80 protein-coding genes and 2 pseudogenes are annotated in these 83,327 nt (G+C 53.9%); 17 read left to right on the top strand and 65 right to left on the bottom strand.

Translation table 11 applies throughout. The features are described from left to right. Positions 1-131 precede the first annotated feature (131 nt). The 4 genes and pseudogenes from H6A25_RS08820 to H6A25_RS08805 form a co-directional block, all read right to left on the bottom strand. A pseudogene (locus tag H6A25_RS08820) lies at positions 132-224 on the bottom strand (YebC/PmpR family DNA-binding transcriptional regulator); the annotation flags it as partial. Between the two features lie 216 nt (positions 225-440). Then, positions 441-1,445 carry a hypothetical protein gene (locus H6A25_RS08815; RefSeq protein ID WP_204751734.1) on the bottom strand — a complete coding sequence of 335 codons (1,005 nt, stop codon included), beginning with the start codon at positions 1,443-1,445 and terminating at the stop codon, positions 441-443. Positions 1,446-1,553: 108 nt separating this feature from the next. Beyond that, positions 1,554-1,703, bottom strand: a complete 150-nt coding sequence (locus H6A25_RS08810; protein WP_204751732.1) for a hypothetical protein — start codon at positions 1,701-1,703, stop codon at positions 1,554-1,556. A gap of 23 nt (positions 1,704-1,726) precedes the next feature. Further along, entirely contained in the window at positions 1,727-2,419 is a 693-nt protein-coding gene (locus tag H6A25_RS08805; RefSeq protein WP_204751730.1) for a hypothetical protein, read from the bottom strand. Positions 2,420-2,538: 119 nt separating this feature from the next. Here H6A25_RS08805 and H6A25_RS08800 point away from each other — a divergent pair, with 119 nt between their 5' ends. After that, entirely contained in the window at positions 2,539-2,730 is a 192-nt protein-coding gene (locus H6A25_RS08800) for a ribbon-helix-helix protein, CopG family (protein WP_204751728.1), read from the top strand. A 42-nt stretch (positions 2,731-2,772) separates the two neighbouring features. On the opposite strand, the gene H6A25_RS08795 is transcribed toward H6A25_RS08800, so the two are convergent. The 6 genes from H6A25_RS08795 to H6A25_RS08770 form a co-directional block, all read right to left on the bottom strand. Further along, on the bottom strand, positions 2,773-4,104 hold the full coding sequence (locus tag H6A25_RS08795; RefSeq protein WP_204751727.1) for a hypothetical protein: 1,332 nt from the start codon (positions 4,102-4,104) through the stop codon (positions 2,773-2,775). 762 nt (positions 4,105-4,866) lie between these two features. Continuing rightward, positions 4,867-5,544, bottom strand: a complete 678-nt coding sequence (locus tag H6A25_RS08790; RefSeq protein ID WP_204751725.1) for a recombinase family protein — start codon at positions 5,542-5,544, stop codon at positions 4,867-4,869. Between the two features lie 194 nt (positions 5,545-5,738). Further along, entirely contained in the window at positions 5,739-6,632 is an 894-nt protein-coding gene (locus tag H6A25_RS08785; RefSeq protein WP_204751723.1) for a tyrosine-type recombinase/integrase, read from the bottom strand. A gap of 158 nt (positions 6,633-6,790) precedes the next feature. Further along, entirely contained in the window at positions 6,791-7,531 is a 741-nt protein-coding gene (locus H6A25_RS08780) for a YebC/PmpR family DNA-binding transcriptional regulator (RefSeq protein ID WP_204751721.1), read from the bottom strand. Between the two features lie 322 nt (positions 7,532-7,853). Further along, positions 7,854-8,282 (bottom strand): ACT domain-containing protein, encoded by a 429-nt coding sequence (locus H6A25_RS08775; RefSeq protein WP_204751719.1) that lies wholly within the window; start codon positions 8,280-8,282, stop codon positions 7,854-7,856. A 22-nt stretch (positions 8,283-8,304) separates the two neighbouring features. Further along, positions 8,305-8,559, bottom strand: coding sequence for a hypothetical protein (locus H6A25_RS08770; protein ID WP_204751717.1), 255 nt, complete (start codon positions 8,557-8,559; stop codon positions 8,305-8,307). A gap of 170 nt (positions 8,560-8,729) precedes the next feature. Here H6A25_RS08770 and H6A25_RS08765 point away from each other — a divergent pair, with 170 nt between their 5' ends. Beyond that, positions 8,730-9,449 (top strand): TVP38/TMEM64 family protein, encoded by a 720-nt coding sequence (locus H6A25_RS08765; protein WP_204751715.1) that lies wholly within the window; start codon positions 8,730-8,732, stop codon positions 9,447-9,449. A 28-nt stretch (positions 9,450-9,477) separates the two neighbouring features. On the opposite strand, the gene H6A25_RS08760 is transcribed toward H6A25_RS08765, so the two are convergent. Continuing rightward, the gene (locus tag H6A25_RS08760; protein WP_204751713.1) at positions 9,478-10,002 is read right to left on the bottom strand and encodes a GNAT family N-acetyltransferase; all 525 of its coding nucleotides are present in this window, start codon (positions 10,000-10,002) and stop codon (positions 9,478-9,480) included. Between the two features lie 136 nt (positions 10,003-10,138). Then, positions 10,139-11,479, bottom strand: coding sequence for a S1C family serine protease (locus tag H6A25_RS08755; protein WP_204751711.1), 1,341 nt, complete (start codon positions 11,477-11,479; stop codon positions 10,139-10,141). Between the two features lie 246 nt (positions 11,480-11,725). Here H6A25_RS08755 and H6A25_RS08750 point away from each other — a divergent pair, with 246 nt between their 5' ends. The 3 genes from H6A25_RS08750 to H6A25_RS08740 all read left to right on the top strand — a co-directional run bounded on the left by H6A25_RS08750 (position 11,726) and on the right by H6A25_RS08740 (position 15,527). Further along, entirely contained in the window at positions 11,726-13,021 is a 1,296-nt protein-coding gene (locus H6A25_RS08750) for a polysaccharide deacetylase family protein (protein WP_204751709.1), read from the top strand. Between the two features lie 229 nt (positions 13,022-13,250). Continuing rightward, entirely contained in the window at positions 13,251-14,300 is a 1,050-nt protein-coding gene (gene tdh / locus H6A25_RS08745) for an L-threonine 3-dehydrogenase (RefSeq protein WP_204751707.1), read from the top strand. Between the two features lie 45 nt (positions 14,301-14,345). Then, a complete protein-coding gene (locus H6A25_RS08740; protein ID WP_204751705.1) occupies positions 14,346-15,527 on the top strand; it encodes a glycine C-acetyltransferase in 1,182 nt (393 codons plus the stop codon). 239 nt (positions 15,528-15,766) lie between these two features. Here the strand turns inward: H6A25_RS08740 and H6A25_RS08735 are convergent, their stop codons facing one another. The 14 genes from H6A25_RS08735 to H6A25_RS08670 form a co-directional block, all read right to left on the bottom strand. Continuing rightward, complete coding sequence (locus H6A25_RS08735; RefSeq protein ID WP_204751703.1) at positions 15,767-16,207, bottom strand: Hsp20/alpha crystallin family protein; 441 nt, start codon at positions 16,205-16,207, stop codon at positions 15,767-15,769. A gap of 190 nt (positions 16,208-16,397) precedes the next feature. Continuing rightward, positions 16,398-17,207 carry a PHP domain-containing protein gene (locus tag H6A25_RS08730; RefSeq protein ID WP_243423300.1) on the bottom strand — a complete coding sequence of 270 codons (810 nt, stop codon included), beginning with the start codon at positions 17,205-17,207 and terminating at the stop codon, positions 16,398-16,400. A 24-nt stretch (positions 17,208-17,231) separates the two neighbouring features. Further along, positions 17,232-17,975 carry a phosphonate C-P lyase system protein PhnL gene (gene phnL, locus H6A25_RS08725; protein ID WP_345941597.1) on the bottom strand — a complete coding sequence of 248 codons (744 nt, stop codon included), beginning with the start codon at positions 17,973-17,975 and terminating at the stop codon, positions 17,232-17,234. Then, positions 17,962-18,771, bottom strand: coding sequence for an inositol monophosphatase family protein (locus H6A25_RS08720; RefSeq protein ID WP_204751699.1), 810 nt, complete (start codon positions 18,769-18,771; stop codon positions 17,962-17,964). The genes phnL and H6A25_RS08720 overlap by 14 nt, the downstream gene beginning before the upstream one ends. Continuing rightward, entirely contained in the window at positions 18,764-19,987 is a 1,224-nt protein-coding gene (locus tag H6A25_RS08715; protein WP_204751697.1) for an alpha-D-ribose 1-methylphosphonate 5-triphosphate diphosphatase, read from the bottom strand. Before H6A25_RS08715 ends, H6A25_RS08720 begins: the two co-directional genes overlap by 8 nt. Positions 19,988-20,004: 17 nt before the next feature. After that, a complete protein-coding gene (locus tag H6A25_RS08710; protein ID WP_204751695.1) occupies positions 20,005-20,841 on the bottom strand; it encodes an ATP-binding cassette domain-containing protein in 837 nt (278 codons plus the stop codon). Further along, positions 20,834-21,724: an alpha-D-ribose 1-methylphosphonate 5-phosphate C-P-lyase PhnJ gene (locus H6A25_RS08705; protein ID WP_430651170.1), complete on the bottom strand. Its 891-nt coding sequence runs from the start codon at positions 21,722-21,724 to the stop codon at positions 20,834-20,836. The genes H6A25_RS08710 and H6A25_RS08705 overlap by 8 nt, the downstream gene beginning before the upstream one ends. Continuing rightward, on the bottom strand, positions 21,708-22,787 hold the full coding sequence (locus tag H6A25_RS08700; RefSeq protein WP_204751693.1) for a carbon-phosphorus lyase complex subunit PhnI: 1,080 nt from the start codon (positions 22,785-22,787) through the stop codon (positions 21,708-21,710). The genes H6A25_RS08705 and H6A25_RS08700 overlap by 17 nt, the downstream gene beginning before the upstream one ends. Position 22,788: 1 nt before the next feature. After that, positions 22,789-23,382 (bottom strand): phosphonate C-P lyase system protein PhnH, encoded by a 594-nt coding sequence (gene phnH, locus H6A25_RS08695; RefSeq protein ID WP_204751691.1) that lies wholly within the window; start codon positions 23,380-23,382, stop codon positions 22,789-22,791. Positions 23,383-23,397: 15 nt separating this feature from the next. Beyond that, positions 23,398-23,826, bottom strand: a complete 429-nt coding sequence (gene phnG / locus H6A25_RS08690) for a phosphonate C-P lyase system protein PhnG (protein WP_204751689.1) — start codon at positions 23,824-23,826, stop codon at positions 23,398-23,400. A gap of 17 nt (positions 23,827-23,843) precedes the next feature. Continuing rightward, positions 23,844-24,728, bottom strand: coding sequence for a PhnE/PtxC family ABC transporter permease (locus H6A25_RS08685; RefSeq protein ID WP_204751687.1), 885 nt, complete (start codon positions 24,726-24,728; stop codon positions 23,844-23,846). Further along, positions 24,728-25,525: a phosphonate ABC transporter, permease protein PhnE gene (gene phnE, locus H6A25_RS08680; protein ID WP_204751685.1), complete on the bottom strand. Its 798-nt coding sequence runs from the start codon at positions 25,523-25,525 to the stop codon at positions 24,728-24,730. Before phnE ends, H6A25_RS08685 begins: the two co-directional genes overlap by 1 nt. After that, a complete protein-coding gene (phnC, locus tag H6A25_RS08675) occupies positions 25,518-26,312 on the bottom strand; it encodes a phosphonate ABC transporter ATP-binding protein (RefSeq protein WP_204751683.1) in 795 nt (264 codons plus the stop codon). The genes phnE and phnC overlap by 8 nt, the downstream gene beginning before the upstream one ends. A 26-nt stretch (positions 26,313-26,338) precedes the next feature. Further along, positions 26,339-27,289, bottom strand: coding sequence for a phosphate/phosphite/phosphonate ABC transporter substrate-binding protein (locus H6A25_RS08670; RefSeq protein ID WP_204751681.1), 951 nt, complete (start codon positions 27,287-27,289; stop codon positions 26,339-26,341). A gap of 174 nt (positions 27,290-27,463) precedes the next feature. Here H6A25_RS08670 and H6A25_RS08665 point away from each other — a divergent pair, with 174 nt between their 5' ends. Together H6A25_RS08665 and H6A25_RS08660 are read left to right on the top strand one after the other, a co-directional pair. Next, positions 27,464-28,168, top strand: a complete 705-nt coding sequence (locus H6A25_RS08665) for a GntR family transcriptional regulator (RefSeq protein ID WP_204751679.1) — start codon at positions 27,464-27,466, stop codon at positions 28,166-28,168. A 30-nt stretch (positions 28,169-28,198) separates the two neighbouring features. Then, the gene (locus tag H6A25_RS08660) at positions 28,199-29,014 is read left to right on the top strand and encodes a serine/threonine-protein kinase (RefSeq protein WP_204751677.1); all 816 of its coding nucleotides are present in this window, start codon (positions 28,199-28,201) and stop codon (positions 29,012-29,014) included. 47 nt (positions 29,015-29,061) lie between these two features. On the opposite strand, the gene H6A25_RS08655 is transcribed toward H6A25_RS08660, so the two are convergent. Then, complete coding sequence (locus tag H6A25_RS08655) at positions 29,062-32,355, bottom strand: SbcC/MukB-like Walker B domain-containing protein (RefSeq protein ID WP_204751675.1); 3,294 nt, start codon at positions 32,353-32,355, stop codon at positions 29,062-29,064. After that, complete coding sequence (locus tag H6A25_RS08650; protein WP_204751661.1) at positions 32,343-33,491, bottom strand: exonuclease SbcCD subunit D; 1,149 nt, start codon at positions 33,489-33,491, stop codon at positions 32,343-32,345. The genes H6A25_RS08655 and H6A25_RS08650 overlap by 13 nt, the downstream gene beginning before the upstream one ends. Before the next feature lie 133 nt (positions 33,492-33,624). Here H6A25_RS08650 and H6A25_RS08645 point away from each other — a divergent pair, with 133 nt between their 5' ends. Then, a complete protein-coding gene (locus tag H6A25_RS08645) occupies positions 33,625-34,101 on the top strand; it encodes a hypothetical protein (protein ID WP_204751659.1) in 477 nt (158 codons plus the stop codon). A 248-nt stretch (positions 34,102-34,349) separates the two neighbouring features. Here H6A25_RS08645 and H6A25_RS08640 read toward each other — a convergent pair whose 3' ends face one another. The 21 genes and pseudogenes from H6A25_RS08640 to H6A25_RS08545 form a co-directional block, all read right to left on the bottom strand. After that, entirely contained in the window at positions 34,350-36,497 is a 2,148-nt protein-coding gene (locus H6A25_RS08640) for an ATP-dependent helicase (protein ID WP_243423298.1), read from the bottom strand. Beyond that, positions 36,466-37,170: an SDR family oxidoreductase gene (locus H6A25_RS08635; RefSeq protein WP_204751657.1), complete on the bottom strand. Its 705-nt coding sequence runs from the start codon at positions 37,168-37,170 to the stop codon at positions 36,466-36,468. The genes H6A25_RS08640 and H6A25_RS08635 overlap by 32 nt, the downstream gene beginning before the upstream one ends. Positions 37,171-37,172: 2 nt before the next feature. Beyond that, complete coding sequence (locus H6A25_RS08630; protein ID WP_204751656.1) at positions 37,173-38,213, bottom strand: alcohol dehydrogenase; 1,041 nt, start codon at positions 38,211-38,213, stop codon at positions 37,173-37,175. A gap of 283 nt (positions 38,214-38,496) precedes the next feature. Next, positions 38,497-39,519: a rod shape-determining protein gene (locus tag H6A25_RS08625; RefSeq protein WP_204751654.1), complete on the bottom strand. Its 1,023-nt coding sequence runs from the start codon at positions 39,517-39,519 to the stop codon at positions 38,497-38,499. Positions 39,520-39,748: 229 nt separating this feature from the next. Continuing rightward, entirely contained in the window at positions 39,749-40,270 is a 522-nt protein-coding gene (locus tag H6A25_RS08620; RefSeq protein ID WP_204751652.1) for a GNAT family N-acetyltransferase, read from the bottom strand. A 2-nt stretch (positions 40,271-40,272) separates the two neighbouring features. Continuing rightward, on the bottom strand, positions 40,273-40,830 hold the full coding sequence (locus tag H6A25_RS08615; protein WP_204751650.1) for a ComF family protein: 558 nt from the start codon (positions 40,828-40,830) through the stop codon (positions 40,273-40,275). A gap of 66 nt (positions 40,831-40,896) precedes the next feature. Beyond that, positions 40,897-40,968 (bottom strand): annotated as a pseudogene (locus H6A25_RS13185) (hypothetical protein); the annotation flags it as partial. Next, positions 40,946-43,183 (bottom strand): SF1B family DNA helicase RecD2, encoded by a 2,238-nt coding sequence (gene recD2 / locus H6A25_RS08610; RefSeq protein WP_204751648.1) that lies wholly within the window; start codon positions 43,181-43,183, stop codon positions 40,946-40,948. The gene recD2 and the pseudogene H6A25_RS13185, both read right to left, overlap by 23 nt. Then, a complete protein-coding gene (locus H6A25_RS08605; RefSeq protein ID WP_204751646.1) occupies positions 43,167-43,442 on the bottom strand; it encodes a hypothetical protein in 276 nt (91 codons plus the stop codon). The genes recD2 and H6A25_RS08605 overlap by 17 nt, the downstream gene beginning before the upstream one ends. Positions 43,443-43,519: 77 nt before the next feature. Next, positions 43,520-44,932, bottom strand: a complete 1,413-nt coding sequence (gene cysS / locus H6A25_RS08600; protein WP_204751645.1) for a cysteine--tRNA ligase — start codon at positions 44,930-44,932, stop codon at positions 43,520-43,522. A 15-nt stretch (positions 44,933-44,947) separates the two neighbouring features. After that, the gene (gene pgsA / locus H6A25_RS08595) at positions 44,948-45,496 is read right to left on the bottom strand and encodes a CDP-diacylglycerol--glycerol-3-phosphate 3-phosphatidyltransferase (RefSeq protein WP_204751643.1); all 549 of its coding nucleotides are present in this window, start codon (positions 45,494-45,496) and stop codon (positions 44,948-44,950) included. A 2-nt stretch (positions 45,497-45,498) separates the two neighbouring features. After that, complete coding sequence (gene rimO / locus H6A25_RS08590) at positions 45,499-46,842, bottom strand: 30S ribosomal protein S12 methylthiotransferase RimO (protein WP_243423297.1); 1,344 nt, start codon at positions 46,840-46,842, stop codon at positions 45,499-45,501. 4 nt (positions 46,843-46,846) lie between these two features. Next, the gene (locus tag H6A25_RS08585) at positions 46,847-47,347 is read right to left on the bottom strand and encodes a regulatory protein RecX (RefSeq protein WP_204751640.1); all 501 of its coding nucleotides are present in this window, start codon (positions 47,345-47,347) and stop codon (positions 46,847-46,849) included. A 21-nt stretch (positions 47,348-47,368) separates the two neighbouring features. Next, a complete protein-coding gene (gene recA / locus H6A25_RS08580; RefSeq protein ID WP_204751638.1) occupies positions 47,369-48,490 on the bottom strand; it encodes a recombinase RecA in 1,122 nt (373 codons plus the stop codon). Positions 48,491-48,557: 67 nt separating this feature from the next. After that, positions 48,558-49,433: a peptide chain release factor N(5)-glutamine methyltransferase gene (gene prmC / locus H6A25_RS08575; protein ID WP_204751636.1), complete on the bottom strand. Its 876-nt coding sequence runs from the start codon at positions 49,431-49,433 to the stop codon at positions 48,558-48,560. Between the two features lie 6 nt (positions 49,434-49,439). Then, positions 49,440-50,381 (bottom strand): DUF1385 domain-containing protein, encoded by a 942-nt coding sequence (locus H6A25_RS08570; RefSeq protein WP_204751634.1) that lies wholly within the window; start codon positions 50,379-50,381, stop codon positions 49,440-49,442. After that, a complete protein-coding gene (locus H6A25_RS08565) occupies positions 50,356-51,870 on the bottom strand; it encodes a HAMP domain-containing sensor histidine kinase (RefSeq protein WP_204751633.1) in 1,515 nt (504 codons plus the stop codon). Before H6A25_RS08565 ends, H6A25_RS08570 begins: the two co-directional genes overlap by 26 nt. Before the next feature lie 18 nt (positions 51,871-51,888). After that, a complete protein-coding gene (locus H6A25_RS08560) occupies positions 51,889-52,575 on the bottom strand; it encodes a response regulator transcription factor (protein WP_118428169.1) in 687 nt (228 codons plus the stop codon). A 2-nt stretch (positions 52,576-52,577) separates the two neighbouring features. Beyond that, positions 52,578-53,951: a hypothetical protein gene (locus tag H6A25_RS08555; RefSeq protein WP_204751631.1), complete on the bottom strand. Its 1,374-nt coding sequence runs from the start codon at positions 53,949-53,951 to the stop codon at positions 52,578-52,580. A 193-nt stretch (positions 53,952-54,144) separates the two neighbouring features. Next, entirely contained in the window at positions 54,145-54,558 is a 414-nt protein-coding gene (locus H6A25_RS08550) for a hypothetical protein (RefSeq protein ID WP_204751629.1), read from the bottom strand. A 109-nt stretch (positions 54,559-54,667) separates the two neighbouring features. Next, the gene (locus H6A25_RS08545; RefSeq protein ID WP_204751628.1) at positions 54,668-55,846 is read right to left on the bottom strand and encodes a D-alanyl-D-alanine carboxypeptidase family protein; all 1,179 of its coding nucleotides are present in this window, start codon (positions 55,844-55,846) and stop codon (positions 54,668-54,670) included. Between the two features lie 143 nt (positions 55,847-55,989). Here H6A25_RS08545 and mtaB point away from each other — a divergent pair, with 143 nt between their 5' ends. Both mtaB and H6A25_RS08535 read left to right on the top strand, forming a co-directional pair. Beyond that, positions 55,990-57,291 carry a tRNA (N(6)-L-threonylcarbamoyladenosine(37)-C(2))-methylthiotransferase MtaB gene (gene mtaB / locus H6A25_RS08540; RefSeq protein ID WP_204751626.1) on the top strand — a complete coding sequence of 434 codons (1,302 nt, stop codon included), beginning with the start codon at positions 55,990-55,992 and terminating at the stop codon, positions 57,289-57,291. 18 nt (positions 57,292-57,309) lie between these two features. After that, a complete protein-coding gene (locus H6A25_RS08535; protein ID WP_204751624.1) occupies positions 57,310-57,993 on the top strand; it encodes a LiaF transmembrane domain-containing protein in 684 nt (227 codons plus the stop codon). A 45-nt stretch (positions 57,994-58,038) separates the two neighbouring features. Here H6A25_RS08535 and H6A25_RS08530 read toward each other — a convergent pair whose 3' ends face one another. Continuing rightward, on the bottom strand, positions 58,039-58,710 hold the full coding sequence (locus H6A25_RS08530; protein WP_204751623.1) for a uracil-DNA glycosylase: 672 nt from the start codon (positions 58,708-58,710) through the stop codon (positions 58,039-58,041). A gap of 211 nt (positions 58,711-58,921) precedes the next feature. Here H6A25_RS08530 and H6A25_RS08525 point away from each other — a divergent pair, with 211 nt between their 5' ends. After that, positions 58,922-60,523, top strand: a complete 1,602-nt coding sequence (locus H6A25_RS08525; RefSeq protein WP_204751621.1) for an ABC-F family ATP-binding cassette domain-containing protein — start codon at positions 58,922-58,924, stop codon at positions 60,521-60,523. 63 nt (positions 60,524-60,586) lie between these two features. On the opposite strand, the gene H6A25_RS08520 is transcribed toward H6A25_RS08525, so the two are convergent. From H6A25_RS08520 to H6A25_RS08510, 3 genes are all read right to left on the bottom strand, one after another. After that, entirely contained in the window at positions 60,587-61,969 is a 1,383-nt protein-coding gene (locus H6A25_RS08520) for an alanine/glycine:cation symporter family protein (RefSeq protein ID WP_204751619.1), read from the bottom strand. 375 nt (positions 61,970-62,344) lie between these two features. Continuing rightward, positions 62,345-63,262 (bottom strand): SPFH domain-containing protein, encoded by a 918-nt coding sequence (locus H6A25_RS08515; RefSeq protein ID WP_204751617.1) that lies wholly within the window; start codon positions 63,260-63,262, stop codon positions 62,345-62,347. Between the two features lie 40 nt (positions 63,263-63,302). Next, the gene (locus tag H6A25_RS08510; protein ID WP_204751615.1) at positions 63,303-63,743 is read right to left on the bottom strand and encodes an NfeD family protein; all 441 of its coding nucleotides are present in this window, start codon (positions 63,741-63,743) and stop codon (positions 63,303-63,305) included. Positions 63,744-63,918: 175 nt separating this feature from the next. Here H6A25_RS08510 and H6A25_RS08505 point away from each other — a divergent pair, with 175 nt between their 5' ends. Both H6A25_RS08505 and H6A25_RS08500 read left to right on the top strand, forming a co-directional pair. Further along, on the top strand, positions 63,919-64,995 hold the full coding sequence (locus tag H6A25_RS08505; RefSeq protein WP_204751613.1) for a stalk domain-containing protein: 1,077 nt from the start codon (positions 63,919-63,921) through the stop codon (positions 64,993-64,995). Between the two features lie 37 nt (positions 64,996-65,032). After that, positions 65,033-66,115 (top strand): hypothetical protein, encoded by a 1,083-nt coding sequence (locus H6A25_RS08500; protein ID WP_204751612.1) that lies wholly within the window; start codon positions 65,033-65,035, stop codon positions 66,113-66,115. A gap of 130 nt (positions 66,116-66,245) precedes the next feature. Here the strand turns inward: H6A25_RS08500 and ftsZ are convergent, their stop codons facing one another. The 11 genes from ftsZ to mraZ all read right to left on the bottom strand — a co-directional run bounded on the left by ftsZ (position 66,246) and on the right by mraZ (position 78,852). Further along, positions 66,246-67,418 carry a cell division protein FtsZ gene (gene ftsZ, locus H6A25_RS08495; protein ID WP_204751610.1) on the bottom strand — a complete coding sequence of 391 codons (1,173 nt, stop codon included), beginning with the start codon at positions 67,416-67,418 and terminating at the stop codon, positions 66,246-66,248. A 64-nt stretch (positions 67,419-67,482) separates the two neighbouring features. Further along, positions 67,483-68,181: a cell division protein FtsQ/DivIB gene (locus H6A25_RS08490; RefSeq protein ID WP_204751608.1), complete on the bottom strand. Its 699-nt coding sequence runs from the start codon at positions 68,179-68,181 to the stop codon at positions 67,483-67,485. Positions 68,182-68,274: 93 nt separating this feature from the next. Continuing rightward, positions 68,275-69,531 carry a UDP-N-acetylglucosamine 1-carboxyvinyltransferase gene (gene murA / locus H6A25_RS08485; RefSeq protein WP_204751606.1) on the bottom strand — a complete coding sequence of 419 codons (1,257 nt, stop codon included), beginning with the start codon at positions 69,529-69,531 and terminating at the stop codon, positions 68,275-68,277. Positions 69,532-69,637: 106 nt separating this feature from the next. Continuing rightward, positions 69,638-70,762 carry an undecaprenyldiphospho-muramoylpentapeptide beta-N-acetylglucosaminyltransferase gene (murG, locus tag H6A25_RS08480; protein ID WP_204751604.1) on the bottom strand — a complete coding sequence of 375 codons (1,125 nt, stop codon included), beginning with the start codon at positions 70,760-70,762 and terminating at the stop codon, positions 69,638-69,640. 42 nt (positions 70,763-70,804) lie between these two features. Then, entirely contained in the window at positions 70,805-71,950 is a 1,146-nt protein-coding gene (locus H6A25_RS08475) for an FtsW/RodA/SpoVE family cell cycle protein (protein WP_204751602.1), read from the bottom strand. Positions 71,951-72,001: 51 nt separating this feature from the next. Beyond that, the gene (gene mraY / locus H6A25_RS08470) at positions 72,002-72,988 is read right to left on the bottom strand and encodes a phospho-N-acetylmuramoyl-pentapeptide-transferase (RefSeq protein WP_345941596.1); all 987 of its coding nucleotides are present in this window, start codon (positions 72,986-72,988) and stop codon (positions 72,002-72,004) included. Positions 72,989-73,104: 116 nt separating this feature from the next. After that, on the bottom strand, positions 73,105-74,565 hold the full coding sequence (locus H6A25_RS08465) for a UDP-N-acetylmuramoyl-L-alanyl-D-glutamate--2,6-diaminopimelate ligase (protein ID WP_204751600.1): 1,461 nt from the start codon (positions 74,563-74,565) through the stop codon (positions 73,105-73,107). 24 nt (positions 74,566-74,589) lie between these two features. Then, the gene (locus H6A25_RS08460) at positions 74,590-76,878 is read right to left on the bottom strand and encodes a penicillin-binding transpeptidase domain-containing protein (protein ID WP_204751598.1); all 2,289 of its coding nucleotides are present in this window, start codon (positions 76,876-76,878) and stop codon (positions 74,590-74,592) included. 86 nt (positions 76,879-76,964) lie between these two features. Next, positions 76,965-77,453, bottom strand: a complete 489-nt coding sequence (locus H6A25_RS08455; RefSeq protein WP_204751596.1) for an FtsB family cell division protein — start codon at positions 77,451-77,453, stop codon at positions 76,965-76,967. Then, positions 77,443-78,402, bottom strand: coding sequence for a 16S rRNA (cytosine(1402)-N(4))-methyltransferase RsmH (gene rsmH, locus H6A25_RS08450; RefSeq protein ID WP_204751594.1), 960 nt, complete (start codon positions 78,400-78,402; stop codon positions 77,443-77,445). Before rsmH ends, H6A25_RS08455 begins: the two co-directional genes overlap by 11 nt. Positions 78,403-78,435: 33 nt before the next feature. Further along, the gene (gene mraZ, locus H6A25_RS08445) at positions 78,436-78,852 is read right to left on the bottom strand and encodes a division/cell wall cluster transcriptional repressor MraZ (RefSeq protein WP_204751592.1); all 417 of its coding nucleotides are present in this window, start codon (positions 78,850-78,852) and stop codon (positions 78,436-78,438) included. A 331-nt stretch (positions 78,853-79,183) separates the two neighbouring features. On the opposite strand from mraZ, the gene H6A25_RS08440 reads away from it, so the two are divergent. Then, a complete protein-coding gene (locus H6A25_RS08440) occupies positions 79,184-79,855 on the top strand; it encodes a hypothetical protein (RefSeq protein ID WP_204751590.1) in 672 nt (223 codons plus the stop codon). 71 nt (positions 79,856-79,926) lie between these two features. Here the strand turns inward: H6A25_RS08440 and H6A25_RS08435 are convergent, their stop codons facing one another. Further along, on the bottom strand, positions 79,927-81,222 hold the full coding sequence (locus H6A25_RS08435; protein ID WP_204751589.1) for an amidohydrolase: 1,296 nt from the start codon (positions 81,220-81,222) through the stop codon (positions 79,927-79,929). Positions 81,223-81,376: 154 nt separating this feature from the next. Between H6A25_RS08435 and H6A25_RS08430 the strand changes: the two genes are divergently transcribed. From H6A25_RS08430 to H6A25_RS08420, 3 genes are all read left to right on the top strand, one after another. Further along, positions 81,377-82,105 carry a radical SAM protein gene (locus H6A25_RS08430; protein ID WP_243423296.1) on the top strand — a complete coding sequence of 243 codons (729 nt, stop codon included), beginning with the start codon at positions 81,377-81,379 and terminating at the stop codon, positions 82,103-82,105. Further along, complete coding sequence (locus H6A25_RS08425) at positions 82,095-82,799, top strand: queuosine precursor transporter (protein WP_204751587.1); 705 nt, start codon at positions 82,095-82,097, stop codon at positions 82,797-82,799. The genes H6A25_RS08430 and H6A25_RS08425 overlap by 11 nt, the downstream gene beginning before the upstream one ends. A 135-nt stretch (positions 82,800-82,934) precedes the next feature. Beyond that, on the top strand, positions 82,935-83,327 hold a 393-nt coding region (locus H6A25_RS08420; protein WP_204751585.1), incomplete at its 3' end, for a hypothetical protein.

Below are 83,327 nucleotides of genomic sequence, written 5' to 3'. Positions count from 1 at the left end.
CTTGAACATGTGTATAATTTCGTTTCTTCATGACAAGACCCCCTGATGTAGTCTATTTTCCTACATCAGGGGGTCTTTTGTCACTGTCCGTTTTTACTGGACCTGTTCATTTTGCCCAGCTCTTTTTGTTCTTACGCTTCGGTGGGGTTTTCCCAGTTGTGCCACACATTCTGCACATCGTCATTATCTTCCAGCATTTCCAGAAGCTTGTTCATGTTCTTGATAAAGAAACACGCAAAAAACAACCATTTTCAGAACTTTTTGACTGAATTTACTTCCTCTCATGCACCACACAATTCGCTATGTATAGCACAGTTTATTTGTACAGATATATAATACCAGACAATAAAGATAGAAGCAAGCAAAAAGCACAGCCCTGCTCTAATTAGTGAGCAAGGCTGTTTGTGTAACACTGATAACAAGTTGGTGCTTTATGTATGTCAATATATAACATAATTTAGTTCGTTTCCAGATAAAGATACGCTTGTGCCGTCCATATATTCAATATCAATTCCCCTTAACTGAATACTTGCAATGGTGGAGTTATACCATGCATTCGCCCAATACCAATCAGAGTTTCCGGTGAGTCCCTGCCCCTGTGCATACGGACCTGTAGCTTGTCCTCTGAAATTCGCATAATCACGGATTTCGCAGTATACTATGTCTCCAACGGCATTGTATGGTACCACTTCAAATGTAATATATTTTATGACTTTATCGGACATATTTCTAAAACCAAAAAATATATCCACGCCACCCACAGAATCCGGTTTACTAACCTGGAGTTTGGTTACTCTCACAATATTTTTTACACGCTTTTCCATCTTGAGTTCTTGTAACTTTTGAGAAGCAGCTTCCACACTATCATAATTTATTACTCTTGTTTTCTCATCAGAAGATAATTTATTGTAAGTACTCTTCGCTGTATTGATTGCTTCCTCGCTGTTTAATGTCACTTGCCCTATTTGATCAATCAAATTGATAACATTTTGCACCTTCAGATTGCTCAGTTGCTCTTCGGCCTGTTCCAGTATTTTATAGTTTGTCACACCAACCTGCACTTCTTTATTGGCCCGGTTATATTGCTTTCTAATATCAGAAATCACCGATTCTTGCTCCAAAGTTACAGTGCCAATCGAGTCAATCGCCGATTCCAGTTCAGCAATTTCCGTTTTATTTTCTTCAATTCTTTTTTCTTCCATCAGTTGGTCATAAATTTTCCTTGCTTCTTTCAGTGCGGAAATCTGTTCCAACTGCTTATACTCTGATTCTTTCAACTCATTAGCCGCTTCTTCCGCCGCAGTTATTTTTGCTCCGCTTTCCAGTGTGACTTCACCTATTTCCGAGATCATATTGTCTACCTTTGTAGCTGCTTCACTTTTGCTGCAAGCGCATAATGAAAGGCACATCCCGGCAATTATTAAAATCCATACCGCTCTTTTCATTGTGTTTCCCCTCCTTCATTTTCCTATTTCCACGCCTAACTGTCCTTCAGCATTTTTCTATGCTCTCGATTAAGTAATACCAGTGTCTAAAATATTATTTCGCCTGGTTTATTTAATCTTTTCAAAATACGCAATAATACCATAGTAGAAAGCACTTTGGTGTGCATATGTCATACACACAATACGATAGTCAGGATGTTCGTCCAAAAACTTATTTAACTCATCCTCAGCAAATCTCATCACAAATCTGTCTTTCATAATATTCTCCCTTTCTAAATCTTCTATTTTGCTTCCACTTGATTATCAAACGCCCACTCAAATACCTTTCCTTCACTCTCAAAGCGCAATGTATATTCTTGTAAGTTTGAGATTTCTGTTTCTAAAATTGCTACTTCAATCTGTGCTTCTGCCGTGCCATTTTCCAATAATTTATCAGAAGATTCTTCATAAATCAGTTCTCCATCCGTTCCCCAAAATCCTGCGCGAAATACTAATTCTGCACGAAAATCCGGAGACACTAAGTAAACTTTTGGCATAGGGGTATCTGCATCTTCCTCACCCGAAAAAGGTTGAAGAGAAAGTTCCGCATCCCCTGTATTCGTCACTGTCATATACACTTTTACTCGAACATGATCTTCTGGAAGCTCTATATGGACTAGCTCCATACACTTATCATACACCCATGTATCTTGTTTTAAGCCTTCGTATTCTTCGTCATTATATCCCATCATTTCTTGACACAATTCATCTTCTGTCTGAACAGAGTACCCCGTAATTATTGCGCTTATTTGTTTGTTAAAAGCGATTTCTTCCTTTGTGGAAACTGAAATAACTTCATTCTCTTTTTGTTCGTTCTGGCTTGTTTTACCTTCTCCGTTCAAATCATTCGTCGTGTTTCCCTCATCTGTACAAGAAACACAGATACTCATTAACAACATTTGAGTAGCCAATAATATAGCTGTTACTCTCTTCATACAAATCACCCCAACATATCAAAATCACATCTATAATATCATGTTGCAATCTTTTTGTAAACTTTTGTAGTGTATAAAAACTACAATTCTTTCGATAGTATAGTGCTTAGGTGATATAATTGGAAAATAAATTTGTAGTCCATCCTCGCAGACCAGCTTTCGGAAAAACTTCAGTTGTCTCAGCTCGTTTGCCAGATGAAATGATTAAAAAGCTTGATGAAGTTGCAAAACAAACTGGTCGCACAAGGAACGAGCTAATACAAATGTCTATTGATTTTGCACTAAAAAATTTGGAGATATCAGATGAATAAAAAATCCCCAGATCGGCTTAACGGCTTTTCTGGGGGGTACTATTATATTGGATAAAACTGCTTTAATTTTTCGTGCAGTGCACACGCTGATTTACTCGATGAAACAGGTCTCTCCATCATTGGACCTGTTCTCTTGCCAAATTGTTTTCCTTTAAGGTCTGATAAAGTGGTTTTTGTTGGAAGAAACATGATCTGTTCTAAATGCGTGTCCATGTATCTCAGAAATTCTTTGCTTAAGGATTCTTTGGCCAATTCACTATCAAAGCTAGACACATTTATATATCGTTCTATCTGACTTGCATCTCCTACAACTTGATATTTTACCTCTTTCCAGATAGCCTTACACTCAATAAGCCAGGGATACATTGTTTCGATCAGTTGAATGTATATTCTTAACAAATGACTGTTTTGAAAAAATTCAAATTCATTTGTGATATCTTCAACGGGAGGAAATTTCTCTTGCTTATAATATTCCTTATAAGCATATTGACGCATGAATTGCTCTAAATTAGCAATAGCACATTCTTGTTCCGGTGTTGCAAGAACTGCGTATTCAGAAGGGATATACATATTATTCCTATATGCTTCTTGTTTCAATGTATTTTGATCAATATAACTGTCCCATTTTTTAGAATATATGTTTAAGCATTCCAGTGTTTCTGGTAGTAAAATAGCATTTTTATCTTTCTCAATTTCTTCTAGAAATCTTTGTCGCCTTTGGTTATCTTGTTTGAGTTCTGTTTTCGATTTAAAGCGTCTCTCTTTACGACCATCAATATCTATCAATATATCAGGGGTAAACTTATGATAATATGTCCACTCTAAAATTCCCTCCTTTTGCATAGAAATTAAATTTCTCTCTATAGTGGTACGAATGAGATTCCATAATGAACGCAAATATTGTTCTTTCCCTGGCCTCATATCTCCTTTAATGGACCAGGGGTTAAATTCCATTTTATCTCTTCTATTCCAATTTTCTGCATTTTTAAGTTGATCAAATGTATATTGTGAGAATATACCCAGAGAATTAGCAAGACGGTACATTTTCCCTTCATAGGAAGAATATCCACATGAAAGCAAAAGTAATGGTTTCAAATAATTTGCATATTTCCCGTGTCTTCCTCTATTCTCATCGATCTTGCGTGGACTATCATATATTTCTTTTATAATAATTGCACGCTTTGAAGAAATCTCTGGTTTTATCTCAGATGCTTTACAATAGCTAATATATTTAGATAATTCTCGCTCAATTGCTGCTCGATTTTTAGCTCCTGTTTGTGGTTTTTGCCCCGTTATTGCTTCAAAAAAAGCTGTAAAATCTTTAAATTGCTGACCTTTTTTCACATTTTGAAAATTATACTTATATTTACTCATCTATTCCTTTCCGCAGGCAGGAACTCTTTTATATGTTTTTCTCCTCTCTAAAAATCTATTCATTTAATAAAACAAAATATATTCACACATTATAAATTGGTATTTTTAAATTTTATATATATTATGGTATTATAAAATTATATAGGAGAAAGAAATACCAAATCATAATTTAGATTTACAATTTTGGTATTTTTTACTTTGTAATATATAAATAGAGTCCCTATCACCCGCTTGATTTGTATTCAGACTCTTTCGTCTGTATTACAGATTATACCATAAATTCCCTAAAATTTCAAGTTTTATTTTAGTTAATTTATGTAAATTTTATTTTACACTGTGCAAATCATCCCCCCTTGCGATTTAACTTCAATCCATCTTTTCATTATTAGTATTGTAGACTTAGCTGTATAATTTTATAATTTATAATTTTAACTTAAAAATTAAAATATTTAATTTGACTATGATTTATTTTTTACAATATTTTATTGCATGGATTGCTCCTGTTTCTGCTACCTCTAGCTCCTTCTTCCTCCCATTATCCTATGTCCATAACTATGCCCCAACTATTCTGGCCCCTTCGGGGCCCTGCTCATATTCTCCTAGTAAACAAATTGATTAGATTTTCATCTTAAATTTATCCTTTATTGGGGGGCATATAAAATTTCATCTCTTTTGCAAACCATTGTTTTCCACCATATATTTTAAACAATATAATAAAAAAGGGGCAAAGCATTATAGCCTCACCCCATTGATAAATTGAAACTAACCTTTCTGTTTCAGCTCACGCTTATATTTGTAGTAGGTATTCCTAGCCAAACCTGTAAGCTGCATCATTTCCATGTCTGATAAACTTCCACCAAAATCTTTACTGTGCTTCAGAATGATTTCTTTGCTGGCAACACTTTTCTTTGTGATTAACTTTACACCAGCCTTTTGTCCGATCTGTTTACCGTTCATTCTGGCTGTCTGGATACCTTCTCTTGTTCTCTGGTGAAGATCAGAAACCTCTTTCTCCGCCTGGTCAAAGGCAATCTTAATTTGTTCCTTTGCTAAAGCTAAAAGATATTTATTGACCCCTTCTAAAATCAAATCCACATGACTGCCTGTCAGTTGTACTTGATTCTCCATAGCTGCTTTATATGTACTTGTGTTAATATGCGGCTCTTTCAAGAAAACAAGATTGATACCTTGTCGAAACATATCTTGATAAGCTTCAAAACCTTCCTCTGCATTTCTACTCATACGGCTTACACTGTCAAAAACGACTATATCACCAGTTTTAAGTTGTTTTAACAATTTCCCCCATTCTTTACGGTCAAGGCTTATTCCGGTATAGGCCTCTTTGATAATCATAGCTTCTGGATAGACCGCCTTAATATTACGCTCCTGTCTCTCGATATTCTGTTTGTTGGTACTAATTCTGCAATATCCATAAATCATATCTAGTCCCCTCTTGCCAAGAAAGTATTAAATCTATCGTTCGTTTGATTTGATACTATAAAAATATCAAAAATGAAACAGCCTGATACTACAAACACATACATTACTTTTAATACTCTTCTTTTATACTATGCCACTCCACCACTACAAACAAAAAGCAGGACAAAGTAAAATCTCTTTGCCCTGCTTCTATACTACAAATTCATAAGAACGCTTTTATGTTTAGCTATCTCTATGATTTCTTCATCCCGTAAGCTATTTAAGTATGTTTGAGTAATTCTAATATTCTCATGGCCCAGGAGCCTTGAGATTGTATAAAGGTCTGTCCCCAGCTTCATTTGCTGTTGTGCAAAGAAATGTCGGCAAGTGTGGGGAGATACTCTAACTCCTTTAATTCCGCTTCCATGTCGTTTGACAATATGCTCAACAGCACTATTTGTAAGCTGTCGGCCATGAAAAGACAAAAAGTAATAATGATCGGTGGATTTTAGGGTAAAATAGCGCTCTGCTGCTAATTGATAACGCAACAAGGCCTTTTGCAGAAGCGGCGTAATAGGAACAACTCTCTGCTTATGGTTTTTACCTTTTATAACAATAAAGTCATCATGGATATCTTCCTTTTGGATACAGCACAATTCCCAACAGCGTATTCCTGTTTCAAACAATGTAACTAGAACAGCATTATCACGGATAGATATAAAATCATATCCCTTGCAGGATTGGAGCATAGAGCGCACATCAGAAGGATTATAAGTCCTAATAATAGGCTTCTCTTCCTTACACCATTTGAAGTTCTTCTTGGTATTAAAACCGCCATAGCCTTCTTCGTAGCAATACTGCAAAAAAGACTTTACTATTTTCAATAATCCATTGATATATGTTCCCTTTCTCCCCGCTTCGGTCATATGTTTTGCAAATTGCCTTACTGCTGCAAGCGTAATATCTTCGATTTCATCCAGATCAAGATTTTCTTCGCAAAAACGCAAAAAAAGATTGAGGCCATTCCGATACCCCCGTATCGTCTTGGGGGTATACTTTCTGACCTCAATCTCTATCAGATATTCCTTGACCAACACTTCCAGTTTCATACTACTTCCTCCTTCTGCTCACAAATTGTATACCACAATAGAAGGAAGTATGTATGTCATCGCTCAAATCAGAAAATACACAACTCATTCAAACCCCAGTTGCTAATTCCCTGATTATTGGCGAAAAACATAAGCTATTCAGTCAAAAAAGTTCACTCTTACGCTTCGGTGGGATTCTCCCAGTTGTGCCACACATTCTGCACATCGTCATTATCTTCCAGCATTTCCAGAAGCTTGTTCATGTTCTTGATGTCGTCTTCGTCATCCAGAGAAATGTAGGTCTGGGGCACCATGGCCTCCTCGGCCTCCAGGAATGTAAAGCCGTTTTCCTCCAGCTTTTCCCGGACAGATCCCAGATCATCGGGAGTGGTGGTGATTTCGAACACATCCTCCTCTGCGGAGAAATCGGAAGCGCCGGCTTCCAGAGCCTGCATCATCACATCATCCTCATCCATGTCATCCAGACGCTCCACCACCAGCATACCCTTGCGGTCAAACTGCCAGGACACGCAGCCGGAAGCACCCAGATTTCCGCCGTATTTATCAAAGTAGTGACGCATGTCACCGGCGGTACGATTGCGGTTGTCGGTGAGAGTCTCCACAATGACGGCAATGCCCTTGGGGCCATAGCCTTCATAGGTGATGGATTCGTAATCTTCACCGGCGCCGCCGGAAGCATATTTCTGCAAAACCCGGTTGATGTTGTCATTGGGCACATTGTTGGCCTTGGCCTTGGCGATCACATCCCGCAGCTTGCCGTTGACGCTGGGGTCGGCCGAGCCGCCGGTACGGATGACCACCGCCATCTCGCGGGCGAATTTGGTGAATACTTTGGCGCGCTGCTGATCCACAACGCCTTTTTTCCTGGCAATATTATGCCATTTGGAATGTCCGGACATTTCGTCCCCTCCTATATCCTTCAAATAGATTCCATTTTTCGTTCCCTCTTCCAAGGAAGAGCGGTCAAACGCTATTTTTCATTTTAACACATTTCCTGGTGAAAAATCAATGTATAAAACCCAGGGAGGCGGTACACAATAGGAACACAAGAAATGAGGTGAGCGCATGAAGAACCAGAACAGCAAAAACAGCCAGAACAGTAAAAATGGCAAGATGGAGAACAACAAGGCTGAAAACAGCAAGAACTGCAAATACGACGGCTGATTGCCTGGCAATGCGCAAAAAGGACTGCCTTTCGGCGGTCCTTTTTGCATGGGTGCTTCAGATTTCCCGCACCCGCACCACACCGGGAATTCCCAACAGGCTGATCTGAAGCTGAGCTGCTGTGGTCTGCTCTCCCAGCTTCAACGCAATGGTCACCGGCGCGACGCCGTCGGCCGGTATATTCTGATTGATGGTAAGGATATTGGCGCCGGCATCGTAGATACAGCTGAGGACAGCCGACAGCACTCCCGGCTCATCGGCCAGGGAAAAATACAAGGTAATCATGCTGCCTCCGCCCCGGTCAAACAGCTCCACACTATCTTTATACTTATAGAAGGCGCTGCGGGATATGCCGCAGGCGCGGGCGGCCATGGCGGCGCTTTTCACCGTTCCCCGGGCCAGCATTTCCTTGGCCCGTACCACTTTCAGAAATACATCGGGCAGCACCTGACTGTCGATGAGCAAGTAGGTGGGTTTTTCCGCCATGGTCTTTCCTCTCCTTTATTCTTTATTCTTTGGTCCGCTCGTCTGCAAACCCCAGCACCCGTGGCAGCAGATTTTTGTGATCGGGCTTGGTATCCCGCAAAAGCTCGGCATCCTCTTCGCCCAGATCCCCCCACACAGAAAAGCGTCCGTCATCCTGCAAAGCGATCTCCATACCGGTATAGCGGCTGTATTTCTCATCGGCATAGTCTTCCTGCCAGCCAAACAGTTCCCGGGCTGCCAGCACCACTTTGCCCTGGCCATAATAGTATCTTGTCACCCTGTTCTTCCCTCACTTCCGGTTCCCACCAGCGCCCATTTGTGCTATACTGAAAAAAAGGGATTTTTTCACCAGCGCCTGGGTTTTTAAGAATATTGTAAGGTTTTCAAGAAGATTTTGCAACACTTTGCTGTTATACTTGCTTGCAACAACCAAGGGAGGTGTTTCCCATGCATTCAGATCGTACCCCGGAGCAGGAAGAGCGCAGTTACCGACGCCGGCGCAAGGCGGTAAGCCTTTGCTCCCTTCTGGGACTGATCGGCGTGTTCCTTTTTATCACTTTCACTTTCGGCAGCCGTATCCTCACCTTTGCCTCCGACCCGGAGGGTTTCCGTGCCTGGGCCCAGGGACAGGGGATCCTGGGCCGGCTGGCCCTCATCGGCATCCAGGTGCTTCAGGTGGTGGTAGCCATCATGCCGGGCGAAGTGGTGGAAATCGCCGCAGGCTTCACCTTCGGCGCCTGGGAGGGCTTGATTCTTTGCCTCACCGGCTCTGTACTGGGCTCCATCATCATCTATGGTTTTACCCGCCGCTTCGGTGTAAAGATGGTAGAAGCCTTTATCTCCCGGGAAAAGCTGGATTCGCTGAAATTTATCCACAACAGCCGCAAGCTGGAGCTTTTGATCTTCTTCCTTTTCCTCATTCCCGGCACACCCAAGGATGTGATCACCTACTTCATCGGTTTGACGCCCATGAATCTGAAAACCTTTCTGGTGCTGTCCACCATCGCCCGGATCCCTTCGGTGATCTCCTCCACCATGGGCGGCAACGCTATGGGCCTTCAGGACTACAAGCTGGCGATCATCGTCTTTGCCATCACGGTGCTAATCAGCTCCATCGGACTGCTGATCTACACCCGCATTGTGAAAAAACACAACGGAAAACATTGAAAAAAGCCCGGTCTCAGCCGGGCTTTTTCTATTCTTCCATCTGCTTTTCAAAGCGGAAAAACACATCGCCGCCAGGAATCGGTTGACTGGAAGCATGGGGCAATGGATGGGCATCGCAATAAAACTCCACAATGTGAAAGCCGCACTTGTTCACATAGAAGTGAATGTTCCTCTTGTCAAAATAAGGAGTATGGGTCTCCCACACCCTGGCACGGGGATAGGCTTGCTGGATGACCTGCCAGGCGCTCTGTCCCAGGCCCCTGCCATGGATGTCCGGCCGAATGAACAGCAGCTCCAGCCCGCAGCGTCTTTCCTCTTCTTCCCACCGCACCACAGCGCCGCCTGCCACTTGTCCCTGGTGCAGAATATGGTATGCCCTGCACCTGGGATCGTCCAGAGATTCTTCCACATCTTTTCGCGGGATCGCCGGAGGGATATCCTTCCCAAACACATCCTGCGCCCCTTTGTCAAAGGCCTGCTGCACCTGTCGGATAAATTCTTCCCGCTCTTCCTTTTCCAGCGGGTCAAGCTGTACTATGTTCGTTCTGTCCATTCAGTGTTTCCTCCTTGTCGGCTATTATAGCATCTCATCGTTTATCAAAGCAACAGAGCGGACACCGCAGCTGCGGTGTCCGCTCCTATTTTATGGGAATATCAATCAGGGAGGAATGATTCTACTTCTTTTTGCATCAGGCATCCAGCTGATTGGCGTCTTTCAGCACCAGATCCACTGTGATCTCCTGGCCGCCGCGGATCAGTCCCACTTCGACGGTGTCACCCACCTGGCATTGATCCTTGGCATAGTTCAGTTCAGACAGAGTGCTCACTTCTTCTCCGTTAAAGGAGACGATATAGTCCCCGGCCTGGATGCCGGCCAGCTGTGCTGCGCCGCCTTCCACCACTTCGGCCACCCGCAGCCCGGCTGTAATGCCCTGCATCCGGCCATAATAGGAATTGATTTCTTCCACGGTGACGCCCAGCATAGGCCGATCCTGTACAGCGCCATATTCGATAAAGTCGTTGGCCACTTTAAGGGCGGTGTTGCTGGGAATGGCGAAGCCAATGCCCACCGCTTCCGATGTGTTGATCTTGGAGGAAACCACACCTACCACTTCGCCCAGGCTGTTGAACAGCGGGCCGCCGGAGTTGCCGGGATTGATGGAGGCATCGGTCTGGATCACATTCATGATATAGTTGCCGATCTGGATATCACGGCTGGTGGAGGAAATGGCGCCCTGGGTCATGGTGTTGGCAAATTCCAGACCCAGCGGATTGCCGATGACCACGGCAGGCTCACCTACTACCAACTGATCGGAGTCGCCGAAAGTAGCGGCTTTCAAACCATCGGCGTCAATTTTGATGACAGCGATATCGGTCTTTTCATCGGTGCCCACCACCTGGGCCTGGTATTCCGTGCCGTCATAGGTGCGCACTGTAATGCTCAGCGCATCGGCCACCACATGGTCGTTGGTGATGATATAGCCGTCCTCTTTCATGATAATGCCGGTTCCCACGCCGCTGCCATTGGACATCTGGCTGGTAATAGCCACCACCGAGGATACATTTTCTTCATAGATCTGAGCGGAAGTGAGGGAATCCTCTGAATAGGTGGGCTGATAGATCACCTTGGTGCCGCTGGTGGTGTTGCCGGAGGAGCTGGAACTTGTGCCCTTGGAAGGTTCATACCCCATCCATTTCAGATAGCCCACGGTGGAGCCTACCGACACGGCGGCCACCAGCACCAGAGCGCCCACTCCTTTGAAGAAACGGCCCACCCGGCTCTTTCCTCCGGAACGATGCTCCTTGGGGGCCCGGGGCTGCCGGGGTTTTCCGCCATAGATGCCCTGGGTATCATAAGCGCTTCTGGCCTGTCCATAGGAAGGAGTTGCCCCTGCATTCTGGGCACTCTGATTCCAGCCGCCCTGATATCCGCTCTGGCTCCGCTCCTCCTGGCCCCAGCCGCCATTGGAAGCTGTATGGAAGTTCTGGGTGTTCTCCCCATTTTCCCGATTCATTTTATCCTCATTCATAGAAGTGTTGCCTCCTTTTTCTTTCTCAAAGACTTACTGCCTTTCTCTGTTTTTTATTATCCATCGAAATTATGAAAATGCAATATCTTAAAAAAAAACAAATTGTAAAGAACTGTATCCCTTTCTTTGTAACCATTCCTTTACTGTTTGTAACTGACCCGGGGTTGTATCTTCGTCCTTATTATTTTATAATAGGATCGTCGAAAAAACCATTTTTTTGTCGAATCAGCAACGGAGGCTTTTGCCATGACATCTCATCCTTCTCCTCATCGCCGCGCCGCAGCCTTTCTTCTTTCCTGCTGCGCTTTTGTCCTGTCTGTTTTTGCCCTTATCACCTGCTTTACCGGCCGGCCAGGCACTCCCGCCTCGGACCACAAGCCCGGCCAGGGAGAAAACTCTCAACAGCTGGAAGCGCAGCGTCAGCAGCTTCTGGAAAAAGCCGATACCCTGCGCCGGGGATATTTCTATGACGAAGCCCTGGAGCTTTTGGAAAACGCCGACAAAAAGCTGGTGAATGAGGATGTGCAGCAGGCCATCCAGACCTGCCAGCAGGCCAAGGACTCCCTGGTGAAATATGAGGGGATGCCCTACCATGTGTTTTTCCACAGCCTGATCATTTATCCGGAGCTGGCTTTTGACAACGAGGGACATCCGGCCGAGGGCTACAATATGTGGATGACCACCGTCAGCGAATTTAAAAAGATGCTGCCCTTGCTGCTGGAAAATGGTTTTGTCCTCTATGATATCAATGAGCTGATCCAGGTAAATGAAGATGGCTCTGTGACCCAGAAGGACATCTACCTGCCCCAGGGGAAAAAGCCTTTGATTCTGTCGGTGGACGATCTGAGTTATTACGATTATATGGCCCCCGATGGCTTTGCCACCCGGCTGGTGATCAACGAACAGGGAGATGTGGTCACCGAAGTAAAAGCTCCTGATGGCACGGTGAGCAACACCTATGACGGCGATGTGCAGCCCATTGTGGATCAGTTCGTCAAGGAACATCCGGAATTTTCCTTCCGGGGAGCCAAGGGCATTCTGGCCCCCACCGGTTATCAGGGAGCCTTCGGCTACCGGATCACCGACCTGGAGCTTTATACCCCGGAAGAAGGCCAGCAAATGCTGGAGGATGTGCAGAAAATCGCTCAGCGCCTGCGGGAAACCGGCTGGGAGATCGGCTGCCACAGCTATACCCACAACGGCTACTGGCGGGGCGATATCACCATGGAAGAGCTGGAAAGCGACCTGACCCGCTGGCGGGAACTGATCGGCACCTACACCGGCCCTACCCAAGTTCTCATCACTCCTTTCGGCGCCCACTATAGCCCCAGTGATCCCCGGTATCAGTATATGGTGGATCAGGGCTTTAAAATCATCTGTCCTGTGGCCGCCAACATGGCCACCTCTTATGAAGGCAACAGCATGATCCAGAACCGCCTCAATCTGGACGGTTACACCATGCTCAAACACCCTGAGCGCATCAGCAAATATTTCTTTGATCCTTCCCAGGTGGTGGATCCCGCCCGGCCTCCTCTGAATTGATCGTTGGCCTGTCCCGCCCCAAGCCGGGACAGGCCCTTTTTTGCCTTTTGCACAAAGTTGGCCTCCTGTTGCGGCAAACTGTCCGCCACGCGCGGACAAATCGGTATTTTTGTTTGAAAAAGAAAGTCTTTTCTCATTGAAAAGTTAAAAAGCTGTGATATAATGTTTGTGGACAGCTTTGTCCCTTTGCATGAAAACACATTTTATTATGAATACGGAGATGAGCGAAATGTCTGAAAGAATGATGGACGCCCTGGTCAAGACCGGCCCCGTCAAAGGTCTGACCCTCACCCAGGTGCCCGTTCCCACCCCCGGTAACGGCGAAGTGCTGATCAAGATCCACAAAACTGCGATCTGCGGCACCGATGTGCACATCTACAACTGGGATCCCTGGAGCCAGGCCAACCTCAATCCTCCCCTGGTCACCGGCCACGAATATGTGGGCGAGATCGCCGAATGCGGCCCCAATGCCACCAAGTACAAGGTGGGCCAGCGGGTCACCGGCGAAGGCCATATCATCTGCGGCACCTGCCGCAACTGCCGTGAGGGCAATGGCCAGTGGTGCCCCACCGCCAAGGGCGTGGGCGTCAACCGGGACGGCGCTTTTGCCGAGTACCTGTGCATTCCTGAGAGCAATGTGGTGCCTGTGGACGAGGATCTGGACGAAGATCTGGTCTCCTTCTTCGATGCCTTCGGCAATGCCACTCACACCGCCCTGATGTGGGATCTGGTGGGCGAAGATGTGCTGATCACCGGCGCCGGCCCCATCGGCATCATGGCTGTGGCCATCTGCAAATATGCCGGTGCCCGCAATGTTGTCATCACCGATGTGAATGACTTCCGTCTGGATCTGGCCAAGAAGCTGGGCGCCGACGCCTGCGTCAATGTGGCCAAAGAGAAGCCCGAAGATTATTTCGAGGCTCTGAAAATCAAGGAAGGCTTTGATGTGGGTCTGGAAATGAGCGGCAGCGCTCCCGGCCTCAACCAGCTGCTCAGCCTGATGCGCAACGGCGGCAAGGTCTCCCTGCTGGGTCTCCAGGGCCCCAACACCCAGATCAACTGGGACCATGTGATCCTCAAGGGTCTGACCCTCCAGGGCATCTATGGCCGCAAGATCTTCGCCACCTGGAACAAGATGATCGCCATGGTACAGGGCGGCTTGGATCTCCATCCGGTGATCACCCATCACTTCCATTACACCGAATTCGAAAAGGGCTTTGAAGCCATGATCTCCGGCAACTCCGGCAAGGTCGTTCTGGACTGGACCACAAAGAAATAAGCCCGTTTCATCTGTTTTTATTATCAAAAGGAGGAAGCTCATATCATGAAAGAGGCATTGAAGATCTACGCCAAAGAGCTGGAAGGCATCCGGGAATCCGGTACCTATAAGGACGAACGCTTTATCACCACTCCTCAGAGCGCCCGCATCGACACCACCAAGGCTCACAATGTGGTGAATATGTGCGCCAACAACTATCTGGGTCTGTCCAACAATCCGGAAGTGATCCAGGCTGCCAAGGACAGCTACGACAAGTGGGGCTACGGCCTGTCCTCCGTCCGCTTCATCTGCGGCACACAGGAGCTGCACAAGGAGCTGGAAAGCAAGATCAGCAAGTTCCTGGGTATGGACGACACCATCCTCTATTCTTCCTGCTTCGACGCCAACGGCGGTCTGTTTGAGACTCTGCTCACCGCGGAAGATGCAGTCATCTCCGACGAGCTGAACCACGCCTCCATCATCGACGGCGTCCGTCTGTGCAAAGCCAAGAGACTGCGCTATAAGAACAACAACATGGAAGACCTGAAGGCCAAGCTGGAAGAGGCCAAAGACTGCCGCATCAAGCTGATTGCCACCGACGGTGTCTTCTCTATGGACGGCTTTATCGCCAACCTGAAGGGCATCTGTGACCTGGCCGATGAATACGGCGCTCTGGTTATGGTGGACGACAGCCACGCTGTGGGCTTCATGGGCGAGCACGGCAAGGGCACTCCCGAATACTGCGGCGTGATGGGCCGTGTGGACATCATCACCGGTACTCTGGGCAAGGCTCTGGGCGGCGCTTCCGGCGGCTACACCAGCGCCCGTCAGGAAATTGTCGATCTGCTGCGTCAGCGCAGCCGTCCCTATCTGTTCTCCAACACCCTGGCTCCGGCCATTGCCGCTGCCAGCTGCAAGGTGTTCGATATGCTCTCTGAATCCACCGCTCTGCGGGATAAGGTTCACGAGAACACCAAGTACTTCCGCGAGAAGATGGCGACTTTGGGCTTCGACATCCCCGAAGGCACCCATCCCATCGTGCCCGTCATGCTCTATGATGCCAAGGTTGCTCAGGAGTTTGCTTCCCGGATGCTGGAAAAGGGCGTCTATGTGGTGGGCTTCTGCTATCCTGTGGTTCCCCAGGGCAAGGCCCGTGTGCGCACCCAGATCTCTGCGGCTCACACCAAGGAAGACCTGGATTTCGCCATCCAGTGCTTCGCCGAAGTCAAGAAGGAAATGGGTCTTTAATCCATCCCTTTTGCAAAACAAATCCCCTGTTCCCGTGGGAACAGGGGATTTTTATCTATCAAAAAAGTGGCACAAGCCGCTTTTTTGAGTTTTTGCAAGGACCTGCGTGCAGCCGATCGACCGTTTTTCGCATTTTCAGTGGTCTAAAATTCCTTGCTCCTGCAGGAACAGGGGATATTTCTGCTTTTTCTGAATTAAAATGCCCCGGCCGTACGGTCGGGGCATTTTTCATCCAAAAGTTATTCGATGGCGATCTGTTTGCGGCCTTCGGGCAGCTGCATATCCCGCTTGGGGATGCGAATGCGAAGCACACCGCTTTCATAGGAACACTTCACTTCCTCCGGGCGGATATCGCCCACATAGAAGCTGCGGCTGCAGGAACCGGAATAGCGTTCCTGGCGGATATAGCGGCCCTTCTGGTCCTTCTCGTCCTGCTCACTGCTCTTGTTGGCCGTGACGGTGAGATAACCATCTTCCAGATGAGCCTGCACATTGTCCTTATCAAAGCCCGGCAGGTCGATGGCAATGCTGTACGCATCTTCCTCTTCCTTCACATCGGTCTTCATCAGGTTCTTGGCTCTCTTGCCATAGAGCGGATTCTGTGTGCTCCAAAAGTCGTTGTCAAAGGCGTTTCCAAAGAACTCATCAAACAAATTCTCACCAAAAATACTGGGCAACATAAATCATTCCTCCATTCGATACGATGTAAAGTCGTGCCCGTTGGGAGGTCTTATTCAGGCCTTCTTTTTTACTACACCTTTATTATAGTCCGTTTTTTAGCACTGTCAAGGTGAGAGTGCTAATATTCACAAACAGGTAAAACTCCATAGTAAAAAAGTTCACAAACCGCCCGAAGGCGGTTTTTCTCCATTATAACCATTCCGGCCAGGCCGCGATTCCCCACTCCCCCAGCTCTTCTCCCTCGCCAAAACATCCGTGGTAGTCGGAACCGCCGGTCACGGCCAGGCCATATTGTTGAGCCAGATCCAAGCATCGGTGGGTACATTCCGCATCATGTTTGGGATGATATGCCTCTATTCCGAAAAGGCCATGGTGAACCAGCTGGGGCAGAAGCTGAAAGTTCCCATACTGTCCCGGATGGGCCAGCACAGCCAAGCCGCCGCTGCACCGAATGGCCTCCAGAGCTTGAAAAGGGTCGGCCAATTTCACTTGAAGCGGCGCCAGCGGTGGAGCGCCATCGGACTGTTTTTTAAAAATGCTGCGATACAGTTCTCCATACATTTCCTGGCAAAGCCCTGCCTTGATCAGCACATCCATAATATACTGCTTGCACAGCTGACCTCCTGGGCCAGCATAAGCTTCCACCTGCTCCCGCTTTACCGGAAACCCCAGTCCTTCCAACACCAATGCGCTTTGGCGAACGGATTCATCCCGGGACCGGCGGAAAGGCTCGCAGAACCTTTCCAGCATCTCCCGGTTTTCCCTGGGGACTCCATAGGCCAAAAGATGCAGCGGCCGTCCATCTTCCTGCCGGCAGCTGATCTCCATCCCCCGGTGAAAAAGGATTCCGGCCGATTCTGCCGCTTCCTCTCCGCCGTCTTCCCCACCAAAGGTATCATGATCTGTGAGAATAATGCCGGAAAGTCCCTTTTCTCCGGCCATTTTCACCAGCTGGACAGCAGAACAGTCCCCGTCCGACCAATGGGAGTGAATATGCATATCGGTCACGATTTTTCACCCCGGTCAGTTTGCCGTCTCGTCCAAAAACTCTTCTCCATAATGGGCCGCATAATCCACCGGCACCAGCCGCTTTTCCTTCATCTCAAAGCGTTGATCCGCCAGGGTCCGGATGGCGATCTCATCATGGAACACCCCTACCATGGCAGCTCCTTCCTTTTTCAGCTCCAGAATCAGATCCATCACCCACTGTTTGCTCCGGGCATCCAGAGAGGCGGTGGGCTCATCCAAAAGCAGAAGCCGGGGCTTTGTAATCAGGGCATTGGCAATGTTGAGCCGCTGCTTTTCCCCGCCGCTGAAAGTGGCCGGATACATATCCCACAACTGAGGCGCAATGCCCACTGCTTCCAGATACCGCTGGGCTTTCCGCCGGGCCTGCTTACGATCCGCCCCCCGTCCGGTTTGGGTGCTGGTAAGAATATCCAATGCCGACACCCGTGGGATGACGCTGAAAAACTGGGATACATACCCGATCTCCCGATTGCGCAGCCGAATGATCTCCCAGGGCTCTGCGCTGGCCAGGTCGATCTGTTCTCCCTGTGCATCCCGATAGAGAACCCTGCCGCCAGTGGGAGTGTATGTACGGTAGATGCACTTGAGCAGGGAGGATTTCCCCGATCCGCTGGGACCGGTGATGGCTATCAGCTTACCCGGTTCCACAGAAAAAGAGATGTCCTCAAATCCCTGGATCTGGGCGTTGTTGCGAATGTGCATGACGAACTCTTTGGACAAATGTTCAATCTTTAACACAGAAAATACCTCCTCTGTCTCGGTTCATCCCTTCCATCAGCCGGGACGGCAGCCATAACTGGCATTCCTCCCACAGTGTCCGGGTGGGATAGGCCGCTACAAAATAACTTTTGTCTCCCATGGGAAACACCGTGACTCCCCATCCCCGGCTGTGAAGCACCGGTACAGCTGCGGCAAAGTCCCAGGGTTTCAAGTGGGTGTGAAGATAAAGGGCGCTTTCCTCTTCCGGCAGAGAACACATTTCCAAAGAAGCGCATCCGAAATAGCGTACGCCCCGAAACTGACGGGGAAGCGCCAAAGGATCGCAGCCCATTGCCGCCAGGTTCTCCATGGTCTTATACCCCAAATGAAGCAGGCTCCGGCGGCACTGGCCCGCTTCGCCCCTGGGCAAGGATACCGGTTTTTCCAGCCCCTCATAGACCCGGCCCTGCTCCACATCCAGCACCAGGCCGCCATAGGGTTTGTCTCCATGGTAAAGGCCCAGGGAGATGGCATACAGCCTGCCCAAATGAATGAAATTGGTCGTTCCATCAATGGGGTCCAGCACCCACAGCCACGGACTTTCTCCCTTTTTTTCCGCTCCTTCCTCCCCCAGGATCCCATGGGACGGAAATCGCTTTTGCAACTGCCCGCAAATAAAATCCTGAGCCCATCGGTCATTGGGTGTGACCACATCGTCATACCCGGTTTTTTCTTCCACCTCTCCCAGGCTTTCCAATCGGCGGCGCATTAGCTCCCGCCCACATTCCAGCAAAATTCCCCGGGCAAACAGAAGCGCCTTTCTCCCATCAGTCATAACGGGTGCCGTCCTCCCGGATAAAATCGTTGCGGTAACACAGGTTGGATACCATCTGGCCGTTGATGAATACCTGCAAAATCACCGGCAGACCGTCCTTTTTTCCCACCACCAGCAGATCGCCGCATTTGCCTTCTTCGATACTGCCGGTCCATTGGCCGATGCCCACGGCCCGGGCCGGGTTGCGGGAAGTCATGTTCACCGCCTGGGGAAGGGTAAGCATCCCTTCTTCCCACAAGCGGAACACTGCATGCAGCAGAGCCGGCGGGAAATAATCGGAAACCAGAATATCGGCGCATCCCTCCCGGATGGCCTCCCGGGCCGAGAGGTTATTGGAGTGGGAACGGCCCATGAGCACATTGGTAGCCCCCACCACCACCTGCATCCCTTTTTCTCTGGCTGCCCGGGCCACATTCAGCTCCACAGGAAACTCGCAGATTCCCGCATGAAGGGAAGAAGTGACATATTCCAATTTTTCCAGGCTATCATCGTCATGGGAGGCGATGGCAATCCCTTTTTCTGCCGCCAGATCGGCGGCTTCTTCCAGCTGCTGGGCTGTGAGCTTGGCCCGCTCCATTCTCTGGCGAAGGATCCGCTCCTTTTCCTCATCGCTTTGATCCTGGGCCATCACCCGCTGCTTGAAAAATTCCAGATCCCGGTATTGGCCCTGGCCGGGAGTGTGATCGGTGAAGGAAAGCAGCTGCATATCTCCCCGGCGGATGAACTCCAGCAGCAAAGGGTAGCAGTCCAGATTGGTGATGTCATAGCGGCAATGGAACCGGTGGCGGATCAAATGGTCGCCTTCGTGGAAGCGGCGAATCAGTCCGGCCAGCTTGGTGAGATTTTCCGGCGTGCGCAGACTGGAACGGTTGACCCGCACATTGCCATTTGTCATGCTGAGAGAATGAAACATGGTGGTAATGCCCTGATTCACCAGTTGTTTTTCCTGTTCCCGCATGGCCAGTTCAAAATCAATCATGCTCTGGGGCCGGGGCTGGATCACCGTTTCGATGTTGTCCGAGTGAATATCAATGAATCCGGGGAAAAGGAAATTTCCCTGAACATCCAGCGTTCTGACTCCGGGATACCGGTCCTCCCACTGCCCTTTGGGACAGATCTCCCGGATCAGGTTTCCCTCCAGCACAACAGCGCCCTGGGAAAGCACCTTGTCCGGCAAAACCACTTCCCCATTGTGTATGATAAAAATCTCTTCCATGGTTCCTCCTTGACATGCTAAAGCAGCGAGCTGACCAATGTCTGTGTGTATTCGTGAATGGGATCTTCCAGAATCTGATCGGTAAGGCCTTCTTCCACCACCCGGCCGCCCAACATGACCATGGTCCGGTCGGCCATCATGCGGATCACCGCCAGATCGTGGCTGACCACCATCATGGCAATGCCCAGTTCTTTTTGAATGGATCGGATCAGATCCAGCACCTTGGCCTGTACGCTGAGATCCAACCCGGTGGTCACCTCATCCAGAAAGAGAATCGGCGGATTGTTGGCTGTGGCCTTGGAGATCTGCACTCTTTGCTGCATCCCGCCGGAAAAAACAGCGGGAGCCTCCTTCATCCGCTCCACCGGGATCTCCACATGACGCAGCAGCTGCTGACTGCGGCCGATCATCTCTCCTGCGTTGCGGTTTCCGGCGGCAATGAGCTTTTCGGCCACATTGGCCCCGGATGACAAGCCCATGCGCAATCCCAGCATGGGGTTCTGGTAGACCATGCCCATCAGATGGTTGCGCAAATACCGTTTCTGCTGGCTGCTGGCCTGGAGAATATTGGTCTTTCCCTGGTGATACAGGGAGATGTGGGCCTCGCCGCTTGTGGCCGGGCGATCAAAATAAAGGGCCCTCAAAAGGGTGCTTTTGCCGCTTCCCGATTCTCCCACGATCCCCAGGATCTCTCCGGGGAAGAGCTGAAAGCTCACATCCCGCACCGCCCAAATGGTATGGCATTTGGGGCACCGGCCCCGCTCAATCTCCGGATGACTGCGGCAGTAATCGCATCCCTCTCCGAAACGCACCGTGATGTGATTTCCTTCCAATACCGGCGTTCTGTTATCCATGGTTCGGCCCCTTTCCCTGGCATTCCGCCTGCTCCTGCTGCTGCCGGCGCTTCTGACAGTAGCCGGTGTCGGAACACTGATAATATGTCTCCCCTGTTTTTTCATCCACCAGTTCGTCAAAATATACATTTTCGGCCCCGCACAACCGGCATTTCCGGCCGCTCATATCCTCCTGGCGGAAGGGATGGTCTTCAAAAGCCAGAGATACCACATCGGTATGGGGTGGCACAGCGTAAATCTTCTTTTCCCGCCCGGCTCCGAACAGATAGAGACACTGGGCCTGGTGGAGCTTGGGGTTGTCATACCGGGGAATGGGGCTGGGACTCATCACATACCGCCCATCCACCAGCACCGGATGGGAAGCGCCCAGAAATGGAGATCCCCGGGTGAGAAGGGCTTCAAACAGATTCACCCAGATACCGGTATATTCCCCATCGGCATGCAGCTGACGGGTCACCTCTTCGTGAGGATCCACCCGCCGCAAAGGTTCCGGCTGGGGCACCTGCAACACCAGCACCTGATCCTCCCGCAAAGGCTCTTCGGGGATCCGGTGGCGGGACTGGATGATATCGGCTTTCTGGGTGTCGGTGGTGGTTTCCACTCCGGTGGTATGGCAGATCAGCCGCTTGATGCTGACTGCATTGACGCTGTCATCATTGCCCTGATCAATGACCTTCAGGGTATCCTCCGGCCCGATGATGGACATCGTCAGCTGAATCCCCCCAGTGCCCCAGCCCCGGCCGATGGGAAGCTCCCGGGAGCCGAAGGGCACCTGATAACCGGGAATGCCGATGGCATGCAGGATGGATCGGCGGATCTCCCGTTTGGACCCCTCGTCCAAAAAAGCGAAGTTATAATCCTCCCTGTCATTTTTCCTCATCATGACCCATGCTCCTTTTTTGATTTCTCAGGCCATCCAGTTTGGACTGGAAGGTGACATAGTGGGGAAGCTTCAAATGGGAAATGAATCCATTCATTTCCAGACAATCTCCATGAAGCAGCACAAACTCCATATCGCTGGTAGGTCCGGTATCTTTCAATGTGAGCGCATGATCCAGCACGGCCATGGCAATAGCCTTGGTATCATTGCGCCCCATGACGCAGCCATACCCCACTCCGATGCCGCTGCTTCCGGGACGGCTTCCCATAAGCCCTTCCACCTCGGTGATATCCACTGCCCCCACATAGATCCGTTCTCCTTCTTCCACCGGAGAATCCACCTCAATATCCAGCCAGCCATACCGCAGCTCTCCAATGGTGGGGTGGGACATACCGAATCCCCGGATATCGCTGTATGCCAGGCCGCTGACAAAACCGGTGTCGGCCCGGGTGAGCGTCTGTAAAATGGCGCTGCGGGGAGCGGGTAGGGGAAGTTTTTCCATGGTGATATCACAGGGCTCGCTGGTATCTTCCTCCACCTGTTCCAAAAGCCCTTCCTGACGGAGAAGATCCAGCACCCGGGGCGCTTGATCGGAAAGGGCCTGAGTCTCTTCGGTTTCTGCCCGGAACTGTTCCTTCCAGCTTTGCACTTCTTCTTCGTTTTCCTGTTCCAGGCTGAAATCCAGAAGGCGATGGACATAATCATAGGTGGCCCCCAGCTGCTGTCCGCCTGGAATGTCCTTGAAAGCTGAACTGATCCGGCGGCGGAGATGCATCTGGCTTCCATCCACCGTACAGGAAGTGTAATTTCGCTGCAAGGTGCTCCGATATGCCCGCAGAAGAAAAACCGCCTCTTCCGGACTTCCTTCGCACTGCTTCAGTGCCAAAGCGGCGTAATCCGGTGCGTACAGTCCCGCTTCCGACATAATCCGATCGATCAGAAGTCCCATCCGGTCCCGCAGGGCCGTCAGATCCACCGGCACATCGCCCCGGGAGCGGTAATCACGAAGCAGCTCAATGGAGGCGTCGATGGCCTCCTGGCCGCCTGTCACTGCAACATATCCCATGCTATTTTTCCTCCCATTTCACTTTCCGGGGCACGGCCATCAACTCCCCCTCCGGTGTGAGAAAATAGATCTCCACACCGCAAGGAAACTCGATCTCCATTTCCTGACGGATTTTCAGCCACCTGGTCCCCGTCTGAGGCAGATGGATGGAAATCCGCCCCTTTACCCCAGGGCCGGTGAGCATGCTTTCTTCCCCATCCTGCAAAGAAGGAATGCCCACAAACAGCGCAGCACTTTTGTGGGGTTCCGGCAAAGTCCCCTTCTTGGCCTTTTCCAGGATTTCTTCCACCTGATCATTTTCCATGTCCTGGCTGTCCGGCAGAAAGATATAGTCGGCTTCTTCCAAGGCCGCCGGCCGTCCATAGGTCATTTGGCGAAGCTCTTCTTCCAAAGAGTGGTTCCTGATGACGGCAAAAGTACAGCTATGGTCCACAAGGGTCAAAGCAGCGGCCGCCATAACCCCCTGGGGGTGCTCCAGGTTTTGTCCTTCCCGGGCAATGGAGCGGATCTTTCCCGGCATGGCCAGGGCATCCATCAACTGTTTAAAGACCTTCTGGCAATCGAACACCAGGTCAAATCGGTCCGATGTGATCATAAGTCCTTCCTCCTGTCAATAGGAAACATCCAGGGTCTCAAACTGGACTTTTGAGCGGGCGTGACGGGCAATGTCCTGCTGCTGCTCTTTTTCCAGTTCCTGCTTCCGCTGCTCCAGTGCCCTGAGCACCGGCTCCTTTTCCGGCAGATCGGTTTTCCGCAGCGCATCCACCACAGCAGCCGCCATGACCTTTTGGGTGTCGTCGCCCATCATCAATGCGAATCCCTTTTTCCCTTCCAGCTCCACCATGGCTTCACAAGCCAACATTTCTCCCAGATAAAACTGAGCTTTGGCCACTGTTTCCCGCATTCTGATCATCACCAGGGTTTTGGCCGGTTTGCGCAGCACCCGCACCGGATATTTGTCCATCACCGGCCTGGCCAGATCCACCACCCACGGGCCGGAGCTTTGACAAAGAACCTTGGAATAATTGTGACTTTCCATCATTCTCCCCTTTTCTGCTATCCGATTCTGGCTTTTTTCTCTTTGACAAAGGTAAAGAGCATCTCCATGGCGTAGGTGAACAGCAGCACCATGCCGATGGCCACAATGGCCTGGCCATAAGCATAGCGGCCAAAACTGTTGGAGATCACATAGCCAATACCCCCGGCTCCCACTGTGCCCAACACCGAAGAAGCTTCAAAATTGCTTTCAAAGCTGATGGAGGTCCAGGCGATCACTCCGGTAAGGGCCGAAGGCAGCACAGCACTGAAAAAGATCTTCACACGGCCTGCACCCATGGCCTGAAGAGCCTCCAAGGTTTCCTGGGGCACTTCCTCAAAGCACTGGGCAAAGGAGCGGGCAAAAAAGGATGTGCTGAAAATGCAGATGCCGATGATGCCGGCGTCCGGACCAAACCCAACGCAGACCAGCACCAAAAGCACCCAGATGATGGAAGGAATGGCCCGCAGGAAAGTCATGGCCGCAGAAAGCAGTGTGGAAATCCACCGCATCGGTGTGAGATTTTTGGCCAGAAACACCGCCAGCACCATACCGCCCAGCATGCTGTACACCGTGGAGAGAATGGCCACGGCCACCGATTCCAAAAGAGAAGTGAAAGTGATGTCCACCTGGCTGAAATCCAGTTCCGCCAGTTTGCCGATGGCCGTGGGAATCTCTCCCACTCCCTGAATGAGCTGCTCCATATCCAGCTTCATGCCCACAAGAGCCAGCACGCCCAAAATCGCAAAGGCCAGCAAAAACAAATGCAAGGTCCGATCCCGGCTGGGATCCTTTGTGCGGATACGCCCTCTGCCGTCCCGCAGCAGATCTTCCTGCCTGGTTTTCCCTTGGCTGCTTCCGGTGGCCAGCATCTTGGCCGGAGCAGTTGTAGCGATGCTGTTCATCAGGCCAGTACCTTCTTTCTCAGGAAATTGGTAAGCATATCCACCAAAATAACAATGGCAGCAATGAGCAAAATCACGCCGATGGCGGAATGATAGCGAAATTGTTTGATATATCCCATCATCACAAGACCGATGCCTCCTCCTCCCACTGCGCCCACCAAAGTGGACGAGCGAATGTTGACTTCCAAAGAATAAAGCAGCCAGGACAGAAATCCGGGCAGACAAGCCGGCACGATCACCTGGGTGATGGTGGTCAGCCGTCCGGCCCCCACCGCTTCCATGGCCTCCAGACTTTCATTCCCCACCTCATCGATGGTCTCGATAAAGGAACGGATGAGAAAACCGCAGGTGGTGATCAGCAGGGCCAGCACGCCCACCAGATTGCCGATGCCAAAAGACATGATGAGCAGAAATGTCCAGATCATGCTGGGGATATTCCGCTGCACCGAAGCCACCAGACGGACGATCTTCTTCAGTGGCGGCCAGGGCGCTGTGGTATTGGAGCCCAGAAATGCCAGAACCAGGGAACACACCGATGCCACCAGGCTGGCTCCCACTGCCATGCAGATGGTTTGCAGCACTCCTTCGCCAATGGTCTTCCAGTCGGCGATCTTGGGCGGAAGGATATCCTGGAAAATAAAATCCCAGAAGTTTTCCATATTCAGCAGAAAATCAAGGGGGTTATACCCTGTGGACAGGGTGGATATCACAAAAAGCAGTCCCACTCCCAACGCCAGCAGGAGAGTCATGATCTTTTCTCGCCGGGGAATCAGCGGAATGGTTGTGTGCCTATTCATTGACCGCTTTTCCCCCTTCCATGTTCACTGTCAACTGGCTGAGCGGCGCATCATAAATGGTCTCGATCATCTGGTCGGTGAGTTTTTCCGGCACATCATCGAACACCACCCGTCCTTGATGGATTCCAACGATCCGGTCTGCATAGGTGCGGGCCACATCCACCTGATGAAGATTGACAATACAGGCGATCTGCTTTTTGTGGGCCATCTGCTGGATCTGATCCATGATTACCTTGGAGGAATTGGGGTCCAAAGACGCAATGGGTTCATCGCACAACAGCAGAACAGGATCCTGCATCAGTGCCCGGGCAATCCCCACCCGTTGCTTCTGGCCGCCGGAAAGCTCCCCGGCCCGCTTGTAAAGCATTCCCCTCAGCCCTACCATTTCCAGAATTTCCAAAGCCTTCTTCTTATCCTCTTCGCTGTAACGCCCCAGCACCGCATCGGGGGTGGATAGATATCCCAGCCTCCCATGAAGCACATTCTGAAACACCGAAAGACGATAAACCAGATTGAAACTTTGGAAGATCATGCCGATCTGCCGCCGCAAAGGCTTGAGCTGACTTTCTCTGTGAAGAGCGGCCATATCCTGCCCCTGAAAAAGGATCTCTCCCTCTGTGGGCTGGATCATCCGGTTGATGCAGCGAAGGACGGTGGATTTTCCCGCCCCGGAGGGGCCGATGATCACCACCAGCTCCCCCCGGGCCACATCAAAGCTTACATTCTCCACCGCTCGGGTGGATCCGTAATATTTTTTCAGGCCGCGTATACTCAGCACCTGTTCCATTTGCCTTTTCCTTTCTGCCCGATCCATCAATCGCTCAGCCCATACTCTTCCTTCAGCTCGGCCAGGTAATCGTAGGTGCTGTCTTCCACTTCCACATACCGCTTATCCGGCTCGCCCAAAGCGGTAAAATACTCTTCGCTGTAATCCAGCAGAAAATCCCGGACCTTGTCTTTCAGTTCCTGGGGCAGGTCTTTCTGCACAGCGATGGGGCTGCCGGGAATCAGAGGGGAGGTATGGATGATCTTCACATCTTCCTCGTTGAAATTCCCCTCTTCCAGCTGATTCTGATAGGTGCTGGAGGACACGGCGGCCGCATCCACATTTCCCTGTACCACAGCCTGAAGAGAGGCGGCGTGGTTGCCGGCATACATAGCCGATTTGAAGAATTTTCCGTCGGTGTGCAGATCGTCAAAGGACAGCTCGTCATCGCCCACCTCATTCAGAATCTCATCGGAAGGCACTACATTGCCGCTGGTGGACTCCGGGTCTACAAAGGCAAAGGTCTTTCCCTCCAGGTCTTTTACGCTGTCGATATCGCTGTCCGCCGCTGCGATGATATGGGAATAGTAGCCAATTTCACCATTGGTGGCTGTGGTCACCAGGCATTCAGCGCCAGACCGTTCCCGGGCCGTCACATAGGAGAAGGGCCCCAGCAGGGCCAGCTGCGCATGGCCGGTGCGCATGGCTTCCACTGCGGCGCTGTAATCGGTGGCCCGGTAAGTGGTCACCGGAATACCAATGGCCTTGCTCATCTCTTCCGCCATATCATCCCGCAGCTGCACGGATTTTTCCGTGTCTTCGCCAGGAATCAGCACCATCACCATTTCTTCCAGGCCATAATCGGCAGTCTGCTCCGTACCACTGCCGCCGGATACCGTTTCCTGCTCCCCTTCCTTGCTGTCCTGGGTGCATCCGGTAAGCACGGCGCAGGTCATGGCCGCCATGAGCAAAGCAGCTGTCATTCGTTTCACTTTCATTTTGTGAATCCTCCTTCGATTCCTTTGCTTGTCTGCCAGGGTCTTGCTGACAGGGCCATCCTAAATTCCTTTTGTAAAGGCGCCAAGTGGATTTGGTCAAAGTTCATCCCAGCCCATTGCACTCTCTCCAGCACCCTTCTATAATGGGTTTGCACCGAAGAGGGAGGAGCCTTTATGAAAGAAAAACCTTGGGAAAGCATTGCGGAAAAGCTGATGCAGGATATCAGAAGCGGAAAACTCCCCCCGGGAGAAAAAATGCCCAGCCAGAACCAACTGGCCGGACACTTTGGCCTGCCACGCACCCATATCCGCAAAGCCTATGAGCAGCTGGAAGAGCTGGGCTATCTGTCTTCCCACCAGGGAAAAGGAACCTTTGCCGCTCTTCCTCCCCCCATGATTCCCCTGGCCATGGAACTGTCCGGCTTTGCCCAGGAAATGGCCCAGCAGGGTCTGCAATGCGAAAATCGGGTGGTGCAGAGAAAATGGCTGCATTACAAGCCCCAGCTTTTCCAGACATTGGGGGCTTCTTCTCAGGACAAAGTCCTGAAAATAAGCCGTTTGCGAATGGTGGAGGGCATTCCGGCCGCCCTGCACACCAGCTATCTTTCTGCCGCCCGGTTTCCTCATCTGGAAGCAGATGAAAAAAACATCCAGTCGGTCAGCCAGTATCTCCGTGCTCAGGGCTATGAACACTGCCAGGCGTCCCAGCGTTGTCTGGCCATGCTGGTGCCCACCAAAAAGGAGCGGAAACTGTTGGACATTTCCGGCTGTTCACCCGCCCTGGTCCTCACCTCCAAAACCCTCTCTTCCCCAGATGGTGAAGTCCTGGAAGTGCTGCGCATTGTCTACCGGGGCGACCGTTTTGTTTTGCAGCTTTGATTTTTCACTTTGCCGAAAGGAGAATGTTTCATGATCATACAGCAGGCCGGCAGCCTTTCTTTTTCCCTTCAGAAGCCCTTTGATTTTTCCTTTCTCCATTGCTATGGCCAGCCCTTCCAGGTCTTTGACCAGCAGGATTCCGGCTATATGGGCTTTGGTCTGGAACACGGCGGCCGCCGCTATTTTCTCAAATTGGCCGGTGCTTTACCTTGCCGCAGCAAAGTCCCGCCTCAGCAAGCCATCACCCGCCTGGAGCAGGCCGCGGAACTCTACCGGAATCTGGCCCACCCCAACCTGATCCCCCTTCTCGACGCCCGTCCTGTGCCCCAGGGCTTTGCACTGCTTTTTCCCTGGGTGGAAGGGCTTTGTATGGGCAAACAATACCCCACCCGGGAAGCATTTTTGTCCTTGCCCCTTCCTGTGCGGCAGCGGATCTTTGAGGAGATCCTGGACTTCCACCATCTTGCAGGGAGACTGGGGTATCTGGCTGTGGATTTCTACGATGCCTCCATTCTCTACGACCCGAAAAAGGGAAAAACATTGATCTGCGACATCGATGAATACCAACAGGAACCCTACTGTAACCCCGTGGGCCGGATGCCCGGCTCCACCCGCTTTATGGCCCCGGAGGAATTTCTCACCGGTGAACCCATCGATCAGCGCACCAATGTATACCGTATGGGAGCCACCGCCTTTGCTCTGTTTGGAAAAAACGGTTCCCGGCAGCGCCGGGACTGGCCGTTGTCTTCCAGCCGCTTTCAGGCCGCCCGGCAAGCCACCCTGGAAGAACCTGCTTTGCGTCAGTCCTCCCTGTCGGAATTTCTCCGGCAATGGCAGCAGGGATAAAAAAGCTCCGAAAACCATTCAAAGGTTTTCGGAGCTTTTCCTTTTCTTTATAAAACCAATTCCACCCGGCTGCCGCCGGACCGATCCTTTTTCACCAGGACCTGCTTGTCGATTTTTTCTTTCAGGGAAGCCACATGGGAAATAATTCCCACCAGCTTTTTTCCTTCGGTCAGGCTGCTCAGCGCCTGAATGGCCTGAGCCAGGGATTCTTCATCCAGAGAACCAAAACCCTCATCCACAAACATGGTGTCCAGCCGCACGCCGCCGGAAATTGACTGAATTTCATCGGACAGTCCCAGAGCCAGAGACAGCGCCGCCTGGAAAGACTCGCCGCCAGACAGGCTGCGCACGCTGCGGCAGGATCCGTTATAGTGATCGATCACTTCCAGCTCCAGGCCGGTCTGACTCCGGTTATTTTCTCCGCCAGCCTTGCGCCGCAGCTCATATTGATTGCCGGACATCACCAGAAAACGACGGTTGGCCCGCCGGATGATCTGATCAAAAAAGGTCATCTGCACATAGGTCTCCAGCATCACCTTTTCCTTCCCCTTCAGGGAGCCGTTGACCGTATCGGACAGAGCGGCCATCCAGCGGTACCGCTCTTCCCGCCGGGCCAGATCCCGGGATTTCTCCACAACCTGTTCCCGTATGGTTTCATTGGTCTGCATCCGGGTGCGGATCTGCTGCTGACGGTCCAGTTTCTCCTGCCGCTGCCGGGTCAATGCCTGGCTTTTTTCTTCCAGAGCATTCCGGTCTGTATCGCTCCCCTGACTGAGCAGGGCCGTCAGCTGCCGGAAAGCTGCCTCCAGCTGAGTCAGTCGGGTCTGCTGCTGACGGCTGTTCTGCTCTGCACAAAGCAGGGCCTGCTCCATTTTTTCTTTTTGCCGGCTCAAATCAGCATGGTGGGCCTGGGCCTGGCGTACATCAGGAAAACGCAGCTGTCCGGCCAATGCAGACACCTGTCCGGCCACCCCCTGCCATTGGGCCTGGGCCTGGGCCAGCTGGGCGCCCACTTCTTCCTTTTCCCCGATCAGCTGATCCCTCTGCCGGATGCTGTCCTCTCTTTGCTTTTCCAGCATCTCTTTCTTCCGGATCTCTTCTTCCCGCAGTTTCACCACTTGTTCCAGCCGGCAAAGGCTCTCTTTTTCCTCCTGCAAACGCCGGCAGATCACATCCCCGGCATCCATCAGGGAACAGGTCTCTCCCTGTGCTTCCAGACGCCGGTTCAGATCCCGTTCCAGCTGCTGCTTTTGTCCTTCCAGACCTTTGCACTCCAGCTGGAGCCGGTGCAGCTCCTCTTCCCGCTCTTTTTCCCCTGCGGAACTGGCCTGGTGCTGCGCTTCCAGCTCTTCCAGCTGCCCCTTGATTTCCAGGCGTTCCTGCTGCCGCCTGATAAGCTGCTGCTCTTGCTGCCGAAGCACCTCCTGCTGCTGCCGGGATCCTTCTTTCCAGTCTTTCAGCTTTTCCCGGGCCTGGTCCGGTGAAGCGTTTTCATCCCGCTGCTGAAGGGCGGTTTCCAACTGCCGCTGCCGTTCCTGAAGGAGGCTCTTCCATTGCCCCGCTTCCAGACTTTTCTGTGCAGCCTGCTGCTGGGCCTTTTCCAGTGCGGCTTTGGCCTGTTCCACCTCTTCTTTGGTAGGAGCCTGGGGAGACAAACGGGCCGGAGCCGGATGCTGGAGAGCACCGCACACCGGACAGGGTTTTCCCTCTTCCAGCTCCTGAGCCAGAAGCCCGGCCTGTTCGGCCAGAAATGCCCTGTTTTTCTCCTGGTATTGGGTATCCTGCCGAACCTGCACATCCCAGGCCTCCCGGTATGCCTGCTGGGTCTGTTTCAGCCTGCTCTCCGCCTGCTCCCAATCCCGCACCAGCTCTTCCAACTGCGCAAGGCTTTCTTCCTCCTGCCGGGCCTGGGCCTGCTGTGAAAGCAGCCGTTCCTGCAAGCTTTCCAGCATAGCCTCTTCCTGATAACGCCGGGAAAGCTCCTGCTGCTTTTGCTCCAGCGCTTCCCGGGCTTTGCTCTCTGCCAGGCGCTGCTCTTCCAGTTTTTTCTCTTTCCCTTTGCTCTCGTTGATTTGCCGGACATGATCTTCCCATGTTTTCCTGTCCTGCCACAGTGCCTGCCAGAGATCCTGGCAAGCCTGTGCTTCCCGCTGCTGCCCCAGAGCCTTTTCCCGCAGAGCAGCCGATTCCTGCAAAGCTGCTGCCTGGCCTTCCAGCTCTTCCGCCTGACGGCTCACTGCTTCCTGCCGCTGCCTGATTCTCTCTTGCTGGGCTTCCAGTGCCTGCGTCTGCTCTTCCAACGCCGTCAGCTGGTTCTTTCCCTTTTCCAGCTGCTGATAGGCCGGCAGTTCCCCCTCCAGCGCCTTCAGCTGACCGATGACCTCCTGCCGCTGGGGCGCCAGATTCTGCTGCTCTTCCAGCCGCTTTTGAGCCTGCTCTGCCTGGGGACGCTGTTCTTCCAGCTGCTTTTGGGTTTCTTCCAGCTGTTTTTTTGCCTTTTCCCGCTCTTCTGCCTTGCCCAGCTGGGCATTGACCTGGGCCAGCTGCTCTTCCAGCTCTTTCAGCTGAAGGGTCAACTGTCCTTCCCTCCGCTGGTCCTGAGAAGAAAGCCGTTCCAGCACATCCACCGTCTCTTCCAGCGGCAGCTGATTCTGCCGGGCCTGCTGGGCCAAATCGGCCAACGGGTCATCTTCTTCCCACCGGATGCCCTCTACATACTGGCGCATACTTTGCCGGGCCTGCTCACATTCCTTTCCCTCCTGAAGGGTCAGCGCCTTGATTTTTTCCTGGAACGCCATATAATATCGGGTCTGGAATATTTCCCGGAATATTTCCTGACGGCTTTTGGTGTCGGCCAGAAGAAGCTTGAGAAAATCCCCCTGGGCGATCATGGCGATCTGGGAAAACTGGTTTCTGTCCAGGCCGATGATCTGGGTGATGGCCGCGGTGATCTCCCGTGGCCGGGTGATTACTCGCCCATCGGGCATGTGCAGCTCCCCTTCCGCCTTCTGGGTGGTCATCCCTTCTCCCCGTTTGGCCGGGCGCTGGTATTCCGGATTGCGGCGCAAAGTATATTTTTTCCCTCGATAGGCAAATTCCAGCTCCACAAAGGTGGGTGTCTCCGGATGTGCATACTGGGAGCGGAACATGGAAGAATCCCGGTTCTGTCCGCTGGGTTCTCCATACAATGCATAGGCAATGGCATCAAACAAGGTGGTTTTTCCGGCCCCGGTATCCCCGGTGATCAGGTAGAGTCCTTCTTCTCCCAGCTTTCCGAGCTCTACCACCGTTTCCTCTGCATAGGGGCCAAAGGCCGACATGGTCAATTTCAGCGGTCGCATGATTCACCCTCCCTGATTGCTTCCAGCAGCTCCTGCGCAAAAGACCGCTGGGTCTCCTGCATGGGCTGGCCGTTTTGTTTTTCATAAAATTCTTCCAGCATGGCCAAGGGGCTTTTCTTCTCCTGGGGCCCCATCTCCTCCCACTGAGCCTGGTTCTGGGTGCGGCGGTTGTCATAGCTGAGCTTCATCAAATTGGGGTAAATGAGCCGCAGCTTGGCCGCCCCGTCCGGCACATCCTCTTCATCGGTGAGAATGATATGCAGGTAATCTTCCCGGAAATCCTTTCCCTTGTAGAAATCCCGCAGGGTCACTTCTTCATAACTTCCCCGGATCTCCCGCACCTCACGCAAAGGCCCGAGCGGAATGGTGCGGATGGATACATTCCCTTTTTCCTCCATCTCCACCACAGTCACCGATTTTTCATGATGGGCCTCCGAAAAGGAGTATTTCAAGGGAGTGCCGCAATAGCGAATGGTAGGTTTTCCCACCTGCTGAGGGCCGTGAATATGCCCCAGGGCCACATAGTCAAAGAGTTCAAATACCGAGGCATCCACATTGTCACTGCCCCCCACCGACAGTTCCTCCGATTCACAGCGGGCGGCCCCGGTGACAAACTGGTGGGTCACCAGCACATTCCGCCTTCCTTCCTCCACTCCCAGATGGCCGATGGCTACCCGAAGTGCATCGGTATAGCTTTCGATGGTTTCCTCCGGGAAAAAACGGCGCACATGGGCAGGCTTCAGAAAGGGCAGCAGGAAAACATCCACCGGCCCATGGGTATCCTGAAGGGTAAAGCGGCAGGGCTTTCCATCATACACCGGCGCCAGATGAACGCCGCTCTGCTCCATCAGCCGTCCGCCAAAAGCCAGCCGCTCGGGAGAATCGTGGTTGCCGCTGATGAGGAAAACCTCAGGCCCCATCCTGGACAGGGACACCAGAAAATCATCCAGCATTCCCACTGCTTCCGCCGAAGGCACTGCTTTGTCGTACACATCCCCGGCAATGAGCACCCCCTGAGGTTCTTCCCGGCGAATGATCTCCAGAATCTCTTTCAAAATATAATTCTGATCCTCCACCATAGAAAAGCCATTGACCCGCTTTCCCAGATGCAGATCGGATAAATGGATCCATTTCATCTGTTTTCCTCCCTCTTTTGGCTGAAATGCTGCTGTTTTTATTATATCGGCAGCCCCCAAAAGCTGCAACCATGTTTTCTTTTGCTTTTCCGCACTGATATGATATCATAACAGCATAAAAGGAGGTGGCACAATGAAGCTCCGCAAGAAAACACCTGTTCTTTTGGTTCTGGTGCTTTGCATTGCTCTGGCCTTGTTTTACCGGCGCAGCCTTCCCCTCCCAAAGATTTTTCCCGGCCTGGATCTGTCCCAGTGTGCCAGCATCACCCTGCAAGGGGATTACTACAAAGAAAGTCCCCGGGAAAGCGTGACCTATCACCAAACCTTTACACCGGAAAATAAAGAATTTGAGCAGATCCTGTCTTTGTTAAAGCAGGCCGAGTTCCGCCGCAGTCTGTGGGGCCTGATCCCCAGCCAAGGTACCCGCACTCATCCGCTCCAGACCGGCGATATTCGGTGGGAGATCCACTGCATTTTCCCGGACGGCGGTCTGTGGGTGCAGAACTTTTTCGGTGATTTCACCCTCAGCTTCCAGGAAACCTCTTCCCTTCCGGTCACCCCTGTTTCTTCCCAGTGGGTGGATTCCGTGACAGCCATCATGACAAAATAAAAAACGCCTTTTCAGGCGTTTTTTGAACATTTCGAAAAAGTGGCAAAGGCCACTTTTTCGAGTTTTTGCAAGGGTCTGCATGCAGCCGATTGGCTGCTTTCATCGGCCAATCGGCCACACTTGCCCCTTGAGAGGTGCAAAAAGCCACGCACAGGTCGCGGCTTTTTGCAGATTGATAAGAGAAAGGGCAAACGCCCCTCCATCCAGAGCCATTTTTCAAAGACTGAAACGCCTTTTCAGGCGTTTTTTTATTTTTCTGGTGCAAATTGTCCCAGCCCCAAAGTGGCGGCCAAAGAAAATGTCCGCTGGCTTCCGTCCTGAAAGGCCACGGTGACCAGGTCTCCCTGGCGGTCTGCAATGACCCCCGGCCCAAAGCGCCGGTGGCTCAACGCCGCCCCTTTCACATAATATTGCTCTGCCCCAGGCAAAACCGGAAGCTTTTTTTCCAGAGCTGCGGGACGCTGGACCAGTGTCCCCGGCTTTTTGCTCACCGTCGGCCGGAGCGCGGGAGCCCGGGCAGGCTTCTTTACCGGAAAGATCTCCTGGCTGAATGTGGACTCCATCTCCGGATGGCGAAAACGAAACACCTGGAGCCGGTTTTTGGCCCGGGTCATCGCCACATAAAAAAGCCGCCGTTCCTCTTCCCAGGTTTTCCAGGCTTCTTCGTCCCCCGGCTCCGGCTGGCCTGCCCGGGGGAAAATGCCGTCAGCCACATCCATCAGGATCACCCGGTCATACTCCAGTCCCTTGCTGGAATGAATGGTGGAAAGCACAAAGGGGCAATCCGGCTCTCCCCCCTGCCGCACCAGACTCTCCAGCTCTCCCAGGCGCCGCAGCAGATCCATGGGATTCTGTTCCATGGCCCCCAGGGATTCCAGAATCTGAGCCTTTCCCCCTTCCATACCCTGACGCTGCAAGTAGTCCCCATATCCCATAAACCGGACAATCCGGTAAACCGCTTTGTCTCCTGGCTCCAGCAGCATGTGATCCAGATGGGTTTGCAGAGCCCGGCACTGTCGCCGGGTAAAGGCCGAGGCCTGGGGATTTTCCGCCAGACGCTCCAAAATGGTGCCCTTTCCCTTTTGCGCTGCCGCTTCCTCGGCATCCTTTTTCCGGATGCCTGCCCCCAATTTATAATAGATGTCCAAAAACAAAGCAGAGGATTGAGGGTCCTGGGCAAAGCGGATGATATTGCTGATATCCCGCACCACCCGGCTGGTGAAAAAGGCGCTGTCCACCTGGCGGCACCGGTAAGGGATCCCCTTCCGGGCCAGCAGGTCGATCAGTGGCAAGGCACTTTCATTGTCCCGATACAGCACCGCCGTTTCCTCCTGGCAGTCCTGGGCCACCTGCATCAGATAGGAATATTGGGCCTTGCGGTTGGAAAGAGAAATGCTCTCCACCGCCAGTCCCGCCGGGCGTACCGCCTCCATGTGTTTGGGATACCGGTCCCGGTTCTTCTGGATAAAGTTTTGGGCGGTCTCCACGATCTGTGGGGTGGAACGATAGTTTTTCTCCAAATAAAGCACCTTGGCTCCTTGATATCGTTTGGAAAACTGGGTCAAAGCCTGGGGATAAGCTGCCCGGAAGCCGTAAATGCTCTGATCTTCATCCCCCACCAGAAAAATATTTTTCGCTTTCCCGGCCAGAAGATCCAAAATGGCATGCTGAATCTTGGAGGTATCCTGGGCTTCATCCACCGAAAGATACCGGTATCTCTCCTGAAAACGGGCCAAAACCTCCGGATAGCGCAGCAGGATCTGACGGGCATAGACCATCTGATCATCGTAATCCATTTGCTGGCGCTGGCGCAGAGTCTGGTCATAGGCCTGAAACAGGGCGGGAAAGTCCACCCCTTCCACCTCCACCGTTTCCAGTTCCTCCCGGGTGAGTATCTGATTTTTGGCATAAGTGATGGCGGTCTGAAGAGCCTTGACGGTGCTCTCCGGTACAAATTCCTTCTGCTGCCTGCGGCACAGTTCTCCCAAAAGCGCCCCCTGGGCCCCGGTGTCCTCCAGCAGGGAAAAAGCCTGCCGCCCAAGCATCCGTTCATAGGCACGGATCACCCGGCTGCACAGACCGTTGATGGTGCGAAATTCCAGCCGGTTTCCCATCTCTTCCCCAAAAGTACGGCAAAAACGGGCTTTCATATCCCGGGCGGCGGAGACGGTATAGGTGACCGTGAGGATCTGCTCCGGCGGAATCTGCTTTTCATAGACCATATACCCCACCCGGCTGACCAGTACAGTGGTCTTGCCGCTTCCCGGCACGGCCAACAGCAGCACTGGTCCTTCCACACTTTCCACCGCCGCCTGCTGTTGGGGATTGAGAGAAAGACCAAACCGGCTTTGAAATCCCTGAATATCAACCATGGAAAGTCCAGCCGCAGTCGTCATGATAAATCATCTGATGGGTCATGCCGCCATCGATGCAGATATTTTCCCCTGTGATGAATCCGGCCTTGTCCGAGCAAAGGAAGAGCACCATCTGGGCGATATCCTGAGACGCTCCCACACGCCCCACAGGGTGCTGGCTCTCGTCGGCCCCGGAGAACCGGGAACCGGTGGTGTCGATCCAGCCGGGAGAAATGGAGTTGACCCGTGCTCTGTCCCGCAGGCTCACCGCCAGAGCATGGGTGAGGGCGGCGATTCCCCCTTTGGCGGCGGTATAGCTTTCGGTGAAAGGCTGACTCATCCGGTCCCGGCTGGAAGAGATATTGACGATGCTGGCTCCCTTCCCCAAATAGGGAAGCAGCAGCTGGGTCAGATAAAAAGGCGCCGCCACTCCCACCTGAAGAGCCTGGTTGAATTGCTCCCAAGTGCAGGTATCGATCCCCAGAAACAGGGGTTTTGCATTGTTCACCAGAAAATCCACCCGGCCATAGGTCTGAATGACCTTTTGAGCGAACTGCTCCAGATCTTCCTTTTCCCCCACATCCCCCTGGAAAAAGTCGTTTTCCAGCAGATCGATGGTGCAGACCTTGGCCCCCTGTTTTGCAAACTCCTCACAAATGCACCGGCCGATGCCCTGGGCGCCGCCGGTGACCACGGCCACTTTGTCCTGAAACATAGCTATTCCTCCATTTGAATGGCCACCTTAATGACCCCGTCTTCCCTTTTTTCAAACACTTCATAGGCCTTCTCGATTTCCCGCAAGGGAAAAGTATGGGTGATCAGCGGCCGGGGATCCAGTTTGCCCTCTGCAATCAACTGAAGAATGTCATCCACATGACATCCGTCCACCCCACCGGTCTGGAATGTGAGATTTTTTCCGTACATCTCCGGCAAAGGCAGCACCTGGGGGGCGTCATACAGCGCCACCACCGTCACCACACCATTGGGTCGAGCGCATTTCCAGGCCAGCTGGAAGCTGTCAGCGCTCCCGGCCACTTCCAGCACCCGCCCGGCGCCTCCATGGGGTGTATGAGTTTTCACAAATTCCTCCGCCCCTTCCGGCGCCACGGTGAGTACCCCGGGATAGTGTTCTTCCACAAACTTGCGCCGCTGAGGGTCTTTTTCACACACCATCACCACTCCTGGCTGACAGAGCAGCACACATTGCAGCGTGCACAGCCCGGTGGGGCCTGCACCGATGATGAGCACCGACTCTCCCGGCTGGATCCCGGCGATACCGGCGGCCCAATAGCCGGTGGCCAGCAGATCTCCCGCCAGCAAGGCCTGCTCATCGGTCACCCCCTGAGGGATATGACTCAGCCCCTGGTCTCCATAGGGCACCCGCACATATTCCCCCTGACCGCCATCGATGCGGCAGCCCAAGGCCCAGCCTCCCTGGGGATCGGTGCAGTTGTTCACATACCCCTGGCGGCAGAAAAAGCATTTCCCGCAGAAGGTCTCCACATTGACGGCCACCCGATCGCCGGGGGCAAACTTCCGCACCTTCTCCCCCACTTCTTCCACAACGCCCACCATTTCATGGCCCACTGTCACTCCGGGTACCGCCCGAGGCACCGAACCATGCTTGATGTGCAGATCGCTGGTGCAGATGCTGGCCAAGGTTACACGCACCACCACATCCTCCGGCCCTTCCACATGGGGCCGGGGTTTTTCCAGAAAGGCAAACCGGCCCTGTTCCACATAAGTATAGGCCAACATATCCATTTCTCCTTTTCGCCCTATGTCAAAAGCCCGGCCCCTTCCCAGGGACCGGGCCTTGCATTTCGAAAAAGTGGCCCGGCCACTTTTTCGAGAGTTTGCAAGGGGCTGTGTGCACGCCTTCGGCGCACACTTGCCCCTTGATAGGTGCAAAAAGCCACGCACAGGTCGCAGCTTTTTGCAGATTGATGAGGATCAGGGCAAACAACCCTTTTCCTGTATCGGTTCGTCCACAGTGTGATCCCGGCCCCTTCCCAGGGACCGGGCCTTGTGCCGTTTTGTCTTACATCATCTGCCGCCGCCAGGACAGGTTCATAGTACCGTCCTGCATCACCGACAGATTATCCAGAGTTTTGCCGGTACCCAGAGCCACACAGGAGATGGCATCGTCGGCCACCCGTGTGGTAATACCGGTCTTGGACTCGATCAGCTTGTCAAAACCATAGATCAGGCTGCCGCCGCCGGTCATGACAATGCCGTTTGTGGCAATGTCGCCCACCAGCTCAGGAGCGGTGCGCTCCAGCACAAAATGTACCGCTTCCACGATCTTAGCGGACACCTCTTCAAAAGCCTCCAGCAGCTCGGTGGAAGTGACGGTAAACACCCGGGGCAGGCCGGTCATCAGGCAGCGGCCCTTGACCTCCATGCTTGCTTCCTCTTCCCGGGGATAGACACAGCCAATGGTCATTTTCAGCTCTTCCGCCGTACGCTCGCCGATGAGCACATTGTGTTTACGGCGCACATATTTGACGATGGCATCGTCAAACTTATCGCCAGCCACCTTGATGGAGGTGCTTTCCACAATACCGCCCAGGGAAATGACCGCCACATCGGTGGTGCCGCCGCCGATATCAACGATCATGTTGCCGTCGGGCTTGGAGATCTCGATCCCTGCGCCGATGGCAGCAGCCACCGGCTCTTCGATGAGATAAACCTTCCGGGCGCCGGCCTGGGTGCCGGCATCGATGACGGCACGCTCTTCCACTTCGGTGATGATGGAAGGCACACAGATAACCACATTGGGCTTGAACAGACGGAAGCCCAGCACCTTATGGATAAACTCCTTGATCATTTTCTCCGTCATTTCATAGTCGGAGATGACGCCGTCCCGCAGAGGGCGCACAGCGATGATGTTGCCCGGGGTACGGCCCAGCATCTTCTGGGCATCCTCACCGATGGCCAGAATCTTGCCGGTGGACTTGTCCACCGCCACAACAGAAGGCTCGCACAAAACAATGCCCTTGCCTTTTACATAAACCAGTACGGAAGCCGTACCCAGATCAATTCCGATATCGCCTGCTGACATATCTTTCCCGCTCCATTTCTCCGGCTGCCTGCTTTCAGGGCCCGTCCCCGCTGCCGGGTGGGGTCTGGGCGCCCATTTCTCCAAATCTTCACACAAAACCACGGTTGGTTTTCTTTTTCCATAGCTCTTTTTATTATACCCAACTGGAATCATGTTTTCAACACATAGTTTGGATTTCTCTGTCGAAAAAACGCCCAAAAGAAGGGGAGAAAATTGCCTGTCCCTCTTGCTATTCCCGAATCCCGGCTGCCAATGGGATCTCCCAGCCGGATTGCCGAAGGGTGTGCCCAAGGTCGATTTTCTCTTCATAGATGCCCGAAGCCCGGCAAAACCCCAGTTTCTGATACAGCCGGAAAGCCGGCTCGTTGCCTTCCGCCAGGAAAAGCCGAAGAACTTCCGCCCCCCGCTTTTCGGCTTGGGCCATGGCCTGCCGCACCGCCTGGGTTCCCACTCCTTTTCCAGACCGGGCGGGCTCCACCCCCAGCCGGTCCAGGTAAAGAGCCTTCCCGGGGATCGTCCACCGGATGTCCCCTTCCCCTTCCTCCCACTCAGTCAGGGCAAAGGCACCCCAGATCGCCCCGCCCTCCCGGCACACATAAAGCCTCCTTTGAGCGATGTCCTCCCCCAGCACCTCTGCGGGATAATATTGGTTCCAAATAAAAAGGCCCTTTTTCTCCATGTCCGCCACAATGCGCCGATACATCCGCTCCACTTGGTCCAAATCTTCCATCCCAGCCAGACAAAGTTCCATTTTCACACCCCTTTCCCGGTTTTCTCCCCCGGCCTTTTGGCAAAGGTGCGGGCAAACGCCGCCCCATATACCTCCCGGGCCCCGGCCTCCCGCAGCACCCGGGCGCATTCCGACAAGGTGCTGCCGGTGGTGAGCACATCGTCCACCACAAGCACTCGCCGGGAGCGGACAAGGGCCTCTTTCCCCGGCGTCACCGCAAAGGCCCCCAGCACATTGGCCCGCCGCTGGGCCGCTTTCAGCCGGTACATGGGCCTTGTGTTCCGCCGCTTTTCCAGAAGAGCCTCCAGGGGAAGTCCCAGTTCTTCGGCCAGGGGCCTGGCAATTTTCTGGGCCTGCTCATAGCCCCGCTTCCGCTTGATTTTCCTGTGACAGGGCACATAGCACACCAGGTCCACCTGCTCCAAAAGGCCGGTTTCCCGTACCCGCTGGGCCAGCAAGACGCCAAATATTTCTCCGCTCCGGGCCGCGCCCCGGAACTTGAACCGGTGCACTCCCCAGCGCACACTCCCTTCATAAGGGTAAACGCACACCGATCCCGCCACAAAAGGGAGCTTTCCCATTTTCCAGCTCTCTTTTAGCTTTTCCCGCCCGCTGCAAGCCGGACAAAGCTGGTCCTGCTTTTCTTTTCCCCAAAGAAAGCGTCCGCACAAAGCACACCGGGGCGGAAACAGCCAATCAAACAAGGCCCATGGCTTCATGATAGCTCCTCAGCCGGTATTTGAGGGCGCTGTACCGGCGGTTTTTCTGGTTGCTCTCCACCATCTGCTCCACCACACTCTGCCGCCCCACCAGCACCAGCAGCCGTTTGGCCCGGGTGACGGCGGTATAAAGAATACTGCGGTTGAGCAGCCGGGCGGGAGCTTGGAACACCGGCACGATCACCGCCTCATATTCACTGCCCTGGGCTTTGTGGGCGGTGATGGCATAGGCCGGTTCCATCTGGTACAGATCATCAAAGGAATAGGCCGCTTCCCGATCATCAAAGCGCACCACCATCACCCGCTCAGAACGGTCGATGTAGGTGATGATCCCGGTATCTCCATTGAACACCCCGGCCCCTACCTCGGCGGTGGCGGCGCTCTGCCACAGGATATCGTAATTATTCCGCACCTGCATCACCCGATCCCCCAGACGGAACACATAGGGGCCGTGACGCACCTCTGTCTTGCCCTCTCCCGGCGGATTGAGCCGCTGCTGCAGAATGCGGTTGAGAGAGACCGTGCCGCACATCTGCTGCCGGGTGGGACAGACCACCTGAATGTTCTCCGGATCGATGCCAAAATGCCCGGGGATCCGGGAAGAAACCAGGCTGGCCACCGTCTCCACCGCCTGTTCCGGTGTGGAGGCAGCGGAAAAATAGAAATCCCCCTGGGTAAGCCGGAGCTCCGGCATCTCCCCCCGGTTGATCCGGTGGGCGTTCATGACGATCTGGCTGTTCTGAGCCTGGCGGAAAATCTCCGTCAGGTGGACTTTGGGCACAAAGTCACATGCCAGCAAATCGGAGAAGACGCTGCCCGCCCACACCGGGGGCAGCTGATCGGCATCCCCGATGAGCACCAGACGGGTATGGGGTTTCATGGCCTCCAGCAAAGAGGCGGTGAGGGAAATGTCCAGCATAGAAGCCTCGTCCACCACGATTACATCAGCAGGCAGAGGGTTGTCCTTGTTCCGCTTGAAACGCATAACCCCTTCTTCCGGGGAAAAGGCCGCTTCCAGCATCCGGTGCAGGGTTTTGGCCTCCCGGTGACAGACCTCGCTGAGTTTTTTGGCCGCCCGGCCGGTAGGTGCACAGAGAAAGACCGTCAGGCCGTTCTGATCCAACAGGGACAAAAGCCCCTGTACCGCTGTGGTTTTACCAGTGCCCGGCCCGCCGGTAATCAAGGACAAGGCCCCGTGGAAGCACAGGCCCATGGCTTCCTTTTGCTTTTCCGCATAGGTCATCCCCTGTTCTTTCTCGGTGCGGGCGATCATCTTTTCCAGGTTCCGCGGCGCTTCCAGGTGCATGCTCAGCAGCCGCACCACCTCCCGGGCCACGGTGTTCTCCTGGCGGAACAGGGTGGCCAGATAGACCATGGGCTGGCTCCGGATATCCTCTTCCACCACCTGCTGCCGCTGCAACAGCTCCTCCAGCTGATCTTCCACATCCTCTTCCCCTGCGCCGCACAGGGATGCGGTGGCCGTCAGCAGTTTTTTCCGAGGAATAAAGCAATGGCCGCTTTGCAGATTGAAGGTGAGTTCATACAACACAGCGGCCCGCAGCCGCACCGGGCTCAAAGGATCCATGCCCATGTGCCGGGCGGCCTCGTCCACCTGGCCAAAATCCAGACCAAACCGCTCCTGGCACAAAAGATAGGGGTCCTCCCGCAAAGTCTGCTCTGCATAGGCCCCATAGACCTTGTAGACCCCGGCGGCACACCACATGGGCAGACCGCTCTCGGTGAAAAACTGCAAAAGGGCCCGCATGGCGTTTTGCTGAAGAAAATTCTGTTGGATCTCCCGGGCCTTCCGGGGACTGATGCCCCGCACCGTTTCCAGAAGCTCCGGCTGGCTGGCCAGCACATCAAAGGTGTCCTCCCCGAATTTTTCCACAATGGCCATGGCGGTTTTGGGACCGATGCCCTTGACGGTGCGGGAGGCCAGATAATCATAGATCCCCTGGGCAGTGGAAGGCAGCAGCCGCTCATAGGAAAGAACGGAAAACTGAGGACCGTATTCCGGATGGGTCACATAGTTGCCATAGGCGACGATGCTCTCCCCTGCCCCCAGATAAGGCATGACGCCGGTAATCACCAGCTCTTCCCCTACGCCCAGATCCACCCGGGCCACCGCCCAGCCGCTGTCGTCATTCTTATAAATCAGGGTATCCACCACACCCTGGATCTTCTCCAGCTCCCGCTCAGTTGTCTCTTTCATCTGGGAAAACTCCCTCCTCTCCTTCTTCTTCCTGCTTCCATGCCCCGGGAAAACGCAGGGCACACAGCCTTTTGGCCCACAGAAGCATCCGTTTCTGCTCCCAGGGGGTCAGTCCTTCCAGGGAAACATGTATATCCACCCGTAGTCTCCCCCTCAGATGATGGAGCAGCACAAAGCTGTACCACTCCAGCACCCAGGCCGCAAGGCCCATGCAGGCCAGCGCCACAAGCAGGCTGACGGTATAAAAGCCGCAATCCACATCCATCCCCCCTTGGTGCAGGATATGCGCATTGCGGCTTTTTGGTGTATTCTTTCCGGCTTTTTACCGGAAAAAAATCATTTCTGGCGGCTCCATTTAACGCCTTGCGGGGTATCCTCCAGCAAGATGCCCTGGGCCTTCAGTTCATCCCGGATGCGGTCGGCGGTGGCAAAGTCCTTGTTTTTCCGGGCCTCCTGCCGCTGAGCGATCAGTTTTTCGATCTCTTCTTCCAGACCATTCTCCTCCGGCTGGGAAAGCTGACGGGCCTTTTCCACCAGATCCAGGGAAAGCACCTGATCAAAATCTTCCAGAAGCCACAGCTTGGTTTTATCGTTCACCGGTGCTTTCAGCACATCGTACACCGCAGTGACCGCCAAAGAGGTGTTCAGGTCGTTGTCCAGGCCCCGGCGGAAATTCTCCTGCAGCGCCTTGGCCCCTTCTTTGTCCAAATTTTCCCCTTCCTTGGGAGAAAGGTCCGCCACTTTTTGCAGCAGCTTCTGGTAGGCCAGAGCGGCATTCTGCATTCCCTCATCGGAAAACACCAGGGACTTGCGGTAATGGGACTGGAGACAGAAGAAGCGATAGACCAGCGGATCATACCCCTGCTTTTCCAGCAGGGAAACGGTGAGGAACTCCCCTTTGGACTTGCTCATCTTGCCGCTGGTGGTGTTGAGATGATGGACATGGAACCAGTAGTTGCACCATTTATGGCCAAAATAGGCTTCGCTCTGGGCAATCTCATTGGTGTGATGGGGGAAGGCGTTGTCAATACCGCCTGCATGGATATCCAGGGTCTCTCCCAGATACCGGCGGCTAATGCAGGAGCATTCAATGTGCCAGCCGGGATAACCCACGCCCCAGGGGCTGTCCCACTTCAGTTCCTGATCCTCAAACTTGGACTTGGTGAACCACAGCACAAAATCGGTTTTGTTCCGCTTGTTCGTGTCTTCCTCCACGCCGTCCCGCACGCCCACGGCCAGGTCTTCCTGGTCCTGTTTGTTGAACACATAGTATTCCTTCAGTTTGGAGGTGTCGAAATACACATTGCCGCCGGCCTCATAAGCAAAGCCCTTTTCCAGAAGCCCCTCAATCATCTCGATGAAATCCGGGATGCAGTTGGTGGCCGGCTCCACCACATCGGGCCGCTTGATATTCAGTTTGCGGCAGTCTTCAAAAAAGGCATCGGTATAGAATTGGGCGATCTCCATGACGGTTTTGTGTTCCCGCTTGGCGCCCTTGAGCATTTTGTCCTCGCCGGTATCGGCATCGCTGGACAGATGCCCCACATCGGTGATGTTCATCACCCTCTTCACATCATAGCCCAGATACCGCAGGTATTTTTCCAGCACATCTTCCATGATATAGCTGCGCAGATTGCCGATGTGGGCATAGTGATACACCGTGGGGCCGCAGGTATACATTTTTACCTTCCCCGGCTCCAGAGACACAAATTCTTCCTTTTTCCGGGTGAGGCTGTTATACAGTTCCATAGCAGGGTCCTCCTGTTATTTTTTGGATGTGGCGCCGTCGGCCACGATATCCCAGTTGCGCTTCATATAGTCGAAACCGGAATAGAGGGTGATGAGAGTCATGGCCCAGCCGCTCACCGTCTGCACCATGCCCGGCCACCCCAGAATATCGGTGAGGAAAATGGCAGCGGTGCCCACAATCTGCAAAGTAGTTTTCACTTTGCCCGACCAGGCAGCAGCCAGCACCCGTCCCTTGCCGATGGCCACGATACGCAGGGAAGTGATGATAAATTCCCGGGCCAGGATGATAAACACCATCACGCTGTTCATCTCGCCCCGCTGGATAAAGAGCAGCAGCGCGGCACACACCAACAGTTTATCGGCCAGGGGGTCGACAAATTTGCCGAAATCGGTGATCTGATTGTAATGCCGGGCGATATAGCCGTCCAGCGCATCGGTCATGCTGGCCAGCAAAAAGATGCAAAGAGCAATGATATCGCAGGTTTGAGTGCCCTGATAGGCAAAATAGATGAAAAAGGGAATCATCCCCACCCGGATCAGGGTGATCTTGTTGGCTGTGGTCATTTTTACAGATTTCCTCCTTCACAGACGATCTCGCCGTACAGTTCGGCGCCGACGCCGTTTTCGATCTCCACCGTGACAAAGCTCCCCTCTTCCACCGGCTCTTCCGAATAGAAATAGACGATGCCGTCCACATCAGGGGAATCCATATAGGTGCGGCCGAAGTACATCTCATGCTCCGGGTCATAGCCGCAGCAAAGCACCTTCTGCTGTGTTCCCACCAGAGTCTGGGAGAACTGATCCATCACCGCATCCTGTAGCTCCACCAGAATCTCCTGGCGGCGGCGCTTTTCCTCTTCGGGAATCTGGTTTTCCATCTGGGCGGCCACAGTACCTTCTTCCTGGGAATAGGCAAAGACCCCGGCCCGCTCCAGTTTGTACTCATCCAGGAAACGGTACAGTTCATCAAACTCCTCTTCGGTTTCTCCGGGGAAACCCACAATGAGGGAGGTGCGGATGACGGCCTTGGGGAACCGGCGGCGGATGGTTTCCACCCGTTCCCGAATCAGAGCCCCATCTCCCCGCCGGTTCATGGCGGAAAGCACCCGGTCACTGATGTGCTGCATGGGGATATCGAAATAAGAGATGGCATTCTCGTACTTTTCCATTACATCCAGCAGTTCATCGTCCAGCTCATCGGGATAGAGATAGTGCAGACGCACCCATTCCACCCCCGGGATCTGGCAAAGTCCTTCCAGAAGCTCTGGCAGCATCCGCTTGCCATAGAGATCGGTGCCATAGCGGGTAGTGTCCTGAGCGATGACCAGCAGCTCTTTGGCTCCTTTTTCCGCCAGGGACCGGGCCTCCTCCAGGATATTCTCCATGGGACGGCTGCGGAAGGGCCCCCGCAAAGCAGGAATGATGCAATAGCTGCAATGGTTGTTGCACCCTTCGGCAATGCGCAGGAACGCAGAATAGGGCTTTGTGAGAAGCTGGCGGTCTCCTTCCAGAGCCGCCTGGGCGCTTTGACCCAGATAGGCCTGACGCCGTCCGGCCAGAGCTCCCTTCACCGCCAGAACGATGTCGGTATAGCTGCCGGTACCGCAGATGGCGTCCACCTCGGGCAGTTCCTTCAGGATCTCCTCTTTATACCGCTCTACCAGACAGCCGGTGGCGATGAGGGCTTTCAGCTGCCCTTCTTCCTTCAGCCGGGCCTCTTCCAAAATGGTGTTGATGGCCTCCTGTTTGGCTTCATCGATAAAGCCACAGGTGTTGACAATGGCCACATCGGCCTTGTGGAGATCGTCCACGATCTCCATTCCCTCCCGGCGCAAAAGCGCCAGCATCTGCTCGGAATTGACCAGATTCTTAGCACAGCCCAGGGAATTCATATGGATCTTTACGGTCAAAAGTCTATTCCTCCCTATCCTCCACATTTTCCTGCTCTCCCGGCTCTTCCCGCAGCTGGGGATCGCAGTACACATCGATGGCGGTGTTGATCTGCTCCCAGGAAAAGCCTCGCCGGTAAAGCCCGGCGGCGGCTTTACGCAAAAGCCGTTTGTCGGTGTAGTGGCCCCGGATGGTTTTTTCCAGATAAGCCACCACCTGACGGCTGCAAGGGGCCAGACCAGGCAAAATCTCCTGGGCGATCTCATGACTGATGCCCCGGCGGCGCAGCTCCTGATCCACCTTCTGCCGGCCAAAGCCCCGATCCACATAATACCGGGCCACCATACGGGCATATTCCCCATCGTTGAGAGCACCCAGCTCGGTCAGCCGTTCCACGGCATAATCGATGCCCTCCTGGGGAAAATTTTTGGCCGTCAGTTTGTCCCGCAGCATTTTTTCGCTCATGGCCCGAGGCGCCAGCAGCCGGGCGGCGTAATCCAATACCGCTTTGTTCTGCTCGTTCATGCCCCTACCGTCCTTTGTCTGTTATTCCTTGTCATCCTCAAAATCATCGGCAAATACTTCCACTCCGCCCTTGGCAGCCGCCGGAGTCCGGGGAGCCGGAGGTGCCGGAGGTGTGGCAGCCTTGGCGGCCGCTTTTCCGCCCCGGGCGGTGTTTTCCGACAGTTTGTCCTTCAGAGCCTGACGGATGGCTTCTTCCACCTGCTGAGCCTCTTCCGGATTGTCCCGGAAATACTGTTTGGCCGCATCCCGGCCCTGGCCCAGACGGGTCTCGCCCCGGTAATACCAGGCGCCGCTCTTTTGCAGCACGCCCAGATCGCAGCCCAGATCAAGAATCTCGCCCAACTTGGAAATGCCTTCGCCATACATGATGTCGAACTGAGCCTCCTTGAAGGGAGGGGCCATTTTGTTTTTCACCACTTTGGCCTTGGTACGGCTGCCGATGTTGGTGCTGCCATTTTTGATGTGCTCGGCCCGGCGGATCTCAATGCGTACGCTGGAATAGAATTTCAGCGCCCGGCCGCCAGTGGTCACTTCCGGATTGCCGTAGACCACGCCCACCTTTTCGCGCAGCTGGTTGATGAAAATGACCACGCAGTTGGATTTGGAGATGGCGCCGGCCAGCTTCCGCAAAGCCTGGGACATGAGGCGGGCATGAAGGCCCACAAAGGAATCCCCCATCTCCCCTTCGATTTCGGCCCGGGGCACCAGAGCGGCCACCGAGTCCACCACCACTACATCCACTGCGCCGCTGCGCACCAGGGCCTCGGTGATCTCCAGCGCCTGCTCACCGGTGTCAGGCTGAGAGACCAGCAGCCGGTCCACATCCACGCCCAGGGCTTTGGCATACACCGGGTCCAAAGCGTGTTCCGCATCGATGAAGGCAGCTTCGCCCCCTTCTTTCTGAGCCGCTGCGGCCACATGGAGGGCCAATGTGGTCTTACCGGAAGATTCCGGTCCATAGATCTCCACAATACGCCCTCTGGGCACACCGCCGATCCCCAAAGCCAGATCCAGAGCGATGGAACCGGTGGAGATGGCTTCCACATTCATGGCTGTATTTTCTCCCAGACGCATCACCGAGCCTTTGCCATAGGCCTTTTCGATCTGCGCCAGGGCTGTTTCCAATGCTTTTTTCTTATCCATAGCGTAACCCCCTATCGTGACACCAGTATACACCCTGGCATCGGATTATGCAACATTTGTTCGTTTTTTACATCTTTTCCGGCGGTGTGCGCACACCGGTGACCACCCGCTCCACACCGGAGAAATCCCGGAGAATACGGATATCCTCGTATCCATTTTCCCTCATAATTTCCTCCAGCTGCTGGGCCTGGCCCATACCGCACTCAAAGGCCAGCATACCGTTTTTGGTCAGAGCGTCTTTGAAATTTGCGGCAATGGCCCGATAGAAATCCAATCCGTCGGCCCCGCCGTCCAGCGCCACATGAGGCTCATAATCCTTCACGCTCACATCCAGCCCCGGAATGTCCCCGGTGGGAATATAGGGTGGATTGGAAACGATGAGATTGAATTTGCCCAGAGCCGGGTCACAGGGTTTCAGCGCATCCTGGGCCACCGTCAGCCCTCGAAATGTCAGCCGGTGACGCACCAGGTTTTCCTTGGTCACCGCCAAAGCTTCCTCGGAGGTGTCGGCAAAGACACAGCTGATGGTATCCGGCAGATTTTTCAGCAAAGCGATGCCCACGCAGCCGCTGCCGCAGCACAGATCCAGCATCCTGCCCCGTTCCCGGCGGCTGAAAAAGGCCAGGCCGGCATCCACCAGCGTTTCGGTGTCCGGCCGGGGGATGAGCACGCCGGGGGTCAAAGTAAAGGTGAGGGAATAAAAATCCCATTCCCCGATGATATGAGCCAAGGGTTCCCCTTTCAAACGACGGCTTTTCAGCTCATTCAGCCGCTTCAGCTGTTCGTCGAAAAGGTAGCTCCCGCTGCGCTCATTAAATTCCGCCCGTGGGATCTCCAGGGCAAAAGCCAGCAGTTCCTTGGCCTCCAAAGGGGCCGAGGTGACCCCGTGATGACGCAGTTCATTGCGCAAGTCCAAATATACATCCGAAATGGTGCCTACCATATCCCATTACCACCTGTCTTCTCCTTGATTTTCGGGAATGACCCGCCGGATGGCCTCGATGGCCACCTCGATCATGCTGTCGTCCGGCTCATTGGTCGTAAAACGCTGCAAAAACAGTCCCGGCGCCCGCAGAGCCATGGAAAGTCCATTGTCATGGCGGCCCACCCACCGGTTGATCTCATAACTGATGCCCACCACCACAGGCAGAAGCAAAAGCCGCAGGGCCATGCGAACCCAGGGGCTCTGCCAGGTAAACACCGAAAAGACCAGAATGCTGATGATCATCACCACAAACAAAAAGCTGGTACCGCAGCGGGGATGAAACCGGCTGCACTGGCGGATGTTGTCCACCGTCAGCTCCCAGCCTTTTTCATAACAGGCAATGGTTTTGTGCTCGGCCCCGTGATACATATAGGTCCGCTTGATATCGCTCTGCTTGGATGTGACAATAATAAAAGCCAGAAAAATCAGAATGCGCACCACGCCTTCCAGCAAATTGCGCAGGATGTTGGAAGATCCGTTGGGGAGAAACCCCGCCAAAAGGGTGGGCAGCAGAATAAACAGCGCCACAGGCAGAGCGATACCGGTGACCAGGGCAAAACCCATGAGAATTTTATCCAGCTTTTCGCTGCCGAACTTTTTGAGAAGCCAGCTTTCCACCTTTCCCGGCTGCTGGGAAGGGTCTTCCTCTTCAAAAAACTCAGCGGAATAGGTCAGAGCGCTGATGCCGTATTTCATGGAATCCCAGAATCCCAGAACACCCCGGATCAAAGGCAGACGCAGCACCGGATTTTTCCGGACGGTCCCCACTTCTTCTTCCTTTATGGCAAACTCCCCATCGGGCTTGCGCACCACGATGGCGGTCTTGCGGGGACCGCGCATCAGAATGCCCTCGATGAGGGCCTGGCCGCCGATGGTGGTTTTAAATTCCTTCGGTTGTTGTTTCATCGGTTCCTCCCATAGACGGGGCCATGGGCAGACGGATGCTCACCGTGGTGCCCTCCCCATAAATGCTGTCGATATCCAGAGAGCCGTCGTGCATGGCCACGATCTCATCGCACACGGCCAGACCGATACCGGCCCCTCTCTGGCGGGCGCTGCCCTTGAAGAATTTTTCCTTGACCAAGGGCAGCTCATCGGCCGGAATGCCCTGGCCATAGTCCCGGATGCGCACCACGGCGCTTTGTTCCTCCACCCCGATGGAAATCTCCACTTTGCCGCCGCTGACGCCATATTTCGCAGCGTTATCAATGATATTGAGGAACACCTGGCGCAGCCGGTTGCGGTCGCCGCTGACATACACCGGCTGAGAAGGTTCGTGGTAGCTGGTTTCGATGCCCTCCTGCCGAAGCATCTCGTTATAGACAAACAGGGCGTCGTACACTTCTCCCCGCAGATCCAGCACTTCGGTCTGGAGTTTCATCCGGCCGCTTTCCAGCCGGGAAAAATCCAGCAGCTCTTCCACCATCCGGGACAGACGGGTGGTCTCCTTGCGGATGATGTCCAACCCGGTCTCCACGGTGTTTTTGTCATCCAGATTGTTTTCCACCGTCTCGGCCCAGCCGCCGATGGCGGTAAGGGGTGTGCGCAGCTCGTGGGACACCGAAGAGATAAAGTCGTTTTTCAGCTTTTCCATCCGGGCGATCTCGGTGGACATATTGTTGATGGTGTTGCAAAGCTCTCCCATTTCATCCCGGAAATCCATATCCAGCCTGGCTCCATACTGCCCCTGGGCGATCTTCTGAGCCAGTTCGTTGATTTTCAGCACCGGGTTGACGATGGAATGGATGAAAAACTGGTTGGTCACGGTGAGCAAAAGCAGCACCGCCAGGGCGGCCCCGGCCAGCATCAGATAAATCTGCCCCACCTGCCGGTCCAGCAGCTTAAGGGATGTGACAAAGCGCACTTCCCCGATGAGATCCTGGCTGTTTTTCCGGAACACCGGAGCCGTCACCGCCATGATCCGCTCTTCGGTGGAAGGGTCATAACCGGTGAAGGACTGCATCTCGCCGGTCTCGATGCACAGATTCACATCGTTGGTGGCCGGCACAGTGCCCGCCACCAGACCGGTGGAGGAACTGATGATCAGCCCGTTGCTGTCCAGCACCTGCATCTCCATTTTGTCTTTGTCACTGAATTCGGTGATCTGCTGCTGGGCATAGCCATAAAACTCATCATAGGTAGAGCTCATATAGGAGGAAAAGTTTTTGGCGCTGGAATTGGCCCGGCTTTGCAGGCTGGTATGAAGAGAATCGTAAAAATAATTGGTGGTGGCCGCTCCCACGGCGATAAACATGATGGCAAGCAAAAGCACGACGATGCTCATGTTGTTGACGATCCACCGCCGTTTGATCCCGCTCATTTTATGCCGGCTCAGCCAAAGGGCCGCTTTTTTCATGGGGCCGTCCCCCGCCTGTTTCTTGATTCCTTCAGCCATTCTCTCTCCCGCTCCTGCTTAAGCTTCCCATTTATAGCCGAATCCCCAGATGGTGGCGATATACTTGGGAGCTGCGGCATCGTCTTCGATTTTCAGCCGCAGACGGCGGATGTTCACATCCACCACTTTCAGGTCTCCGTGGTAATCCCGCCCCCACACTTCGTTCATAATCTCGTCCCGGGCCAGGGCACGCCCCCGGTTTTCCAGGAAATTCTTCATCAGCAGATATTCCACCTGGGTCAGATCGATCCTCTGTCCGTTTTTCATCAGCTCCCGTGAACGGAGGTTGAGAGAAAACGGTCCGGAAGTGATCACATCGGCATTGAAGCTGCCTTGGGTCAGGCGGCGGTACAAAGCGTCCACCCGGGCCACCAGCTCCACCACCGAAAAGGGCTTGCCCACATAATCGTCCGCCCCGGTCATAAAACCGTTGATCTTATCGTTTTCCTGGGACAACGCGGTGAGCATGATGATGCCCATCCGGCTGCCGCTGCCCCGGATGCGACGGCAGACTTCAAAGCCGTCGATGTCCGGGAGCATCACATCCAGAATGGCCACATCCACATCGTTGTGGGTGCGCACATAAGTGACCGCATCCTCTCCCAGGGCAAATTCCACCGTCTCATATCCGGCCCGCTTCAGATTGATGACCACAAAACTGCGGATATTGTCCTCATCTTCCAGAATCAACACTTTTTTATTCATAATCAGCTGAAAACCTCCGAAGTCCATTCCTTTGTGATTGCATGAAAACTCCGCGCCACCTGATCGGCACTGAGGGACAACTGGGGATAACCGTTTTCCGGCAGGGAATAGCCATAGATGGCGTTGTCGCTGGTGTGCAGCCATTCCATGCCGCTGCTAGCAAAATATTCCTGCCGGTTGTCTCCGGTAAACATCCAGATCTGGAGCAGCACATTGTTCTCTCCCTGGAAAAGGTACCCCTCTTCCGCCCCTTCCACCGGCACCAGGAAGGTGGTCTTGATGATTCCCGCCTCGCTCTTGCGCTGGGCGCTCACATTGCTGCCCCATGTCTCCGGCCACTGAAAATACCATCCGTCCGCCGGGGCGTGGAAAGTCTCTATAGCCACGCCACTGGCGCCGCCGTTTTCAAAGCGGGTCCATCGCAGTTTCCACATGGTATCTGCCGCCTCCGGATCGGTATAGCCGGGGAGCATATCTCCCAGCGGCACTTCCGGAATCCCGTCATTGTCAATATCCTGACAGGTGATATTCACCGGACGCCAGGTGGCGGCGCTGCGTTTGCTGCCGCTGCCCAGGGTGGTATTGGTCAAAACGCCGCTGCGCAGCTCCACGATGTCGGTGATATAGCCGCCGGTGGCCGCCAGGCTGTCCACATAAAGAGACAGACCCCACTGGCCGGGAATGGTGCTTTTTGTGATCTTCACCACATTTTTCACATCGGAAGACAGGGGCGTCTGAGAAATCTCCGTGCAGGCCCCGTTCCGGAAGCCGTAAGCGGTCATCACCATCGCGCCGCCCACCCGGTCAAAGGCGGTGAGGAAAATTTCGTCCACCCCGTCATAGTCCACATCGGCAATGTAGGAATTGCTGTATCGGACAGCCAATGCTTCATTCAACCCATCGCTGCCCAGGGTGTGCACCGACATTCCCGAAGCACTGTCATCCTCCATGCCCCAGCTGAGGGCGATGGCCCGGGCCCCATTGTTCTGACACCGGGGGTAGGACACTTCTTTCAGATACCGTCCGTATCCCTTGGCATGCCCCAGCTCCACATAGTCATCTCCCTGGCGCTTATGGACATAGATCATATATTCGCCGCTGGTAGAGCTGCGGTAAAAGGAGATGATCTCCTTCTGCCCGTCCCCGTCGATATCCTGCTGTTGCATGGCCTGACGGTTCTGACCGCTTTCGGCCACGGCAGGGATATACCCCTGGGCCAGGATTGCATCCACCTGCTGCTGCAGCGCCAGATATTCTCCCGGCAGCCGGGGCAGGCTGGCCAAAGCGTCGCCGCTTTCCACCGAGCAGCCGCTGAGAGACAGGATCAATCCCATCAGCAAAACAACTGCCAAAAACTTTTTTCCCAGTCTTTTCACACAGAACCCTCTTTGCTTCATCGTTCACGGAAAGATATGCCCGGGGCCCGGCAGATCCGCCGGGTCTATTGGGCCTTTTATCATTGTAACATAAAGCGCGGCAAATGGGAATGTGAAAAAGGCCAAATTTCTGCCTTCTTCCGGCAAAAAGAACGGGCGGAGCATTCTGCCCCGCCCGCTCGCTTCCGCGCACTTAGAAATACTTTTTGATCTTGTCTGTAGCCCGGCTCACATCGGCGCTCAGGCTGACAGTGAACTTGACGCCGGTCTTTTCGCTGAAAGCGTCCAGACGGCTGAGGAAGGATTCGATGGCTTCCACATCATCGCAGCCCACGATCTTCAGGGTGCTGTCGATGAAGATGTGAGTGATGTCATAATTGCCGGCATACATACCGTTGACAAAGGCCATCAGGGTTTCAAAGCTGCCCTGGAAATCATACTCGGTGATGTCCACCAGCTTGGCGTTGTGGTTCAGGTCAAAGCGCAGCTTCTGCCCCAGTTCGATGCAGACCACATTGCCCGACTCGTTTTCCACCGCGTTATTTACAAGATCGATAAGATGCTTAGTTTTTCCACTTCCGGGAAGGCCCATAAAGACTTTTACCATAAGTGCGTTCCTCCTAACAGTTGTTTATCAAATGATATCATAAACCATCAAGAGTTACAACCGGATTTCTCGAAGATTTCGCAAATTCCCTGGAAGATTTTAATTTTTTTCACATTCTCCCTTCTTCCCGCTCCATGGCACACCGTTTAAAAAGTTCCAGAAACAGGCCGCCCGGACTCTTTTTTTCCACTTTTTCTGCTGTAACCACCGGAATCCGGGCGATTTCTTCCCCCTGGCTGCGGATGGTGAGCAGACCGGCCCGGGCGCCTTCTTTCACCGGAGCCGAAAGAGAGGGCGCCATCGCCAGTTCCTTTTCCAAAGTGGGCACCAATTCTTTTTTCAGCACCAACGGCGGCCGCTCTTCCAGCTGGCAGAGCACATACTCCTGTTTCCCCAGCAGCACCGGCACCGGCATGATGGGCTGGTCTGCTGTAATGGGCACCGCCTGATAGCCTGCAAAGCCGTAGTTGAGAAGGGCGGCCGCATCGGCATTGCGGCTTTGGGAATCGGCCGCTCCCATCACCACGGCGATGAGAGAAAGCCCCTCCCGTTCTGCCGTGGCTGACAGGCAATATCCCGCCCCGGTGGTATAACCGGTTTTCAGCCCGGTCATGCCCTGATAAGTATTGATCATCTTGTTGGTATTGGTCAGGCCAAAGGTACCGTTGCGCACCCAATCGGTCCAGATCCTGGTATATTCAAAGATTTTTTCATGGCCCATCAGCTGGCGGGACATCATGGCAATGTCCCGTGCCGTGGTCACATGGCCGTCGGCTGGCAGACCGTTGCAGTTTTGAAAATGGGTGTTCTCCATCCCCAGCTGTGCGGCCCGTTCATTCATCCGGGCCACAAAGGCTTCCTCTGTTCCGGCCAGATGCTCCGCCAGTGCCACGGCACAGTCGTTGGCCGAAGCCACCGCCACCGATTTCAGCATCTCATCCACTGTCATCTGCTCGTTTTCCTTCAGGTAAATCTGACTGCCTCCCATGCTGGCGGCATAGGCCGAAGTGGTCACCATCTCATCCAGTGTGATCTGCCCATTTTCCAAAGCCTCCATCACCAGAAGCATGGTCATCACCTTGGTGACGCTGGCCGGTTCCCTGGGGGTATCGGCATCTTTTTCATAAAGCACGGTGCCATCCTCGCTCATGAGAATGGCGCTGGGAGCCTGAATGCCGGCCAGAGGCTGAAGCTGCTCTTCTTCCGGCACCTGGGCGGCCTTTCCTCCTCCCCATACCATTCCCAGACACAGAATCATGGCCAAAACTTTCTTCCCGCATTTCTTCATCGCACTGTCCCCTTTCTCCTGTGGTAAAGTCTATGCACCTCCTTTTTTCTCCATGCCTTCCTCGCCCTTTACCCCAGGGATTTTTTCCGTTATAATGCTGTCAGATGACAAATCAAACCCTGATCCCCTTTGGAAGGTGAATTATGAAAATCGCATTTTACACCCTGGGCTGCAAAACCAACCAGTTTGAGACCCAGGCTTTGGAGACTCTGTTTGAACAGCGGGGACACACCATCGTTCCCTTTGACGAATTTGCCCATGTGTATATCGTCAACACCTGCACTGTCACCGCCCTCAGCGACAAAAAATCCCGCAATGCCGCCCGCCGCTGCAAGAAAATCAATCCCCAGGCCACTTTGATCGTCTGCGGCTGCTACAGCCAGATGGAGCCGGAACAGGCCCGGGAGATGTGCGGCGCCGACATTGTGGTGGGCACCGGCTGCAAGGGACAGATTGTGGAATTGGCCGAACAGGCTCAATCCCAGGCCTCCTTCTCCGGCGGCAGCGCCGTACAGGAAGCCCGGGAATTTGAAGTGCTCCCCGCCGGAGGCTTACGGGGCCGCACCCGGGCTTTGCTCAAGGTGCAGGACGGTTGCCAGAATTTCTGCACCTACTGCATCATTCCCTATGCCCGGGGCCGCTGCCGCTCCATCCCCCTCACGGAAGCTGTGCGCCAGGCCGCTTCCCTGGAAAAGGAAGGCTATCAGGAGATCGTCGTCACCGGTATCGAGGTCAGCTCCTACGGCATCGATCTGCCCGATCATCCTTCCCCGGCCGCTTTGCTGGCCGCCATCTGCCGGGCCGCTCCCCACACCCGCATCCGTGTCGGCTCCCTGGAGCCCCGGACCATCACCCGGGAATTTCTGGAGGAGGTGGGGCCCTATCCCAATCTGTGTCCCCATTTCCACCTGTCTTTGCAAAGCGGATGCCCGGATACCCTGCGCCGTATGAACCGGAAATACACCCCGGAACGCTATGCCCAATCGGTGGAAATGCTGAAAAAGGCCTACCCCGGCTGCGCTGTGACCACCGACCTGATCGTGGGCTTTCCGGGAGAGACCCAGGCGGATTTTGAAGAAAGCCTGGCTTTCGTGGAAGCCTGCGGTCTGGCCCAGGTTCATGTGTTCCCCTACTCCCGGCGGAAAGGTACCCCGGCCTATTCCATGCCGGACCAGGTTCCCCAGAAGGAAAAGGAAGAGCGGAGCCGGCAGGCAATCGGGCGTTTTCACAAGCTTCATCAGGATTTTCTCCGTTCCAAGGTGGGCCAGGTGCTTCCCGTTCTTTTTGAGCAGGAAAAGGACGGACTGTCCAGCGGTTTCTCTCCGGAATACTGTGAAGTGCGGGTAAGCGAAAAAGGACTGCACAACCAGCTGCTTTCGGTGCGCATCACCGGCCTTTCGGAGGACGGCTGGCTCACCGGCTGCACTCTGCCGGAAAATCCATAACAAAAGGGAGGTCTTTCCATGAAACAGCAATGGTCCCGCATTCTTCTGGGCGTTGTTCTCATACTGGCCGGCCTGGGCTATGCCGGGGATGTGATGGATTTTTGGCATTTTGATTTATTTTTCGACGGTTGGTGGAGCTTATTTATCATCGTCCCCTGTCTTTTTTCCATTGTGGAAAACGGCTTTGACACCGGCAACTCCCTGGGTCTGGTTTTCGGCCTGATGCTGCTGTTTTCCGCCCGGGGGCTCCTCAGCTGGCACCGGATGATCCAGCTGATGTTTCCTGCTCTTCTCATCATCCTGGGCATTGGTCTTCTGGCCCGGCCCCGCCGGGTGCCGGTGCCTGCCGGAGAAGCGCCGCCCATGGATCTAAGCCATGCGCCGGAATTGTCGGCCGTCTTTTCCCACGAGACCCGGCGCATCGTGAACACCATCACCGGCGGCGCCCGGCTCACTGCGGTCTTTGGATCTCTGACGGTGGATCTGCGTGACGCCGTCATCGCCCAGGACATCCAGCTGAAAACCACCGCCGTTTTCGGCTCCATACACCTGCTCTTGCCGGAAAACACCCTGGTCTACACCAAAGGCGTTTCCCTGTTCGGCCGCACCTATAACCAGATGCCCTCCGGTTTGCCGGAAAACTCCCCTAAAATCTATCTGGATTCCACCAATGTATTCGGCTCCACTCATGTGCAGCCCTGAAGCATAAAAAAAGCTCCCGGCAAGGCCGGGAGCTTTTTTATGCGGTTATTCTTCCAGCTGCCACTGGATAGGCTCTTGCCCATGCTGCTGCAAAAAGGTATTGCACTGAGAGAAATGGCGGCAGCCAAAAAAGCCCTGATAAGCCGAAAGCGGACTGGGATGAGGGGCCGTGAGCACCAGGTGATGGGGATTTGTGATGCGCTTTTGTTTGGACCGGGCATTGGCTCCCCACAGTAGAAACACCATAGGCTCCTGCCGCTCATTGAGCAGATCGATGACCCGATCGGTGAAATTCTCCCATCCCATACCCCGATGGGAATTGGCCGCATGGGCCCGGACGGTGAGCACGGTGTTCAGCAGCAGTACCCCTCCCTGGGCCCACTGGGTCAGGCAGCCATGGCCGGGACGGTGAAAGCCCACATCCTCTTCCAGTTCCTGATAGATGTTATTGAGCGACGGGGGCACCGGCACCCCTTTCTGCACCGAAAAACTGAGCCCATGGGCCTGGCCAGGGCCATGATAGGGGTCCTGCCCCAGGATCACCGCTCGCACCTCATGGTAGGGCGTATATTTCAGGGCGTTGAAAATATCGTACATAGAGGGATAAATGGTACGGCTGCGGTACTCCGACGCCAGGAATTTGCGCAGATTCTGGTAATATTCCTTGTCAAATTCCCCTTTCAGCAGCTCGTCCCAGTCATTTCCAATGTGAACCATATATTTTTTCCTTTCCCAAAATGAAATGCACTTGATTTTATTGTACACGCCCCTTTCTCTTCTGTCCACCGATTGTTTACCGAAAAGTCCTTGATTTTTACATAAAATATGATACCATGTTGTGGTCTCGCTCCCTCAAACTCCCCGCCGCGCAGGAGAAGGGGCCCCAAAGCAGACAGAATACCCGGCGCGGAGAAATGAGGAACTACCATTGATCACAGTTACCGATGTGAGCCTGAATTTTGACGGCCAGAATCTTTTTTCCCATGTGGATCTGAAATTTACCCCCGGCAACTGCTACGGCGTCATCGGCGCCAACGGCGCCGGGAAATCCACCTTCCTGCGCATCCTGTCCGGCGAGCTGGAACCCTCCCACGGCGAGGTCTCCCTGGGCAAGAACGAGCGGATGAGCGTGCTCAAGCAGGACCACTACGCCTACGATCAATATACCGTGCTGGATACCATCATCATGGGCAACAGCCGCCTGTATGAGATCATGAAGGAAAAAGAAGCCCTTTACATGAAGCCGGACTTTTCCGACGAGGACGGCATCCGTGCCTCCGAACTGGAAGGGGAATTTGCCGAGATGAACGGCTGGGAAGCGGAAAGCGAAGCCTCCCGCCTGATCCAGGGTCTGGGCCTGCCGGTGGACATCCTGGAAAAGCAGATGGAAACCCTTCAGGGCAAAGAAAAGGTGAAGGTGCTGTTGGCCCAGGCCCTCTTCGGCCAGCCCGACATCATTCTTCTGGACGAGCCCACCAATGACCTGGATGTGCTTTCCATCAACTGGCTGGAAAACTTCCTCCAGGATTATCCGGGCACCGTCATCGTGGTGTCCCACGACCGGCACTTCCTCAACAATGTGTGCACCCATATTGTTGACATCGACTATACCAAAATCAAGCTCTATGTGGGCAACTATGACTTCTGGTATGAGTCCAGCCAGCTGATGCAGAAGCTCATCCGGGATCAGAACAAAAAGAATGAAGAAAAGATCCGGGAACTGCAAAGCTTCATCCAGCGGTTTTCCGCCAACAAATCCAAGTCCAAGCAGGCCACTTCCCGGCGTAAGCTGCTGGACAAACTGGAAGTCACCGAAATGCCCGCCTCCTCCCGCCGCTATCCCTTTGTGGGCTTCACCATGGACCGGGAGCCGGGCAAGGAGATCCTCACCGTCACCAACCTGAGCAAAATGGTGGACGGAGAAATGCTTCTCAACCGGGTGTCCTTCCGGGTGAACAAAGGGGACAAAATCGCCTTCATCGGCGAAAACGAAAACGCCGCCACTACCCTGTTCCGCATCCTCAATGGCGAGCTGGAACCGGATGAAGGGGAATTCAAGTGGGGCTCCACCATCACCACCAGCTATTTCCCCCGGGACAATTCCGCCTTTTTCGACGATTTCCAGGGGAACCTTCTCCAGTGGATCGAGCAGTTTTCAGAAAATGACATCACCGAGACCTATCTCCGCAGCTTTTTGGGGAAAATGCTCTTTTCCGGAGACGATGTGCTCAAAAGCGCCCAGGTGCTTTCCGGCGGCGAGAAGGTGCGGTGCATGCTCTCCCGGATGATGATGAAAAACGCCAATGTGCTCATGCTGGATCAGCCCACCAACCACCTGGACCTGGAAAGCATCACCGCCGTCAACAACGGCCTGATGGATTTCAAGAGCAATGTGCTCTTCAGCTCCCATGACCACCAGTTTATCCAGACCATCGCCAACCGGATCATCTGCCTCAAGCCCGATGGCTTTGTGGACCGGATGTGCAGCTATGACGAATATCTGGAAAAAATGGAAGGCATCGCAAACTAACCCACGAAAAAAATCCGCCGCAGAACATCAGTGTTCTGCGGCGGATTTTTTGTTGATCACAGCTTATTTTTTGTTTTTACCAGCCTTTTTGGATGCTTCCCACTCTTTGTAGAGCTTGCTGACAACGCCTGACAGCGCCAGAAGGCCGAGAACATTGGGGATTACCATAAGGCTATTGAAGAAATCCGAAAGATTCCATACCAGTTCTACCTTTAGGACAGAGCCTACAACGATGAGAATGACAACGATGGAAGCATAGGGTATCACGCCTTTGGGTCCAAAAAGGTATTTCACATTCTTTTCGCCAAAGAAATACCAGCCGATGATTGTGGAAAAGGCAAAAAAGAACATGCAGATTGCTATGAATATCTTACCGAAATTGCCGAATCCCATGTTGAAGGCCATCTGTGTAAGGCCCGCTCCGCTCAAAGTCTGATTGACCGACTGAAGCTGACCTGTGACAAGAATGACGAGAGCGGTGAGATTCAGTATGACAAGGGTATCGATGAATACACCCATCATGGCCACCATACCCTGATCACAGGGATGCTTGACCTTTGCAAGAGCGTGGGCATTGGGTGTAGAGCCCATACCGGCCTCGTTGGAGAAAAGACCGCGGGCGATACCGTATTTTACAGCCTGAGAGACTGCAACACCGGCAAAACCGCCGATGGCAGAGCCGGGATTCCACGCTCCCACCACAATCTGTCTGAATGCTTCGGGAATCATCTCGAAATTCATGGCGATGATTACAAGGGCGCCCACAATATAGAAAGCAGCCATGATGGGAACAATTTTTTCCGTAATAGATGCTACACGGGCTGCACCGCCAATGAAAACAAAGGCAGACAGCGCAGCTATGATCACACCTATTATGATGGGATTGATGCCGAAGGCTCCTTTAAAAGAGTCTGCAATGGAGTTTGCCTGAACCATATTCCCCATGAATCCCAAAGCGAGGGTGATGAGAATGGCAAACAAGGCAGCCAGAGTTTTGCCGAGACGCCCTTTGAAAGCTGCTCTGATGTAATAAACAGGGCCGCCGGTTATTTCGCCGTCTTCTCCAATGGTCTTGTACTTTTGAGCAAGTGTTGCCTCTGCAAAAATGGTGGCCATGCCCAGTATGGCGCTGATCCACATCCAGAAAATGGCACCAGGTCCTCCCATTACCATAGCGGTAGCCGCGCCGGCCAGATTGCCGGTACCTACCTGAGCTGCGATAGCTGTTGCAAGGGACTGGAATGAGCTCATGCCATTTTTATCCGCCTTGTCCCCCTTGAGTTTAATGTTTCCAAACACCGCCTTGAAAGCGCTTCCGAATTCCCTGAACTGCACAAAGCCCAGTCTGGCGGTGAACCAGATGCCGGTTCCAAGAAGCAACACAACAAGAATTTTGCCGGAAAGAACATCCTTCAGCGATTCGACGATGCTGTTTAACAATTCCATATTTTTCCCCCTTTGAAGTCTCTCGCGCGCTGGTTCGCACATTATATCAAACGCCCTTATCGTTGTCTATACTGTTGCTGTAAGGATGCTTCTTTTTGTAAACCATGCCAAAATTTGCATATAAACTCTTGTATAATTTGCCGATGCTGATCTGGAAAAATACAACAAATCATTCCCAGTAATTTACTGATGTCATAGTGGAACACTTTTCGATTTTCCCGTGGCTGCACTGTCAAGATCGCCGGATCAGAAACCTGTGGAATCCAATTTATTGCAAATTAACCGGAAAACAAAAAGACAGGCTGCGTACCCCTTTCAAGGCACACAGCCTGTCTTTTTCACTGGCCCATTTTGCAGCGGGCCCTTTCACGCCTTTTAATCTTTGAACACTTCTTTGGCAGAAGCAGCCAAACCGGCGATCCCCTGAATCTCCGAGGGGATGATAATCTTGGTGGCTTTGCCATCGGCGGCCTTGGCGAAGGCCTCCAGAGCCTTGATCTTCACCACGCTGTCGGTGGGAGCGGCGTCATTCAGCAATTTGAAGCCTTCGGCCAGAGCGGTCTGCACCTTGAGCAGCGCCTCGGCCTCGCCTTCGGCTTCGGCGATCTTGGCCAGCCGGTTGGCATCGGCCCGCAGAATGGTGGCTTCCTTTTCGCCTTCGGCCACCAGAATGGCGGAGCGCTTTTCACCTTCGGCCCGCAGAATCGCTTCCCGGCGTTCCCGTTCGGCTTTCATCTGCCGCTCCATGGCATCCTGGATCTCCTTGGGCGGGATGATGTTTTTCAGCTCCACCCGGTTGATCTTGATGCCCCAGGGATCGGTGGCTTCATCCAGGATGGTGCGCATTTTGGTGTTGATGATATCCCGGGAGGTCAGGGTCTGGTCCAGCTCCAGCTCACCGATGATGTTACGCAGCGTGGTGGCTGTCAGATTTTCGATGGCCGCCATGGGATGCACCACGCCATAGGTGAACAGTTTGGGGTCGGTGACCTGGAAATAGATGACGGTGTCGATCTGCATGGTCACATTGTCCTTGGTGATCACCGGCTGGGGCGGGAAGTCAGACACCCGCTCTTTCAGCGTCACCTTGTTTGCCACCTTTTCCAAAAGGGGAATACGGAAATGCAGACCGGTTTCCCATGTGCCGCTGTATGCGCCCAGCCGCTCCACAATAAAGGCGCTGGCCTGGGGTACAATGGTGACACAGGAAGCCACGACGATGAGCACAAAAATCGCCAGGACGATAAACAGAATGACCGGCAGGGCGGAGCCTGCCAAAACAGCCAACAACATACATTCACCCTCCATACATCAGATTTTCTCTTTTCCCTTTTTACTTCTCTGTCCAGGGGCGCACAATGGCTTTGACGCCGGAGATCTGCACCACTTCCACCTCAGCGCCCTGTGCAATGGGTGTCTCGTCCGTGCTGCGGGCCGTCCAGATCTGGCCGCCCACCCGAATCTGTCCCTGGGCCATCTGGTTGTGGATCTCCTGGATCACAACAGCCTTTTGTCCCACGATCCGATCGGCATTGGTGGGCTTTTTTCCCAGTTTCAGCTTGCCCACCCACTTGCGGGTGGTGGCCAGCAGCACCGCCGACCCCAATACAAACAGGATCAGCTGTCCCCACAGGCCTACCCCCAGCAAAGCAGCCACCATGGCCACCAAGGCGCCGCAGGCAAACCAGATGGAGGTCAGCCCCATGGTTGCCGCTTCGGCAATGACAAAAATAACCACTGCAATGAGCCATACAACAGGCATGGCAATCGGCATAGATCATCACCTCGTTTTCTATGTTCAGCATACCATTTTTCCTTCTTCCTGTCTATATCTCCCCCTCATCTTCCGGTAAAATCCTGCAAGGTTTTCTGCAAAGTTTTCCGCCCTCTTGTTCCATCCATGGGTGTCATGCTATAATATCCTTATATTGCAGCAAGGAGCTTTTTATATGAAAAAAATCTTCCGCAGAGGCCTTCTGGCCCTGTGTTTCACCTTTCTTCTGGCCCTTTCTCCCCGGGCCGCGGAGTATGATTGGCAAACCCTGTACAAAGGGAAGATCCGCACATTGCTCTCCGATGGTCAGCCCCATTATCTGCTGCTGGCCGATGTGGATCTGGACGGCACGCCGGAGCTTTTCGGCGGCAGCGGACCTTTGTCTCCTCTCATTCCCCTGGCTGCCTGCTCGGCAGGTCAGCTGGCGGAGCTTTCTCTGGCCTCTGGCAGCCAGACTCCCACTTCTGTTTTGCAGAATCTCCGCCTTTCCTTCAGCACCGATACCGGAGAGGCCCTTCTCACCTGTGAAGGAAATGATCCGGCCGGCGGCAACGCTTTGTGGGAGCTTTCGCTGGAAAAAGGTGAGATCCTCTGCCGCAAACGCTTTGCCTACCAGGAAAACGGCGGCTCCACTTCTTATTATATGTGGAAAAACAATCAGATGACCTCGGTCTCCGGCAGTGAGTACCGCAGCGCCATGGACCATTTCTGGGATGGATTTGCCACCCAAACCGACACTCTCACCGCCCAAAAGTTCTTTTCCGGCGGCTACCGGAGTCAGGATGTGGATGCATTTCTTCAAAGTTACTCCCCAGCCCCGGTGCTGGCCCTCCCCTCCCAGGCCGCAGTGACCGTCAATGGCTCTCCCCTTTCCCTGGGGGTCTATAACATCGACGGCAGCAACTATTTCAAGCTGCGGGACCTGGCCGCTGCCCTCAATGGTACCAACAAGCAATACAATGTGGGCTGGGACAACATGACCCGTCAGGTCTCCATTGAGCAGGGGAAGCCCTATCAGCCGGTGGCAGGAGAGCTCTCCCGACCTTTGGGCTCCATTCCCACCCTGGGCCGTCAGCCCAAAGACGCCCTCAGTCTGGACGGCCGGACGGTGGACACCCAAAAATACAACATCGGGGGCAACAACTATTTTAAACTGCGGGATCTGGCGGAGCTTCTGGATTTCCAGGTACTTTGGGACAACAGCAGCCGCACCATCCGCATCGACACCACAAAGCCCTACTCCCAGAGCTGACCTGCTCTGAAAATGGAACAGAAAGAGGCGTTTACTCTTGACATTTTCCGAAAAAGCCGACGCTTTTTGGCAATGGTTCGTGGAAAACGAACCGGTTCTTGCCCAAATGGCCGACCATCCTGCTCTCTATGATCCCCAGCATGTGATCGCTTTTGTGGATCAGGGAGTCTCCCTGTTGTCCTCCCAACTGCAATACACCATGGGTGGGCATCGGGAATTTACCTTTGCCGCAGAAGGAAAAGAATTTCTTTTTTACCTTCTTCCCTACCTGGTCAGCCGCAAGCCCCCTGTCTTGGACAGCTGGACCTTCCGCCCCTTACTCCCGGGCCAGGGCAGTTTTTCCTTTGATTTTTCCATGTTCGGCCTTTCTTTCTCCAGCGGTGATGTGCAGATTTCCATGGGTTTTGAACCCTCTGCCGGCACCTTCCGGCTGTCCTTTTACCACCCCCAGCTATGCTCCCTGGAGCAGCCCAACAGTCTGTCCGCCTTTTACCAGCTGCTGGATCTGACCCTGGGCGAGAGCATGAGTTATATCTATATTGCAGATGCTCAGCCCCTCTCCCAGCCGGAAGAGGGAATGTTTCCCCTCACCGCTTTGAAAGACCGGCTGCTGGAAGCCATGGATGCATTGGGTCTGCCTCCCATTCAGCGCCCGGATGAACAATCGGTCCCCTATGGTTTTCATCCTCAGGAAAATCTGCTGCCCCGTTTTGATGTAATCCAGGGCTCCACCTGCTACACCGGCCTGGTCAATGACTATTACGCCGGACGGACGGAAAATCTGGAAGGTCTGAGAGAATACGGAGCCAATGCCTGCTATCTCTCCTTTGCCCCGGAAGAATATCTGGGCACAGAAGAAGCCGATGCCATACGCTATCAGCTGGAGCAGCAGATCCAACAGGCTCTGGGTCCCCGGGGAAGCGGCCAGGAAAAAGGCATTGTTCTAGGTGGTGCTACCGGTATGGAGCATTGCTATATCGACCTGCTCCTGTACCATCCCCCTGCATTGGACAGCTGCCTGCGTCCTCTCCTGCTGGATTCTTCCTATAACTTTTCTTTTGCCGATTTTCGTCTGCTGGCCCCGGTGCTTCCCATTTCTCTTCCCTCCCGACTCAGCTGAAAAAAGCTCTGCAAGCCTTACGGTTTGCAGAGCTTTTCTTTTTTACCGGCAAAAAACAAGCGGCAGAACGATCTCTGCCGCTTGCTTGATTCATCGCAAAAATGAAAATGCCGATGTCCAAAACAAATATTTAGAAATTCCGATGCTGCTTATTGAAAATGCTGAGAATCTCTTCAAACGCCCGGTCTTTCTCTTCCTTTGTGGTAGCCGCACGGCCTTCTTCCTCTGTCTGGGTCTCCTGGCCCTCCTGGGGAGCTTGTCCCTGTTCGGCGGCAGGCTGACCGGTCTGGACCTGAGATGCCGCTTCCTGAGAAGGCGCAGCCTTAGGCTCCTTGGGCATGGCCGGTTTATCGTCAAAGCCGGTGGCGATGACGGTGATCTTTACTTCATCTTCCAGATTTTCATCGATAGCTGCGCCAAAGATGATATGGGCTTCCGGATGAGCCGCTGTCTGCACCATGGCCGCAGCCTGTTCCACTTCTTCCAGACCGATGTCGGGAGAACCTGTGATATTCAGGATAACGCCCCGGGCCCCGGCGATGGAAGTTTCCAGCAGCGGACTCTGGATGGCCATTTTGGCGGCCTCTTCTGCCTTGTCCTTACCGGAAGCGCGGCCCATACCCATATGAGCATATCCGGCATTGCGCATGATGGTGGACACATCGGCAAAGTCCAGGTTGATCAAGCCGGGCACTGTGATCAGTTCACTGATGCTCTGCACAGCCTGGAGCAATACATTGTCGGCCACCTCAAAGGCGTTCTGCAATGTGATCTTCTGTTCGCTCACATATTTCAGCCGCTCATTGGGGATGGTCACCAGAGCGTCCACTTCTTCCTTCAGCTGCATGATACCGGCGGTAGCCTGATCGGTGCGCTTCTTGCCTTCAAAGGCAAAGGGACGGGTGACGATGCCCACGGTCAGAATGCCCATTTCCTTGGCGATCTGGGCGATGATGGGAGCCGCGCCAGTACCGGTGCCGCCGCCCATGCCTGCCGTGATAAAGACCATGTTGGCGCTTTCCATCACCTTCTTCAGCTCTTCGGCGCTTTCTTCCGCCGCCTTGCGGCCAATTTCCGGATTGGAACCGGCGCCCAGGCCCTTTGTGAGTTTTTCACCCACAGCCATTTTGATGGTGGCGGCCGAATAATTCAAAGCCTGCTTGTCCGTATTGACGGCGATAAAATCCACGCCCCGGATGCCGCTGGAAATCATGCGGTTGACGGCGTTTCCGCCGCCGCCGCCCACGCCAACCACTTTAATATTCACATTGTTTTCTGTTCCTGCATCAAACGAAAAGCCCATTGCTGCCTCCACCTTGCTCTCAATGTATTTTTTCTTTAAGAACACTTTTGTTCCCCAATGCGGATCACTGAGGACGGAAACGGGCGGTCTGGGGATCGGTGAGATCGATCACACCGGTGTCCGTGCTTCCCAACCGTTCCACCACTTGATTGAGGAAACTGATTTTCTTTTCCAGATCCTCTACCGTTCCCAATTCCACCACAAAGCGTTCTGTGTACTGCAATTTAATTTCAAACAGTTTCTCCATGTGGATTCCCATAATTTCTTTCAGTATACCACTATTTTCTGCGGTATTCAATATGGTAGACAGGGCTTTTCCCTGCTCCGGCTGGGAAAAATCCAAATATTCGCCCAACTGGGGCTCTTCCAGCTCAAGACCTGTGACCAAACAATGCCCCGCTGCCTGCTCCTGGGAGATTTCTTCCAATATTTTTCCTTTTTTATCCACAAGCCAGTACCGGTTCTGAAAAGAGACCGCCGCCGATGGCACACAGTCCCGCAAAATGATCTCCACGGTATCGGGAAATCTCCGCCGGATGGAAACAGTATCCAGATAAGGCCGGTCCCGGAAGATCCGGTTGGTGATGGCCACCTTGTTGAGGAAAAACAGATTTTCTCCCTCTGCAATACCAGCGGCCTCCAGCACTTCCTCTGCGCTGTACCGGCTTTCGCCGGACACAATCACCTTTTTCACTTTGAAGAACACCGTCACCGCCGCCAGGATCGCGGCACAGATCAACACCAGGCACAGCAAGCTGATCAATATTCCCGGCCCCCGCCTGCGCCGCCGCCTTTTCTTCGGTCTCGGCCCAGGAGGGGCGCTGTTTTTTTTCTTCTTCATACTTCCATCACCGGTCTATTCTTCCCGACGGATACAAGCTCCCAACTGAGCATACGCTTTTTCGATCTTCTCATATCCTCTGTCGATGTGGTCGATTTCGCTGATGCTGGTCTCGCCCCAGGCAGCCAGGCCAGCCACCACCATGGCAGCGCCGCCCCGCAGGTCGGTGGCCTTGACGGCGCTTCCCGTCAGATGATCCACTCCCCGCACCAGGGCCAGTTTTCCTTCCACCTGAATATCCGCCCCCATGCGCATCAGTTCGGCACAGTGGCGATAGCGATTCTCAAAGATATTCTCAGTAAACACTGTGGTGCCCTGGGCCAGACACATGGCCGCCATCAAAGGGGACTGGGCATCTGTGGGAAAGCCCGGGTAGGGCATGGTGCGCACCGTCCCCACGCTGCGCAGCCGCCCCGGCGCCTGAATGGTCACCCGGTCGGCTCCCACCTGAAGTTCGCAGCCGCTTTCCTCCAGCAGTTGGGTCACGGAAGCAAAATAGGAAGGTTCGGTGTCCTCCACCGTGATCTTCCCCCCTGCTGCGGCACAGGCGCACAAATAAGTGGCCGACTCGATCCGATCGGCCATCACCCGGTGCTGGGTGTTCTTTCTCAAAACTCCTCGCCCTCCGATATGCACATCGTGATAGCCTGCACCAGAAATGTGGGCGCCGATGCCCTGAAGAAATTGCTGCAAATCCCAAATCTCCGGTTCCCGGGCCGCATTGATAATGTGGGTGACCCCAGGGCAAGCGGTGGCAAACAGCATAATATTCTCTGTGGCCCCTACGCTGGGTAAAGAAAGGGTGATATCACACCCTCTCGGCGTTTCACACCGGGCGGTGATCTCTCCGCCCTCTTCCCGGATCACCACCCCCAGCTTCCGTAAAGCAGCCAGGTGCAGATCGATGGGACGGGGCCCCAGCTCACAGCCTCCGGGGAATGTCATACGAGCCATGCCGCATCGGGCCAGAATAGGCCCCAGAAAGATGACCGAAGAACGCATTTCCCGCATAAGATGATCGGGAATGTCCCACCGGTCCATGGTTGAGGAATCCACCGTCACCGTGTGGCCCTCCTGGCTGACCCGGCATCCCAGATGGCGCAGAATGGCAATGGCTGAATGTACATCCCGCAGATCAGGGCAATTATGTATCACGCTCTCGCCGCCGCTGATGATGGTGGCAGCCAATATGGGCAGCACGCTGTTTTTGGCGCCTCCGGCCCGAACCGACCCTTCCAGCGGCCGGCCTCCCTCAATGATAAGCCTGCTCATAGTATTTCCTCCTGTGGACGATCCGCTCGTGCCCGCGCTTCCCTCCAAAGGGAAGGGGGCCTATGTTGTTACCCCATACTATGCCGGCTCGTCGGTGGTTGTTCTGTTATGCTCCGGCCAGCTTCCGGATCTGCTGATAGATCCGGTCTGCGGCATCGGTCTGAGCCATTTCCTTGGCTCTGCGGCCCATTTCGGCCAACTTGTCCGGCTGGGATAGAAGCTGGCAAGCGGTTTCATAAAGCTTGTCACCGGTGGTTTCCTGCTCCAGCAGCACCACGGCAGCCCCTCTCTTTTCCAGCACTCTGGCATTTTTCTCCTGGTGGTTGTCAGCTACATAGGGAGATGGAACGATAATGGAGGGTTTTCCGGCGGCGCAGATCTCCGCCAAAGTGGAAGCCCCCGCCCGGCAGATCACCAGATCGGCTTCGCAGAGCACCTGATCCATATCGAAAATATACTCCCGCAAATCGATGTTTCTGGCTTCTTCCAACCGGACTCCCATTTTTTCAATGGTCTCCGGCATCCACTGGTAATTATTCCGTCCGGCGCCGTGGATCAGGCAGAATTTCTTCTCCTGGGCGCACAGCTGAATGCACCGGCTCATCTTCTGATTCATATAGTAAGCGCCCACGCTGCCCCAGAAGGAAACCACCAGCGGTCCCTTTTCCCCTGGAAACAGCCGCTCTTTCAGTCCATTGGGACGAGCCGCCAGAATCTCCTGGCGCACCGGGCTGCCTGTGAGCACCACCTTTTTGGCGCCTTTCAGATAGGGCTCGGTTTCCGGGAAACTGGTAAAGACACAATCGGCCTTCCGGCTCATCCGCTTGACCACCATTCCCGGTGTGGCATTGACCTCCAGCATAGCACAAGGCACTTTCCGGCGCACGGCCGCACGCACGGCCGGATAGCTGGCATAGCCTCCGGTACCCAGCACCAGATCGGGGGCAAATTCCTCCAGGATCTCTTCCGCCCGCCGGCTGGCTTTGGCTGCTTTTTGCAGTGCCTCCACATTCTGTTTCAGTCCCTTGGGGGACAGCTTTCGGGAAAGTCCCGCCAGGGGAAAGGTGTAAAGGGGATAGCCGGCCCGTTTGACCAGCCGCTCTTCAATGGCGCCCTGAGCCCCGGCAAAACGGATATCCGCCGAGGGGTCCTGCTGGCGGATATAGCCCGCCACAGCCAATGCGGGATTCACATGACCCGCTGTGCCGCCTCCTGTAAAAAGGATTTTCATGGCTCTGTTCGCTCCATTCTCTTTTGTGTTTCTGGGATGCTTTTATCCCTGTTCTTGCGCCGGGATCCTTCGGGATACCGACAAAATGACCCCCACTTCTGCCAGGAGCATCAGCAATGAGGTGCCGCCATAGCTGAAGAAGGGCAAAGCGGCGCCGGTGACCGGCAAAAGACCGGTGACAACGCCCATATTGAAAATGGTCTGAATGGCGATCTGGGTGGTGATCCCCGCCACCAGCAGACTTCCGAACCGGTCAGGAGCCCGCAGGGCGATCTGATACCCACGCAAAATCAATGCAGCAAAGACGATCATGATAAGGATGGCCCCCACCATGCCCAATTCTTCACAGATCACAGCAAAGATAAAGTCATTGGCCGGTTCCGGTAAAAACAAATGCTTCTGCCTCCCCTGGCCCAATCCCAGGCCCCATACGCCGCCGGAGCCCACAGCCATCAGGGACTGAGCTCCCTGCCAGCCTTTGCCCTGGAAATCGCTGAAAGGGTCCAGCCACACTTTGACACGGGTCATGGCATGGGGAAGCAAAAAAATCAGCCCCACAATGCCGCCCACACCGCAGGCTGCCATACTGATCAGCCAGGCCAGGTTGGCGCCGCCCAAAAAGACCATCACCATACCGGTAGCGCCGATGATGACGGTGGCCGACAGATGGGGCTCAAAATAGAGCAGCCCCGCAATGAGCACGATAATGGCCACAAAGGGCAGAATGCCATACCGGAAGGTGCGCATTTTCTTTGGCCCCCATACGGTGATCATGCTGGCAAAACACAATATGACAGAAAACTTGGCGATTTCCGAAGGCTGGAATTCCACGCCGATCTTCAGCCAACGCTGGGCATCGTTGTGTTCGATGCCCACAAAGAGAACGGCTACCAACAGCAAAATCGAAACCACCATGGAAGGGATGGCCGCATAGTGGAGCTTTCGGTAGTCCAGACAAAAAGCCGCCCCCAGCATAACTGCAATGCCGATCAGGGCAAACACTCCCTGGCGTTTGAAATAAAAGGCGCCGTCACCGGACTGGGTGCTGTTGATGGCATCCACATAGCTGGCAGAAAACAGGGTGATCAGGCCGATGCTCAAAAGCAATATGGTAAGGATCAAAAAGGGCAGATCAATGCTCTGACGCCTTTTGCTCCGTTTGCGGATGGGTTTTGATCCCAGCTCCACGCTGGCCGCTAGGGTTTTGATGGGGATGCACCTCCAAAGGTCCGGCGGACATCAGGCCAGGAATGGCCCGATACCCAGATAGGAAACGATGCACATCACCAGAGTGATGGCGGTAAACACAAAGACAATCTTTTTTTCGCTCCAGCCGCACATCTCAAAGTGATGATGCAGCGGGGCCATTTTAAAGATCCGCTTGCCGTGGGTCATTTTAAAATAGGTCACCTGGATAATATCCGACAAGGTCTCGGCGATATAGATGATTCCCACCGGCACCAAGATGAGAGGCAGATCGCAGGCAAAGGCCATACCGCACACAGCGCCGCCCAGAAACAGCGAACCGGTGTCTCCCATAAAGACCCGGGCCGGGTTTTTGTTGTAGAGCAAAAATCCCAGAAGCGCGCCAAACAGACCGGCGGAAAAAACAGCGGAACTGTCCCCCAGGGCCAGGAACACCCCGGAGAAAAACAGCGCCACCACTGCTGTCACCGAAGCGGCCAGGCCGTCGATGCCATCGGTGAGATTGACGGCGTTCACCGCTCCCACAATGACAAAGATGGCGCAGGGCAGATACACAAACCAAGGCACCTGCCACAGCACATTGACAAAGGGAATGTATACATGACCGGTGATATACCCCATAGAGCGGAGCACGGTGACAAACAGTGCCGCCGCAGCGATCTGAAGCAGCAGCTTCTGCAGAGGCGTCAGACCCTGGTTCTGCTTCTTTTTGATCTTGGTGTAGTCGTCCACCATGCCGATCAGCCCAAAAATCAGCGACAGGGCAAAAATCAGCACAGGCCGGAGATCGGCCGCGGCCCAGATAGCGGGAAGGCACGCACACAAAGCGCCTACCAACCCGGCGATAAACATGATCCCGCCCATGGTGGGAGTGTACTGCTTATTCATATGCCAGGTGGGGCCGTCCTCCAGGATCTTCTGGCCGAATTTCAGCTTTTTCAAAAACCGGATCACCGGTGTTCCCAGCACCGCCGTGAGGGCAAAAGCCACCACAAAGGCGCAGATCGCTGCTTTCATCATTCCTCTTCCCCCAATTTGAGCTCATTTCCCCGCCCCGTTCTTCCCCACAGCATGGGTGTGCGCGCAGCGCCTTTGGGGCGCTGCGCGCGAACGCGGCTTTTTTCTTCTTCCTTGCCTTATTGTCCTGCTTTATTTTTTGCAGCAAAATAGGCTGCCACTTCTTCCCGTTCATCCAGATGGTGCTTGACGCCGCAGATCTCCTGATACGTCTCATGGCCTTTGCCCATCAGCACTACCACATCTCCCGGCTGAGCGTTTTCCAACGCATAGACAATGGCCGCCCGCCGGTCATCGATCACCGCCATGGGAGTGACGATGCCCTTCATCCCCGGCAGGATATCCTCGATGATGGCCCGGGGATCTTCCGTGCGGGGGTTATCCGATGTGACGATGCAGAAATCGGCCAACTCCGCAGCGGCTTTGCCCATCAGCGGCCGCTTGGTCTTATCCCGGTCGCCGCCGCAGCCGAACAAGGCGATGACTCTGCCTTTGGCAAAACCTTTTACCGCCTTGAGGATGTTGATGATGCCGTCAGGAGAGTGGGCATAGTCGATGAGAACGGTGTAATCCGCCGGCACCGGCACCACTTCTGCCCGGCCTTTGACACCATGGGCATGGCGCATGGCCTGGGCAATATCCGAAAGAGGAACTCCCAACGCCAGACAGCAGCCAGTAGCCGCCAGGGCGTTATAAACCGAAAACATGCCGGGAATCCCCAGGGTAAGCCGGTTGATAGCGCCGGTGACCACCGCTTCAAATTCCACCCGGTCACTTTTCAGATTGATATTTTTGGCCACCAGATCGGCGTTATCCGACTGGGCCGAATAGGTCTGGAAATGACAGCTGCCCTTTTCCAGAATGTATTCCGAGGCAGGATCGTCCCGGTTGACCACGCCGAACCGGCACATGGAAAACAAGCGGCTTTTGGCTTTCAGGTATTTTTCCATGGTGCCATGGAAATCCAGATGATCCCGGGAAAGGTTGGTGAACACCCCCACCTCAAAGGGGATGCCATATACCCGGTCCAGCTCCAGCGCGTGGGAGGAGACTTCCATCACCACATACTGGCACCCGGCCTGCTTCATCTCCGAGAGAAGGCGGAATACCTCATAGGATTCCGGTGTTGTGCGCTGAGCCGGCAGTTCCTTCCGGCCGATGTAGTTGGCATTGGTGCCCATCAGTCCTACCATGGCGCCGGTGCTTTCTTCCAAGATGGCCTTCACCAGCATGGTGGTGGTGGTTTTGCCATTGGTGCCGGTGACGCCGATGACCTTCATCCCCCGGGCCGGATGGCCGAAGAAATTATCGCTCATCTGAGCCAGGGCCAGACGGGAATCCTTCACCAACACATAGGGCACACTGCGTTCCGGCGGTGTTTCGCAGATGACCAGCGCCGCCCCTTTTTCTGCCGCCTGGGCAATGTACTTATGCCCGTCGGTCTGAAAACCCCGAATGGCCACAAAGGCCACTCCCGGAGCACTTTTTCGGGAATCATAGCAAAGGCCTTCCACATCCACCTGCTGATCGCAGGCATATTTCACCACATCCACATTGCTGAGCAGTTCCATGAGCTTCATCTTGCGTGTCACCTTCCCATTCCATCATTCGGCCCGCTGATCCAGGTCGGTAAACTCTACCGTCACCACCGTGCCCATGGCCGCGGTGCCGGTGATATTCTGTTTGCTTGCCACCACATTCCCCGAACTGCTGACCGCGCCGGAGCCTTTCATGTAAAGCCCCGCCCGTTCCAGCTGCGCCCTGGCGGCCGACACCGAAAGGCCGGTCACATTGGGCACCTGCACCGGTTCTGTGGGTTTTTCTGCTCCCATATAGAGCACTACCTGACTGCCGCCGGGGATGGCCGCGCCATAACTGGGCAGCTGATCGGTGACGGTATCGCCGTCGCCTACCACTCTGTAATCCAGATTCACTTTGCTCAAGGCGCTCTCCGCCTCGGTTTTGGTCATACCGATGACTTCAGGCACCGACACATCCTTTTCCTCCAGCTCATCGGCCGTATAAGTGGGTTCCACCCCCAGATAGGGCAGCACATCACTCATGATCCGCCGAATGACAGGAGCGGCCGTAATACCGCCGGTCACCGGTGGTACAGTGGGCTCATCCAGCAACACCAAAACCGCCACCTGAGGATCGTCTGCCGGAGCAAAGGCAATAAAGGACGATACATACAGGTCATGGCGGCCTGTTTCCGCCTGCCGGACCTTTTTCTCCGATGTACCGGTTTTGCCGGCGATATGATAGCCGGCCACATAAGCATTTTTGCCGGTACCCTCGCTGACCACGGTCTCCAGTATATCACACATCAGTTCCGATGTCTCTTCTGAAATCACTTGGCGCACCACCGTAGGCTCGGTGCTTTTCACAATATTGCCGTCGCTGTCCAGGATCTCTTTGACGATATAGGGCTTCATCAGATTGCCGCCATTGGCCACAGCGGATACTGCCGTGATCAGCTGGATGGGGGAAATCTGGAAGTTCTGGCCGAAGCTGGCGGTGGCCAGGTCTACTTTGTTGGACAGGAACTGTTTTTCCGAATGGAAAATGCTTTCCCCTTCGCCGGGCAGATCGATTCCCGTGGCTTCATTCAGGCCGAAAGCCTTGTAATATTCCAAAAATGTCTTGGCCCCTACCGCCTGACCAATATCGATAAAGGCAGGGTTGCAGGAGTTTTGGATGGCCTGATACAGATTCTGGGTGCCATGGGCCCGGGGATAGTACCAGCATTTGATGGGCTGGGGCCAGCCTTCCACCATCCGGTAGCCGGGGCAATAAAATGTGCTGTTTGCCGTAATGACATTTTCCTCCAGCGCCATGGACGCGGTGAGGATCTTGAAGGTGGAACCGGGATCGTAGGTATCGGTCACCGCCTTGTTCCGCCACTGGGCCTGAAGGATCTCATTGCGCTTTTCGGAATACTCTTCTTCATCGGTGATGGCGGCCAGCTCCTGGGCCTTCTGCTCATTGGTGATGGTAAAGGGATCGTTGGGGTCAAAATCCTCTTTGGTGGCCATGGCCAGAATGGCGCCGGTGTCCACATCCATCACAATGCCCGCCACCTGATTCTGGGTGTTGTTGTCGTAAGCGGCGATCTCCAGATTTTTCTCCAGATAATGCTGGATCACTTCATCGATGGTCAGGACGATGTCATTTCCGTCCTGGGCCTCATAGTACATCTCATAATCAAAGGGCATTTCTTCCCCGTTGGCATTGGTGGCCCGGATGGCCCGCCCGGGCGTGCCGGTGAGATAGCTGTCATACTTGGCTTCGATACCGGCCAGACCCTGGTTATCGCTTCCTACAAATCCCAGCACCTGAGCCGCAAAGTTGCCAAAGGGGTAATACCGCTTGGTGTCAGGAGCCATATAAATGCTGGTGATGGCTTCTTTCTGCTGATCCTCCGGTTTCCCTTCGTTGTATTTTTTGATCTCTTCGTTATAATCGGTTTTGAACTGGCGCACCTCGTCGGCGACTTCCTTTTCCACCCCTCGCTTGATCACCTCATAGGCCGAATCTGTTTTGGATGCTTTGGCATAGACCGTTTCATAGTCCATATCCAAAATCTCCGCCAGATTCTGAGAGATGATCTGAGCCTGTTCATCATCGGCAATCTTGCGAGGCTCCAAAGTGACCATCTCCACCGAAGCGCTGATGGCCAGGGGCTTCATATTGCAGTCGTAAATGGTGCCGCGCATGGGCTCGATCGTGGTATCTTTGGTCTGCTGGGCAATGGCTTTTTCCTCGTAAAACTGGTAATTGAGCACCTGGAGCTGAAACAGCCGGCCCGCCACGATCACGAAGGCGCCCACCCCCAGCACCGCCGCCGCAAACAGAATACGGCGGCGTGTCATGCTGTTGGCTTTTTTGGACATTTTCTCACCTGTTCATTAAAAAATGAGAGCAAGAAACATCATTCCCACTTTGCTTACTCGCTCTCATCCACATTATATTGCTTGCGCTATTTCAGATATTCCACCACGGCATTGAAAGTTTTCATCAAACCGCTGAGGAATGCCGGGGTCTCGCTTTCCTGCTGAGGGATTTCCACACTGTCCTCCTGGGACAGGTCCACATATTCCACCTGACTCTTGTCGGCTTTGACCATGCCCAAAGCGTTACGGGCCCGGTCTTCCACATAGGTCAGATTGAAAATCTGCTCCTTTCTGGCTTCCAGGGCTTTGGCATCGCTCTGTAATGTAGCCAGCTCATCTTTCAGGGCGGCATTCTCTCCTGTCAGCTGCGTCAGCTGCATAAAATTGAACACGATGACAAGCAGCGCTGCAAAAACGCCGCAGAAGATGGCACTGTACTTGCCGTAGGGCACTTTGGGCTTGACTTTTCCCTTGTGCACCCGCATCCGCTGCCGCACATCCTGCTGCGCCAGACCGGCATAATCATAAGCCACGCTCTGGCGGGAAGCGGGCGAGTGCTTGTGCTCATATGCCATTGTCATCGCCTCCCTCGATTTTTTCCGCTACCCGGAGCTTGGCAGAACGAGCTCTGGGATTTTCTCTCAGTTCTTCCTCTCCGGCCGTGATGACACCCCGGTGAACCAATTTGAGCCGGGGTTTTCTGCCGCAGACACACACCGGAAATTCCGGCGGGCAAATACACCCTTTGGCTTGCTGCGCAAAGATATTCTTGACGATCCGGTCCTCCAGGGAGTGGAAGCTGATCACCGCCAGGCGTCCCCCGGGGGCCAGCAGATCCACGCTGTCCTGCACCGCCTGTTCCACCGCCCGCAGCTCGCCGTTGACTTCGATGCGGATAGCCTGAAAGCTGCGCTTGGCCGGATGCTGCTTTTCCCGCAAAGCCTGGGGCGGCATGGCACTCCGGATGATTTCAGCCAGTTCCACTGTGGACTGGATGGGTTTTTCTTCTCTCCGGCGACAGATGGCCGCGGCGATCCGTCCGCTGTACCGTTCCTCGCCGTAATCCCACAGGATACGCTTCAGCTCTTCCTGGCTGTATCCGTTGACCACATCACCGGCGGTAAAGCTCTGGCTGCGGTCCATACGCATATCCAAAGGGGCATCGTTCATATAGGAAAATCCCCGCTCCATGGCATCCAGCTGATAGGAGGATACCCCCAGGTCAAAAAGGATGCCGTCCACCTGAGAAATCCCCAGATCTTTTGCCACGGCGGCAATGTCAGAAAAATTGCTTTTTACGAAGGTGATTTTCTCCCGGTAGGACTCCAGGCGTTTTCCCGCAGCCTGAAGGGCGTCATCGTCCCGGTCGATGCAGATCAGGCGGCCGCCCTCTCCCAAGCGCTGGACGATTCCCAAAGAATGTCCTCCGCCGCCGGTGGTGGCGTCCATATAAATGCCCTGAGGCCGGATATGAAGGCCCTCCATGCACTCCTGAGCCAGAACCGATTTGTGACTGAATTCCACAGGGACCTCCCCCTCTCCGGGGCATCCGCCCCTTTAGAAGCCCAGGTCTTCCATGGCCTCGGCAATGCTTTCCGATGTAAGTTCTCCGTTATATTCCTTCCAGCGCTGCTTGTCCCAGATCTCCACTCGTCCGGAGACACCGATGACGGTCACTTCCTTCTGCAGCCCGGCATATTCCCGCAGGTTCTGAGGGATGAGCACCCGGCCCTGAGAATCGGGGGCGCAGTCGGCGGCGCTGGAAAAGAAAAAACGCTGAAGATTGCGTGAGCGGGACATGGGCAGCTGGTTGATCTTTTCCTCCAGCACATCCCAGGCCTCTGCGGAATAGACAAACAGGCAGCCATCCAGCCCTTTGGTGATGATAAAGCTGCCTCCCAGCTTCTCCCGAAGCTTGGCCGGAATAAACAGGCGGCCTTTGGCGTCGATATTGTGTTCAAATTCGCCGCGCATTTTCCACCATCCTTATTCCCTCGGAGTGCACTTTCAGGCACTGTTCCCCACTTTCCGCCACTTTGTTCTTTTATTATACCGTTGGCCTGTATGAATTGCAAGTGCTTTTCATAATTATTTTTTGCCAAAAAGCCGCCATTTGATGTGAAAACAAGGGATTTTCGACACATCAAACAGATGTTCGCTTTTCCTCTTTTCCGACACTTTCCGACCCCTTTTCCCCTGGATTATTTTCCCTTTTTCCCTCCTTCTCCGTTGCTTTTTCTTCTCCCTTGTGGTAGCATATCAAAAGATGAAGGGTGATTTTCCCCATTTCACAGGAGACTCTGTCATGTTTTTTCAAATTGGTCCCGATCCGGGTTTTGCTTTTTTTCTCGATCTGCTGGGCGGACTCACCAGTCTTTTTTACTGCGCCATCAGTTCTCTGCTGGTGCTGCGGGGTTTTGTGCTCAAACATCCCGTTTCCCTGCGTCAGATCGATACCGTGGCCTGGGCCGGTTTTTCGGCCTGCGCCATTTCCCTGCTGCTGTTCTTTTCCCATTCCATGCCACTCAACCTTTGGTCAGCGCTGAATTTTTTGTGCGATCTCACCTTCCTGCTCTATTTCCGCAGCCGGAAAACGCCCCGCGCGGCGGTATATGCCCTCTATATCCAAGCGGCCATCTATCTGGCCTTTCTTCTTCGCATGGTATCCCACATGCAGATGCGCCTTCTGCCAGGCTTCATCATCTTCCAGCTGATTCCTGCCTGTCTTCTGGCCGGCGTCTCGCTGGTTGTGCTGGTGAAATCCATCCGGGAGCGGAAGGAATCCCCCTGTGATCCCTGTGCACCCCCTCCCTCCACTCCCGGCTCCAGCCCCTGGCCGGAAGAAACACTGGAGGAGGATGAATCCCCTGAGCGCATCGCCCAGTGGGATAACCAGGCGCCTCCCGAGTCCCCCGAGGACGATCCTTTTGAAGAATTGCTCCCCAGCGATCCTTCGGATCCTGCTTCCCGCAGCTGACTGCACCATCCAGAAAACAAAAAGCCCGCCGATGAAAGATCGGCGGGCTTTTTTCTTTTCAGCGATTCAAATCAAACATCCAGATGGCCCCATGTGCGGAGATATTCTTCCTTGGTCATAGGAGCTTTGAAGTTCTTTTTCACAGACAGGCCCTTTTCGGCGCCGTTGGCCAGCAGATCGATGGCCGAGCACAGCAGCATCTTGGTGGCCTTGATGTAAGCGGAATCTTTGTCCCGGATCTCGTAGTGGGAGCTGTGGGCAATGCCTTCCGCGCCGCCGATGGTGCAGTGCACCACCGGGATCAGGTGGGCCACATCGTTGGCTTCGGTGGTATAGCCCACGCCGGGCACCACATTTTCCTTGCCGTAGATCAAAGCCAGGTTATCCTCCACAATAGCCTTCATCTCCAGGCACTCATAAGGAGTCATATAGCCGGGGATATCCACGATCTCCACTTCGGCCCCCACAGCATCGGCACCGGCCTTCAAAGCCCGGTTGACCTTCATGCTGGCATCCTCAATGGCTTCCATGTTGTTGGCCCGGCAGAAGGTTTCGATGCGCACATCGGCCGGCACCACATTCACCAGGTCACCGCCCTTGGTGATGATGGGATGGACACGCACATTGTCCTTATCACGGAAGGTCTCCCGCTGAGCGTCGATGGCCATCAGACCGATCTTGGCTGCCTGGAGGGCATTGACCCCATCCCAGGGAGCGCCGCCGGCATGGGCTTCTTTGCCTTTATAGTAAACCAGCTTTGCCACATAACCCATGCCCACCGGACCGCCGGCGGCCACTTTGTCGCTGCCATCGGTGTGCTGCATGAGCATCATATCGATATCATCAAACACGCCCAGCTTGATAAATTCCTGCTTGCCGCCGATAAAGGACAGCTTGCCTTCTTTGATCAGACCATGGCGGTATTCCAGTTCCACCCCTTCTTCGGCGGGTACGCCCATCAGAACGATATCACCGTCCAGTTCGCTCATAATACCGCTTTCTTTCAGCGCCATAGCCGCGCCCATGATGGTGGCGATCTGCACATGATGGCCGCAGGAATGAGCGGCGCCGGTCACAGGATCGGCGCACCGGTGGCCCGGAGCCACAATGGCATCCAGCTCGCCCATCAATGCCAGGCGCACTTTGGAAGAACGGCCCTTCAGCGGAGCAATCACACCGGTGATGGCCACCCCGTCCTGATGTTCGATGCCCAGCTCATCCAGCATGTCCTGCACTTTCTTTGCGGTTTTAAATTCCTTGAATCCCATTTCCGGCTCTGCAAAGACCGATTCTCCAAACGCAATGATCTTATCGGCATTTTTGTCCACAGCCTCACAGGCCCGGCGCTTCAGTTCTGCAATGTCCATCTTCTTCCAACCTTTCCTTTTCCGGCGGCAACCGCCTTTTTCCGTTTTATTATATCCTTCTTTCTCCCCCTTTGCAACGCGCAAATGAGAATTGACCCTAGCACATTACTTTGCTATAATATGAAACAGCAAGAAAGGATGGTTATTTTTACCAATGAACGAAATGGAACGCTATTCGGTCATCACCGAAAAAAATCCCCGGGAGATTGTGCTTCTCCGAGGATCGGGCTGCGCCTGGAGGCGCTGCCGCTTCTGTGATTATCATCTGGACTGCTCGCCGGATCAGAAGGCCAATTTTGCTCTCAACCGCCGGGTACTGGCCCGGGTCACCGGCGAACACCACCGGCTGGAAGTGATCAACTCCGGCAGCTTTGTGGATCTGGATGAAGAAACCATGGAAAGCATTGTGGATCTGTGTCTGGAACGGCATATTCACACCCTGCATTTTGAATGTCACTGGATGCACCGCAACCAGATCCCGCCGCTGAAATCCCGCCTGGCCATGCTGGGCATCGCGCTGAAGATCAAAATCGGTGTGGAGGCTTTTGATCCTCTGTTCCGGGAGTGCTATCTGTGCAAAGGGATCGACTGCGACGCTTCTCCCCTGGATATCTCCCGCTTTTTTGATGAAGTCTGCCTTCTGCAAGGACTCCCCGGCCAGACAGCCGCATCCATGCGGCGGGACATCGAAACAGGCCTTGCTTATTTTGAACGGGTGTGCGTCAACATCATGGTGGAAAACTCCACTTCCATCAAGCCCGACCCGGGTGTGATCGAAGTGTTCCAGAAAGATGTGATGCCTTTGTTCATTCACAACCCCCGGGTGGATATTTTGCTTCACAATACAGATTTTGGTGTGGGAGGAATACACAATGAGAAATGAATTGCTGCTTCTTGGAAGCCTTATAGTTCTGTACGGCGGTGTCCTTTTGTGGATGAAGATGTTTGGCAAACAAGGCCTCTATGGCTGGACAGTCATCGCCACCATCGCAGCCAACATTGAAGTTCTGATCCTGGTGGATGCCTTCGGCATGGAACAGACCCTGGGCAATGTGCTCTTTGCCTCCACCTTTCTGGTCACCGACATCCTCAGTGAATCCTATGGCAAGAAAGCGGCCCAGCGGGCGGTAAACATCGGCATCCTCACTTCTCTCAGCTTTATCGTCATTTCCCAAAGCTGGATGCTCTATGTGCCGTCCCCCAATGACTTCATCTCTCCCAGCATTGAAGCGGTGTTCCAGAACACCCCCCGGATGATGCTGGTCAGCCTTGCGGTCTATGCCATCACCCAGCGGTTCGATGTGTGGCTCTATCACGCCTGGTGGGATTTCACCAACAAGCGCTGGGGCGATCCCCATCGTTTCCTCTGGCTGCGCAACAACGGCTCCACTCTGGTTTCCCAGCTGCTCAACACTTTGCTGTTCACCCTGGGCGCCTTCTGGGGCATGTATGATTTCTCTACCATGATCTCCATCATGCTTTCCAGTTATGTGATCTTCATTTTCACCAGCCTGGCCGATACCCCCTTCGTCTATCTGGCCCGGCGTATGGTGGAAAAAAAGCAAGTCAACGAATAAGCATAAAAAAGAGCCGCAACTGCGGCTCTTTTTTTATTCTGCATTCTATCGTCTTGCCAAAAATCCCATAGTGTGATAGCATGGCCAAGACAGGAACAAAATGGATATTTTAAAAAGAGAGGATCGAATACATCGATGAAAAAGAATGCATATTTTACCCATGGCCTGCTGTGGCTCATGGCCCTTTCCTTGGCCGCTGGATTGATAGGATGCACGCTGGAAGAAGAGGGAAAAGAAAAGCAGCCAGCCGTCTCTGTCACAGAGGAAGGAAAGTCCTTCTCTGGGGAAAAGAGTCTGGAAAAAGAAGAAGCAGCAAAAACGGATGAGCAAAAGCCCAAGGATGTGGCAGAGGATAAAAAGCAGGAAGATCCTCTCTTGGAGAAAGATACCACTCAGACTCCTCCCGTTCCTGCTTTGGCCGACGATACGAAAACTGCATCTGCAATCAAGACGGAAAACACATCCCCAGCCCAGCTTCAGCAAAGCCCAGATCCGGCTCCGGCCGAAACCCCACCCCAGGAACCGGCC

This window comes from Intestinimonas butyriciproducens (genome assembly GCF_016901775.1).
Lineage (GTDB): Bacteria > Bacillota > Clostridia > Oscillospirales > Butyricicoccaceae > Pseudobutyricicoccus.
The sequence above is the reverse complement of the archived record's forward strand: the minus strand, read 5'-3'. Positions and strand labels throughout refer to the sequence as shown.

Excerpts from the sequence above, each read along its gene's own strand:
- phnE (WP_204751685.1), bottom strand. The coding sequence starts at position 25,525 with ATGAATAGGCACACAACCATTCCGCTGATTCCCCGGCGAGAAAAGATC.
- H6A25_RS08425 (WP_204751587.1), top strand. The coding sequence starts at position 82,095 with ATGAGAAATGAATTGCTGCTTCTTGGAAGCCTTATAGTTCTGTACGGC.
- H6A25_RS08565 (WP_204751633.1), bottom strand. The coding sequence starts at position 51,870 with ATGGCTGAAGGAATCAAGAAACAGGCGGGGGACGGCCCCATGAAAAAA.
- H6A25_RS08810 (WP_204751732.1), bottom strand. The coding sequence starts at position 1,703 with ATGAAAGACAGATTTGTGATGAGATTTGCTGAGGATGAGTTAAATAAG.
- H6A25_RS08615 (WP_204751650.1), bottom strand. The coding sequence starts at position 40,830 with ATGGGAAAGCTCCCTTTTGTGGCGGGATCGGTGTGCGTTTACCCTTAT.
- H6A25_RS08700 (WP_204751693.1), bottom strand. The coding sequence starts at position 22,787 with ATGGGATATGTTGCAGTGACAGGCGGCCAGGAGGCCATCGACGCCTCC.
- H6A25_RS08705 (WP_430651170.1), bottom strand. The coding sequence starts at position 21,724 with ATGATGAGGAAAAATGACAGGGAGGATTATAACTTCGCTTTTTTGGAC.
- recD2 (WP_204751648.1), bottom strand. The coding sequence starts at position 43,183 with ATGAAAGAGACAACTGAGCGGGAGCTGGAGAAGATCCAGGGTGTGGTG.
- cysS (WP_204751645.1), bottom strand. The coding sequence starts at position 44,932 with ATGGAACTGTATAACAGCCTCACCCGGAAAAAGGAAGAATTTGTGTCT.
- H6A25_RS08535 (WP_204751624.1), top strand. The coding sequence starts at position 57,310 with ATGAAACAGCAATGGTCCCGCATTCTTCTGGGCGTTGTTCTCATACTG.
- H6A25_RS08635 (WP_204751657.1), bottom strand. The coding sequence starts at position 37,170 with ATGTTTCAGGACAAAGTGGCCGTGGTCACCGGCGGCGCCCAGGGCATC.
- H6A25_RS08645 (WP_204751659.1), top strand. The coding sequence starts at position 33,625 with ATGAAGCTCCGCAAGAAAACACCTGTTCTTTTGGTTCTGGTGCTTTGC.
- H6A25_RS08715 (WP_204751697.1), bottom strand. The coding sequence starts at position 19,987 with ATGGAAGAGATTTTTATCATACACAATGGGGAAGTGGTTTTGCCGGAC.
- mraY (WP_345941596.1), bottom strand. The coding sequence starts at position 72,988 with ATGATGAAAGCAGCGATCTGCGCCTTTGTGGTGGCTTTTGCCCTCACG.
- H6A25_RS08735 (WP_204751703.1), bottom strand. The coding sequence starts at position 16,207 with ATGTTGCCCAGTATTTTTGGTGAGAATTTGTTTGATGAGTTCTTTGGA.
- H6A25_RS08630 (WP_204751656.1), bottom strand. The coding sequence starts at position 38,213 with ATGTTGGCCTATACTTATGTGGAACAGGGCCGGTTTGCCTTTCTGGAA.
- H6A25_RS08795 (WP_204751727.1), bottom strand. The coding sequence starts at position 4,104 with ATGAGTAAATATAAGTATAATTTTCAAAATGTGAAAAAAGGTCAGCAA.
- tdh (WP_204751707.1), top strand. The coding sequence starts at position 13,251 with ATGTCTGAAAGAATGATGGACGCCCTGGTCAAGACCGGCCCCGTCAAA.
- H6A25_RS08640 (WP_243423298.1), bottom strand. The coding sequence starts at position 36,497 with ATGACGACTGCGGCTGGACTTTCCATGGTTGATATTCAGGGATTTCAA.
- H6A25_RS08790 (WP_204751725.1), bottom strand. The coding sequence starts at position 5,544 with ATGATTTATGGATATTGCAGAATTAGTACCAACAAACAGAATATCGAG.
- H6A25_RS08720 (WP_204751699.1), bottom strand. The coding sequence starts at position 18,771 with ATGACTGATGGGAGAAAGGCGCTTCTGTTTGCCCGGGGAATTTTGCTG.
- prmC (WP_204751636.1), bottom strand. The coding sequence starts at position 49,433 with ATGGTAGGCACCATTTCGGATGTATATTTGGACTTGCGCAATGAACTG.
- phnH (WP_204751691.1), bottom strand. The coding sequence starts at position 23,382 with ATGATCACATCGGACCGATTTGACCTGGTGTTCGATTGCCAGAAGGTC.
- H6A25_RS08530 (WP_204751623.1), bottom strand. The coding sequence starts at position 58,710 with ATGGTTCACATTGGAAATGACTGGGACGAGCTGCTGAAAGGGGAATTT.
- H6A25_RS08545 (WP_204751628.1), bottom strand. The coding sequence starts at position 55,846 with ATGAAGAAATGCGGGAAGAAAGTTTTGGCCATGATTCTGTGTCTGGGA.
- H6A25_RS08815 (WP_204751734.1), bottom strand. The coding sequence starts at position 1,445 with ATGAAAAGAGCGGTATGGATTTTAATAATTGCCGGGATGTGCCTTTCA.
- H6A25_RS08760 (WP_204751713.1), bottom strand. The coding sequence starts at position 10,002 with ATGGACAGAACGAACATAGTACAGCTTGACCCGCTGGAAAAGGAAGAG.
- murA (WP_204751606.1), bottom strand. The coding sequence starts at position 69,531 with ATGAGCAGGCTTATCATTGAGGGAGGCCGGCCGCTGGAAGGGTCGGTT.
- H6A25_RS08670 (WP_204751681.1), bottom strand. The coding sequence starts at position 27,289 with ATGAAAGTGAAACGAATGACAGCTGCTTTGCTCATGGCGGCCATGACC.
- H6A25_RS08655 (WP_204751675.1), bottom strand. The coding sequence starts at position 32,355 with ATGCGACCGCTGAAATTGACCATGTCGGCCTTTGGCCCCTATGCAGAG.
- H6A25_RS08685 (WP_204751687.1), bottom strand. The coding sequence starts at position 24,728 with ATGAACAGCATCGCTACAACTGCTCCGGCCAAGATGCTGGCCACCGGA.
- H6A25_RS08460 (WP_204751598.1), bottom strand. The coding sequence starts at position 76,878 with ATGTCCAAAAAAGCCAACAGCATGACACGCCGCCGTATTCTGTTTGCG.
- H6A25_RS08665 (WP_204751679.1), top strand. The coding sequence starts at position 27,464 with ATGAAAGAAAAACCTTGGGAAAGCATTGCGGAAAAGCTGATGCAGGAT.
- murG (WP_204751604.1), bottom strand. The coding sequence starts at position 70,762 with ATGAAAATCCTTTTTACAGGAGGCGGCACAGCGGGTCATGTGAATCCC.
- H6A25_RS08560 (WP_118428169.1), bottom strand. The coding sequence starts at position 52,575 with ATGAATAAAAAAGTGTTGATTCTGGAAGATGAGGACAATATCCGCAGT.
- H6A25_RS08435 (WP_204751589.1), bottom strand. The coding sequence starts at position 81,222 with ATGGACATTGCAGAACTGAAGCGCCGGGCCTGTGAGGCTGTGGACAAA.
- H6A25_RS08755 (WP_204751711.1), bottom strand. The coding sequence starts at position 11,479 with ATGAATGAGGATAAAATGAATCGGGAAAATGGGGAGAACACCCAGAAC.
- H6A25_RS08455 (WP_204751596.1), bottom strand. The coding sequence starts at position 77,453 with ATGGCATATGAGCACAAGCACTCGCCCGCTTCCCGCCAGAGCGTGGCT.
- phnC (WP_204751683.1), bottom strand. The coding sequence starts at position 26,312 with ATGGAACAGGTGCTGAGTATACGCGGCCTGAAAAAATATTACGGATCC.
- recA (WP_204751638.1), bottom strand. The coding sequence starts at position 48,490 with ATGGATAAGAAAAAAGCATTGGAAACAGCCCTGGCGCAGATCGAAAAG.
- H6A25_RS08730 (WP_243423300.1), bottom strand. The coding sequence starts at position 17,207 with ATGCATATTCACTCCCATTGGTCGGACGGGGACTGTTCTGCTGTCCAG.
- H6A25_RS08510 (WP_204751615.1), bottom strand. The coding sequence starts at position 63,743 with ATGCCGATTGCCATGCCTGTTGTATGGCTCATTGCAGTGGTTATTTTT.
- H6A25_RS08650 (WP_204751661.1), bottom strand. The coding sequence starts at position 33,491 with ATGAAATGGATCCATTTATCCGATCTGCATCTGGGAAAGCGGGTCAAT.
- H6A25_RS08785 (WP_204751723.1), bottom strand. The coding sequence starts at position 6,632 with ATGAAACTGGAAGTGTTGGTCAAGGAATATCTGATAGAGATTGAGGTC.
- ftsZ (WP_204751610.1), bottom strand. The coding sequence starts at position 67,418 with ATGGGCTTTTCGTTTGATGCAGGAACAGAAAACAATGTGAATATTAAA.
- phnG (WP_204751689.1), bottom strand. The coding sequence starts at position 23,826 with ATGGAAAGTCACAATTATTCCAAGGTTCTTTGTCAAAGCTCCGGCCCG.
- mtaB (WP_204751626.1), top strand. The coding sequence starts at position 55,990 with ATGAAAATCGCATTTTACACCCTGGGCTGCAAAACCAACCAGTTTGAG.
- H6A25_RS08660 (WP_204751677.1), top strand. The coding sequence starts at position 28,199 with ATGATCATACAGCAGGCCGGCAGCCTTTCTTTTTCCCTTCAGAAGCCC.
- H6A25_RS08520 (WP_204751619.1), bottom strand. The coding sequence starts at position 61,969 with ATGGAATTGTTAAACAGCATCGTCGAATCGCTGAAGGATGTTCTTTCC.
- H6A25_RS08710 (WP_204751695.1), bottom strand. The coding sequence starts at position 20,841 with ATGGATAACAGAACGCCGGTATTGGAAGGAAATCACATCACGGTGCGT.
- H6A25_RS08620 (WP_204751652.1), bottom strand. The coding sequence starts at position 40,270 with ATGGAACTTTGTCTGGCTGGGATGGAAGATTTGGACCAAGTGGAGCGG.
- H6A25_RS08750 (WP_204751709.1), top strand. The coding sequence starts at position 11,726 with ATGACATCTCATCCTTCTCCTCATCGCCGCGCCGCAGCCTTTCTTCTT.
- H6A25_RS08440 (WP_204751590.1), top strand. The coding sequence starts at position 79,184 with ATGTTTTTTCAAATTGGTCCCGATCCGGGTTTTGCTTTTTTTCTCGAT.
- H6A25_RS08780 (WP_204751721.1), bottom strand. The coding sequence starts at position 7,531 with ATGTCCGGACATTCCAAATGGCATAATATTGCCAGGAAAAAAGGCGTT.
- pgsA (WP_204751643.1), bottom strand. The coding sequence starts at position 45,496 with ATGACCACAGCCAACAAGATCACCCTGATCCGGGTGGGGATGATTCCC.
- H6A25_RS08740 (WP_204751705.1), top strand. The coding sequence starts at position 14,346 with ATGAAAGAGGCATTGAAGATCTACGCCAAAGAGCTGGAAGGCATCCGG.
- H6A25_RS08550 (WP_204751629.1), bottom strand. The coding sequence starts at position 54,558 with ATGGTAAAAGTCTTTATGGGCCTTCCCGGAAGTGGAAAAACTAAGCAT.
- H6A25_RS08805 (WP_204751730.1), bottom strand. The coding sequence starts at position 2,419 with ATGAAGAGAGTAACAGCTATATTATTGGCTACTCAAATGTTGTTAATG.
- H6A25_RS08505 (WP_204751613.1), top strand. The coding sequence starts at position 63,919 with ATGAAAAAAATCTTCCGCAGAGGCCTTCTGGCCCTGTGTTTCACCTTT.
- H6A25_RS08430 (WP_243423296.1), top strand. The coding sequence starts at position 81,377 with ATGAACGAAATGGAACGCTATTCGGTCATCACCGAAAAAAATCCCCGG.
- H6A25_RS08570 (WP_204751634.1), bottom strand. The coding sequence starts at position 50,381 with ATGAAACAACAACCGAAGGAATTTAAAACCACCATCGGCGGCCAGGCC.
- H6A25_RS08515 (WP_204751617.1), bottom strand. The coding sequence starts at position 63,262 with ATGTTGTTGGCTGTTTTGGCAGGCTCCGCCCTGCCGGTCATTCTGTTT.
- H6A25_RS08585 (WP_204751640.1), bottom strand. The coding sequence starts at position 47,347 with ATGAACGAGCAGAACAAAGCGGTATTGGATTACGCCGCCCGGCTGCTG.
- H6A25_RS08775 (WP_204751719.1), bottom strand. The coding sequence starts at position 8,282 with ATGGCGGAAAAACCCACCTACTTGCTCATCGACAGTCAGGTGCTGCCC.
- mraZ (WP_204751592.1), bottom strand. The coding sequence starts at position 78,852 with ATGCGCGGCGAATTTGAACACAATATCGACGCCAAAGGCCGCCTGTTT.
- H6A25_RS08765 (WP_204751715.1), top strand. The coding sequence starts at position 8,730 with ATGCATTCAGATCGTACCCCGGAGCAGGAAGAGCGCAGTTACCGACGC.
- H6A25_RS08625 (WP_204751654.1), bottom strand. The coding sequence starts at position 39,519 with ATGTCAGCAGGCGATATCGGAATTGATCTGGGTACGGCTTCCGTACTG.
- H6A25_RS08465 (WP_204751600.1), bottom strand. The coding sequence starts at position 74,565 with ATGAAGCTCATGGAACTGCTCAGCAATGTGGATGTGGTGAAATATGCC.